112 protein-coding genes (2 of these 112 running past the window's edge) are annotated in these 115,343 nt (G+C 47.2%); 12 read left to right on the top strand and 100 right to left on the bottom strand.

All coding sequences use genetic code 11. The annotated features are described in order from the left end of the window. From P364_RS0111850 to P364_RS0111825, 6 genes are all read right to left on the bottom strand, one after another. Positions 1-1,242 carry the 5' portion of an MFS transporter gene (locus P364_RS0111850; RefSeq protein WP_024630340.1) on the bottom strand. Its footprint begins 45 nt before the window's first position, so only the first 1,242 of its 1,287 coding nucleotides appear in the window; its start codon is at positions 1,240-1,242; the stop codon falls past the left edge of the window. A 215-nt stretch (positions 1,243-1,457) separates the two neighbouring features. Continuing rightward, a complete protein-coding gene (locus P364_RS0111845; protein ID WP_024630339.1) occupies positions 1,458-1,733 on the bottom strand; it encodes a barstar family protein in 276 nt (91 codons plus the stop codon). A gap of 17 nt (positions 1,734-1,750) precedes the next feature. Continuing rightward, positions 1,751-2,191 carry a ribonuclease gene (locus tag P364_RS0111840; protein WP_024630338.1) on the bottom strand — a complete coding sequence of 147 codons (441 nt, stop codon included), beginning with the start codon at positions 2,189-2,191 and terminating at the stop codon, positions 1,751-1,753. Positions 2,192-2,492: 301 nt separating this feature from the next. Continuing rightward, positions 2,493-3,500: a Gfo/Idh/MocA family protein gene (locus P364_RS0111835; RefSeq protein ID WP_024630337.1), complete on the bottom strand. Its 1,008-nt coding sequence runs from the start codon at positions 3,498-3,500 to the stop codon at positions 2,493-2,495. Positions 3,501-3,502: 2 nt separating this feature from the next. Further along, a complete protein-coding gene (locus P364_RS0111830) occupies positions 3,503-3,877 on the bottom strand; it encodes a helix-turn-helix transcriptional regulator (RefSeq protein WP_024630336.1) in 375 nt (124 codons plus the stop codon). A gap of 550 nt (positions 3,878-4,427) precedes the next feature. Further along, entirely contained in the window at positions 4,428-5,573 is a 1,146-nt protein-coding gene (locus P364_RS0111825) for an acyltransferase (RefSeq protein ID WP_024630335.1), read from the bottom strand. A gap of 60 nt (positions 5,574-5,633) precedes the next feature. Between P364_RS0111825 and P364_RS0111820 the strand changes: the two genes are divergently transcribed. Continuing rightward, positions 5,634-6,044, top strand: a complete 411-nt coding sequence (locus P364_RS0111820) for a YidH family protein (protein ID WP_029880936.1) — start codon at positions 5,634-5,636, stop codon at positions 6,042-6,044. Between the two features lie 134 nt (positions 6,045-6,178). On the opposite strand, the gene P364_RS0111815 is transcribed toward P364_RS0111820, so the two are convergent. The 11 genes from P364_RS0111815 to P364_RS0111765 form a co-directional block, all read right to left on the bottom strand. Continuing rightward, the gene (locus P364_RS0111815) at positions 6,179-6,781 is read right to left on the bottom strand and encodes a general stress protein (protein ID WP_024630333.1); all 603 of its coding nucleotides are present in this window, start codon (positions 6,779-6,781) and stop codon (positions 6,179-6,181) included. Between the two features lie 613 nt (positions 6,782-7,394). After that, positions 7,395-9,911 (bottom strand): ATP-dependent helicase HrpB, encoded by a 2,517-nt coding sequence (hrpB, locus tag P364_RS0111810; protein WP_024630332.1) that lies wholly within the window; start codon positions 9,909-9,911, stop codon positions 7,395-7,397. A 97-nt stretch (positions 9,912-10,008) separates the two neighbouring features. Continuing rightward, on the bottom strand, positions 10,009-10,815 hold the full coding sequence (locus P364_RS0111805; RefSeq protein WP_024630331.1) for an SDR family oxidoreductase: 807 nt from the start codon (positions 10,813-10,815) through the stop codon (positions 10,009-10,011). A 189-nt stretch (positions 10,816-11,004) separates the two neighbouring features. After that, positions 11,005-11,847, bottom strand: coding sequence for a protein phosphatase 2C domain-containing protein (locus tag P364_RS0111800; protein WP_024630330.1), 843 nt, complete (start codon positions 11,845-11,847; stop codon positions 11,005-11,007). Between the two features lie 10 nt (positions 11,848-11,857). Then, entirely contained in the window at positions 11,858-12,610 is a 753-nt protein-coding gene (locus tag P364_RS0111795) for a vWA domain-containing protein (RefSeq protein WP_024630329.1), read from the bottom strand. Between the two features lie 33 nt (positions 12,611-12,643). Further along, a complete protein-coding gene (locus P364_RS0111790) occupies positions 12,644-14,734 on the bottom strand; it encodes a membrane protein (protein ID WP_024630328.1) in 2,091 nt (696 codons plus the stop codon). Between the two features lie 157 nt (positions 14,735-14,891). Further along, complete coding sequence (locus P364_RS0111785) at positions 14,892-15,167, bottom strand: WXG100 family type VII secretion target (protein ID WP_017689071.1); 276 nt, start codon at positions 15,165-15,167, stop codon at positions 14,892-14,894. A 193-nt stretch (positions 15,168-15,360) separates the two neighbouring features. Beyond that, positions 15,361-15,909 (bottom strand): hypothetical protein, encoded by a 549-nt coding sequence (locus tag P364_RS0111780; protein ID WP_024630327.1) that lies wholly within the window; start codon positions 15,907-15,909, stop codon positions 15,361-15,363. 6 nt (positions 15,910-15,915) lie between these two features. Beyond that, on the bottom strand, positions 15,916-16,746 hold the full coding sequence (locus P364_RS0111775) for a hypothetical protein (RefSeq protein WP_024630326.1): 831 nt from the start codon (positions 16,744-16,746) through the stop codon (positions 15,916-15,918). A gap of 16 nt (positions 16,747-16,762) precedes the next feature. Continuing rightward, positions 16,763-20,767, bottom strand: coding sequence for a type VII secretion protein EssC (essC, locus tag P364_RS0111770; RefSeq protein WP_024630325.1), 4,005 nt, complete (start codon positions 20,765-20,767; stop codon positions 16,763-16,765). 55 nt (positions 20,768-20,822) lie between these two features. Next, positions 20,823-21,143, bottom strand: coding sequence for a hypothetical protein (locus P364_RS0111765; RefSeq protein WP_024630324.1), 321 nt, complete (start codon positions 21,141-21,143; stop codon positions 20,823-20,825). A 423-nt stretch (positions 21,144-21,566) separates the two neighbouring features. On the opposite strand from P364_RS0111765, the gene P364_RS0111760 reads away from it, so the two are divergent. Next, the gene (locus P364_RS0111760; RefSeq protein WP_024630323.1) at positions 21,567-21,806 is read left to right on the top strand and encodes a hypothetical protein; all 240 of its coding nucleotides are present in this window, start codon (positions 21,567-21,569) and stop codon (positions 21,804-21,806) included. A gap of 125 nt (positions 21,807-21,931) precedes the next feature. Here P364_RS0111760 and P364_RS37790 read toward each other — a convergent pair whose 3' ends face one another. The 6 genes from P364_RS37790 to P364_RS0111730 all read right to left on the bottom strand — a co-directional run bounded on the left by P364_RS37790 (position 21,932) and on the right by P364_RS0111730 (position 27,269). After that, a complete protein-coding gene (locus tag P364_RS37790; RefSeq protein WP_173405222.1) occupies positions 21,932-22,084 on the bottom strand; it encodes a hypothetical protein in 153 nt (50 codons plus the stop codon). Positions 22,085-22,341: 257 nt separating this feature from the next. Then, the gene (locus tag P364_RS0111750) at positions 22,342-23,808 is read right to left on the bottom strand and encodes an aldehyde dehydrogenase family protein (protein WP_024630322.1); all 1,467 of its coding nucleotides are present in this window, start codon (positions 23,806-23,808) and stop codon (positions 22,342-22,344) included. Positions 23,809-23,987: 179 nt separating this feature from the next. Then, positions 23,988-24,527, bottom strand: coding sequence for a GNAT family N-acetyltransferase (locus P364_RS0111745; protein WP_024630321.1), 540 nt, complete (start codon positions 24,525-24,527; stop codon positions 23,988-23,990). 184 nt (positions 24,528-24,711) lie between these two features. Beyond that, positions 24,712-25,050: a L,D-transpeptidase gene (locus P364_RS0111740; protein WP_024630320.1), complete on the bottom strand. Its 339-nt coding sequence runs from the start codon at positions 25,048-25,050 to the stop codon at positions 24,712-24,714. Between the two features lie 56 nt (positions 25,051-25,106). Beyond that, on the bottom strand, positions 25,107-26,186 hold the full coding sequence (rsgA, locus tag P364_RS0111735; RefSeq protein ID WP_029880933.1) for a ribosome small subunit-dependent GTPase A: 1,080 nt from the start codon (positions 26,184-26,186) through the stop codon (positions 25,107-25,109). 489 nt (positions 26,187-26,675) lie between these two features. Then, complete coding sequence (locus P364_RS0111730) at positions 26,676-27,269, bottom strand: DUF2087 domain-containing protein (RefSeq protein ID WP_024630318.1); 594 nt, start codon at positions 27,267-27,269, stop codon at positions 26,676-26,678. Between the two features lie 175 nt (positions 27,270-27,444). On the opposite strand from P364_RS0111730, the gene P364_RS0111725 reads away from it, so the two are divergent. The 3 genes from P364_RS0111725 to P364_RS0111715 all read left to right on the top strand — a co-directional run bounded on the left by P364_RS0111725 (position 27,445) and on the right by P364_RS0111715 (position 29,593). After that, entirely contained in the window at positions 27,445-28,443 is a 999-nt protein-coding gene (locus tag P364_RS0111725) for a YpdA family putative bacillithiol disulfide reductase (protein ID WP_024630317.1), read from the top strand. Between the two features lie 5 nt (positions 28,444-28,448). Then, the gene (locus P364_RS0111720; protein WP_024630316.1) at positions 28,449-28,892 is read left to right on the top strand and encodes a DUF441 domain-containing protein; all 444 of its coding nucleotides are present in this window, start codon (positions 28,449-28,451) and stop codon (positions 28,890-28,892) included. A 185-nt stretch (positions 28,893-29,077) separates the two neighbouring features. Next, positions 29,078-29,593: a hypothetical protein gene (locus P364_RS0111715; RefSeq protein ID WP_024630315.1), complete on the top strand. Its 516-nt coding sequence runs from the start codon at positions 29,078-29,080 to the stop codon at positions 29,591-29,593. Between the two features lie 120 nt (positions 29,594-29,713). Here P364_RS0111715 and P364_RS0111710 read toward each other — a convergent pair whose 3' ends face one another. Both P364_RS0111710 and P364_RS0111705 read right to left on the bottom strand, forming a co-directional pair. Next, entirely contained in the window at positions 29,714-30,163 is a 450-nt protein-coding gene (locus tag P364_RS0111710; RefSeq protein ID WP_024630314.1) for an NUDIX domain-containing protein, read from the bottom strand. A 71-nt stretch (positions 30,164-30,234) separates the two neighbouring features. Beyond that, entirely contained in the window at positions 30,235-30,531 is a 297-nt protein-coding gene (locus tag P364_RS0111705) for a HesB/YadR/YfhF family protein (RefSeq protein WP_024630313.1), read from the bottom strand. 530 nt (positions 30,532-31,061) lie between these two features. Here P364_RS0111705 and P364_RS0111700 point away from each other — a divergent pair. The 5 genes from P364_RS0111700 to P364_RS37330 all read left to right on the top strand — a co-directional run bounded on the left by P364_RS0111700 (position 31,062) and on the right by P364_RS37330 (position 36,848). Further along, complete coding sequence (locus tag P364_RS0111700) at positions 31,062-32,807, top strand: ABC transporter ATP-binding protein (RefSeq protein ID WP_024630312.1); 1,746 nt, start codon at positions 31,062-31,064, stop codon at positions 32,805-32,807. Between the two features lie 12 nt (positions 32,808-32,819). Further along, on the top strand, positions 32,820-34,910 hold the full coding sequence (locus P364_RS0111695; RefSeq protein ID WP_024630311.1) for an ABC transporter ATP-binding protein: 2,091 nt from the start codon (positions 32,820-32,822) through the stop codon (positions 34,908-34,910). Between the two features lie 171 nt (positions 34,911-35,081). Then, on the top strand, positions 35,082-35,768 hold the full coding sequence (locus P364_RS0111690; RefSeq protein WP_024630310.1) for a TetR/AcrR family transcriptional regulator: 687 nt from the start codon (positions 35,082-35,084) through the stop codon (positions 35,766-35,768). Positions 35,769-35,773: 5 nt separating this feature from the next. Further along, complete coding sequence (locus tag P364_RS0111685) at positions 35,774-36,568, top strand: DUF4097 family beta strand repeat-containing protein (protein ID WP_161634263.1); 795 nt, start codon at positions 35,774-35,776, stop codon at positions 36,566-36,568. 13 nt (positions 36,569-36,581) lie between these two features. Then, positions 36,582-36,848: a hypothetical protein gene (locus P364_RS37330; protein WP_152532697.1), complete on the top strand. Its 267-nt coding sequence runs from the start codon at positions 36,582-36,584 to the stop codon at positions 36,846-36,848. On the opposite strand, the gene P364_RS0111680 is transcribed toward P364_RS37330, so the two are convergent. The 5 genes from P364_RS0111680 to argS form a co-directional block, all read right to left on the bottom strand. Next, entirely contained in the window at positions 36,817-37,455 is a 639-nt protein-coding gene (locus tag P364_RS0111680) for a YdcF family protein (protein WP_024630308.1), read from the bottom strand. The two genes, P364_RS37330 and P364_RS0111680, sit on opposite strands and share 32 nt — an antisense overlap. Next, positions 37,455-38,006, bottom strand: coding sequence for a hypothetical protein (locus P364_RS0111675; RefSeq protein WP_052016588.1), 552 nt, complete (start codon positions 38,004-38,006; stop codon positions 37,455-37,457). Before P364_RS0111675 ends, P364_RS0111680 begins: the two co-directional genes overlap by 1 nt. A 102-nt stretch (positions 38,007-38,108) precedes the next feature. After that, entirely contained in the window at positions 38,109-38,819 is a 711-nt protein-coding gene (locus P364_RS0111670) for a hypothetical protein (RefSeq protein ID WP_024630306.1), read from the bottom strand. Continuing rightward, positions 38,816-39,859, bottom strand: coding sequence for an ATP-binding cassette domain-containing protein (locus tag P364_RS36135; protein WP_024630305.1), 1,044 nt, complete (start codon positions 39,857-39,859; stop codon positions 38,816-38,818). The genes P364_RS0111670 and P364_RS36135 overlap by 4 nt, the downstream gene beginning before the upstream one ends. 5 nt (positions 39,860-39,864) lie before the next feature. Beyond that, entirely contained in the window at positions 39,865-41,595 is a 1,731-nt protein-coding gene (argS, locus tag P364_RS0111660) for an arginine--tRNA ligase (protein WP_024630304.1), read from the bottom strand. A 130-nt stretch (positions 41,596-41,725) separates the two neighbouring features. On the opposite strand from argS, the gene P364_RS0111655 reads away from it, so the two are divergent. Beyond that, entirely contained in the window at positions 41,726-42,025 is a 300-nt protein-coding gene (locus P364_RS0111655) for a hypothetical protein (protein WP_024630303.1), read from the top strand. A 203-nt stretch (positions 42,026-42,228) separates the two neighbouring features. Here the strand turns inward: P364_RS0111655 and P364_RS0111650 are convergent, their stop codons facing one another. Both P364_RS0111650 and P364_RS0111645 read right to left on the bottom strand, forming a co-directional pair. After that, positions 42,229-42,564 carry a four-helix bundle copper-binding protein gene (locus P364_RS0111650; RefSeq protein ID WP_024630302.1) on the bottom strand — a complete coding sequence of 112 codons (336 nt, stop codon included), beginning with the start codon at positions 42,562-42,564 and terminating at the stop codon, positions 42,229-42,231. 67 nt (positions 42,565-42,631) lie between these two features. Next, entirely contained in the window at positions 42,632-43,771 is a 1,140-nt protein-coding gene (locus P364_RS0111645) for a CobW family GTP-binding protein (RefSeq protein ID WP_024630301.1), read from the bottom strand. Positions 43,772-43,943: 172 nt separating this feature from the next. Here P364_RS0111645 and P364_RS0111640 point away from each other — a divergent pair, with 172 nt between their 5' ends. Further along, positions 43,944-44,462, top strand: a complete 519-nt coding sequence (locus P364_RS0111640; protein WP_024630300.1) for a MogA/MoaB family molybdenum cofactor biosynthesis protein — start codon at positions 43,944-43,946, stop codon at positions 44,460-44,462. 41 nt (positions 44,463-44,503) lie between these two features. On the opposite strand, the gene P364_RS0111635 is transcribed toward P364_RS0111640, so the two are convergent. The 68 genes from P364_RS0111635 to P364_RS0111285 all read right to left on the bottom strand — a co-directional run. Continuing rightward, on the bottom strand, positions 44,504-45,064 hold the full coding sequence (locus P364_RS0111635; protein WP_152532696.1) for a hypothetical protein: 561 nt from the start codon (positions 45,062-45,064) through the stop codon (positions 44,504-44,506). A 68-nt stretch (positions 45,065-45,132) separates the two neighbouring features. Next, positions 45,133-46,152 carry an acrylyl-CoA reductase family protein gene (locus tag P364_RS0111630; RefSeq protein ID WP_024630298.1) on the bottom strand — a complete coding sequence of 340 codons (1,020 nt, stop codon included), beginning with the start codon at positions 46,150-46,152 and terminating at the stop codon, positions 45,133-45,135. Between the two features lie 478 nt (positions 46,153-46,630). Then, positions 46,631-48,085, bottom strand: a complete 1,455-nt coding sequence (locus P364_RS0111620) for a nicotinate phosphoribosyltransferase (RefSeq protein WP_024630296.1) — start codon at positions 48,083-48,085, stop codon at positions 46,631-46,633. 201 nt (positions 48,086-48,286) lie between these two features. Then, positions 48,287-48,856 (bottom strand): cysteine hydrolase family protein, encoded by a 570-nt coding sequence (locus P364_RS0111615; RefSeq protein WP_024630295.1) that lies wholly within the window; start codon positions 48,854-48,856, stop codon positions 48,287-48,289. A 64-nt stretch (positions 48,857-48,920) separates the two neighbouring features. Then, entirely contained in the window at positions 48,921-49,724 is an 804-nt protein-coding gene (locus tag P364_RS0111610; protein WP_024630294.1) for an NUDIX domain-containing protein, read from the bottom strand. Between the two features lie 58 nt (positions 49,725-49,782). Continuing rightward, positions 49,783-50,208 (bottom strand): PaaI family thioesterase, encoded by a 426-nt coding sequence (locus P364_RS0111605; RefSeq protein ID WP_024630293.1) that lies wholly within the window; start codon positions 50,206-50,208, stop codon positions 49,783-49,785. 240 nt (positions 50,209-50,448) lie between these two features. Next, entirely contained in the window at positions 50,449-50,913 is a 465-nt protein-coding gene (locus tag P364_RS0111600) for a RicAFT regulatory complex protein RicA family protein (RefSeq protein WP_373456183.1), read from the bottom strand. 257 nt (positions 50,914-51,170) lie between these two features. Next, positions 51,171-52,727 (bottom strand): tRNA (N6-isopentenyl adenosine(37)-C2)-methylthiotransferase MiaB, encoded by a 1,557-nt coding sequence (miaB, locus tag P364_RS0111595; RefSeq protein WP_024630291.1) that lies wholly within the window; start codon positions 52,725-52,727, stop codon positions 51,171-51,173. Positions 52,728-53,034: 307 nt separating this feature from the next. Continuing rightward, positions 53,035-53,607 carry a phosphate propanoyltransferase gene (pduL, locus tag P364_RS0111590; protein WP_017689107.1) on the bottom strand — a complete coding sequence of 191 codons (573 nt, stop codon included), beginning with the start codon at positions 53,605-53,607 and terminating at the stop codon, positions 53,035-53,037. A gap of 242 nt (positions 53,608-53,849) precedes the next feature. Beyond that, the gene (locus tag P364_RS0111585; protein ID WP_442952318.1) at positions 53,850-54,836 is read right to left on the bottom strand and encodes a dipeptidase; all 987 of its coding nucleotides are present in this window, start codon (positions 54,834-54,836) and stop codon (positions 53,850-53,852) included. Positions 54,837-54,926: 90 nt separating this feature from the next. Continuing rightward, a complete protein-coding gene (locus tag P364_RS0111580) occupies positions 54,927-55,187 on the bottom strand; it encodes a stage V sporulation protein S (RefSeq protein WP_019005392.1) in 261 nt (86 codons plus the stop codon). Between the two features lie 117 nt (positions 55,188-55,304). Beyond that, on the bottom strand, positions 55,305-56,099 hold the full coding sequence (locus P364_RS0111575) for a TIGR00282 family metallophosphoesterase (RefSeq protein ID WP_024630289.1): 795 nt from the start codon (positions 56,097-56,099) through the stop codon (positions 55,305-55,307). Between the two features lie 161 nt (positions 56,100-56,260). Next, positions 56,261-57,799: a ribonuclease Y gene (rny, locus tag P364_RS0111570; protein ID WP_024630288.1), complete on the bottom strand. Its 1,539-nt coding sequence runs from the start codon at positions 57,797-57,799 to the stop codon at positions 56,261-56,263. A gap of 310 nt (positions 57,800-58,109) precedes the next feature. Next, complete coding sequence (locus P364_RS0111565) at positions 58,110-58,847, bottom strand: regulatory protein RecX (RefSeq protein WP_024630287.1); 738 nt, start codon at positions 58,845-58,847, stop codon at positions 58,110-58,112. A 322-nt stretch (positions 58,848-59,169) separates the two neighbouring features. Further along, the gene (gene recA, locus P364_RS0111560; RefSeq protein WP_024630286.1) at positions 59,170-60,234 is read right to left on the bottom strand and encodes a recombinase RecA; all 1,065 of its coding nucleotides are present in this window, start codon (positions 60,232-60,234) and stop codon (positions 59,170-59,172) included. Positions 60,235-60,474: 240 nt separating this feature from the next. Next, positions 60,475-61,731 (bottom strand): competence/damage-inducible protein A, encoded by a 1,257-nt coding sequence (locus P364_RS0111555; protein ID WP_024630285.1) that lies wholly within the window; start codon positions 61,729-61,731, stop codon positions 60,475-60,477. A 108-nt stretch (positions 61,732-61,839) separates the two neighbouring features. After that, complete coding sequence (pgsA, locus tag P364_RS0111550) at positions 61,840-62,427, bottom strand: CDP-diacylglycerol--glycerol-3-phosphate 3-phosphatidyltransferase (protein WP_024630284.1); 588 nt, start codon at positions 62,425-62,427, stop codon at positions 61,840-61,842. A 321-nt stretch (positions 62,428-62,748) separates the two neighbouring features. After that, complete coding sequence (locus tag P364_RS0111545; protein ID WP_017689115.1) at positions 62,749-63,240, bottom strand: YajQ family cyclic di-GMP-binding protein; 492 nt, start codon at positions 63,238-63,240, stop codon at positions 62,749-62,751. Positions 63,241-63,393: 153 nt separating this feature from the next. Next, on the bottom strand, positions 63,394-63,558 hold the full coding sequence (locus P364_RS37785) for a hypothetical protein (protein ID WP_167434746.1): 165 nt from the start codon (positions 63,556-63,558) through the stop codon (positions 63,394-63,396). A 73-nt stretch (positions 63,559-63,631) separates the two neighbouring features. Next, on the bottom strand, positions 63,632-64,681 hold the full coding sequence (locus P364_RS0111535) for a helix-turn-helix domain-containing protein (protein WP_024630283.1): 1,050 nt from the start codon (positions 64,679-64,681) through the stop codon (positions 63,632-63,634). 66 nt (positions 64,682-64,747) lie between these two features. Next, positions 64,748-65,515 carry a DUF3388 domain-containing protein gene (locus P364_RS0111530; protein ID WP_024630282.1) on the bottom strand — a complete coding sequence of 256 codons (768 nt, stop codon included), beginning with the start codon at positions 65,513-65,515 and terminating at the stop codon, positions 64,748-64,750. Positions 65,516-65,713: 198 nt separating this feature from the next. Beyond that, positions 65,714-65,977: a DUF3243 domain-containing protein gene (locus P364_RS0111525; protein ID WP_024630281.1), complete on the bottom strand. Its 264-nt coding sequence runs from the start codon at positions 65,975-65,977 to the stop codon at positions 65,714-65,716. A gap of 172 nt (positions 65,978-66,149) precedes the next feature. Next, positions 66,150-66,920 (bottom strand): elongation factor P 5-aminopentanone reductase, encoded by a 771-nt coding sequence (ymfI, locus tag P364_RS0111520; protein WP_024630280.1) that lies wholly within the window; start codon positions 66,918-66,920, stop codon positions 66,150-66,152. A 1-nt stretch (position 66,921) separates the two neighbouring features. Beyond that, complete coding sequence (gene yfmH / locus P364_RS0111515) at positions 66,922-68,202, bottom strand: EF-P 5-aminopentanol modification-associated protein YfmH (protein WP_024630279.1); 1,281 nt, start codon at positions 68,200-68,202, stop codon at positions 66,922-66,924. 3 nt (positions 68,203-68,205) lie between these two features. Continuing rightward, a complete protein-coding gene (yfmF, locus tag P364_RS0111510) occupies positions 68,206-69,486 on the bottom strand; it encodes an EF-P 5-aminopentanol modification-associated protein YfmF (protein WP_024630278.1) in 1,281 nt (426 codons plus the stop codon). Between the two features lie 126 nt (positions 69,487-69,612). Next, positions 69,613-70,443, bottom strand: coding sequence for a spore cortex-lytic enzyme (sleB, locus tag P364_RS0111505; protein ID WP_024630277.1), 831 nt, complete (start codon positions 70,441-70,443; stop codon positions 69,613-69,615). Positions 70,444-70,631: 188 nt separating this feature from the next. After that, entirely contained in the window at positions 70,632-73,361 is a 2,730-nt protein-coding gene (locus tag P364_RS0111500) for an FtsK/SpoIIIE family DNA translocase (RefSeq protein ID WP_024630276.1), read from the bottom strand. A gap of 90 nt (positions 73,362-73,451) precedes the next feature. Continuing rightward, complete coding sequence (locus tag P364_RS0111495) at positions 73,452-73,682, bottom strand: YlzJ-like family protein (protein ID WP_024630275.1); 231 nt, start codon at positions 73,680-73,682, stop codon at positions 73,452-73,454. Next, positions 73,679-74,452, bottom strand: coding sequence for a ClpP family protease (locus tag P364_RS0111490; protein ID WP_173405221.1), 774 nt, complete (start codon positions 74,450-74,452; stop codon positions 73,679-73,681). Before P364_RS0111490 ends, P364_RS0111495 begins: the two co-directional genes overlap by 4 nt. 215 nt (positions 74,453-74,667) lie before the next feature. Continuing rightward, positions 74,668-76,347 carry a ribonuclease J gene (locus tag P364_RS0111485; protein WP_024630273.1) on the bottom strand — a complete coding sequence of 560 codons (1,680 nt, stop codon included), beginning with the start codon at positions 76,345-76,347 and terminating at the stop codon, positions 74,668-74,670. Positions 76,348-76,821: 474 nt separating this feature from the next. Next, the gene (dapA, locus tag P364_RS0111480) at positions 76,822-77,700 is read right to left on the bottom strand and encodes a 4-hydroxy-tetrahydrodipicolinate synthase (protein WP_024630272.1); all 879 of its coding nucleotides are present in this window, start codon (positions 77,698-77,700) and stop codon (positions 76,822-76,824) included. A gap of 47 nt (positions 77,701-77,747) precedes the next feature. Continuing rightward, positions 77,748-78,965, bottom strand: coding sequence for an aspartate kinase (dapG, locus tag P364_RS0111475; RefSeq protein ID WP_024630271.1), 1,218 nt, complete (start codon positions 78,963-78,965; stop codon positions 77,748-77,750). A 420-nt stretch (positions 78,966-79,385) separates the two neighbouring features. Continuing rightward, positions 79,386-79,982: a dipicolinate synthase subunit B gene (locus tag P364_RS0111465; protein ID WP_024630269.1), complete on the bottom strand. Its 597-nt coding sequence runs from the start codon at positions 79,980-79,982 to the stop codon at positions 79,386-79,388. Further along, complete coding sequence (dpsA, locus tag P364_RS0111460; protein ID WP_024630268.1) at positions 79,979-80,878, bottom strand: dipicolinate synthase subunit DpsA; 900 nt, start codon at positions 80,876-80,878, stop codon at positions 79,979-79,981. Before dpsA ends, P364_RS0111465 begins: the two co-directional genes overlap by 4 nt. 224 nt (positions 80,879-81,102) lie before the next feature. Further along, positions 81,103-81,549 carry a dUTP diphosphatase gene (dut, locus tag P364_RS0111455; protein ID WP_024630267.1) on the bottom strand — a complete coding sequence of 149 codons (447 nt, stop codon included), beginning with the start codon at positions 81,547-81,549 and terminating at the stop codon, positions 81,103-81,105. Further along, positions 81,509-82,792 (bottom strand): M16 family metallopeptidase, encoded by a 1,284-nt coding sequence (locus tag P364_RS0111450; protein ID WP_024630266.1) that lies wholly within the window; start codon positions 82,790-82,792, stop codon positions 81,509-81,511. Before P364_RS0111450 ends, dut begins: the two co-directional genes overlap by 41 nt. Before the next feature lie 98 nt (positions 82,793-82,890). Further along, positions 82,891-83,868 (bottom strand): polysaccharide deacetylase family protein, encoded by a 978-nt coding sequence (locus P364_RS0111445; protein WP_052016603.1) that lies wholly within the window; start codon positions 83,866-83,868, stop codon positions 82,891-82,893. Positions 83,869-84,108: 240 nt separating this feature from the next. Next, the gene (gene pnp / locus P364_RS0111435) at positions 84,109-86,211 is read right to left on the bottom strand and encodes a polyribonucleotide nucleotidyltransferase (RefSeq protein ID WP_024630263.1); all 2,103 of its coding nucleotides are present in this window, start codon (positions 86,209-86,211) and stop codon (positions 84,109-84,111) included. A 252-nt stretch (positions 86,212-86,463) separates the two neighbouring features. Continuing rightward, positions 86,464-86,733 carry a 30S ribosomal protein S15 gene (rpsO, locus tag P364_RS0111430; protein ID WP_024630262.1) on the bottom strand — a complete coding sequence of 90 codons (270 nt, stop codon included), beginning with the start codon at positions 86,731-86,733 and terminating at the stop codon, positions 86,464-86,466. A gap of 159 nt (positions 86,734-86,892) precedes the next feature. Then, complete coding sequence (locus P364_RS0111425; RefSeq protein WP_024630261.1) at positions 86,893-87,831, bottom strand: bifunctional riboflavin kinase/FAD synthetase; 939 nt, start codon at positions 87,829-87,831, stop codon at positions 86,893-86,895. Positions 87,832-87,897: 66 nt separating this feature from the next. After that, a complete protein-coding gene (gene truB, locus P364_RS0111420) occupies positions 87,898-88,821 on the bottom strand; it encodes a tRNA pseudouridine(55) synthase TruB (RefSeq protein ID WP_024630260.1) in 924 nt (307 codons plus the stop codon). Continuing rightward, on the bottom strand, positions 88,815-89,792 hold the full coding sequence (locus tag P364_RS0111415; RefSeq protein ID WP_024630259.1) for a DHH family phosphoesterase: 978 nt from the start codon (positions 89,790-89,792) through the stop codon (positions 88,815-88,817). Before P364_RS0111415 ends, truB begins: the two co-directional genes overlap by 7 nt. 19 nt (positions 89,793-89,811) lie before the next feature. Then, on the bottom strand, positions 89,812-90,171 hold the full coding sequence (gene rbfA / locus P364_RS0111410; RefSeq protein ID WP_024630258.1) for a 30S ribosome-binding factor RbfA: 360 nt from the start codon (positions 90,169-90,171) through the stop codon (positions 89,812-89,814). Positions 90,172-90,196: 25 nt separating this feature from the next. Beyond that, a complete protein-coding gene (infB, locus tag P364_RS0111405; protein WP_024630257.1) occupies positions 90,197-92,782 on the bottom strand; it encodes a translation initiation factor IF-2 in 2,586 nt (861 codons plus the stop codon). After that, the gene (locus tag P364_RS0111400; protein WP_029880929.1) at positions 92,775-93,104 is read right to left on the bottom strand and encodes a YlxQ family RNA-binding protein; all 330 of its coding nucleotides are present in this window, start codon (positions 93,102-93,104) and stop codon (positions 92,775-92,777) included. The genes infB and P364_RS0111400 overlap by 8 nt, the downstream gene beginning before the upstream one ends. Next, a complete protein-coding gene (gene rnpM, locus P364_RS0111395; protein ID WP_024630255.1) occupies positions 93,094-93,402 on the bottom strand; it encodes an RNase P modulator RnpM in 309 nt (102 codons plus the stop codon). The genes P364_RS0111400 and rnpM overlap by 11 nt, the downstream gene beginning before the upstream one ends. A 25-nt stretch (positions 93,403-93,427) precedes the next feature. Further along, positions 93,428-94,525 carry a transcription termination factor NusA gene (gene nusA / locus P364_RS0111390; RefSeq protein WP_024630254.1) on the bottom strand — a complete coding sequence of 366 codons (1,098 nt, stop codon included), beginning with the start codon at positions 94,523-94,525 and terminating at the stop codon, positions 93,428-93,430. A gap of 123 nt (positions 94,526-94,648) precedes the next feature. After that, positions 94,649-95,110, bottom strand: a complete 462-nt coding sequence (gene rimP, locus P364_RS0111385; RefSeq protein ID WP_024630253.1) for a ribosome maturation factor RimP — start codon at positions 95,108-95,110, stop codon at positions 94,649-94,651. Positions 95,111-95,368: 258 nt separating this feature from the next. After that, positions 95,369-99,688 (bottom strand): PolC-type DNA polymerase III, encoded by a 4,320-nt coding sequence (locus P364_RS0111380; RefSeq protein WP_024630252.1) that lies wholly within the window; start codon positions 99,686-99,688, stop codon positions 95,369-95,371. Between the two features lie 152 nt (positions 99,689-99,840). Continuing rightward, a complete protein-coding gene (gene proS, locus P364_RS0111375) occupies positions 99,841-101,295 on the bottom strand; it encodes a proline--tRNA ligase (protein ID WP_024630251.1) in 1,455 nt (484 codons plus the stop codon). A gap of 61 nt (positions 101,296-101,356) precedes the next feature. After that, on the bottom strand, positions 101,357-102,628 hold the full coding sequence (gene rseP, locus P364_RS0111370; RefSeq protein WP_024630250.1) for an RIP metalloprotease RseP: 1,272 nt from the start codon (positions 102,626-102,628) through the stop codon (positions 101,357-101,359). A 113-nt stretch (positions 102,629-102,741) separates the two neighbouring features. Further along, positions 102,742-103,881, bottom strand: coding sequence for a 1-deoxy-D-xylulose-5-phosphate reductoisomerase (locus P364_RS0111365; RefSeq protein ID WP_024630249.1), 1,140 nt, complete (start codon positions 103,879-103,881; stop codon positions 102,742-102,744). Between the two features lie 67 nt (positions 103,882-103,948). Then, positions 103,949-104,743: a phosphatidate cytidylyltransferase gene (locus P364_RS0111360; RefSeq protein ID WP_024630248.1), complete on the bottom strand. Its 795-nt coding sequence runs from the start codon at positions 104,741-104,743 to the stop codon at positions 103,949-103,951. Positions 104,744-104,759: 16 nt separating this feature from the next. Beyond that, the gene (locus P364_RS0111355; protein WP_024630247.1) at positions 104,760-105,527 is read right to left on the bottom strand and encodes an isoprenyl transferase; all 768 of its coding nucleotides are present in this window, start codon (positions 105,525-105,527) and stop codon (positions 104,760-104,762) included. Positions 105,528-105,616: 89 nt separating this feature from the next. Next, positions 105,617-106,171 carry a ribosome recycling factor gene (gene frr, locus P364_RS0111350; protein WP_024630246.1) on the bottom strand — a complete coding sequence of 185 codons (555 nt, stop codon included), beginning with the start codon at positions 106,169-106,171 and terminating at the stop codon, positions 105,617-105,619. Then, a complete protein-coding gene (gene pyrH / locus P364_RS0111345; RefSeq protein ID WP_024630245.1) occupies positions 106,171-106,899 on the bottom strand; it encodes a UMP kinase in 729 nt (242 codons plus the stop codon). Before pyrH ends, frr begins: the two co-directional genes overlap by 1 nt. A 229-nt stretch (positions 106,900-107,128) precedes the next feature. Then, complete coding sequence (gene tsf / locus P364_RS0111340) at positions 107,129-107,779, bottom strand: translation elongation factor Ts (RefSeq protein WP_024630244.1); 651 nt, start codon at positions 107,777-107,779, stop codon at positions 107,129-107,131. 116 nt (positions 107,780-107,895) lie between these two features. After that, positions 107,896-108,594, bottom strand: coding sequence for a 30S ribosomal protein S2 (rpsB, locus tag P364_RS0111335; protein ID WP_024630243.1), 699 nt, complete (start codon positions 108,592-108,594; stop codon positions 107,896-107,898). Between the two features lie 274 nt (positions 108,595-108,868). Beyond that, positions 108,869-109,501 (bottom strand): endolytic transglycosylase MltG, encoded by a 633-nt coding sequence (locus P364_RS0111330; protein ID WP_024630242.1) that lies wholly within the window; start codon positions 109,499-109,501, stop codon positions 108,869-108,871. 3 nt (positions 109,502-109,504) lie between these two features. Beyond that, positions 109,505-110,077: a hypothetical protein gene (locus P364_RS0111325; protein WP_024630241.1), complete on the bottom strand. Its 573-nt coding sequence runs from the start codon at positions 110,075-110,077 to the stop codon at positions 109,505-109,507. A gap of 66 nt (positions 110,078-110,143) precedes the next feature. Continuing rightward, positions 110,144-110,458 (bottom strand): hypothetical protein, encoded by a 315-nt coding sequence (locus P364_RS0111320; RefSeq protein WP_024630240.1) that lies wholly within the window; start codon positions 110,456-110,458, stop codon positions 110,144-110,146. A gap of 52 nt (positions 110,459-110,510) precedes the next feature. After that, a complete protein-coding gene (locus tag P364_RS0111315) occupies positions 110,511-111,920 on the bottom strand; it encodes a DUF342 domain-containing protein (RefSeq protein ID WP_024630239.1) in 1,410 nt (469 codons plus the stop codon). Between the two features lie 69 nt (positions 111,921-111,989). After that, positions 111,990-112,778, bottom strand: coding sequence for a FliA/WhiG family RNA polymerase sigma factor (locus tag P364_RS0111310; RefSeq protein WP_024630238.1), 789 nt, complete (start codon positions 112,776-112,778; stop codon positions 111,990-111,992). Between the two features lie 15 nt (positions 112,779-112,793). Next, positions 112,794-113,237, bottom strand: coding sequence for a hypothetical protein (locus tag P364_RS0111305; protein WP_024630237.1), 444 nt, complete (start codon positions 113,235-113,237; stop codon positions 112,794-112,796). 3 nt (positions 113,238-113,240) lie between these two features. Continuing rightward, positions 113,241-113,738, bottom strand: a complete 498-nt coding sequence (locus P364_RS0111300; RefSeq protein WP_024630236.1) for a chemotaxis protein CheD — start codon at positions 113,736-113,738, stop codon at positions 113,241-113,243. After that, positions 113,731-114,324, bottom strand: coding sequence for a chemotaxis protein CheC (locus P364_RS0111295; protein WP_094936499.1), 594 nt, complete (start codon positions 114,322-114,324; stop codon positions 113,731-113,733). Before P364_RS0111295 ends, P364_RS0111300 begins: the two co-directional genes overlap by 8 nt. A 37-nt stretch (positions 114,325-114,361) precedes the next feature. Then, entirely contained in the window at positions 114,362-114,823 is a 462-nt protein-coding gene (locus tag P364_RS0111290; protein WP_024630234.1) for a chemotaxis protein CheW, read from the bottom strand. 42 nt (positions 114,824-114,865) lie between these two features. Next, positions 114,866-115,343: the 3' end of a chemotaxis protein CheA gene (locus P364_RS0111285; RefSeq protein WP_024630233.1), read on the bottom strand. 1,601 nt of this gene lie beyond the right edge of the window; only the last 478 of its 2,079 coding nucleotides appear in the window; the start codon falls outside the window, past its right edge — the gene reads right to left on this strand; the stop codon is at positions 114,866-114,868.

Below are 115,343 nucleotides of genomic sequence, written 5' to 3'. Positions count from 1 at the left end.
TGACATGGCAAGCAAAACTCCAAAGACGATAAACAGAATCGGTAATGCTACCCAATCTGCAAGAGCTCCTGAAATCAAGCTCCCTAGTGGAGCAACACTCACGACGAGCATACTTTGAAGGGCATATACCCTGCCAAGCATCTCGGAAGGCGTAACTTCCATGAGATAGGACGCAAGGGGTGTCGTGGCGAGCGGAATTCCCATGCCCATCATCAGACAAAAGAAAGCAGCAACAGGCAGCTGATAGGACGTCATGTAAGCGGGGAGTGCAGTCATGGCATAACTGAGCCCCAACATGACAATCCCGACAATGACCAGCACACTTTTACGGTAATTTGACCCTCTGTGAGACAGCCATAAGCCGCTAAGCACCATGCCTCCCACAATCAGCCCACTGAGCAGACTTAATCCTCCCGCTCCGGCGTGCAACGTTTCAATGACATATGGCGTGCGAAGAACATTGAATGGCATCAGACAGAAGTTAACAAAGGCAAACAGAATCGAGACGATCAGCAATAACACATGTTTACGCATAAAATGAAAGGCTTCCGTCATTTCAGAGAATATGCTTTTTCGTGCTGGAGGAGAATCAGATGAATTGAATAATTTATTTTCATTGTTAGATGATGTTGAAGCTTTCGGGTAACCCACACGGCTCATCAGAAGTGCACTCAAGGCAAACAAAACAGCATCAATCAAAATCGTCCACGTGATCCCTGCCGCTGCAATTAACGTACCCGCCACTGCAAGCCCTGCGAGTTCAGCAACCCGGGTTGCAGATGAGGCCATGGCATTACCGGACAGCAGCATTGATTTGGGAAGCAATCGCGGTACGCTGGATACCTCGGCTGGTGACGCGAAACACTCCAGAAGGGAATTCAGAATGGTGATGACGAACAGATGCCAGACTTGAAGCTCACCCAGACCGAACAAAAGGGCTGTAATGCCAACAAATAATCCTCGACCCGTATTCGTCAGTACAATCACCTTTTTGGGCGACATGCGATCCACCAGCGCGCCGACAAATAGCCCCAGAAAGATACTCGGCAAAAAATTGACAGCCAGCAGTGTTCCCATCAGCAGCTTTGAACCTGTGAGAATGTACACCATCCAGCTATAGGCAATGGAATCAATCGAATCCCCAAATCTGGAAACAATCTTGCTCAGCATAAATTGCATATAAGGCCTGATCCGAATTAATTCCCCGATCCCCTGCTTTTGTGCGACTGTACCTTCACTCATGATTACTCCGCCCTTCAACGTGAAAATATTTTTAATGTTAATTTTATTTTAACGTATGATATGCGAAAATCAACCCTTTCGTGAAAATATTTTTAACGATGAGTTTATGCCTTCTTTTTTTACGGTTACTTAACGAGTCATTTCCACAAAATACAAAAAAACAGACCCCAGGGTCTGTTCACTTTGTACTCAAATTTGCAACTATGATCCATATACTAGTCCTCAGTCTTCAATTGGAATCCAATACCCTCTTCTTCCGCCTCAAACATCAGCTGATATACCTTCTCTGCCTCATTCCCCAGTCTTTCCTTGCTAATCTGGTAGTTTGTCCAGGTTAATTCAAGCGGCAGCTCAATCATGCCTGTAAGGCAGTCCCACAAGGCGTCGAGATTCGCACCGTAAAAGTCTGGCAGTTCGAGCTTTTGCTTCAATAGCTCATGCAGCTCTGCCGTGCTGGAAAATTCCTCACCGTTCAGTATGACCCTCTTCATGTCTGTGTTGTCCTTCCTTATTTCAAGCGAGTAAAGGATGCATAGTGGTCTGTCGTTTTGTAGATCAAGCCATCATTGGAATATAGAATGCGGTCAGAATTACGAAAGCCGGAAGTATAGTTGATATCCGCTTCACGCCAAGTTCGTCCACTTGCTGCTGGAAGCAAGCCTTCCCGGTTGCTGAACACGTCTCCACCGATACTTTTCCCTGGAGCAACCGTAGCGAGATTACCTTGGGACGATACCCAACCCAGTGCCGTTGCCTGCGCCTTGGTAATGTAGTTGCATGGCAGTTTGCCGTTGGCGCTCAGATAGTTGGCCACACCAGTGAACGTTTTGATGATGGTACATGTTGCAGCAGAAGCCTTCTGCTGCCCAACCGGAGTGATCTGTGAACCCGTGAAGAAGACAATCGTTAACATAACTGCGAGCAGAGCTGTGGACAAAAACTTTTTCATAAATTCAGCCTCCCAATGATTAAAATGGATGAACGTTGCCACTATGTAATTGATATGAGATGTGAAATCTATCAGGATGTGCGTTCTGCTAGATTATAGTGAACAATCCATCTATTTACTATTTATATCACATCATTTTGGAGGAAATATCAAATTTAAAGTTTATTTTTGTAAATATACATAAATATGACATTAAGATACAGCAAAAAGACTCACATCCCGGAGGATGGAGTCTACTATTTCGATCATGTTTATCATTTTCTATCACGTTCTATCACGCGATATCATGTTAGTTCCAGCTTTAATCAATCAATTGCACCCGTTGACGAGTTCGTGCCGATTCCAGACACGCATCAATGACACGCATATTCTGAATGGTATTTTGCGGACTGAACGGCAATGCTTCTCCTTCAAGAACCGCGGCTGCAAAGGTTTCCACCTGTAAAACATAAGAGTTGGATACCGATACACGTTCCTCACGGCTTACAGAATCTGTATGCACGATAATCTGTGGTGGAATATCACTGTTCTCCCAGCCGAACACCTTAGGCAGTTCAATCCGTCCATCGGTACCGAGAATCTCCATTTCAGCTCGGCCGGAGGCCCACATGCCGCAGTCAAAGGTTAACGCTACCGAATTCGGAAATTCCACCAGTCCCGACGCCATCATATCAACGCCATCATGCTCTGCCGAGAATAAAGCATGCACCGTTACGGCTTCCGGTTCCTGCCCCAGATACATGCGGGCTGCCGAGATTGGATATACGCCAAGATCAAATAATGATCCTCCGCCCATCTCACGTTTGAACCTAACATTGTCTTTGTCATCAGCGGTATTACAGGTGAAATTGCCATGGAGGGCTCTGACAGTACCAATCTCCCCGCTGGCTATAATCTCTTGCACACGTCTATGCTTGGGATGATATCGATACATGATCGCTTCTGCAAAAAGAACGCCATGCTGTTGGCATGCCTCAATCATTTCCGCTGCTTCATTCGCATTCAGGGCAGCCGGTTTCTCACATAATACATGCTTTCCAGCCTGAGCAGCCTTGATGGTCCACTCCTTGTGCATGTGGTTCGGCAGAGGAATATATACGGCTTCAATATCCGGGTCGGCAATAAGTTCTTCGTAGCTGCCATACGCTCTGGCAATGTCGAGTTCATTCGCAAGAGCTTCCGCCTTTTCCTTGCTGCGGCTGGCGATCGCCAGCACCTCACCACGTTCGGATTGCTGGATCGCCGGAATGACTGCATTTTTCGCGATTGTGGATGTACCGAGTACACCCCATTGTAGGTGTCTGTCCATGCTTATCTTCCTTTCGCTCCGTAATTATCCTCTTCTGCCTTGTGTAACATGCCGAGACAACGATCAAGATCGGCTTTGACCTGTTTTTTATATAATTCAGCTTTCTCCGCACCATCATCCGTGAAGTGATATAAAACGATTTCCTGAAAATCGACTTTGGGATCACTACCCTTCAGCTTCTTCGTACGATAAAAGACACCCTGTTGAACCAATTCATGCAGTGCCCGGTAAATCTCGCTCTGGGGTGGTACATAACCGTAGGCTTTGAATTCCTGCTTCATGGCCTCCAGCATTTCATAGCCGTATCCCCTGTGCTGCTCAACCATCGTAATCAGATACAGCTTAATAAATGCCCTCTGCGCAATCATAAAAGCCACGTTCATTCCCCTCCTGTCAGCTCTATATATCTAGTATTATAAAACTTATGTTCCCCTTCTGCCATCTTTATCCGTCTTTCTTCCTTTAATCCTTGGGCTTAGATGAGCAAGAAAGAGAATGAATGGATGTGCAGGAACGTAAGATAGAGCGAGATATTGGGTTTACTGTTATGAATTTTTCATGTAGTGAAATTTTAAAATTTATTTCGAAAGTTAACCTCTTGATCAAGGCGTCACTTTTTTCAGATTGTTGCCTTCGTTTTTGTTGACCTTCAACTCTCTTTTTTTGCAAATGGACGAGCATCTAGAACTTTTAGAGCACTTCGAGAATTTAGAGAAGTTGAGAACTTTTAGAGATTAGAAACTTAAAGAACTTAGAAAACTTAGAGAGCCTGAGAATTACGAGAAGTTATAGAGCTTAGAAACTTAAAGAACTTAAATGACTTCGCTAGGCTCGCAAGATCATATGTTGTAAGCACTGATCTTTGGATACGCATCGCTATAAGCTGTAAGCTGTTCTGAATTTTTCATATAATGATGTATTCACCTATTAATCAGGTCTGGACTTCGGTACGCTTCCCACAATCCACTTGCCCCAGCTTACGCGGAAGATAAGCCATGTGAGCACACTGGATAATGTAAGTGCCAGCAACCAGGTGATGATCATACGCACTACGGGGTTTAAACCCAGTGCCACATAAAACTGTTCATCCGGAATGTAGCTGAAGCGCAACAACAGCATGTGCATCAGGTAGCCCCCGTACGAAACCCCGCCAATCCACGCCAGCAATCGTGTTACTCGGTTATTGTGTAGCTTGCCAGCCAGCTGGTACATCACCATGATAGATGCAATGAGGAATAAGATCATATCCGGCCGGATGAGACTGACGGTATAGAACGTGATCTGTATACCTTCCGGCTTCTGGAACTCCTGCATTAACATATATATAAACCGAAGTCCAAGTATAATAAACACAGCCCAATATACCCAGCGTAAACGCTGAATCCACTCATTCCAGCGTTGGATCGATAGCCCGGCTGCCGCACCAAGCACAAAATAAAAAAAGAAATACAGGAAATTACGGTCTGCATAGGTTGTAAAGGCATCGGTCAGCACCGGAATATTCAGCCCTTCCATCAACTTGGCGATATTTCTCAATTGATCTGCGAGCACAAGGTACACCACACCGGAGACTAGAAGAGCTATGGTACGCCCCTTCGCCTCATATCGATTATAGACATAACGAATTGCTCGCAAAAACAGGGGAAACAACAGATAAAACTGAATCAGCATAATAATGTACCAAAAATGCGAGGACGTTTTGCCCGTAATTAATTTTAAGCCAAGGTCAGGGATATCCTGCCAACCAAAGCCGTTCCAGCCGCGAGGCGCGAGTGTGAAGTAGATCAGTGACCAGGTGATATAAGGAACGATTACATCGGTTAATCGCTTCTGCATGAACCGTCCATAGTGCAGCTTGTCTCCTGTGTTATAGAAGAGCACCATGCCTGTGATAAAAATAAACAGGGGTACCGCAAATTTGGACAGCATCAGCAGCATTGCGAGCAACACGCCGTCTTCCAGTCCCGCTTCCGGGACCAGGGAATAATGAGCAATGGAGTGCTGAAGGACGACTGCTGCAAAAGCAATTCCCCTCAGACTCTCAATTTCTGCAATTCGTTCTTTACGAGGCATAACAGACAGCCCCCTTTCTTGGTTTTGCTAAGAAAAAAACGTACAATAAAGCCATATATTATGAACGGGGTGATTCACATCTCAGACACAGACCAAGACATAACCACCATTGACTCCAAATATGTACAGCAGCATATGGCTAACGAACGAACCTTTTTGGCCTGGGTTCGAACCGGTATTGCCATGGTTGGGGTCGGCTTTCTTGCAGCCGGATTTGGCTTCAATTCAACAGCATATGATCGGATAGCCCATATCGCAGCAATCATCATCGGTATTACTTCCCTGGTCAGCGGTATTTTGATTATCCTATGCTCCGCCTCCGCTTACCACCGAAAACGCAATCAGATCAATTCACAGACGTTCCAGGCATCCACGGGATTGATTCGGTTCCTGACACTGATGTTGCTGGTGATTGGGCTGGCCCTGGCTGTATTACTGTATGTATTGTTATTCCCTGCCTGGCAGGATTAACACCTGCCCACTTGCTAATTCAGGCATGTACACAGGTACAAAAGCCGGCTTCCTCTAAGGAAACCGGCTGATGACCATTTGGTGATTCACATATGTCATTCCAGTGAAAGAATCCTGTCTTTGTTCGTTACGAATTATAGAAAAGTATTGTTGCCAAATCGAGCGGCCTTATTCTGGGCTTCCAGTCTGCGCTCTTCCATATCCAGATCCGAACGCTCAGCAGGCACATCTTCGCGATGGACATCAATACTGTTCCGGTTCACATAGCTGTTATTGCTAAACACCTCATACACATCCGTGTCCCGATCCGTAGAGTCCACGAGCAACAGAATTTTACCACTTTGCACGTATTCCTCATACTGTCTGGCATCCTCCTCCGGAATGCCGAGACCGACGAGTCCACCTACCAGTCCGCCAGCTCCAGCACCTACAGCGGCGCCCGTAAATGCTGCGGCAATTGGGCCTGCAGCCAGAATGGGTCCTATGCCCGGAATCGCCAATGCTCCAATGCCTGCGAGCAATCCGGCTACTCCACCGAGTACCCCACCAGTTGCCGCGCCTGCAGCTACACCTTCGGGTGCTTTTGTACCTGTCTCTTCACGAATTGCCTTCAATTCATCCCGATCCTGCGTGACTACCGAAATTTCGTCTGAAGTGAATCCTTGCGCTTTCAGTCCCTCGATTGCCGATGATGCCTCACGTTCTGTATTAAACACACCTACGATTTTCTTCTGCATAGTGAATTCCTCCTCATCGAATTGAGTGGTTCGCTATGTTATTACCCGCCTTGTTTTCTTTCAAACGTTTCCATCGCAATATTATATCTTGGAAGACCTAAGTGGCTAACGACCATTGATATGATATTTAGCGGGGCAGCTCGCCGGGAGATGCATGGAGTGTGAACGAAGCCGAACCCAGGCAAGTAACCGTTGATATGCCACCCTGATCTGGTGCTAGCTCCTATGCCAAGCAATCAGGCGGGAGGATCCAAGTGCCAAGTAAGATTAGCATCTTTTTTTTCAGAACAATCGGGCAGGCGGACAAAGTGGGATTAGCATACATTTTCTAAAGAACACAGGACGTCTTATTTGGACCTTATGCTCTAATTTTCAAACGTAAGGAACACCAGGCACGTTATTCCCCTAAAACGCCCTAAAAAACGCCACAAACGGTCCTTAATTCTGATATAACGTGTCTCTGGTTCGCTACACTTCTGCAAGTGCATCAAGCCCCTGTATAACACGTCTCAGGTTCGTTAGCGCTCCACTGCCTCATCAACCAGCCGCACACTCACCCGTTCAGGACGTGTTCACGCCCAACTTCCAGACAAGGTTTGAAGGCCCGTTCTTGCTAAACTCGCGGTTTAGCCCGGTTAGTCGCTATTGCTTCAAGCGGATCATCCGGCCAATAATGCTTGGGATAACGGCCTTTCAAGTCTTTCTTCACCTCAAAATAAGTCTCTCGCCAAAAATTGGCCAGATCCCGTGTGACCTGTACAGGCCGCTGCGCCGGGGATAGCAAATGTATGGTCAGTGGTACTCGACCACCGCCAATACGCGGGGTCTCCTGTTGTCCAAACATCTCCTGCAGTCTCACCGCGAGCGCAGGATCTTCAGGACGGCTGTAATCCACAGGAATGCGCGAACCGCTAGGCACCTGAATATGTGTAGGAGCTTCGCGATCCAATTGCTGGCGCTGTTCCCAGCTCAGTCCACCGAGCAGCACATCCTGCATCGACAATCGCTTGAGATCCGCAGCAGATCGCATACCTGTCAGAAAAGGGCTGAGATGCTCTGCCAGTTCTTCGGTCAGATGATCTTCGATAAGATCAGGCCATTCCGGCAAATGATGATGCAAAAAGCGCATCCGGTCCGCTAACTGCCGGGATGATTTTGTCCAGGGCAGGCAATCCAGCCCCTCGATACGTATTCCTGAGAGTAATGCTTCGAGCACTTGGTCTTCGGGTGGCTGTGCAATGCTGCTTTCTTTCAACGTAATGGCTCCAATTCGCAGCCTTCTGTGCGCACGCACACTGCGAGTGTTTCGGTCCCAGGCTACCTGTACCTCTTCATGAAGCAGATGTGGGCCAAGCTCCAGCAATCTCTTCTCCTGCACTGGCGCAGCGAGCAGGATGCGCGCATCCGCGCCCTGGTCGTCGGCCTCGGCTGCGACCAGATAAGCTGAACGGCTCAGCGATTCTGTCGCTGTGAGCCGCACTCCACGGCCGCTGCTCAGTAGATAGCGGCCGTCCTCCCGGCGTTGCCCGATCCGGTCCGGGTAAGCGAAGGACAGCAGCCATCCGCAGCTGTCCTCATCCGGCCGTACCGGATCGGCCGCCGGGCCGAGAGCCGAGCGCAGCTGGCGGCTCTCCTGGAGCATGCGCCGCACGGCAGCGACGTCTGCGACAGACGCTGCCGCTTGCGGCATACCGCTGCTGTCCGCAGTCAGCAGCGCTTCCACACGCGGGCGCAGATCGGTGCCCGCGCCTGCACTGCCACTGCTGCGGAGGCCGGCAGGCTCCTGCAGCAGTGCCGCCAGCATGCTGGCGTAGCTGGCCAGCCCAAGCTCCGCCGCGCGGAGCAGCATGCTGGCCAGTCGCGGATGCACGCCAAGCGTGTTCATCCGCCGCCCGAAGGGCGTGATGCGGCCTGCGTCGTCCAGGCCGCCCAGCTGGCGCAGCAGCGCCTGTGCCTGGCCGTAGGCTGCATCAAGCGGGGTGTCCAGCCACTGCAGCTCTGCAGGGGACTGGACGCCCCAGGCGGCAAGCTCCAGCGCCAGCGGCGCAAGGTCCGCGGAGGCAATCTCTGGCTTTGCTGCATCTGGCAGCACACCATGGGCCTCTTCGCTCCATAGCCGGTAACACACGCCCGGTGCAATTCGCCCCGCCCGCCCCCGCCGCTGATCTGCTGACGCCTTGGACACCGGCAGGGTGACCAGGCGGCTCATGCCGGTCCGCGGCGAGAAAACGGACGCACGGCTCAGCCCCGCATCCACCACGACTTTGACTCCGGCCAAGGTAAGACTGGATTCCGCAATGGACGTGGACAGCACAACCTTCCGCTTGCCCTCTTCTGCGGGTCGCACAGCTCCATCCTGACGTTCTACAGGCATGCTGCCATATAAGGAATGAACCTGAACATGAGCAGGAAGCATGAGGTTTGACAGTTCTCGCTCTGTGCGATGGATTTCTTTGGCACCCGGTAGGAAAACCAGCACATCCCCTTCCTGTTCTGCCAGTGCCTTAACGACGGCCTGAGCTGTAAAAGATTCGATCTGCTCGGATGGCGGTTTGGATACATATCGGGTTTCCACGGGAAACGTTCGTCCAGGACAGTTAATCCATCTGGTTCCCTCGCCAAGCAGCGCACAGACAGGAGCTGGGTCCAGCGTGGCCGACATCACCAGCAGTTTCAGATCCGGACGAAGCATGGCCCGGGATTCAAGTGCAAGCACCAAACCAAGATCACCCTGCAAATGCCGCTCATGAAATTCATCAAAGATAATCATCGCCGTATCTTCCAGCCCCTGATCCTGTTGAAGCATCCGGGTTAATACGCCCTCCGTCACCACCTCAATTCGAGTGGACTGACTTACACGAGTATCCATCCTCACTCGATACCCTACAGTCTGTCCCGCTTTTTCGCCAAGGGAAGCTGCCATTCGTGCAGCAGCCGAGCGAGCGGCGAGTCTGCGGGGCTCCAGCATAATAATTTTCCGTCCGGCAACCCATGGCTCCTCCAGCAGAGCCAGCGGTACTACGGTCGTTTTACCCGCACCCGGCTCCGCAATTAAAACACCTGTATCCTTCTCCTGAAATAACTGCCTCAGCTCAGGAATAATCTGCTCTATCGGTAAATCCGTCTTCATCTCATCTCTCCTAATTGGTATACCACGTGTCTATTCGAATGTTAGCATTATAACAAAAAAAGCCGTTCCAGAGGAACGACTTCATAGTTATTTCGATTTAACTCAACAGCGACTCAGCACCGTCAATGACAATTTCCGCACCTGTAATGTGTCTGGACTCCGCTGAAGCCAAGAAAGCGACCAGATCAGCAACATGCTCAGGTTGACCCGGCCCGTCAGCCAGCGGCTGTTGGCCTTCAGGGAACTCCATCGGAATGACAATTTGATGCAGCTCATCCGTTTTGATCGTACTTTGGTCAATATTTGTTGCAATCGCTCCAGGACAGATAACATTGACACGAATTTTGAACTTCGCCAGTTCCAGCGCAGCCATCTTCGCAAAAGCAACCTGTCCCGCCTTCGACGTACTGTACGCCGACATGCCGAAGCTGGAGAAGCGCTGATTACCATTAATGGAGCTCGTGATAATGATACTTCCGCCACCGCGCTTCTTCATATGAGGCAGTGCATACTTGATCGTAAAAAAAGTTCCGTTCAGATTCGTCGTCATAATCTGCTGCCAATCCTCAACCTGAATCTCTTCAATCGGCGCAGATACGCCATTAATGCCTGCATTGGCAAAAACGATATCCAACCCGCCGAACAATTCGATGGTTTCCAGAACTGCCTTTTCCACGCGGGCGGGATCGGAGATATCTACATCGAATGCTCTTGCCGCACCTGCGCGCAGCTTATTAATTTCTGCTTCCGTCTCGGAGATCCGATCATTAACCAGATCGAGCAGCGCAACATATGCTCCCTCACTCGCCAGTTTGAGCGCTGCCGCTTTGCCGATCCCCGAACCAGCTCCCGTAATAATAGCGACCTTGCCTTCGAACCGAGACTTGCCGTTATGTTGTGTCATTATCCATTCCACTCCTTCTCGCTCAGTAATTATGTAAGAATGTACGTTCATGCAATATCTGTAAGTAGATTCTTCACAAGATTACCCAAAAAGAGTGTCTTTTAAATCAACAAGGACAAGTTTTTTCGCAAGTATGCTCACTATTTTCAGCAGCTTGATCAGAGTTATCCCCTAATACTACATCCGACCTCACCATTCCAGCTCAATGAAAGCGGCATCATCTTCAAGCCCACCCGTATGTCTGGCATCCAGCAGCACCTGAATGTGTTCATCGGGAATATAAGCCTGAATGGCATCCAGGTCATTCAGGCCATCCGTGTACAGCTGAAGGCGAGCGGCTTCATTCGCAGACAGTTTCGCCTCATAGATATGCGGTTTGCCACCAACCGGCCCTTCCAGTGTAGACCAACGCTCATTCGTACGGCAGTTCACCTGAAATGCTGCCGATTGCTCCTGACCGTTACGCCAGAGACGGATACGTGAGTCCCCTTGCCAGGCCAGCCACACCTTGCTTTTTCGATTGCCCGCAGAGAGCTCGATGCGTCCACACACATACATGGCCTGACTTCCCCTGCTTCGCTTCTCCATCAGCACTTCCCGGAGCAGCAACGGTGAGTTTTCCAAAGGCTGCAACTTCTCCAGCTGTTCGGATGCCGGACTTGTCAAGTCATGAAGCAGACGCTCCATAGCTTCCAAAGAAGGATGTTGATTCGTATCCAGCCATTCCAGCAAGGCGTTTCCTAGAAAGCGTGCAGCAAAATCACCCAGGTAACTCATCCCTACTCCATCACATAATACGAAAGTACACACATTACCATTCATGCGAACAGCAGCAAAATCCTGTCCGGTGTCTCCCTGATTAACGGTCTCCGCCGCTCTTCCATAACCATACCTGCACTTGAATGTACCTTGATAACGGCTCAGCGGCTGTTCCCCTGTCTGGACACTCACATAGCGAAAGTTGCCCTGATAGTGATCGGCATGGCTCCCTTTATCTCCAGCAGACAATGTTGCCAAACGCATCGCTCTCATGATTCCCCTCCTATCTCACAGGCGTAGCAGCGGACATCTGAAACCCGATGGATACCAGTTCTGCACAAGTACCAGGAAGCATCATGAGTGCACCGGGGGCAAGCAAATAGTCCGCCTCAACCAGCATTTCACGATAACTTTCCGGCAGAACCGAGGACATATTGCGCAGCTTCTCCCCATGTTCATCCTGAAGGGTCGTCTCCTGGGATATGCCCTTCCATCTTCTCGGCTCCGCAATAGGGCCTTCCAGCAGATGATCGGATATAAAAATATTCTCGACGAGTACATTGCCATCAGGCACACTCATGCCCATAATTCTTTTGGCAATCGGCTCCGGATCTTCGCCTGTGGCTACCCCATCGGTCATATGACATACTAACGGCGCAGGACAATCCTGCATATTCGGAATTTCAGCCTGCAGAATTTTTTCCGCCTGCAGGAAAGCCTTCGCTGAATCCGAGAATCTTTTTGGCGTTAAATCGGGCAAGGAGCCCACAGCAGCGATTTCGTCGATGCCCTTAATCCCGTTCAACAGATCGTACACATCGTCGCTGTATGCCAGAATGGCAATCCTGTAGCGAGGTGTCAATCGGTTCCCCTTGGTCGAACGAAACACCATTTGGCGAATTGCCAGAGATAAGGCATCATAGACGACATCAATCCGCCGACGATTGTCCAGAACCATGTTCATGGAGGCGCTAATATCAATTAAATAGATAATCAGTGCAGGTGTGCGCTGGGATGCTTGAATCGTGTAGTTCATCTGGGATGTGTCACCTCCGTCGTTCACGTTATTTTACAAGTTGGGCAAGGTATAATCGGAATCACTCAGGAACTTATTGATCGCATTCATTCGTGCTGCCACTTTACCGACACCTTTGAAATAGGTTGCATCCGTATTGTACAGATTTTTGAAATCACGCGCGTAGGATTCGGCGTTCTCAATTTTTCTTCCTTTTTGCGCATTATACGTTTTATTGTAATGGGCAATCAGAGTGACGACATTTTGGGCACGTTTTTTCTTAAGCGCAGCTTTCTGGGCCGCCTCCTGCTTGCGCTGAGCCTCGGCTGCTGCCTTGCGCTCGGCTTCCTGCTTAGCAATTTTGGCGTCATTCTCCTTTTTCCAGACCAGATAGGCTTCATATTTTGCCTGTTTGTCGTACTTTTCCTGTTCTGCCTTCTTGGCGGCTTCAAGCTTCTGTTGTTTCTGGTTGGCAAGGTACGCCTCATATTTCGCCTGCTTGTCGTACTTGGCCTGAAGCGCCTTACGCTCTTCTTCCTTCTCCTTGGCCTCTGCCTGCTTTTTCTCCGCTTCAGCAAGCTTTTTCTTTTCCTCTGCATCAAGCTTCGCCGCATCTGCCGCTTTTTGCTTCTCTTTTTCTTCCTGTTGCATCAGAGCAGTCGCCCTCGCAGCTTCAGCCTCTTCCGCAGCCTTCATTTCTGCCTGTTTGGCAGCTGCCTCCTGCTCCTTCTGTTTAACCTCGGCCTGATCAGCCAGTATTTTAACCGTCGGCACAGTTCCAGCCAACAGAACAATCAACACAGCCGAAGAAATCATTAATTTTTTGGAACGGTAAAAAGGAACCTTGACTGGCTGTGCGGCCTCATCATTCGTGGGATTCAGCTTGGCGTTCAGCTCTTGAATCGCAGCCTCCACTTCCATCTGCATCGCACTGTTATTCGGAATAAAATGATGCAGTGAACGGTATACCTCCAACGCCGCAGCCGGTTTGCCTTCATCCTCCAATGCTCTCGCCTGAAGGAAGAGACGGTTTACAACCGCTTCCTGACCAGGTGGATGTTCGGCAGCGGACACGTTCAGATCCGTATTTCTCAGCTTATCCAATGAACCGCTTGCTGCTTCTGTCCCTTTGATCTGATCCGTCCCCACCGCATCCGTCTGTTCTGAAGCCTTGACTACAGATTCTTCAACTGATGCTGCGCTTGCCAGATGGATGTCCACAGCAGCCAACGCTACGAACCATTCGCCAAACGTAGGGCAGCTGCTGAGATCATGACTCTCCCAGGCACGAATAAACAGATCGGATACCTTGGAGCCCCAGCGCTTCTGAAGCGAATCTCTCATCGCATAATAACGTTCATTTACCGTTTGCATTTCGTGCTGGTCAAAATAACTTTCTCCCCATGCTTTTTCCACAATCGCTGCATCGGACCAGCTTAACATTTCAGCGATGATAACTGCTCCCGCGAAACGGTCGGCATACGCACTCCACAAACCGCTGTGCACTGTCCGATGGGCCGCATACCCCGGTGAACCTGCAAGCAATGCATCTGGACGATCCATTCTGGAGCCATACATCTGCTCTACATCTACCAGTTCAACTGCTGAAACCCCTCTCAGGTTCTCCACTTCGGAAAAAAACGGAATCATCACATTGGGTGCGGACAAATCACAATGAGCCAGTCCACGCTGTTCCATGGCCGAACCGGTCCCGGCCAGGGCTCTTGCCAGCTTCAGACTTTCCTCCGCTGTCAGCTGTTTCTGATCGCTGATTACATCGAACCAGGTCAGACCATGCACCCACGGCATCAATACCGCATACAACAGATCGGGATGTTCTCCAATGAGCGCTCCGTTTCTTTCCGGAGTGAGCACATCACGCTTGCATACCTGCAAACCTGGCAGTTCACTATAAGACTCCATATGCTCAGACTGATACACCATAGCCGGGATACGAAATTTCGGAAAAAATACTTTTAGTGCTTTGGCCCCACTTATGGAACCGTTACGGGGTAACAATTGATAGACGATCCCCTGCCTTCCGGCTTGGGCGTAAGCCAGACCGGGCGCAGCCGGATGCTGCCCAATGGTATAGGCAATGTCGTTAATCACCACTTCATCCCCGGGATTTGGTTGAAAAGACATGCTCATCCCTCTCTCTGTCATTCTGTCATAGTGCAACAAAAACCGGGTGTTGTGAAAACGCCCGGTTTTTGCTGTAGTTGTAAGTCTTCAGCTTGCTTCCTGCTTATGATTCTGGGCGAATTCGGATACGGAACCTGCCCGAACTATGTATCGCAGATTAGCGAGCTTGGTCAGCCGTACGGAATTTGTTGGCAATAGCCGTCAGTTCCGCGCTGATGCTATTCAACGTTTGAACGAAAGATTGCATTTGTTTGCTGGCTTCCTGGAATTCCTGGAAGAAGCGTTGTTTCGTCATACCTTCCCATTGTCCTTCCATGCTTGTGATGGATTGAGTCAATGTAGATACGATTTGCTGACTTTGCTCACCGCTTTGTTTAAATTGGTTGGAAACCTGATCAAGCTGTTCTGGGGTAACTAAAATACGTCCTGCCATTTGTAAATTCCTCCTTGGTTTGTGCAATTAAATTCGCTTGTTCAAATTGTACTATACAAGGATCGATCGGACAAAAGCCGAAGGACCTAATCCTATTTACCCCATTTTTGGCATTCTAAACTTCACTTAACATCCTGTTTATAAAAAATTCACTTTCTGCTGTCTTGCTTACTCAGCCTTGTAGCCCGTGGGTTCAAGAAACCACAGGTTCGGTTCCTCTTCTCCCACGAAAGGAAGGATCTGTGAATCTCCATGCCACAGGTTCAGGCTGCATGGCCTGAATCAGGGTCGCCGGCGAGCCATCAGGCGGTGCGGCATCCTGTACACGGTACACTGCCGCTACCGCGGAAAATGGATCGGATACAACAGCAGCAGTTGCCGAATGCGCAGGCATAATCTCTCCTGCACGCTCCGTCTGAAGAACATTCAACATATTGACCGCATTGCCATAGGCTGTGTTCACATGACTCAACACTGTACGATACTCCATGTCCACCTGCTGGAATAACACGGCCTTGCGTCCCAGCTGTACGCTCAAGTCCATAAAACGACGTACTGCTGCTTCGCAGAGTCGCTTGCTGTGATTCCATTCATTCATGATCGCGGCGCGGGCTTCAAGATCCCACTCCAGCGAATGAATGGCCTGATCCAATACTGTCATCTTTTGCTGTATTTGCTCCGCCGCATACTGAATCTGCCTGCTCAGTGCCCGAAGCACATCCGGTTCCACACGAATGCGCATTTACCATCACCTTTCCTCTTCCCCTGCAGGCTGTTTAAGCCAGTCCAGCAGCATCTCGTGAAACTGTTCTCTCGTCGTCAGTGCTGCAACAAGCCAATCATCCGAAGCCGCAGTACTCATGCGAAACAGCCAGTTGGATACCGTACTTGCAGCGAAAGCCGCAGACTGTGATTTCCATCCTTCTCCGTTCCATACAAGCAACCGCAGTTCCCCTTCTGATTCCTTGTTCACCAGACAGCGCGCAAGCGCAAGTGACCCCTCGGGATCGCTCGTCTCTTGTACCAACTCATCAGCCACTGCCTGTGATTCTTTGTTCTTCAGATCATTCATCACATCATAGAATTTTTTCTTGGAGCACATCAGAGCCGGCTTTTCCGCCGGAGAATGTCCACTCCAGTTCATTCTTTGAATCAGAAAATCAATCGCTTCACGAACATTCCCCAGATCACTCAGCCGGAACGAATCCGGTTCGTCTGCAACACGGGATACTTCAACGACACGTTCATCCGTGCAGTGCACATAACTTTCATACGACTTGCCGCTGTGCGTGTAGCGAATCCAGCAAGCCCTGTCGGACAGTCCCGCAATGGCTACCCTAGAGAAAACGGTCGGTGTCATGATCAGCTCATTGCTGTCCTGATCCTGAATCAGATATCCTTTGTCGAGCAGGGATGTTTTTACACGCTCCCACTCCAAAGCAATGTCTTCCGCCATATACCCGCGGAACGGATCTTCCACGCCAAGCAATCGGTCTGAACCGAGAATCCCGGCCAGGAAAAAAAGCTCTTTTATTTGCAAAGTGACTACCTTTTGCTTGGAATCATGAACCGTCAACATTATGAGCCACCTCCCCTCAAACTACAACATGCCATCGGTCACGAATTTCAGATATCCAATCGGTCATTTTCCAGGTACCATCACATGGAATTGCACCTTTAACCCTGGAATATTTACGTTTTACATAATAACCTTGACCCGGAGGCAGTACCTTCAGCCCATTTGAATTCCCTCCGGACTCCGAATAAGGTATACGGAAGAACGAGAGATCATTAGGGTCTAAAGTCCCGAACAACAATCCGCTCTGGGAAGCCTTCACATCGTTCACCCAGTCAGAACCAAAGGTTGGAAAGTCTGCAGGAACTCCTGACAGAATCACATGTATTCCTCGGTCCCTGCCTTGACGAACGATCGCTCCCAATTGATCCTTCACATTAAAATCATTTAATTGCTTGGATAACGTATCCGCATCGTCGATAACGAGAACGATCTCTGGTCCACCGGTTAACTCGCCTCTTTTTAGAACTTCATCGTACAACTGTTGGATCACAGGTGCAAGCTGTTCTTCACGGGATACATGTCCACGGACATGGGGCAAACTGCTGATTTCCCCCAGTCCTCCGGAACCATACCGCATATCTACCGTGTATATTTGAACGTCTTCAGGAGACGCATGATAGGCAAGGGATAACATCCAGGTCAGCAAAAATGTCGTTTTGCCACCTTCCATCGGACTCGTAACCATGAAATGCGGTCCTTCACGCAAATTCAGCAGGAAGGGTTCCAAATCATCGGTCAGCAGACCTACGGGTACTGTTAAGGAAGATACGTCTCCGACTTGCCTGAAGGTTCCTGTACGGATAAGCACATCTTTGAGCTTCACCTCTTCCGGGAGCGGCGCAATCTGCGGCGCTTCTTCTCCGTTCCAGTTTTCTCTGATTTCTGCAATCATGCTGCGCAGAGCGGAAGAACGCTTGCCTTCATCTGCTCCGGATGACGGCAAAGCCGCCTGAAACATCAATGGAGGTACCTGTCCTTTGACCAGTCCTCTTCCAGGTGGAAGCTGGCTAGGTGCCTTGGACGGCCGTCCCACTGCGTAATAATAGTCGCTTGGATCAGACAATTCAAACGAAACCGCATTAGGAATATTGCTTCTGAATTTCTCAAATACATCCGTAACACGGTTGGCCGTAAGGATAAATGTGATTCCCAGACTGCCACCTTCACGAAGGATTGTTTCCAGAAGTTCATTCTCCTCGGGATACGCATTTCGGAAAGAAAGATAACCATCGATAACAACTACAATCTGTGGCACGGCTGCATGAGCTGCGCGACGGTAGGCTGATATTGTCTTAACCCCGGCTTCCGAGATCATGTCCTTGCGTTGTGCCGACAGTTTCAGGATGTATCGGAATAAGCGCTTGATCCGATCTTCCTCTTCAGACATCATTACAGCACCGATCTGAGGCAAGCCTGCGAAATCCTTCATCATCCGGCCCATATCAATAATATAGCCATGCCAAGGTTCAGTCCGCTTAGAACGGGCCAATGACATCAGCAAGGTTTGCACAAACGTCGTTTTCCCCAGACCAGGCATACCGTATACAACCAGATGCCCCTGATCCACCGGAAGTGCGAGCGGCTGCTGTCGTTGATTAGGCAGATCATCCAGCAGGCCAACTACAGGTTTCAGGCCGCTGGCACCGCCGTCAAGCAATGCCTCACGATTCTCTTCTTCCTGCCAGTCGTTGAGGCTCTCCCATTCCAGTGTCTCAGGCAAGGGTGGTAACCAAGGTCCTGGCAATCGGGTGATCCCCGCCTCTGCAGCCGCTTCTGCCACATAATCAATAAATACCTGGAGCTGCTTGGGCACATCCTCACCTTTGAGCACTGCTCTGCGCTCTCCAGTCAATAGTGGCTCACGCTTCCCGTTTAAACGCACCTCCATCACAGGCAATACCGTGCTTGTATCTTCCTGTTGATTATAAGGCGCACCACTCCAGGCAAATTGCATTTCCTCAAACACTTCATCACTGCCCACCTGAAAATATCCCCGACCCGGCTTGGTGATCCAGGCCGCATTCGGAATTTTGATCATATCGCGGCTGTCCCCTTCGCTTTGAACACGAAGACAGATACGGAAACGGGAATTGCTCCAGATTTTATCATCGACCACACCGGCAGGCTTTTGGGTTGCCAGTATCAGATGTACACCCAGTGTTCGGCCAATGGCCGCTATGCTGATTAATTCATCCATGAACTCCGGCTGATCCCGCTTCAACTGCGCAAACTCGTCAATGATGATAACTAAATGCGGCAGCGGCTGTTCATGTCTGGAACGCAGAATTTTGTAATACTCATCAATGTGCTGGAGATTTCCTGCATCATTTAAGATTTTTTGCCTTCTGACCAACTCGGCCCGAAGTGAAATATTCGCGCGTTCAATCAAGTTCCCATCCAGATTAGTAATCGTACCGACAACGTGAGGCAAGCCCACAAATGTATTCGACATTCCGCCGCCCTTATAGTCAATCAACATAAAGGCCAGATCATGAGGGTGAAACTCTGCTGCCAGAGAGGCCACAATCGACTGGATAACTTCACTTTTGCCTGAACCTGTAGTCCCTGCGATCAGACCATGCGGGCCATGACCCTGACGTTCAATTTTATCATGTAAGTTAATCGCAATTTTCTTGCCACCAGCTCGCACACCCATAGGTACGGGCAGAGTGTCCGGGTATCGTGTCTGGCCCCAGCGTGTAACCACGTCCAGATCTTCCACTCGTGATGTACTCAACATATCAAACAGCGGGAGCACCTGTGGTATATCCGAAGCCGAGGAACGTTTCAGACGAATCGGTGACATATAACGAGAGAGTGCCTCTGCGGACTCTCTGGAGATCACATCCGGCGTGTACATTTGCCTGATCACGTCGGCATCCTCGGTTTTTTTGATATAAAGCCCTTTGCCTTTGGAAGCCTCCATAATTAACTGACAATGCATAGGTAGTGATTCCTTGCGGTTTGCCAGTATGATGGTACACACATCGATCTCCTGGGCCGATTCCAGCAGCAAGGGAAGTAGCGGTTCTTCTTCTATTAATTGAGTATCCGAGAGAACCACCACGTAACATGGCGTTTGCACGGTTTTCTTGTAGCGATCTTCCTTATTATTACGCCTCCGGTTCAACACGGAAAACAAGCTGTCCGCCAATTGATGCGCACCGCTGTGCCTGTCGGCCATATAGCGTTGTCCCTGATCTTCATCCCAGATATGGGGCAGCCAGCGCAGCCAATCCCATTCCTTTGTTTCCTTTTCTTCGTAAAAGGCAGCAATCTTTAATTCATCCGGTGAATGACGAACCGTCAGTTGTGAGATAATCACCCGTAATGAAGCGAGCACTTCCTCTCGATTACCGACCAGGCCCATCACTTTGGACTGAAATAGCGGTAATGTAATCGACGCATCAGATACCGTTTCGAATTCAGCAGCCAATTCATGAGCCGCTTCAATCAACTCATCCTTTTCATACCCGTCCACACGAGGAACCTGCAGTTTGATTCGAAACGGAATTTCGCCCGTGCCAATTCGCACCTGCAAGAAGTCATCATCCTCAGGCGAACGTTCCCACAGCGAACTGTTGCGATTTTTCACCACTTGCAGACATACATTGGGATCCCCATGAATCTCATACAGACTTTTTACTTGCTCCGCTTGGGCTTCCTTCAGTTCTTCACGGTGCTTCTCCAGCTGTGCACGATACATGGCTGTACGCTCTTCCAGCTTTTGGCGATATGTCTTCTTGTTGCTCAGATACACAAAAAACGGAATGGTGTATGACGTAAGCATCATCATAACCGTCATCATCTGAAACATCATATAATTTCTATTGCCCATATTGCCGCTCATATTGATATATACGTAGAAACCGATGCTAACCATCGTCATCATAATGGGTACTATAATAGAAATCATTGAAAATGTAGGTTTGTTGGGTTCAGCCGGAGGCCTTAGAATCTCCAGCTTTTCTTCCTTAAGAACCGGTGTCATTCTTGGAGAACGCTGATATAACACATTCACGAAGAGAAGACCTCCTTTATTTCATTGCCGTAATCAATATATACGTTCAGAACGTTCATTCGTTGCTGTCCTGCTGAAACAATGAGCGTCTTCCATAGACAGGAGCTTCTTCAGAAGTGGTGGAGAATGCCCGCTGGACTCGCACACAACTTCCTTGACGCAGCCCTGTTTCCATTAACTGTTGTGCGTTCTGTGGTGAGAACCACAATCCTTCCGGAAACTTGGCCTCAAGGATGTACTGAATGCCCTCTCCCGGTGCCTGGCCGAAAATACGAACCCCCAGCAATGTCTTCAGATGTTCAATAGTACATTCATCCGGGACCTCGATGTCGAACCACTCGCCTTCCTCCCGGCCGGAATACACGGTAAGAATCAAAATAATCCCTCCCATGGTCTCATATGTAAATTGTCCTAGTGTCAAATTAAATCAAAAAAAATTAGATGAAACGCTATTCCATCCCTATTTTCTTACATAAACACCCTATTTGCAATGTGCAACCTGTAATTTTGTTACATATGACCCACGTATATATTAAAATATCGTCCATTCGACTCAGAACTTTCGAGGCAGTAGTCACGTTAATTATTGCAAGGATGCGAAACTATGCGTGTTTCTTCCATATAAATGGGAGCTGTGAATTGAATTTTCGGGACTTTTTAATGCTTCGCCCACAATTGAATTGTGAACACTTTTCAAACATTGCTCACCTTTATGTTTTCATAAGCTGATTTTAAGGTAATTTTAAGCATTGGAATTTAATATAACCAGTAAGAAATAACTCTCGTGAGGTGATTTCTAGTGAGAACACTAATAACTTTTCAAAACAAATCAATCCCTGTATATTTCAATCAAGAAAACAAACAACCTGTGCAAAAGACACTCCGATTGCTTAGCAGTGCCCTTGAGCATAAGATTAGCAATGGTAAACGTGCTTTACAGAAATGTCTGCAATCATTGATTAGTATTGAGATTGTCGGTGGTGAAGCCATTCTTCACAGCCGTAGCGAAAATGACTCCCTCGCCTTATCACTTTATTAAGATGAGTCAGTTGTTTACATCAACTTGGAAACTGCGAATTCATTCATTCGCGAACATAAGGAAAAGGAAGCTTGCCGTTGAGGACAAGCTTCCTTTTTTGTGTATCAAATCCCTTTTATCTATCTCTAATGCAATCTGCTTACGACATAGGCGGTTTCGTGTTCTTCTTCCATCTCGGCCTTTTGGATTCGAATGACAAACAATCGAACCAGATTCTCACGTGTATTTTCTTCCTGACAAGTATTCAGCTTTCTCAGAATGAAACGGTCAATGGACATGAAGTTCAGGCCCCTTTACCTATTGGATTTACGGATCTCTTCTGCCCGTGTATCCATAAATAACCAGATTTCAGGAGCGCCAAACAGCTTTTTCACATCATTTCCTCACCTGTTTTTCAAGCATGTAAAAACATGCAAAAGACCGCCTCATCAAGCTTGAGGCGAGTTTTTCGCGATCTTTGTCACTCTTTACCGAAACCTATCTGATTATAAAACAAAGCGGTTTCTAAGCCACGCTCACTGCTGAACTATTGCACTCAAGGATAATCCCGATATTGATGCTGAATGCTGATCCAGCGAGTCCGCGTAAATTTCTCGATAGCCCAATCGCCACCGAAACGGCCAATACCTGAGGATTTCTCGCCACCAAACATGACATGAGCCTCATCATTCACAGATTGATCATTGACATGCACCATGCCCGATTCAATCTGCTGAGCAATTTGATACCCTCTTTCGAGATTTCGGGTAAATACGGAGCCGCTTAATCCATAAGGCGTATCATTTGCCAAGCGCACGGCCTCCTGCTCATCCTGCGCTTTCATGATTACCGCGACAGGTCCAAACAGTTCCTGTTGTACAATATGCTGATCCGGTTGCACATCCGCGAGCACGGTGGGTTCCAGCACACTGCCTTTGCTTGTACCACCCAGCAGCAATCTGGCTCCTTCCGCCTTGGCTCCTTTAATCAAGTCAAGCAGCCGTTCCACTTCCTTCTCACGAATAAGCGGGCCAACCAGCGTTTGGGCATCGGCAGGGTCACCAGCCTGAATTTTTTTTGTTTTAGCGAGAAAAGATTCTACGAACTTGTCGTAAATATCAGCATGCACAATAATACGATTAAGGGCCATACAGATCTGCCCCTGATGCAGGAATTTACCGAACACCGCAGACTCCGCAGCACGTTCAATGTCCGCGTCTTCCAGGACAACCATCGCATTGTTGCCACCAAGCTCAAGCGCAGTTTCTTTCAAATGCTCACCTGCCAGTTTGCCGATGCCCTGCCCCACCTTTGTGGAGCCAGTAAAGGAAATGACTTTAGGTACCGGATGCGCTACAAAATAATCGCCTATCTCACTCCCGCTTCCAGCAACCACATTCAGTACGCCTTCAGGTAATCCTGCTTGCTCAAACAGATCCGCAATAAGCCAGCCAGCTGTAATCGGGGTATCGGACGCCGGCTTAATAACGACTCCATTACCCAGAGCAATAGCCGGAGCTACAGAACGTAGACACAAATGCAAAGGAAAATTCCAAGGACCGATGACACCAATGACTCCCTTGGGCTCGCGCACAACACGATTCTCTTTCCCTGGTGTATTTGAAGGTAGAATTTCCCCCTTCATTCGATAAGGGAACGAAGCAGCTTCATCCACAATGCGTTTCGCAGAAGCAAACTCTGCCTCAGCCTTGATGCGTGTGCTTCCGGATTCCGTAATCAGCAGTTTTATAATTTCCTCTTTGCGCTCTGCCATGAGAGCCGACACTTTGCGTAGTACACCTTCTTTTACCGCTGGCAGGGATTTCTTCCATTCCACCGAGCTCTTTTGGGCGGCCTCATATGCCTGATCTATATCTTCCTTGTTCGAGGATCGCCAGGTTGCGATGACCTCTCCCGTGTACGGATTTTTATTTTCCATTGTTTTCTCGCCGGAGCCTTCTACCCATTCGCCATTAATAAATTGTTTCGTCCATGTTGTATGTTCTGTCTCCATTAAAGTCATCTGAATAACGCCTCCCAATCAAGATTGAATGTCACACCTCAAAGCGGTGTAGTAGTTCATTAACCTTGTTAAGGATTACGCAAACGTGAAGAACAGTTGAATCCTTTCATCCTCACATTGGAAAAAGCTCATCAATGGTCTACATATTCAGCTACATATTCAGCCATATTTTCATCATCCTACTGTCTGGTCAGGTCTTTTCCTCCAAATAGCGTCAAGTCCTCCCAGCCATAAGCAACCTCTGCCAGATCTTGACCGCCAATCCGGATTTGCTGTGTTTGGACAGGGATTCCGCCCATCTTTTCATAGAAACGACAGGCTGAATTTTGCTCCAGTGCCCAGATCAACAAACTCCTCATGTCCAGGGAATGGAGATAACGAACGACGTGTCTTGCCAGCTGCTGGCCAATCCCCGTTTGTTGTACTTCTTTCAGTAAATAAATGGCATATAGCTCAGCATCGTAAGGCAACTTGCCTTCACGTTCCTTTCCACCGCAGGCAAATCCGACAATTTCCCCGTTGTCCTGTTCAGCCACCACCAGAATCTGATCCTTTTCACCAGATCGAATATTTCGCTCCCATTGGGACAGCCTTGATTCCGTAGTCAGATTATCCAAAAAATCATCAGGCACGATCCCCCGATATGTTGTCTTCCAACTCTCTGTATGTACATGAGCTACGGCTACCGCATCCCCTTCACGCGCCGGTCTAATCCGCATGTAATCACTCACTTTCTCTCATCACTTCCGTGGCTTTACAATAGTATATGTGCAATGCGTATAAATTCCAAATCCATCCACATGGACCATTATCCGAATTGATTTTCTGGATAAACAGAGGAGCTTGGCCCTTCACTATGAATATCGCTAAGCGCTCTTATTCGTTGGCGTAAAAATCCGGCCCCTAGGGCCGGATCGTTACTTGTGTGCCTACCGACACTTTGGAAGACAGGTCCAGTACATCCGAGTTATACATGCGTATGCATCCATGGGAAACGGACTTGCCAATGGATGAAGGATCATTGGTTCCATGGATTCCATAATGCGGCGCCGACAACCCCATCCAAAGAACGCCGAATGGCCCTCCAGGATTCTCCTGCTTGTTAATAATTGTAAACACGCCGTTTGGCGTTTGCGTAAGAATCTTGCCTATTGCGACAGGATAGCCCTTAACCACCTGCGAACCATCCAAAAGATATAACATGTGATCCGACAGGTCCACGATGATGCTGTAATCAGGCATGATGACATCCCTCCTGACCTATCCTATGCAGGATACAGAGGGATGCCCACCTGGTCTCAGGCTTCTTCCCAGTCTTTTGTACTGCGGACATGTTTTGGTTTGCGGGAACTGACAGGTTTGCTTGAAGCGGTACGTCGTTTGGAGGCTATCTCTTCTTTGCGTTGTTGAAACTTCAGTTCCTTCTGCATTTTCAAGTAGTTACCCAGCCTTTTTTCATCCAATGAACCTGCCTGAATGGCCTCCTTCACTGCGCAACCGGCTTCCCGGGTATGGGTGCAATCCTGGAACCTGCATTCCGCAGCGAGCTGCTCAATTTCACCAAAGGCGTGAGACAAACCATCCTGACCTTCATCCCACAGATTAAGTTCACGCATTCCCGGCGTGTCAATCAATACCGCTCCCTGCGGCAGTACGAACAATTCCCGATGAGTAGTCGTATGCCGTCCACGACTATCGTCCTCACGAACGGCCTGCGTAAGCTGTACACTTTCACCCATCATCCAATTGACGAGAGTAGACTTGCCACTACCAGAAGAACCTGTTAAGGCAACCGTTGTGCCTGGAGACAGAAATTTTTCAAGTAAAGACTTGCCCTGATCCTGAACAGCTGACAGTGCCAACACTTCAATCCCCGGAGCAATGCCCTCCACCAGCGAAATTTGTTCTTCCACATTCTCACACAGATCGCTTTTGCTTAGAATGATGACCGGTCTGACGCCACCATTCCAGGCCATCATAATGTACCTTTCGAGCCGTCTCAGATTAAAATCATGATTAAGAGCAGCAACGATCAGCAATGTATCCACATTCGCCGCTATCAATTGTTCTTTGGTCACTGGACCAGCGGCTTGTCTGGATACCCTGCTCTGACGTGGCACAATGCTGTGAATGATGGCTTCTTCTCCAGCTTGCCCTGTAACAGCGACCCAGTCCCCAACGGCTGGCACAATGCCCGTTTCTAGATGGTCATGACGCATCCGTCCGGATACCCGTCCCCAGCATTCTCCCTCAGACGTAATCAGCCGAAGCAATTGCCCGTGATCCGCAATAATTCTTGCCGGTTTTCTTGATTGTTCTTCCATACCCGTCTGCTGCCACAGCTCCTGCCACTTTGCAGACCAGCCGTATTTCTCCATCGTGTTATTCAAAATAAAAATTCCTCCCGATATTTGGTGTTTTATCTTTCATTGACATTGACAACGATCAACACTGAGCGCTCCGATCCGGCATCAAAAGCAAATAAGCCACGAGCAGCACTGCACCCGCGACAATTAGAAGTTAGCCGAATGAATGATTGTTTGTACGGTATTCATATTGGACACATTTACGACAATCCAATACTCGTTATCCAGAAACAACCCATTTTCGGCATACAAAAAGCCACGGGTCGTCACCCGTGGCTTCATTTGTGCATGTTATTGTATTTTACGTAAATGGACAATATTGCGAACAATATTGCCAACTGCCGTAAAATTACATGCATTGATCCGTTCCGGAGACGCTGTTCATATTCAAATTAACGTATACTGCCATTAGATTTGTCATTTAACATCGCCTCCCTTGTAGAATTATCCATCATGTTACACAGCTTCAACCGCTCTTGTCAAGTCTATTTATTTATTCATTTATTTCACTTGATCCCATCGTGTCCACATTTCCTTCGGATTCAGCTCATAGATCCCATCTTCACGGTACATGAACTGGTGCATGATAAACTCCCGACGAATGGTGGCAAAATCCTCATGATAATTTTGAATAAATGTATTGATCTCTTTCTCTGTATACTTCCGTCCGAATTCAAGCTGCTCCACCAAATGACCCAGCACAATCAGCTTTTTCTTATATTGAGCCGGGATTTGGCGCAGTCGTCCATCCTTGGAAAAAAAATTCCGCATCACGGATGCCTTCAGTGTTTCATTCACATCACTCATATCGGCAACCTCCTCTTGTCTAAAAATAAAATCAACTGAAGCCTGGGCATGCTCCCGGATAAAATAGGGATTGAGCGAGAAAAACACCGTATTTTTCTCTCTTCGTTCCTTGATTAGCGCCGCTTCTCTTAGCTTGGATGCATGATGTGTAACGGTTGGCTGTGACAGGTTAAGCTTCTCAGCAAGCGCTTGGCCGTGAAGTTCTCCCTGGGACAACAGCAGCAGCATCCGAAGCCGGGTGGGATCAGCCAAGGCTTTATGGTAAGCCACAATCTTCTCCAGTTGCATTAAGTTCACTCATTTCCATTTAGATGACCATCTAATTTGATATTAGTCTTTTCCCTCTCCTAAGTCAATTCCCTAGGGTTAGGATCATTTCTTTACGTCCTTATCCTTCTTGAACTGGCATTAACCCCATATTTACGGTAGGATTATAGTGCTTGAAATAAGGAGGATTAAGAACATGGAAGATGTCATTATTATCGGCGGAGGCCCGTGCGGTCTGTCTACTGCCATTGAATGCGAGCGGCTGGGACTGTCCGCTGTAATTGTTGAGAAGTACAATATCGTCCAATCTATTTATCTGTATCCAACCCATATGCAGTTTTTCAGTACAGCGGAATTGCTTGAGATTGGGAATGTTCCGTTCAGCACACCGAACGACAAACCTTTTCGTTACGAAGCACTCGCCTATTATCGCAAGGTAGCCGAACATTTCGGCCTGCGTGTTCATAATTATGAGGAAGCCCAAGAAATCAAACGCATGGACGATGGCACGTTCGAGGTACATACGGTCAATCGGCGTGGGCAGGCAGTCGTTCATGAAGGACGAAATGTCGTTGTTGCTACAGGTTATTTTGACCACCCTAACTATCTTGGCATCCCTGGAGAAGATAAGGATAAAGTTACGCATTATTTCCGCGAAGCTCATCCTTATACACGTACACGTGTCGCCATCATTGGAGGTAGTAATTCAGCTGTCGATGCTGCCATGGAACTGGTTCGTGTCGGCGCACATATCGACATGGTTTATCGTGGGAACGGTGTTTCGGAGCACATTAAACCGTGGGTTCGTCCATTGTTCGAAAGTATGGTGCAAAAAGGGAAAATCTCACTTCATCTTGGCTCACGTGTAAATGAAATTTTGGACGATTCCATTCGTCTGCTGCATTCTGATGGATCAACAAGTGAACTGGACAATGACTTTGTGCTGGCCTTGACTGGTTTCCGTCCTGATCGCAAGCTGCTTTCTTCCGTAGGTGTCGAGATGTCCGAGGATATGGATAAACCGGTATATGACCCGCAGACAATGGAGAGCAGCGTTCCAGGCGTATACGTCGGCGGAGTAATCGCATCAGGGCGCAACGCCAATGAAGTATTTATTGAATCCGGCCGCTGGCATGGAAGATATATTGCAGAACATATCGTAGGTCGTCATCGCGGGCAGACCGAAGGGGAATGAAATCGATGGATATGACCTCACTGCTGTTGCTCGTGTTTGCCGCGCTAGGTATTATCAGCAGTAATACACCCGTAACCGTAGCCATGGTATTTCTGTTGTTGCTACGGGTACTGAACCTGAATCAGGCTTTTCCTTGGCTGGAAAAGTATGGACTCACAATCGGTATCATCATCCTGACTATTGGTGTTATGGCACCACTCGCCAGCGGCAAGATCAGTTTGCAGACGATTGGAGAGTCTTTTCTGCACTGGAAATCTTTGCTCGCCATTGGTGTCGGATTACTTGTCGCCCATCTGGGAGGACGAGGTGCTACGCTGATGAGTACACAGCCTACTGTCGTTGCCGGACTGCTTATAGGCACTGTCCTTGGCGTTGCCTTGTTCAAGGGTGTGCCGGTCGGCCCACTGATTGCAGCAGGAATTTTATCCTTACTGCTGGGAAAATCATAATCAAAGTTGGGACTTGACATCCTTCTGCCGACTGGCTGTTTTTCCCACCGTTGTATGATATACTTCTATTCATGCAATTCAAGCACCCAAGTCCATAGCAGAGAAATCAATTGAATGATCCTTCATTCCGTATTAAATTGATTCACCTCGCAACTATTAATGGCCGCAGGAGGATTCAGGAACCCATGTCACGTCAGTTTGTTACAGAAGCCGTGATGGTGGCAATTTACGGTCAATTACTCGCGCCACCGGCGCCTGTTGAATATATCGTTCCTTATACCACCATCCTTGAGTTATATGAATTTCAGACCAGCCCTGACCCTTTGATGGATAATCCGGCAGATGACCAGCATGTGAAATCCAAGATTAACGAAATCATTTCTTATTTTGAAGAACCGTTGAATAAGAAAAAAATAGAGCGTGCCCTTGCTGTTCCCTGGGCCAAAAGTCCGTCCATCCTGTTTGGTGATCAGGTCTCCATTGCTATCATTAATGCGATTGATACCGCACAATATGGTGAATATTTTGATCCAATTGAGACCGAACTGCTTCTCACTTCACAGCGTTTGGATACCCCTATCCTTACCGATCAGGTCGAATTGATTGCACGTATCATTGAATCGGCATCCCCTGTGCAGGTATTCGATATTGACGATTTTGATTTTGCGATGGATGATGAAGAACCACTTGATCAAGTCTAGGTAGGAAACCCTAGTTTATGATAAGGGTAAATCGTACTCATGGATATTGGTCCCATCGATTGCTGATTGCCACAACAAAGAAGAAGCCTTCCCGGGAGGAAAGGCTTCTTCTTTGTTGTATTATTCTATCTCGGAGTACCTCAGCAATAAGCGACTAAGATCATTCAGCCTGGGCAACGATTTAAGATCAAAAAACTTTAGTCCAGCTTCGCTATTCACGCGTGATTCCACGAGCGAATCCTGAACAATGTGCGCTCTGAACAGGGCAATGACAAAATATTCTTCATCCCCACTGGCATGCAAATGTCTCAGATTCGGACCGGAGTGCAAACCTTCAAGTGTCATATGAGTGGCGGTCCACCCCGTCTCTTCCCACAGTTCCCTGTGTGCGGTGTCCTCAATGGCTTCTCCCGGGCGCATCTGTCCCGCAGGAATACGCCAATGTCCGTGTTCAGCGTGCTGAATCAGCAATAATTCACCTTTTTCATTCTCGGCCCGAACTGCCGCCTTTACAACAATATGAGAGCGGTTCGCGATATACTGGGCCAAATCTCGGGCTGGCGGATTCACTTCGTATCTCCTCCTGTTCGAAAATCGGTGCGTCCGGTGGTGAGCCATTCTATATACGCAGAGATATCACTTTAAATCTCAGTGTAGCGATATTCGATATCCTGTCCTTCTTCAACGACATCTACATGAAGTTGATGACCCTTCAGATACCAGTAATCATGATCTTCCATAAAAAATTGGATACCCGATACCTTCGTTTGATCCGCAGGATGTCTCGGTTCCTCCACAGCGATCCCGAGGGAAAAGCCCGGATGAAGACCTCCGCCGGAGCTATAACGGGCGAAGAATCGAATGCTGTCTCCTTCGTTCAAATTCAGTTCTTCCTTATACCAGCGAGCAGCGCGGTCAGATACATGTATGGTACTCATTTGGTGTCAGCTCCTTCTCTATATATATGTTCCATCATATCGCTAGAATGGCCTGATTACAAACCTCAACCACCCCAAATACACAAAAAAAGTTGATTCACGCGTCATTATTCCATCACAATTCGCAGCATCTTCTGTTTTGAAAAACGTTTGACAGATTGTAAAAGTCGGTGTTAAGATGCAAACATACGAGATCCACATGCAATTTATTACCAAAAAAGAAAGGGTGATTACGGTGTTTAACTATGACGATCTACATCAATTCAGCACACAACTAAATACCGGAGCACCCATGAAATCGTTATTCCGTTCATAAGACCGCATCACAGAAGCCTCTAATCAGGTTTGCTGTTTTGTACTCTCACAATCGAACTTTATCTACGGTGGTGGCTCTGCTCTCGGAGCCATGCTGCCGTATGAATGATACCCAAGACATACCGCCTGCGTGCGGTATGTCTTTTTTTGTGGGTTCAGCTGGCTAAACATGAACGGAACATGCATTTCACGAACTTGAAAGGAAGGGATACCACTTGTTCTCTGTACTTAAAAATCTGGCCTGGTTCTTCCGGCTGGAACGCAAACGATACCTCATTGGTGTCACCTTGCTTATTATGGTGGGCATCATTGAACTGCTGCCACCTCGTCTTCTGGGCAATGCCATTGACGAGATTGTACGCGGTTCCATTACCGGCGCCTCACTCACACGTTACATTTTACTTATTCTAGGATCGGTCATCATTATCTATCTGACAACGTACATATGGATGCACAAACTGTTTGGCGGTGCCAATCTGGTTGAACGCTTGCTGCGGTCACGCTTTATGGACCATTTATTGCGGATGACCCCGCCTTTTTTTGAGAAAAACAGAACTGGCGATCTGATGGCACGTGCTACGAATGATCTTCGTTCCATTGCCACCACAGCAGGCTTCGGCATGCTGACGTTAACCGACTCCACTGCTTTTCTGGCGACCGTATTATTCGCCATGGGTTTTCTGGTTAGTTGGAAACTGACCCTGGCTGCAATTTTGCCTCTGCCTTTTATCGCCATCGCCATGATGATCTATGGTAAAGCTGTGCACCAACGATACACACTGGCACAGGATGCATTCGGGGACATGAACGATCAGGTGCTTGAATCGATTGCCGGCATTCGAGTCGTGCGTGCCTATGTGCAGGAACGTCTGGACGAGAAAAGATTCGCCGATGTCACCGAAGATGTGTACAGCAAAAATCTGGCGGTTGCCAAGATGGATGCGCTGTTCGAACCCACCATCCGGTTATTTGTCGGACTCAGTTATGTGATAGCACTTGCCTACGGCATTTATCTTGTTTTTCATAATGAAATTACCCTGGGGGATCTCGTATCGTTCAATATGTACCTGGGGATGATGATCTGGCCAATGTTCGCCATTGGCGAATTGATTAACTTGATGCAGCGTGGTAGCGCCTCACTCGATCGTGTTAACGAGACACTATCTGTAGAACCTGCCGTAAAAGATGTTGAGCAGCCTGCTCACATTACGAATCCGGAAGAGATTGCGATGCAGGACGTCACCTTCCGTTACCCTAGTTCTACCATCGACAATCTCAGCCATGTCAGCTTTTCGCTTCGACGCGGGCAGACACTTGGTATCGTGGGGCGTACAGGTAGCGGCAAGTCCACCCTGCTCAAACAATTGCTTCATGAATACCCGGCCGGATCGGGTAAGTTAAGCATCTCCGGTCATCCAATTCAGGATATCGCCAAAGACGACCTGCACAGCTGGATTGGATACGTTCCTCAGGAACAGGTGCTTTTCTCCAAATCTGTCCGCCAGAACATTCAATTCGGCAAACCGGGTGCAGATGATGGCGTGATTATGGAAGCGATTCGCACCGCAGCCTTTGATGGAGATTTGGGTACATTATCCGATGGTCTGGACACACTCGTTGGTGAAAAAGGAATTGCGCTGTCCGGTGGACAGAAACAGCGGGTATCGCTGGCCCGTGCTTTTATCGCCGATCCGGACATATTGATTCTGGATGATGCCTTATCTGCCGTCGATGCACGAACCGAAGCCAAAATTATTGAAAATATACGCAACAAACGCTCAAACAAAACAACGCTGATCTCGACTCACCGCCTGTCCGCTATCGAACACGCTGACCGAATCATCGTACTGGAGCACGGGAAAATTACGGAAGAAGGAACCCATCAAGAACTGCTTGCTATGAACGGCTGGTACCGTGAACAGTATGAACGGCAGCAGGTGGAGTCTAATTTGTCCACGTAGGAGGTCAACGCTTTGAAGTCTAATACAGGCAAACGGCTGCTTCAATACGCCCTAAAAGCCAAAGGTACGTTTATTGCCGCTTTAATTATGCTTACAATCGGGGTTGCGGCTGAGCTTGCCGGCCCTTTCATCGCCAAGTCCATGATCGACAATCATTTGCTCGCCATTGAGCAGCCTTTCTATGAGACCACAGCTTCAAGTGAAGCTGCGGTCTACAATGGAAAGAACTACAAACGTGAAGGCCGGTTTGAACCGAATGAAACAAAAGGTACAGAGGTACGCGTACTGCAGGCCGGAAGAAGTTTTTATTTTGTGAATGAACCCGTTAGTGCCCCCGATGGGGATCGTACCTATGCAGACGGAACACTGACGGTTACACGCGCAGGCGAAGTGACGGGTCAATATGCGGCGGTGCCACTATCCGCTGGTGAACTCTTTGCCTTTTACAAACCGGAAATGCCAAGCATTTATCAACTGATTGTGTATTACATGATTTTCCTTGTCATCTCGGTCATTATGGAGTTTGGTAAAACATACTGGCTGCAATCATCTGCCAACAAAGTCATTCAAAGACTGCGTAACGATGTGTATGCACACATCCAACGATTGCCGGTACACTTTTTCGATAACCTGCCTGCAGGTAAAGTGGTTTCCCGGGTCACCAACGATACCGAAGCCGTCAAGGATCTGTTCGTTGCAGTTCTGTCGAACTTTTTCTCAGGGATCATTACGATTACGGGTGTATACGTTGCGCTCTTCCTGCTGGATTTCCGCCTCGGATTGATCTCATTGTTCGTTGTACCGATGCTGGTGCTGTGGATTGTGCTCTATCGTAAAATCGCGACTCGTTACAACACCATTATTCGTTCACGTCTGAGTGAGATTAATGCCATTATTAATGAATCCATCCAGGGGATGTCCATTATCCGGGTATTCCGTCATCAGAAACAGACCAAGCAGGAATTCGAGGATCTGAATGATGATTATATGAAACACCAGAACAAAATGCTCAACCTGAACGCGTTCACCTCACACAACCTGGTTAACGTACTGCGGAATATGGCGTTTGCGGTTGTCCTGTGGTACTTCGGTTCCAGTGTGCTGGACGGCACAAGTATCATCTCGCTGGGTGTGTTGTATGCATTCGTTGACGTCCTCGGGCGTTTGTTCCAGCCGATTACGGGTATGGTGAACCAACTGGCTAACCTGGATTCCTCCCTTGTATCGGCCGGACGTGTCTTTGAGTTGATGGATGAGAAAGGTGAACCGGTAACCGATGGCTCGATGCCAAGATACAAGGGAAATGTCGTGTTTGACGATGTATCCTTTGCTTACAAAAAAGATTATGTGCTGAACAACATCTCGTTCAAAGCATCACAAGGTCAAACGGTCGCCCTGGTGGGCCATACCGGTTCGGGTAAAAGCTCCATCATCAACCTGCTGTTCCGGTTCTATGACCCTCAGAAAGGCAAGATCACGATCGACGGTCAGAACGTGAAGGACCTGCCTAAACAGTGGATTCGAGAACATATGGGCATTGTACTTCAAGATCCTTACCTGTTCACAGGTACTGTAGCCTCCAACGTCAGTCTGGGTGATGAGCAGATTACGCGTGCGCAGATCGAACAGGCGCTGCGAGACGTAGGTGCAGAACGAATTCTCGCCCATCTTCCGCAAGGATTCGACGAGCCGGTTATCGAAAAAGGAAGTACGTTATCTGCCGGACAACGGCAATTAATCTCCTTCGCTCGAGCACTGGCCTTCGATCCAGCGATTCTGATTCTCGATGAAGCTACAGCTAACATTGATACCGAAACGGAAGCCTTAATTCAAAATGCGCTCGAAGTCCTCAAAAAAGGACGCACCACCTTCATCATCGCCCACCGTCTGTCCACCATTCGTTCAGCAGACCAGATTCTGGTCCTGCACCGCGGACGTATTGTGGAACAAGGTGCACATGATGAGCTGATGGAACTCAAGGGACGCTATTATCAGATGTATCAGTTACAGCAAGGTGCTCAATCAGCACCGGATACGAGTGGAAACAACGCACTGGGCGAGGCCATTCGAACCACTTCCTCCTTTGCAGGAGGCGGCGTGTAGGTAGAACGGGAATAAAATGAACATTTAATACATTAACCAACCGATATGCCCGCGGACCCCTTGGTCTGCGGCAGATCGGTTTTTAATTTGTCGGTTTCCTCTTATTGACAATAGAAACATCTGCCTGTATTATACATACCAACGGTCGGTATCTAAATAAAGGAGGGTATTATGGCTAGAAACAAGCACCCTGAACAAACCGTACAGCAGATTCTGAACGTTGCTGCCCAGTTGTTCACAGATAAAGGATTTGAGAAGACAAGTATTCAGGACATCATTGTTGCCCTAGGCATGTCCAAGGGGGCTGTGTATCATCACTTTAAATCCAAAGAGGAAATATTGGACGCGGTCATGGAGCAACAATTCAACTATTCAGCTGAAATGCTGGATCGATTAGTTTCAAATACAACGGCCACCACAGCGCGAGAGAAGTTAATTCAGATTCTGGAGCATGTTGTCTCTGATCAGCAGGCCCATTCCCTGGATCACGTACTTCGAACCCAGATCAAAAATCCGGTATTTGTTGTACGCGGTATTCAACAGGCCGTGCGAATAGATGCTCCGGTGATTGCAACGATTTTGCGAGAAGGCATTTCAGATGGTTCTATCCATACTGAAGATCCCGATGCTTGTGCAGAAGTATTCATGATGCTGGTCAACATATGGATTAATCCCACACTGTTCGGCCGCAATTCCAGCGAAACGAAGCAGCGTCTTTATTTTTTACAGCGGTTGATGAATATGCTCGGTGCCGATATTGTGAGCGAATCGCTCATTGAGCGCATTCTGAACCAACATGCTGTGATCGGCGCTTACCCTGAGTTGGAAGATCAAGACATTGGCAGAAACGAGGGATGACCGTTTTGAAACCTAATGGACATAAGATTTGCAAAGAATGGTTATCTGAAGATCCCATTCAAGCCCTTTCTCTGGAATGGATGCAAGGCGAAGTGCATATTAGCCAGGGTACAGAAGCTGTTATCCGTGTTACTCAACGGGGGTCCGCTCTTTTCCCAAGAACTCGATGTTTTGAAGCTAAAATTAGTAATGGTGTATTACATCTCATCGATGGACGAAAACAAGCTTTTCCGGTGGGCATAAACTTCCATCGCACATCGCTCCACATTGTACTGCCGCCTACAGTATTGCAAAGACTGTTGATCAACGGGGTGGGTTCCCGCTTTGTTGTGGATAACGTTTCTTCCGAACACTGGGATTGTCAATGTACATCCGGCAATCTCACTTTATCTGGGCATGCCCAACATATCCGTCTGCAATCCGTGGGCGGTCGGGTTACAGCAACAGACCTTCGTGCAAACCATATCCAACTAAAAGCCACTTCTTCACCTATCCAGTTATCCGGTCAGTTCTCACATATTCAATCCAGAGTGACAGGCAGCAAGCTTAGCATAAACTCCTCAACGATGCTTCTATCTCTTGATAGTCGCTCCACAGGCTGTAACGTTGAAGTGCGCATCCCACCAGATAAAGATGGATTCAAGTTAGACTTCAAGCAGGCCGGGGGTCGATTTAGCAGTGATTTTCCGCTTCACTCCAATCATAATCAACACACGTATCGTAACGGAATGTATCCATTTCAAGCTGAGGTCAGAGGTGGAAAGCTCACCATAGGCAGCTATTTATTACATACCACATAGAGGAGGTAAATATATGAGCATCGGCTGGATCGTTGGCAGCAGCTTGGCTACCCTCGTATTACTTGCGGGGATCATCAGTTTGTTCATCAGCATACGCAAAAGCAAAAATCATCGACGTTGGCCCTGGTGGCTCATCGGGTTTTGGAGTAGCCGCGTTGGTCAGTGCAGCGATCAATTATCCCGAAACATAGATACAATGGGCAACTTACGCAAAAAAAAGACAATCGCGCAGTCAGTCACTCTCAGTGCTACTGCTGCGGATTGTCTATCCATCCTTTGACCATATATCCCATATATAATATCGTCTCTCTTGCCAGAAAAGGAAATTGGCTGCGCCAGGTCTGGTAAGCCGTCGTTCGTGTCGGGGACGGAACAGCATCCATGCCGAGTCCGCTAGCGAGCTTCATCGCCCGTTTCATGTGTAGCGGGTCACTTACAATGGTGTAGGTGTGAAACCCCGCCTGTTTCCCAACGGTAAGCGAGTTCACCAGATTCTCTTCCGTAATTTTCGATTCCGTCTCTATTTGAATATCTGAAGGATCTACACCATGTGCAACAGCATAATCTCGTCCTACTTCGGCCTCGGCTCGTTCTCCTGCACTGCCAGAACCACCAGTAAAGAGCAGATGGCTGATCGTCCCCTGGCGATATAATAAAATGGCGTGCTCAATACGTTCGCGAAATACGGGTGAAGGGTTCTTCCCTTCTACGGCTGCACCGAGGATAATGGCTGCATCACTCCGTCTAGAGGATTCCTCATCGGTGTAAGTCCAGATGAGCAACGCCGTAGTTATAGTCCATATGACTCCAATCAACACGAGCGATGCAATGGTGATTGCCAACCAGTGTTTGCTTTTTATTTTACGAATTCGGGAATTGCCTTCCATCACAATGATTCATCCTCTTCCAGCGCCCGGGCGTGTATACTCACTGCATGCATACGTTCGAGTGTGTGCAACGCTGCCGCGGATTCGGCATCCAATCCCAGCTCTGCAATCCAGGCACCTGTGTACTGCTGAAGACTAATCTCCAGCTCCTGCGCACGATCTTTGAAATCTTCCAGTTCTTTGATCATGCGTGATCTTCCTTCAGGACTGAATGTCTCATGAATCCGTTCCTTGAAATAGTGATGTACAATGCTGTTACGCTGCTTCCATAGTTCGTTCAACTGGCGAGTCTCTTCCTCAGAAAAGGTGAAATGATGGCGCACCTCATGAATGAGTTGTCCGAGTGAACTGCTCATCTTTCGTTCATACAGCTCTTCCAGATCTTCTTCGGATACAACCTTGCCCTGAGACATTTTCATTAATAAAATCAGATTGACCAGTTGCTGTTCAAGCGCCTGTCCATAATATACAGCCAATCCGTAGTAGGCAAACAATTCTCTGGAGTGTTCGCTGTCCAGCATCTCACCATGCTGCATGTCTGTATTTTGCATAAGCGAGCGCCCCCTTTATCTCCGTACAATACTTTGCATTCCAACGTCCCTCTATGGTAACCAAACACAGAGCAACATTCAAGTTAAGGGGAATAATAGCCATTAACTCCGCAAATCCCTTTTTCTCGATAGCCATATATGAATGATGAGCAGAACTACGGCATAGAGTATAGCCCACACTGTCGTCAGAAGAACAGCCCCCAGCTTTGATTCTTCAAATAACATCATTTCACGAACCAGATAAAATGCCGGAGGCAAAACCTTGACAACCCATTGCATGGATTCAGGCAAACGTCCGCTTAATGAACCTTGGACTAACGATATTAACAGTACAACAATGAACGGCGGCATACTGCGGCTCAGCATGGGAATGTATGATTTTTGAAAGAAAACACTGAGGCCCAGACCCAGGAGCGACAACGCCAGATGCCCGGCCCAAGCCATGATCCACTCCCCAGTACTTGGCAGTCTTCCAAACATGCCCGTAACAACTGGATATAGCATGGTAATTGCTGTCAGGCCGAATTGCATGATTAACGCACAGATCAATTGTGCAAAGACAACCTTTCGTTTGCTTCCTGCATGGAGAACGAGCAATTGATACTGCCCCGCAGGTTCCGTATTCATAACCGTTAAGCCCAGCCAGGCCGCACCAAAAAAAAGCAGCATGGCCGTAACGCTGTAACTGTCCGCAACCGGATTAGGTTTGTAGGAATAGATGAGCAGCATTGTAATGATATAAAAAATCACCGGTGCAACATATTTCTGTGAGCGTATGTAATGTTTTAACAAATAACGGGTCAAGTGGATCATTGGAGGTCACCTCTTACCGTAGACATAGATGAAAGGATATCTGTCTCTTCCCTGTTCATAGCCTCACCCGGATGACGCCCCTCCATCAATCCTTCCATATGTAATCGGCTTTCTTCCGGATGCACGGAAAGGATGGAACCGCCCAAAGCCAGAATCTTTCCAATGATCCGGTCTGCCGAACTGCGTGACACCCTCCAATCCCATACTTCGCCTCCATAATCGTGATGAACTACGCTGCGATGGCATGCAATGACTCCCGGTTGTTCAATAAGCAGCGCATCCATAACGGATTGTTCCCGTCCTTCCATCACACTTTGGATGCTCACAGCGGGCTCTCCAGCTTGCTGTAAATCTTCCTGATTCCAGCGACGCAGCACTGTTCCCTTGTGTAATACGATGACCTGATCCGCAAGACGTTCTATAAGCAAGGGTTCATGGCAAGCTGTAACGATTTTACTTCCTTCCTTTTTCCACTGTCCGAGCAAGGCTACGATCGCTTCCTGCGCCGGGACGTCCAGACCGGACAATGGCTCATCAAGCAGCAATAACCCATCAGGTCCAGGCAAAAGAGCCTGAATCAGATTCACCTTCTGCAAGGTACCTTTGGACAACTGTGGCAGGTTTTGCTCCAGTGCCGTTCCCAAGAATAACAGCTCGCTCAGTTCACTTATCCGCTGACGCAGTATTTCAGGACGCATGCCACGTATTCGTCCCATTTCCCACAGGTACTCTCTTGAGGTAAAGGGCAAACGTGGCAGTCCATCGAGTGCATACATAACCCGTCCATGCATGGGCTTGTGCTGCGAACCGGATTCAGGCAGTAATATGCCAGCCAGCACACGCAGCAACGTGCTTTTGCCTGAGCCATTTCTGCCCACCAGGACGATACACTCTCCCTTGCCTACTTCCAAATTGATATCATTCAGTACCTGCACATCCCCAAGTCGTTTGCTCACACGTTGAAGTGATATATCTCGTCCTGTTGAGTCCGTTGCGGCTTTTCCTGCTTTATCGAAGCTTCCAATTCCCATCCATCCCATAGATGTCACATCCGTTCAGGAGCCTGGACCCCAAGTAAATACAGGCTGTAGGCCAGACGCTCCGCCGTACGCTCTGTTAGCGCCACCCGGAAGGGTTTCACGTCAGCCGGCGCGTCGGCAATCCGTTCTGCATGATAGAAGCGGTTGAAGGCTTGGGCAACATCGATCGCATATTTGGCAATGACCGAAGGCTCGTTGCGATGAATTGCTTTTTCCAGATGCTGCGGATAATCAGCCAGCAGTTTCAGCAATGCCCAAGAAGTGTCACCGACAATGACTGGCTTGTTCTCGGTGCTGGCTGCAGCTTTTATGCTGTTAGCCTGTTGCGAATGGTTTTCATTTTCCACGCGTTCTGCCTCTGCTGCCTTCGCAAGCACACTGTTAATCCGGGCATGTGTGTATTGCACATAAGGTCCCGTCTCCCCTTCAAAGCTCACCGCATCTTCGAGCGAGAAATCGACGTCGTTCAACCGGTTATTACGCAGATCACCGAATACAATTGCACCTACACCCACCGCTTCCGCAACCTCCTGCGGATTTGGCAGATTCGGATTTTTCTCCTGGATAATCTGCAATGCCCGAGCAACCGCCTCATCCAGTACCTCCTGCAAGAAAACGACTTTACCCCGGCGGGTAGACATCTTCCGTCCCTCGAAACGCATCAAACCAAACGGAATATGTTCACAAATCTCAGACCACGCGTACCCCATCCGGGATAATACCGCAAATACCTGACGGAAATGAAGCTTCTGCTCACCCCCGACAACGTACAACATTTTATCCGCCTTCATCACATCATGACGATAAACTGCCGTTGCCAAATCCCGCGTTGGGTAGATGGTGGTCCCATCCTTTTTGATAATCAGGCAAGGCGGCATATTCTCCTCCTCCAAACGTACCACCAATGCCCCATCACTCTCTTCCAGCAACCCTTTGCCTTTCAGTTCTTCGACCACCGCACCCATCTTGTCATTATAAAAGCTTTCACCCAGCGTATGGTCAAACTGTACATTCAGACGCTCATACATCCGGTTGAATTCTTTTATGCTCACCTCTACAAAAAAGGCCCATAACCGCTGCGCCTCCTCATCCCCTTGCTCCAGCTTGCGGAACCAATCTTTTGCCTCCATCTCCAGCGATGGATCATTCTCGGCCTCATCGTGAAAACGCACATACAGTTCCAATGATGTCCGAATCGGCTCAGCCTGTAGCGCTTCATCATTGCCCCAACGCTTGTAGGCTGCAATCTGTTTGCCGAACTGCGTTCCCCAATCGCCCAGATGGTTCACACTGACCGAAGTATAGCCTGCCTCGTTATATAACCGATACAATGCTGCCCCAATCACGGTGGAGCGCAGATGACCAATTCCGAATGGCTTGGCAATGTTGGGCGACGACATGTCGATTACGACACGTGCACCTGCACCCAGTTGCAGCTTGCCAAATGCTTGATGTCCCAGTTCTTGCAGCAGCTTCGGCGCCAGATCTTCCCGATTGAAACGTATGTTCACATAGGGTCCTGCTGGTGAAGCATCCAGCCCAACTATCTGCAATCCAGTTGCGATATCCGCCGCGATCACCGCGGGCGCTTTCTTCAGTGACTTTGCCAAAGTAAAACAGGGAAACGCCGCATCTCCTAGCTCCGCCTGTGGTGGAACCTCCAATAATCTCAACACCTCGTCTTGCTCCAGTCCCGTTAAGGGAGCAATATGTGCTGCTGCCTGTTTCATCAACATGTTGAACACTCCTATTCATTATCGTATTTGGCTGTAATATCAAAAACAAAAAAAGCCCTCGTCTCTATATCAGAGACGAGAGCTGATCTTCACAGTTCCCGCGGTACCACTCTATGTGAGCAGGTCGTGAATGCACATTGATATACATTCCCAGCCTGCTCCGCTCGGTGCGATTAACGGCCGCCTGCCGGATTGCCCTCTAATCCATGCTCTGCACCCTCTCAAGAATGCAGGCATTGCTTCGGACAACCATCTCACGGGTGCGCTTCACTCAGGTCATGTCATACCGGCTTCCACCTGCCCCGGCTCGCTGTCATGCATGAATTCTGGCTACTCTCCCGATCACGGATATTCATCGTTTCAATTCATTGCCATCATTATACAGATCACAATCTGCTTTGGCAACCTGTTATATGCATTTGCCAATTAAGGCCCTGCTGACGCTAGTTGATCTCACCATCGGATTGTGTAGATTCTTTCTTATCCTGCTGTATTCGTAAAAAATCCCCTCCAGCAGGCAACGTTGAAGTCCATCTGTCCGATGTCCTTATTTCGTTTCCTACTATGAGGGGATCAGCCTAATATCATGCAGATGACTCGGCTTTTTTATGTTTAATTTAATTGAGTTTATATTTACGCTACTGCGGCCATCATACGGCAAGCCTCTGCACATTTGCGGCAAGCTTCCGCGCAAGCCTGACAGTGATCATGTTCATGTTTGCCACACTCAGCAGCACAAGCTTCACATGCTTTCACACACAGATCGCAAATTTCGGAGATAAAATCACTTCCGCGTGTCATGGCTTGAGCAGCAAAGCTGCAGATTTCTGCACATTCCCGATCCAAACGAATGCAATCACGCAACATTGCCAGATCATATTCCTTCAGACTCGATATGTAACATACGTTGCAAGCATTCATACACTCCAGGCAAGCATCGATACATTGCTGATATTGTTGTTGTGTCATTTAAAGTTACCTCCCAGACTAAGTTTGCTATGCTTCTTAATACCCCGTCTGGAGGAACCTTGAATCATTAAGACTCATTTATCGCTTCTAATTCCAGCAATTGGTTGCGGATGACCGTTTGATCAAAGTGCTCACCTATAAACACAGCTACGTTCGGCACATCACCTTGAGGCGTGATCTTCATATAATCCGATTCCCGATAAGCATATTGGAACCAGAACCGACTGGACGTATCACTAAAAGATAAAATCCCTTTTGCCCGGTACACATCCCGTGGTAACTCAGCAATCAAACGCTCAAAAGCTTCACTGTTCACCGGCTGGGTGAAATAGTGCGTGTACACCATGACATGCTCATGCGAAGCATGGGGATGGGCATGACTATGGTCGTGATCCTGAGAATGACCATGGACATTCACGTCGGAATGTTGATGGGCTTCGTGATTATGATCCATATGCTTAGGATGTTCATGTTCATGTTCATGGCTGCAGCCATGCTCTGCACAAGCTTCGGAATGAACGTGCTGTTCCTTTTTCGCGTCTTTACTCGTTTCATCGACAGATTGATAGGCATGTACGTTATCTCCACTACGAAGCAGCACATCCATATCGACTTCACACCTCACCGTAGGGATGACGGGAGCAAAACCATTCCAGCGTGTTAACAGGTCCCTCAGATCTGCCAGCTGCTGCTCATTCACACGGTCCGTTTTGTTCAGAAGTAGTACCGAAGCACAGCGAATCTGCTCCTGCATCAGCTTGAAAGTTTGTCCCTTCTGCTCCTGGTACAGTCCTGACAGATGCGCAGCATCCACCACGGTAATCAGGCTTTTAAGCTCCAGTCGCATATAGAGTGAAGTTTCCGTTACTGCATCCAATATCTCCATCGGGTTCGCCGCTCCCGTTGCTTCGATGATAATGATATCTGGCGATTCCTCCTGCACGAGATCGGCAAGTTGCAGCCCCAAATCACCGCGCACGGTACAGCAGATGCATCCTCCCAACATTTCTGTCATCGGAACGCTAGAATCCACCATCTGACCATCCAGGTTGACTTCACCTAATTCATTCATGACCACTGCGGGTCGGAGACCCTGTTGTTGCCAATGTTCGATCAATTGAACAAGCAGTGTCGTTTTGCCACTTCCCAAAAATCCTGACAATATATATACAGGTATGGATGATTCATTTACTTTTAATTCACTCATCATAGTTCACCTCTCTGTTTGTCCAATGAAACTGGTCTATCTCTATCCTAGCGAGTGTACACTATCCTGCAATCTTTGCGCAATCCTGACCTTCTCTTCTCTATACGTCCATTGCCTCAATCTACTGAATGGTCTATGCTATGAGAACATGTTGATTGGAGGAGGATGTGTTATGACCAATTCAGTGGAACAACATCGTCAGGAAGCCCCCGACACGGTATCCTGCATGATTGTAACCGTATCGGATACCCGCACCAAGGACACGGATACAAGCGGACAGCTTATGCATAAGCTGCTGACTAAATCAGGCTATCAGATCGTCGATTATATCATTACACCGGATGAGACCGAAACCATTCGAAGCATCCTGCAAGATGCAGCGGTTCGAGACGATATCGAAGCCGTGCTGCTCAGCGGTGGAACCGGAATTGCCCCCCGTGATACGACTTACGAGGCGGTATCCTCACTACTGGATAAGGAGCTGCCGGGCTTTGGAGAAATCTTTCGCTTCCTCAGTTATACCGAGGATATCGGTTCTGCTGCCATTCTTAGCCGGGCGGTTGCCGGAACGATTGGGCGCACAGCCGTATTCTCTATGCCAGGCTCCAAGGGAGCGGTCAAACTGGCAATGGAAAAGCTCATTTTGCCGGAACTTAGGCATTTCATGCGTGAAATATATAAACCCGTCTGAAGGATCAGACGGGTTTTTCGGGTTTATTTTAGGCGAGTCCATTACTTCAGCTGCTCGAGCACATGCTGGAATACCTGCATGACGTCCTCTTCATAATCATCCTTTTCTCCACCTGAAGCCGTATAGACCAATGAAACGTAATCTTTGCTGCGAATCGTTGTTTTGCCAAGAACATTTTCCATTACAGCCTCATCGCTATCATTACCATACATTTCATTCATCCGGGCAATTCGTGTACCGACATCACTAAAAATGTGGACCTTTACAATATGCCTGCCACTTCCATTCAACAGATACACATAAGAGATTCCGCCCTCACCGTCGTCTGCGAACATGTTATTCATCAATTTGATGCCTTTTGCAGCAAAAGCGTCATCCAGCTCCTGAATCAATCGACCGTTTAACCCGTGGCCCTGGCTCTTTGCCCGTACAATGCCTTCATCCGTCGCTTGTCGGGTATATATTTTCCGCTCCTGCTCAACAGATGATGCTGAACAAGCCACTAGGGATAATACACACATCACCATAATTGTACTGAACAGGGCAGACTTCACACGTCCAGAGTTAGGGTGCAATCCTTTTCCGCTATCACGCATACTCATCCTTCCTTTCCCGCCACATGCACCGTGACGCTCTCAGGTAGAGTTAGCATGTCTAGGAGAAAAGAATCTTATTCGGCAGGCACCTCAGACATCGTATTAACCACAGTACGACCAACGGCACCACCCTTAAGGATCGTCTCCAGTGTCTGAGGCAGCTGTGCCCATGAGATTTCCTGAATCCCCAGCTCAAGTGCACGATCCGGCTTCCATTCTCCGCCAAGCAGCTTCCATATCCGTTCCCGTCGTTCCATCGGGCAATAGACTGAATCAATCCCAATCAATTGAACCCCCCGCAAAATAAACGGAAATACGGTGGACTCGAAGGCAGCTCCTCCGGTTAATCCTGATACGGCAACAGCCCCTCCATATTGAATCTGTTTCAGACGCTCAGCCAGTGCAGGACCTGCTGCAGGATCAATTACTCCTGACCAGAGCTGTTTGCCCATTGCACCCTTGGCTGGCGCATCCGCTTCTTCACGGGAAATGACATGAGTAGCACCCAAATTCCGAAGCAGCTGCTCCTGTTGATCCTTTTTGCCTGTACTTGCAGTCACTTCAAATCCCAGCTTCGCTAGAATAGCCACCGCCATACTGCCTACCCCTCCGGTAGCTCCTGTCACCAGAACATTGCCCATCTCCGGAGTCACTCCAGCCCGCAGCAAAGCATCTACCGAAAGTGCTGCCGTGAAGCCTGCCGTTCCAATCGCCATCGCTTCCTTCTCACTGAGTCCATGCGGTAGAGGAACGAGCCATTCGCTGCGCAGACGTGCATATTGACTATACCCACCAAAATGAGACACGCCCGGCTCGAAGCCTGTGCTGATCACCCGATCCCCAGGTGCAAACCGACCGCTCACGGATTCCTCTACAATCCCTGCAAGATCGATTCCCGGCACGATCGGATATTCTCGAACCACACCACCCTTTTCTGTTGTGGCAAGTCCATCTTTAAAATTGACGCTTGAGTATTGAACCTGTAAAGTTACGTCACCATTAGGCAAATCTTCTTTCGTCAGCTGCTCCATAGCAGCCTTAAGGCCACCCTGTTCTTCTTTACGTACGACATAGGCAGGAAACGTATTTTCCATTTGATATCCTCTCCTTGGTTGTAATTTACATATATTTCTATTCACTTGGTGAATTGTTCGCCTTCAGCTCAAATAAACATAAGTGGGGAATCCGTCAGACTCAAGCTCTTCAAGCGAAAATCGCCGGAAAAATCCCAAGCCACGAAAATACGGTCAGCAGCCAAGGTTCCTTGCATCTCCTCTTTCTTTCATCCCCGACCGATACACAGTTGAAACAGCCACAGAGATGGATTATGTCGAAAGGCAAGCTCGGAAAGATGCGGGATTTGGCGTCTCCTGCGCTTTCCCGAGAAATAATTGCTTCATTTCCTAGTGAGCCTGCGTCCGTTGGAAGGTACAGTATACCGCAGTTCATGTGAAGTCTGTCCATGATGTTTGACACACCGTCCCTCGTCCTGTTGGACACACACTGCTGGGAAAGTGGGAACCAAAAGGGCATAACCCGGTTTCTTCCTTCCGGTTATGCCCCTTACTTGATTTATTCTTCGGTGGATTGCACGTGTTCAGCAATGAGCTTCTGCTTCATATTCCAGGCCGCAGGGCTGATATTTACACGGTAAATCTCAGGATTGAGCTTACGTTGATATTCAGGCCAGAAGAGATCCATCTGCTCCCGGTGATAACTGCGAATCTCATCCAGGGTAGGCAGTTCATACACTTTGCGCCCATTCACAAAGATCGGTTCCAGCATATTCACTGCTTCGTAGCGGGTTACCGTCTTTTTCAAATAAGGGTGTAGCGGGTTGAACAGCTTGAGCGGCCCGCCCTGCAGCGGCTGTTCTTCTCCTGGATAGCAGATATAATCTGCAATCGCTTTGCCATGTTTCGGATCAATGATCCGGAAGACTTCTTTTTTACCTGGTGTGGAGACTTTTTCGGGATTAGCCGAGATTTTGATTGTAGGCAGCATGACACCGTCCACTTCACGCTCCACCAATTTATACACTCCACCCAAAGAAGGCTGGTCGGAAGCGGTGATTAGCTGTGTGCCCACTCCCCATGTATCGATGCGAGCTCCTTGAGCTTTAAGGTTGAAAATTGTATTTTCATCCAGGTCGTTGGAAGCTACAATCTTGACGTAATCCAGTCCAGCGTCGTCCAGCATCTGCCGGGCTTGAATGGATAGATACGCAAGGTCACCGCTATCCAGACGAATCGCGTTCATCTTTTTGCCTTGGCTCTCCAGCTTCTTGGCTGTGTTGATGGCATGGGGAACACCACTGTTCAATGTATCGAAGGTATCCACCAGCAGTGTCACTTGATCTGGTAGCACTTTGGCATAGACGTCAAACGCCTCCTGCTCACTCATAAAACTTTGCACCCATGAATGGGCATGTGTTCCTGCTGTCGGAATTCCGAAGCGCTCTCCAGCCAGCATATTGGACGTTGCATGGAATCCGGCCACATACGAGGCACGCGCGCCCCAAATGGCCGCATCGGCTTCCTGTGCACGTCGTGTTCCGAATTCGAGCAACGTGTCCTGATTCGCCACCTGTTTGATCCGGGAAGCTTTGGTTGCAATTAACGTCTGATAATTCATGAAGTTAAGTATCGCCGTCTCCACCAGTTGTGTCTCCATAATGGAGCCTTCTACCCGAATGAGCGGTTCATCAGGGAAAACGATCGCCCCTTCCTTCATGGAATGAATCGTCCCCTGAAATGAAAACTGGAGCAACTCTTCCAGAAAGACCGGATCGTAATTTTCCTCTTGTTTGGATAAATATTTGATGTCCTCCATTGTAAAACGAAGCTGGCTGATATAATTCACAATCCGTTCCAATCCGGCAAATACGGCATATCCGTTACCAAAAGGAAGCTTACGGAAATAGGCTTCAAACACCGCTTTACGTTTGTGAGTTCCATTCACCCAGTGGGCGTACATCATATTGATTTGATATTTATCCGTATGTAAAGCCAGGCTAGTCGTCTGCATTTGTCTCATCCTCTCTGACTTCCGCTTGTGCCGCAGGCCCAGCCTGCAGACACGGGTCAACATGTGGAGACTCATTGCTTATGATTCATGATTCTGGTAAACGTACCATTGCATAAGTCTCCGGTTTATTCCTATTCACCATATTCCCCAGCAACATAACAGTTGTTTAACAGGATATGAGGGATAGGTTCAAAGGTTCGTTTACAGGTTCAAACCTGCGAGAACGGTATCGCTCGCTTTGATCACCTGAGCCCCAAGGCTGGAACGAAAATGCCCAAGCGCCCAATCATGTCCCGCTTGATTGAAGCTCGCTACCGCATCTTCATATACCGTTATGTGAAAACCTTTATTATAAGCATCCACTGCCGTGTGCAGTACGCAAATGTCCGTACATACACCGATCAGTGCAATGTCTGTTATTCCACGTTCACGCAGTCGCAGCTCCAGATCTGTACCGCAGAATGCGCTGTATCTTGTTTTATCCATCCATCGGATCTGAGCTTTCCGTTCTTCCATGACCTGAGCCAGACGACCATAAAGCTGTCTTCCCTCCGTACCCCTGATGTTATGGGGCGGAAAAAGGACCGTTTCCGGATGGTAAGGATCACTCTCTTCATGCAAGTCCACAGCCATAATAACCTCATGCTTATTATTGCAATAAGCCTCCGTTATTGCTGCGATCGTCTCCTCAATCACCACAGCAGGCTGCCCTACAGGCAACGAACCTGTCACAAAATCACGTGTAAAATCGATTACAATCAGTGCTTTCATCGTCCACACTCCCTTTTTGAGAATAGGTTGATCCTGATTCAATCCCTTATGATTGCCTTGTAAATTAAGTATAGATCGAAAGACGAGGTACAAGCTCCGTAAAGCGATATAACTGCGCCGGACGCTGTGAGTACTGATTGGAGCTTAACAGGTTACCCTCCACATCCCGAACCTCTTCCACAATGCCTTTACGACTACGAGTTGAAGTGATCTTACGAATGAAGTTTGGCTCTTCAAAATCAGGTACAACACTCTGAATCACTTGGTATAGCTCGCTTAGTGTAAAGTCAAGAGGCAGGAACTGTCGTGCAATCGTCGTTTCCAGCATTTGCTGCTGAATACGTCGGTACGCATCTTCTATAATTGTCCGGTGATCGAAGGCAAGCTCAAGCTCTTGCAAGGCTTCCTGAATTGTAAACAATCCCACATCCTCGGCATCATCTGCCGCCTGACGGTGTTCCAGCATCCATTCCTCTACCAGCGCAAAAAACGCATGTGAGATGATCCATCCTCTGGGGTCACGCCCAGGCTGACTATATACATTCAAATACTCCAGATGTCCGCCATCAACACCTGTCTCTTCCATTAACTCGCGCTTTGCAGCCCCATAGATGGATTCATTTTCCTGACAAAATCCACCTGGCAATGCCCATCTTCCGGCAAAAGGCCAACCTTTGCGTTTGATCAGCATCACCTTCAATTCCCGGATGGGAAGTGTCTTGGTTACCGTCTTGCGCTCCCGCTTGGTCAAGGTAAACATGACGATATCTGCGGGAACACCATCGGGGGTACGATATTTCTTGGAACTATAGGCACGTGCTGCCTGTTCATCGCTTTCAGCATTGAATTGTTCGTAGTTTTCGCTCATGGGCACCACCGACTATTCTCATTTTGATATTTTCATTATGACATAATAATATCTTTTGTCAACCTTGTGATTCCGTGCTTGGCGTTTTTGCCCGCACTACGCGGAATGTTGCAGTTGCCATGCATCCCAATGTACCCGATGCATCACGTACCTCGGATTGTGCCGTTACACTGCGCCCAGCCTGATGCAGTATTGTGGACGTCACGATTAATTCGCCTTGTCTCATAGGTGCCAAAAAATGTACATTCAGATTGGTCGTCACACAACTGTCTACCTCCATTGCGGCTGTAGCTACCATGCCCATCGCCTGATCCATCAGGGATGTCAACACACCGCCATGAATAATCCCCATGGAGTTGGTGTGGTGTTCGCCCGCTGTCAGCGCGATCTGAACTTCTTTTCCGTCGCCTTTAATAAAACGACAACCGAGAAAGCCCCAAAATCTTCCGCTTCCTTCTTCAACCATTTTGTCCAAAATACCCATTATTGATTTCCCCTTTAGTGCACTTTAAGTATAAAGCCCATGATGTATGTTGTTATGATGATGATTGGTTCTCTTCGTAGTTGATCTAAAGTGCCTCGTCATTATATTAAGCCTGCTCTTACGGAACAGGTCTTATCCAGTGAAGTTGTCTTGAACAGCCCACCACACAAAATAACCCCACAACGTGGAGCTTGATATGATCAAAAAAGGTACGGACTGCGTCCGCACCCTTCACTTCATTTACCCGCAGCTGGTCGGAGGTGAATCCGTTCCTGCCTCCACGTTCACTTTCTCGGAGACGGTATCCCGAATTACAGAAATAACAAGCTGAAGCAAATAATTGATATCGCTTTGACTTTGCTGGAACTCCGTAACAAGTGGAATGCTGTCCAGCTCTTCCTGCAGATCCTCAATTTCCTGTTCAATTTTGCTGACCATGTCTGCATTTTTGAAGCTTTCAAAAGCAACGATTTCTTTTTGTTTCTTCTTGATCGTTGCAATTAATTGCTGGATGCGTTCATGATCACGAATTTTGGACTCTGCCTGTTGGAACTGCTTCACTTCCTCGCTCGTTCCAAGCATATCAGCCAATTCTTTGGCTTTTCCCATAATGTCGTCGCGTATGACCAGATTGCGCGTATCGTAGGTAGGCATTCCATACTGGTTGTACTGCACTTCTTCCTGCGCCACTCGAAATCGCTCCATTCTATGAGATGATATAAGATGAAAACCTGGCTCAATATAAATTCAGACGATTGCTCCATGACCGCTACGGTTACGGATCGTTCTTTTGATCGCTGTTGTCTCCGAATTTTCCGATTATATTTTTCAAAGGTTTAAAATTCGGAGACAAAGGCGAACGCTTCGCTTCCACAGAATCGATTCCGTTCCCTTCGCTACTTGCGCTGTATGTCCAAACCCTTATATTAAGCCACCAAGATTCATCTTATTAGGTTTGTGTATTACTGATTGGCGGCTACTGGCTCTGAGAGCAGATTGCCCCGAATATAGAAAGTCATTGGATCGGTGATTTCCACATGTACAAAAGTACCGATCAACTCTTTAGGTCCTTCAAAATGCACCAGCTTGTTGCTGCGTGTACGCCCTGCCAGAACATTGGAATTCCGTTTGCTCTCGCCTTCGACGAGCACCTCAACGACCTTGCCACGCTGCTTTTCATTGCTGCTGTGGCTATATGCGTTAATCGTCTCGTTCAAGCGTTTCAAACGTTCCTTCTTCACGTCCATCGGCACGTTGTCCTCCATCACCGCAGCAGGTGTACCTTCACGCGGAGAGTAGATGAATGTATAGGCAAAGTCGTAACCGACTTCCTTGACCAGTGACAGCGTATCTTCAAACTGTTCTTCCGTTTCCCCAGGGAAACCAACGATAATATCCGTGGTTAATACGACATCCGGAATCGCAGTTTTAATTTTTTTAGCAAGCTTCAGGTAGTGTTCCCGACTGTACTTGCGGCTCATACGTTTCAGCACTTCGGTGCTGCCAGACTGCACAGGCAGATGGATGTGTTCCACCAGGTTCCCGCCCTTCGCAAGCACCTCAATCAGATGATCATCGAAGTCACGTGGATGGCTGGTCGTAAACCGGACTCGTGGAATATCGATTTTGCGGATATCATCCATCAGGTCACCGAAGCTGTACTTCAGATCCGTGAAGTCCTTGCCATATGCGTTGACGTTCTGACCAAGCAGTGTGATTTCCTTGAAGCCTTGTCTTGCCAGTTCACGAACTTCGGCAATAACATCTTCCGGACGTCGACTGCGCTCTTTACCCCGTGTGAACGGGACGATGCAATATGTACAGAACTTGTCGCAACCATACATAATGTTCACCCAGCCGCGCATGCCCTCACGTTTTTTCGGCAGGTTCTCGATGATATCGCCTTCCTTGGACCATACCTCAACAACCATTTCTTTACTAAACAGCGCTTCCTGAATCAGATGTGGCAGCCGATGTACATTGTGTGTACCAAAAATCATATCCACAAAGCCATGCTTCTGCATGATCCGGTTCACAACGCCCTCTTCCTGCGACATGCAACCACACACACCCAGCAACAAGCCTGGACGCTCAGTTTTCAGGGTTTTCAGGTGGCCCAGCTCACCAAACACTTTATCTTCAGCATTTTCCCGAATCGCACAGGTGTTTAACAGAATGATATCTGCCTCTTTGCGATCCTCGGTAGCCTGATACCCCATCGATTCAAGCAATCCTTTGATGGTCTCCGAATCATGCTCGTTCATCTGGCATCCATACGTATATACGATATAGTGTTTGCCTTTCCCCACGTTTTTCAGTTCATCGGGAACAGCCGTTTCGTAAAGCACTTGCACGTCTTCCTTGCCCCGTTGTTTCTCCTGACGATGATTGGGTTCCGACTTGATGTTAATCTCCCGGCCCCGGATTCTTATCTTTTTGCTGAATTCATCTTGCGAAATTACTTTGGCATCGGAGAAATCAAAATATTGGGAGTAATCCTTTTTTGAGTCTTTAGCCATTTCCTTCGGTCACTCCTTACAGCCTCTATTAATAAAAAATCGTTATTTCATCTTGTTTCACGTGATTTGCACGCTTTATACATCAAAAGAGCATTACAGCAAATTATAACATGAATTGGGCTGTAGTTCCACATCCAAAGCCGCTGCCTCTTCGCCTATCCCGAAATCTGCGCAGGTCTGCTGAACAGCCCGAAAACACACAAAAACCTGAGCTATCCTCAGGTCGAATGTAGCGACGCTGTGGATATACTCAGGTTTATACGTTCATTCAAGCCCCATAGTCAGGGCTGAAGATTGTTCCATGTGATTAGTCGATGATTTCAGCAGTATCGCCGTTACGTGCGCCAGCTGCATTAGCTTCATCCGTATCAATATGCATGTCCAGTGCAAAGGAATCCGATACACGAGCCAGTACATTTTCCAGTACCAGACCACGATCTCCACCCAGGCGAACTTTCAGCATTTGTTTGTCCTCGATACCCCATTTAGCTGCATCAGAAGTATGGAAGTGGATGTGACGAGCAGCAACGATAACCCCTTTATCAATGGTTACTTCGCCAGCAGGTCCTTTAATTGTGATACCTGGAGTACCTTCGATACTTCCGGATTCACGTACAGGTGCTTTAACACCAATAGCGAAAGAGTCTGTCATCGAGATTTCCAGTTGTGTTTCAGGACGAACAGGTCCAAGGATACGCACTTTATCAAACTGTCCTTTCGAACCAATAACCGCTACGGTTTCGTTAGCAGCATATTGTCCAGGTTGGGACAGAGGTTTAAACTCAGTCAATTCATAGCCTTTACCAAACAAAATTTCAACGTGCTCTTGAGATACATGAATGTGACGGGCAGATACGCCCACAGGTACTGTTTTGCTCATTGTGAATTTCACTCCTTGTTTATCTATGGCCTGTAGACAGGCTCTTAACAATCCTATGGTATTATACCCCTTTTTGAAGTGAAATGAAAACGAACTGTTGAAAATTCATGAAATACACTTATTTTGCAAACATTATTTTCCTTGATTTAGTAATTCCACTACTTTAACATAGACATTTCTGCTTCCATTCCGTTTTCTTCAGAAGACTCTTCAGGAGACTCTCCAACATACCAACAGCTTTATCATTTTGAATGTTCTATCTTCAAGTTTTTCTCCGGCAGGTTATCTCCTAAATAACGCATCGCATTGCCCCACATCCAACCGTGAACCAGTGATTCGTTGTAATGCTTGAGCAGCGTATTAATTAGCTTCGGATATTGCCCGGTATGTTCAAGCTCATGAATATACGTAGATATCCCGTCAAAATCAGACCCCATCATCAGATGATGCTCCCCACCCAGGGAACAAATCTGCTCAATATGTGGCAACAGATCTTCGATACGCACTTCGCCTTCCTGCTTCACAAACCAAGGCACAAACGTCAGTCCAATACGTCCTTCCCGGGCAATAATGGCCCGAATCTGATCATCCTTCAGATTGCGGACATGTGGGCATATGGCATAACTGTTGGAGTGAGAAGCGATAAAAGGACGCTTACTAAGGTCAGCAAGTTCCCAGAACCCTTTTTCGGTCAGATGTGATACATCCAGCAGCATGCCGATTTGGTTACACAGGTGAACCAGCTCCCTGCCCTTCTCCGTCAGCCCTGCCCCGCGCTTCTCCAATACACCATCAGCTGCCCAATTGGCATAGTTCCAGGTAAGCCCAACGATCCGCACACCCATCTGATAACATAACTCCAGATAAAAGAGGTTGCCTTCCAGCCCATCGACACCTTCCAGTGTAAGCAATCCCCACGGTCTGTTCGTCTGCCCTACCTGCGTAAGCTGTTCTCGCCATAACAATGTATGTGTGCCTTCCGTTCGGTCTTTAGACATCTCCACTCGCTTTCGATAGATGTCCAACTGGCCCATTACATGTTCAAACTTGCCTCTGCCAAGCACTTCGGGTAAATAGACGGCAAAAGCCTGTAAACCAATGTTACCTGCCTTCATACGTTCCAGATTCACATCCAGCTGTGGAGCATTTTCAAATGGAAAGCTAGGGTTCATCAGTATTTTGCTCAAAGCATCACAATGAAAATCGGCTACTCGCCAGTTGTGCATCATAATCTCTCCTTTTACTCGGTTATGTTATGGAATTAAAACGCAAAAAAACCTGTCTACTTCGTAAACAGGTTCAATGCATAAGTGCATGTATTATCTGGGCTCCACAATCAGCTTAATGGCCGTTCGGTCCTCGCCGTCGATCACAATGTCTGTAAAAGCTGGAATACAAATCAAGTCAACTCCGCTTGGTGCTACAAATCCCCGGGCTATCGCTACCGCTTTAATGGCTTGGTTCAGTGCTCCCGCTCCAATTGCCTGCAGTTCAGCATTTCCACGTTCACGAAGAACACCTGCAAGAGCGCCGGCTACGGAATTGGGATTGGACTTTGCTGAAACTTTTAATACTTCCATGGTAAGTACCTCCCTGGGAATGTTGAATGTTTGTTTCCACTTACTAGATGTTATTCGCGGGAGGCAAAAAAATTCCTTCTTTTTAGACGGGTTTCCCTGCAAAATGAGACAATACCCCTATTCCATGCGCCACTCGTCTTCCATCAGACGAATTTTCTCAATGCGTGTTGCAGCACCTGTGGCTTCATCAATCTCCACAAAAACACCGTGGAAATGCCACTTGCCATCGTCAACGACAAAGCGTACCGGAAGCTGGGTGTAGAACTTGCGAAGCACCGCTTCACGCTCCATACCCAATATGCCGTCACGCGGGCCTACCATGCCCGCATCGGTTAAATAAGCTGTTCCTCCTGGCAAAATACGATCATCATTACTCTGCACATGTGTATGTGTACCTACGACCAGCGATGCACGTCCATCCAGATGCCAGCCCATGGCAATCTTCTCTGACGTTGCTTCAGCATGCATATCGACGAGAATGCATTTATGATCTTGACGCAGTTCATCTACAATTTCATCGGCAACGCGGAATGGACAATCCAGAGCAGGCAGGAACGTACGCCCTTGCAGATTGACAATCGCCAGCTCCTTGCCTTCGCCTTTGACTACCGTGTAACCACGCCCCGGTGTTCCTGGAGGAAAGTTCGCCGGACGAATCATGCGTGGCTCATCATCTATAAAATCAAAAATGTCCTTATTGTCCCAGGTATGGTTACCAAGGGTGATGCCATGCACACCCCAGTTGAAAAATTCATTCGCAATTGCACCGGTAATGCCCCGGCCTGCCGCTGCATTTTCCCCATTTACAATGACTACATGTGGCTTATACTTCGTTTTGAGGTAGGGAAGGTTTTCCTTTAATGCCTTACGTCCCACATTCCCTACAATATCACCAATAAACAAAACTTTCATTTTACTGCCTCCTTAATCCCTACCAAGCGCAGCCTTCTTCAAAGCATCCAAAACTTCGCAGGACCTCTATCTCTTGCTCATCAATTTTATTATGAAAATGCCTTTAACAGGCTATCAACAGGAAAAGTGGCCCACTACTGCGGCCACTTTTCCGTAATGCTCTATTTTGCGTATTCAACCGCACGGGTTTCCCGGATGACGGTGACCTTGATGTGACCCGGATAATCGAGTTCGTTCTCAATCATCTTCGTAATGTCACGTGCGAGGCGGAATGCTTCGGCATCGTCGATTTTCTCAGGCTGTACCATAACGCGAACTTCGCGTCCGGCCTGAATAGCGTACGATTTCTCGACACCTTCGAACGACTCCGAAATCTCTTCCAGCTTCTCCAGTCGCTTGATATACGTTTCCAGCGTTTCGCGGCGTGCGCCTGGTCTTGCTGCGGAGAGCGCATCTGCTGCGCCAACCAACATCGCAATAACCGAAGTCGCTTCGCAATCCCCGTGATGGGACGCGATACTGTTGATTACAACCGGATGTTCTTTGTATTTCTTCGCTAGTTCCACGCCGATTTCGACGTGTGATCCTTCCACTTCGTGATCCAGCGCTTTACCGATGTCATGCAATAGACCTGCACGTCTTGCCAGGGTTACGTCTTCTCCGAGTTCGCCAGCCATCAGTCCAGCCAGATAAGCGACTTCCATCGAATGTTTCAAGACGTTTTGACCATAGCTTGTACGGAACTTCAACCGGCCCAAAATTTTAATCAAGTCCGGATGCAGACCATGCACGCCCACTTCAAAGGTAGCTTGCTCACCGTATTCACGGATACGCTCATCCACTTCTTTGCGGGATTTCTCCACCATCTCTTCAATCCGTGCCGGGTGAATACGTCCATCAGCCACCAATTTTTCGAGGGCAGTACGGGCGATTTCACGGCGAATCGGGTCAAAGCCCGACAGAATAACTGCTTCTGGCGTATCATCGATAATGAGGTCAATCCCGGTAAGGGTTTCAAGCGCACGGATGTTACGTCCTTCACGACCGATAATCCGGCCTTTCATTTCTTCATTTGGCAAGGTAACAACGGATACCGTTGTTTCTGCCACGTGGTCAGCCGCACAACGTTGGATGGCGAGTGTAATAATCTCGCGGGACTTTTTGTCCGCTTCTTCCTTCGCTTGCTGTTCAATGTCCTTAATCATTTGAGCCGTCTCATGACGAACTTCCTGTTCTACGTTGGACAGTATGATACTGCGTGCGTCTTCCATGGTGAGGTTGGATATGCGCTCCAGCTCCGTCACCTGGTTTTTGTAGATCATCTCGATCTGCTGCTGTGTCTCATCAATTCGTTTCTCTTTGTTAGCCACTTGCTCTTCTTTACGTTCGAGTGATTCCAACTTTTTATCCAGCGACTCTTCTTTTTGCAACAATCGTCTTTCTTGTCGTTGAATTTCGTTCCGACGTTCACGAGTGTCTTTTTCAGCTTCGGCGCGAATGCGATGAATTTCATCTTTCGCTTCCAGCACCGTTTCTTTCTTCAGTGCTTCTGCCTCTTTCTTCGCGCTCTCCACGATTTGTACGGCAGCTTGTTCCGCACTGGAGATCTTAGCTTCTGCAAGAGATTTGCGAATAAAGTATCCTACTCCGAACCCAATGAATAGCGCGGCAACAACGAGAACGATCGTGATTGCAATCATACTGTTCACCTCCTCGTTGGTTCCTCCAAGGCATTCCTTGGGTCAATTTGCAGTTTTCAAACCTTACATATTTTTGGGAATAACGAATACTTACGGCGATCCCCCGCCGATTTTCATTTCAAGTGTACATGTCTCCACGCACTATTCACCGTTTCCGGCAAAACCATAATCATGAATGGTATAAATCTTCAAAAACAGAAACCGCTTTTTTGGAAGGAAAAAGGGTTGTCCATTTCTTACAGACTCATGTCCATTTTAGTATTTGACGAAAGAAATTGTCAAGAGAATGCAGTATAGTGAGTCCAGCCTGCTAATCCCATAACAATGCTTCGTCATCTTCGGGGTCCCCCGCCTCATCTTCTTCAATTAAACAATTCACGACCCGACGCACCATATCCATGGAAAAACCTCGTCGCATCAAGAAGGGAAGCGTTTTACGTTTCTTCTCCTGGATGTCTCCTTTGACCTGATTCCATTTTTTGCGTCCGGCGGTCAAAGCTGTCTCAAATTCTGTATCCGTACTTACACCTTCCAGCGCTTCAGCAATCAGCTCACTGGCAATGCCCTTCTGACGCAGCTCTTGCCTTATCCACAGTTTCCCCTTCCGCTGGCCCTCCATACGCTGACGTGTCCATTCCTTCGCAAACAGTTCATCATCGACCAAATTCTCCCTCTCAAGCCGATCCAGGGCCTCTTCAATCAACGGTGCAGCAAACTCTTTTTGACGAAGTTTCTGACTTAATTCGTGACGAGTGCGGGGTTTATGTTCCAGATATCGTAAAGACTGCACATACGTCCGCTGTCGCTCATCCGCTACAATGATATCTTCCAAGTCCTTCTTCAGAAATGTATTTCCTCGGGTCATCCGATATTTAATCATTACATCTTCAAGCACCGTGATTGAATATAAACCAAAGGTAATCCGGTAACGAGCTTCTCTGCTCTTCGTTCGTTCGACCCGTGTGATGGTAAGTTCTTCGTTGTCCGGGAATTGCGATATTCCTTCAAGTTCTGCTTCTTCGTATAATTCTTCATCATGTTGATCCATTCAGTTCTCCCCTTCCATCATTTTGTGTCTGAACTGCATGGCCTAAGTGAAAGCACACAGCAAAACAAAAGACTTCTTCACATACGCATAGCATGTCTCCGATGGAAACGCAGCTTCACTAAACGCTCTGCTATCTCACTGAAGACATCTAACGCTAATACAAAAGGCCGGAAACGATGTCCGGCCTCACACTAACAGTAAGCGTGCCAACAGCCCCTGTCCATTTGGACAGAGGCTGTTGGACAGCGAGAGTACACACCCAACACTTTAGCAGCTAGATTGAGCCAAGCTCAATCAGGCTAGCTTTAGGAGTCAAGAGGGCTTATTCGTTAATTTCAAATAATTCTTGTTCTTCTGCCGCTTCTTTTTGTTGATCTTCACTAGTAGGCGCAGGAACTGCAGTAGTCAAGTTGCTGGCTACACGGATTTTTTGCTCAATGACTTGAGCAATATCTGCATGCTCTTTCATGAACTGCTTCGCGTTCTCACGTCCTTGACCCAAACGTTCGCCTTCGTAAGAGTACCACGCACCACTTTTGTTAACGATGTCCAGCTCTGTACCAATGTCGATGATACTGCCTTCTCTCGAAATACCTTCACCGTACATAATGTCCACTTCCGCTTGTTTAAACGGCGGTGCCACTTTATTTTTTACAACTTTGATACGGGTACGGTTACCGATGATGTCATTGCCTGATTTAATACTCTCAATACGACGTACATCCAGACGTACTGTAGAGTAGAATTTCAGGGCACGACCACCAGGTGTTGTCTCCGGGTTACCAAACATAACACCGACTTTTTCACGAAGCTGGTTAATAAAGATTGCGATGGTTTTGGATTTGCTAATTGCACCAGACAGTTTACGCAGCGCCTGAGACATCAGACGCGCTTGCAAACCGACATGGGAATCACCCATTTCGCCTTCAATTTCTGCTTTTGGTACCAATGCAGCAACCGAGTCAATAACGACAATATCCACAGCACCACTACGTACAAGCGCTTCTGCAATTTCAAGCCCTTGCTCACCCGTATCTGGCTGGGACAGAAGCAACTCATCAATGTTAACACCCAGTTTGCTTGCATATTGCGGGTCAAGAGCATGCTCTGCATCGATAAATGCAGCTTGTCCACCCGCTCTTTGTACTTCAGCAATCGCATGCAATGCAACAGTTGTTTTACCAGATGATTCAGGTCCATATATTTCAACAATACGGCCTTTAGGCAAGCCGCCTGTTCCTAATGCAATATCCAAAGCCAAGGAACCGCTGGGTATAATTTCCACATTCATGTGAGTCGACTCACCCAGTTTCATGATGGATCCTTTACCAAATTGCTTCTCTATTTGACGGAGCGCCATATCAAGCGCGGCACGACGGTCTGACAATAAGCTCACACCCTTTACTGTTTATAAGATAATGATACCTTGTTTTAACACGTTTGCCAAGCTTTTTTTCGAACATACATTCGTTTTTTTCTGTGAAGGCCGAGGCGCCTCTTCCTCAAGGAAACTTTCCATTAAACAGAAAAAAGAACCGTAAACAAGGCTGTAAAGCCTGATTCTACGGTTCTTCCGTCTTCCTTTATTATACTTGCTTGGCTTAGCAAATGCAATCCGAGCCGTGAACTAGTCCATCTCCACAAGCTTGCGCCACAAACGGTAAAGAATCGCTTTCGCTGAACGGATTCGAACCGTCTCGCGATTGCCATTAATACGCAGTTCATGAATTTCTGTCTCTTTACCACGCTCCGCCAGAGCGATAAATACAAGTCCTGGCGGTTTGCGCTCGGAATAACCAGGTCCCGCAACACCTGTAACTGACAAACCGAAATCTGCATCCCCAATCATGCGAATCTGCTCTGCCAGCACTTTGGCCACTTCCGGGCTCACTGCGCCCGGTGCATCTTCACCTTCCAGATAGGCATGCGGCACATGGAGCAGCTTTTCCTTAATTTCATTGGAGTAACATACAATTCCGCCCTTAAGCATCGATGCACTGCCAGGAACGGATGTCAGGCTCTGCATGACGAGCCCTCCTGTGCAGCTCTCAGCCGCGCTAAGGGTCAGACCCATATCAGACATCATGGTCACAATTGTGTACTCTATAGGCACGTCCTCGTTCGCGTAGAGATGCTCTGGCAATCGTTCCCGAATCTGCACTTCCATTGCATCCAGCTTCAGCTTCGCCTCACTCTCACTTGGAGCCTTTGTGGATACACGTACCGTAACTTCTCCCTCACTTGCATACGGCGCAATGGTAGGATCTGTCTGTGTATCAATCAGATCAAGGAGCCGGTCTTCCAATGCCGATTCACCGATTCCTGCAAATTTCAGCATTTTTGAATAGATGGGCATTTCTTCAGTCAGTACATGCTGGAACAACCAAGGCTTAACCTCCTGTTCAAACATTGGAATCAGCTCTTTCGGTGGTCCAGGCATCACAACATAATGTTTACCATTATCCGAGATCGCATTTCCTGCGGCAAGGCCTGTTTCATTCGCCAGCGGTGTCCCGCCTTCTATAACGATTGCCTGACGACGATTGTTTTCCGTCATATCTACATTGCGATCTCGGAAGAAGCCCTCAATTTTATCCATAGCCATTCGGTCTATATGCAGCTTGCGGTTCAAGACCGCCGCGATCGCATCCTTAGTCAAGTCATCCTGTGTAGGACCGATGCCTCCTGAAAATAAAATGACATCTGCACGCCCCTGAGCGATGCGAATCGCGTCACTAAGTCGATTTAGATTATCACCAACCACCGTTTGGAAATATACATCAATCCCGATCGCAGCCAATTCACGGGATAAATATCGGGCATTGGTATTCACAATTTGTCCAAGCAACAATTCTGTGCCAACTGCAATGATTTCTGCCTTCATTCAGCATCCTCCTGTACATGTGGTGAGTGATCAAAGGGCAATAGGATAATTTCCTATTGCCCTTCGTACCAATGATTTCTTCATGCTTCCCCATTTAACCGCAAACCGTTACACTTTTGATAAATGAAGCAAATTTTTGTTTTTGATAAAGTAATCAATGCCTGACCAAATCGTAATAATTGCTGCAGCCCAAACGGCGATAACGTCCATGTGAATACCCGTGAATGAGAACGGGAAATTATTCAACAGCAGCAGCACAATCGCGACAATTTGCACGACAGTCTTCAGTTTGCCCCAGGCACTTGCCGCAACAACCGAACCGTCCAGTAATGCAATCTGACGCAGGCCGGTAACTGCAAACTCACGACTAATAATGACCACAGCAATCCAGGAATCCAACTTACCCATTTCTACAAGAGAAATCAGCACCGCAGTAACCAACAATTTGTCAGCCAGCGGATCAAGCAATTTTCCCAGGTTGGTGACCATATTATTTTTCCGTGCCAGATAGCCGTCAATTCCATCCGTGCTTGCCGCAATGATAAAAATGACAGCAGCAATCAATTGATTATACGGAAGCGATAAGCTCCCCAATTGCAACGGCTCTGGATAGAACGGAAAATCTACGAGCAGGAACACCATCAAAAAAGGGATTAAGCAAATTCGTGCAAGCGTAATCCGGTTGGGTAAATTCACAAGACGCCCTCCCTCTTATCCTCCATTACTCCAAACATTCATCTTAATCCCGTGTTCATCATCCGGAACATGAAATTTACAGTTTCACTGTCAAATCAGCACTAAAGTGCTCGCACTATGTAAAAACGCAAAAATAAAGTCAACCGTTCAAACGCAAAACCGTTTTAAACGTTCCGGTGACTTTCAGAAGATGTACTGCTTTTCACAAAGTCAGCAAACGATGATGACTGGGCTTTGATGCTTATCTGCCAGCAATGCACACTTAGTATAATATACGCCAATTGCAGTGTCAAAAAACATGCAAGCTAGAATGAGGAAATATTACTTAAAGTTTGTATATTGCAGATCCAGAGGTAGATTGGCCCCGTTCAACAACTGCATCACTGCTTGCAAATCATTCTTACTTTTACCTGTTACCCGGAGTTGATCTCCCTGAATCTGACTCTTCACTTTCATCTTGGAGTCACGAATCAAAATATTGATTTTTTTAGCGATATCCTGATCAATTCCCTGCTTGAAATTCAAACGCTGGCGGACTGTGCCTGAAGAAGCCGGCTCTACTTTTGCATAATCAATGTTTTTTAAAGGTAAACCCCGCTTAGCCATCTTGGATTGAAGCACATCGATAACAGCCTTGAGTTTGGTCTCATCATCAGATACGATCGTTAACGCATCCTTATCCAGTTTCAGACTGCTCTTGCTGCCCTTGAAGTCATAACGCGTGCCAATTTCCTTTTCCGTTTGTGTAACGGCATTTGTCAATTCCTGCAAGTCCATTTTGGACACGATATCAAATGAATTTTCTGAACTCAAACCAGTCACCCTTTCAGTAATCATATGTTCTGTAACATTATAGAGGATACGCCAAGCAAAAGTCTAATTTTATGAGGGTTTTCAAATTAAAAAAAGCATTTTTGGCCGCCACTTGAGATGGTTGCCAAAAATGCTTTTCGTGCGGCTGCCATTCTAATAACGGCTGCGATTAGGCTGTCTGAACATGTCGAGCACACCCAGAAGCACATGTGCAAGTCCAAAACCCAAAATGCCGTAACCCCAGGCAGTTGGAGTCAAGTAATAACCCAGGAGGCTGACAATGATCCCCAAACCTGTTACGATCCAGCTGACTGTCACAGCCATCCACCTCACTTCACCAAAAGTTGACTGCAAGTTAAGACAAGGTTAGTGTCTCCCGCAGAAACTTTGGTTATTCGCCGCCAGTGCCAGTGCTTCCTTCGGTAGTGCTTCCTGTTCCGTTCGTCGTAGTGCCTTCAGTTGTACCAGTGGAAGACGTATCCTCACCAAGTCTTAACCGAATGCGGTTCGTCGCTTTTCCGTCAGTCACAACCTGCCCTGCAACCTCAATTGTGGTTGCGGCAGCGTAACCCGACTTGATGTACATTCCTGCACTATCCAATTCGAAGGTGTAGCTGTCTCCCTCAGCGGTGTTGCCGTACTCCAACTTTTCTCCGCTAGAGTTCTCGCCCTTGTATACTTCCAGCCAACTATGCCCCGTTGCTTTAATCGTAACCGTCACAGGCTGTCCTGCGCTGCCGTTCACTTTAAAGTTGGTAATATTGCCTGATTTCCCGTCTTCAGCAACAGTTACAGCAGTTGATGGCGTATCCGTTGGGTTCTGATTTTCATCAGACGTTTGCCCATCTGTTTGTCCATCTGTCTGACCATCCGTTTGTCCATCGGCCTGTCCCTCTGCCGTTCCACCACCGTTACCACCGGCCTGGCCTTCGCTACCTGATTCAGCCGGAGGATTAGAAGCCTGACCATTATCTGTAGGCTCATCCGGTTTATCTTGAGGCTGCTGCTGGCTGTCTGTGATCTTCGTTTGATCCAGCCCTTGTGTATCGGAATCATCCTTGTTCATCACAACGTACACGTACAACAGCACAAGAATCAACACCGGAAAAGTCCACATCAGTGCAACAGACATCCAGCGGTTACTGCGCTCTACCGGACGACTTGAACGCTTCTGAATAACTGGCTCCATGGTTGCTTCCGTTTCTTCTGCAGGTACATCTTTCTTATGCCCCTCCAGCAGCTCATCAGGATTTAGTCCCACTGTTTCCGCATAGGTTTTGATAAATGCACGCACATAGAAGCTGCCAGGCAGCACTTTGTAGTCTCCTGCCTCTATTGCCTCCAAATACCTCTTGCGAATTTTAGTCATTTCCTGTACATCGTCAAGACTCATCCCTTTTTGCAGCCGGGCCTCTCTTAACTGCTGACCCAGTTCAGACATGCCATCTCCTCCTTATGTTTATCTCTATGGTTGTTGCTTATCTATTTCATGATCCCGTACGGAGCGTTACAGTTCGTCGGTGTAGCTGGCCGTAAACGTATCATAAATAATTTCTTCATTCGGATTGTTGCGCAGTTCAATAATAATGTCAAAATCATTAAAATCATATTCCGACTCCTGCACAAAAATATCCGGATGTTCAATAACCTTGGTGCTTGGCATCGTCATGATGTCCTGTAACAGATTATAATGCCGTTCGCTTGAACGAATCGTACTGACAATTCCGTCAATAATAAACACATTGTTTGGATTCAATTCGTCCTCGGACATCTGGCTTCTTATGGTCTGACGAAGAAGTGTGGAGGAAACAAACGTCCAGCGCTTCATCGCACATACGCTGCCCGCAATAATGGATTCCGTTTTGCCTACACGCGGCATTCCACGCAAACCAATGACTTGATTGCCTTCCCTCTTAAATACTTCACCCAAAAAGTCCACAAGTAACCCAAGTTCGTCCCGTGTAAAACGGAACGTCTTGCGGTCGTCCGAATCACGGTCAATATAGCGACCATGCCGAACAGCCAAAATATCTACCAATTTTGGTTGACGCAAAGCAGACACGGTTATGCTGTTCACTTTGCCAAGCATTTCACCCAGCAGACGGATCTTCTCATCATCATCCGATTCCAACAGCATTCCCCGGGTTTTGCCCTCAACACCGTTAATGGTCAATATATTCACTTCAAGCATCCCCAGCATAGAGGCAATATCCCCTAACAGACCGGGTCTGTTCTTATGTATTTTATATTCCATGTACCATTGTTTAGATTCCATTTCAACACCCCGTAAAGCATTATTCCACATTATTCGACAGCAACAGAACGCATCCACTGGACGTCAATCTGAGACATCTTCTAAAAATGGGTCACGTTAATGATATATAAAATGAAAATGAATTACAAGAACAGCTCTGTAATCCGTTTGTAATCATTAGAGAAAAGCCCCCTTGCGGGAGCTTTCCATCTGAAACTCTTATGCGTTTTGTTTGGCCAATTTGACCATCAGGCACGCAATCGTACGACGCTCATCTGCATCGCCGACATCCCATAATTCTTTCAATGCCCGGTTGGAATGGTTCGCTGGATCAACTTTCTCATCCAGGAAGTCACCGATTTCGTATGCAAGTTTGTTGATGGTTTCTTCATTCATCCCCATCTTTTCTGCTTGCTTCACGCGGTCACCCAAAAACTTCTTCCATGTGTCAAAACTTGAGAGCACTGTTTTTTCAGTTGACATGATAAATCCTCCTTTGCTGACGCATGAGATTTAAAATCAACAGTTGTAATATGTGCTTCCCGGCCATTTTATATACGAGCATTTTTGAATTCATCGAAGATCTGCTTCAAATCAACAATTTCCATCAGGACACTACCCTGAAGAGTAATCAACATTGAATTTGACTCAGTTATTACGTGAGCCAGCCCCCATTTGGACTTATAATCTGCCCGTTAATATAGCCTGACTCAGGAAGTGCAAGGAAGTAGACCAGTGATGAGATTTCATCTGGCTGGGCAAGTCTTCCTGCAGGAATGTCCTCTTCCAGCATCTTTAGTTCATCCTGATCCAGATGGTTTAACATGGATGTTTGAACGGCACCCGGAGCTACAGCATTCACCGTCACTCCAGATGGAGCCAACTCTTTGGCAAGAGCTTTGGTGAATGCATTTACACCGCCTTTGGTCGTAGAATACAACACTTCACAAGAGGCACCTGACAGTCCCCAGATCGACGACACATTAATGATTCGGCCATATCTTTGAGAGATCATGTGAGGCATCATTTCCTGTGTACACAAGAACGTGCCTTTCAGGTTGATCGCCATGACTTCATCCCAGATCTCTTCCGTAACATCGGACAGCAATCCATAATGTGATATTCCTGCATTGTTCACCAGAATATCCGGCATCAGCCCATGTGATTCCAGCTTCTCACGCATACGTTCGATCTGTTCCCGGCTGCGAAGATCAGCAGACACCGTCATGACTTTACCACTGCCCTGTTCCATACATCTTCTTGCAGCTTCATTAGCTGCTTCATGCGATTTCATATAGTGAATTACGACATTCATGCCCACCTTGGCAAAGCGCTCCGCAATGGCTGCTCCAATGCCTCCGCTAGCGCCTGTTACAAGTACCGTCATTTCCCCGATTGGCTTCAATTGTCCTGTTCCCCTCTCCATATTAAGGACTCACGACAAGCGATATCGCCAGCTGAGCCCAACGAATATGCTCTTTCAATCTGCGGTTTACCTCTTCGAGCGTAAGCGATTCATACAACGGGAGCATATTGAAAAAATCACCACCACGGAATTGCTGTCGCGTGAATTCATTTGCAATGTTTTCCGGTGAATTAAGCATGCGCAAATATCCACCTATTTTCTTTTTGCGTGCGCGCTCAAAATCGGTTGCATCGAACCCTTTTTCCACAATAGCATCAACTTCTTCACGGATGCGGGCAAGCAGTTGATCCGGGTCTTTGGTGTCCCCGCCAATAGCAGAAAAAGCATATTGCGGTGAACTGTTATATTCATGTCCAAAGCTGTCCGAAATCAGGTCTTCATCATACAGTTTTTGAAATAGCGGGGTACTGGAACCAAAGAGCAAATCCATCATCAATTTGGTTGTCATATCCCGACGTAACAGCTCTTCTCCTGTAAGTCCCACATCGGTTTCCTTGAAACCAAACAAACATTTGGGCAGGGACACAGCCAATTTGGATTCACGTCTGGCTTCCCCCACCTGCTCCGGTTCCTGCTCAAATATCCGCTCAATTCGACCTTGAGGCTTATAATTTTTCTCCGCCTGGTTCGAACGAACCATATCCAGCACTTCCTGCGGGTCTACTCCACCCACGACAAACAGAAGCATGTTGCTTGGATGATAAAAAGAGTTGTAGCACGTATACAACGTTTCTTTCGTTATGGTGCCAATGGATTCAACGGTTCCGGCGATATCAATGTGAACGGGATGTTTCTGATACATCGCCTCAATCAAGCCAAAATAAACGCGCCAATCCGGATTATCAGCATACATATTAATTTCCTGGGCGATAATCCCTTTTTCCTTTTCCACATTCTGATCGGTGAAGTAAGGATTTTGCACAAAATCAACTAATGTTTGTATATTTTCATTGACGTGTTCCGTCGCCGAAAACAAATAAACGGTCTGGTCGAAACTGGTAAAAGCATTGGCAGACGCTCCATGAGAAGCAAATGTGGCAAAAATATCACCCATTGGTTCTTCAAACATTTTGTGTTCCAGAAAATGAGCAATTCCGTCCGGAACCTTCACTTCTTCCTGTCCTTCAACCTGAAAATGATTGTCGACCGAGCCGTATTTGGTTGCAAATGTGGCATATGTTTTCTGGAAACCCGGTTTAGGCAAAATATAAACTTGCAGCCCGTTATCCATTACTTCGTAATAAAGCGTTTCCTGCAAACGATCGTAAGTTATGCTCTCCACCGACTATTCCTCCTTCTCATCACGCAAGAAATAAATCGTATCCAGACGGAATTTTTCTGCCGCCTCACGAACATTTTCTTTGCTGATCTGTTCTACCTGGGCCAGCAGTTCCTCGGCGGTTCGCTCTTTGCCGGACAACTGCCGATTGAAATCATAAGCGATCAGCTCAAATGCAGAGTCCTGCATTTCCCTAAGCAAATTCCGGATCATCGCCTTGGTCTGGGACATTTCCAAATCAGTAATATTCCCGTTCTTCATTTCATCCAGCTGCTGCTTGATAATTTTGACCGCTTTTTCGTAATTGGGAATTTCAATCCCGGATTGGATCGTTGCAATACCTTTATGTCCGTCATAACGGGAAGAGGCATAATACGCCAGACTTTCTTTTTCACGAACATTAACAAACAGCTTGGAATGAGGATATCCTCCGAGAATGCCGTTATACATCAAAGCTGCTGCATACTGCGGATCACCATAAGTGATGGACGTACGAAGTCCCATATTCAGCTTGCCCTGATTAACATTAAGCCGTTCTACAACGGTTTGCACTTCTTTATCTCCGCGAACCGCTTCCTGTGTGTGATAATCGGAAGAGGTCACACGGTCTACATTGAAATATCGCTGAACCAGGCTTTCTACCTCTTCCAGCGTGGTGTCGCCCACCACATACAAGTCCATACTTGCCTGCTGCAACCATTCCTGATACGAAGCTGTCAATGTTTCTGGATCTATGCCCGGCAAATCTTTGCGTTCACCAAGCGGGTGCAAGCGGTAAGGTTCGTTTTTACACATCTCCTCAATACTGCGTTCAGCAGCATAACGCATTTTGTCATTGACGATAGACTCCAGCATTTTGCGAACAGTCTCCCGCTCAGCATGTACGTAAGAGGTTCGGAAATGTCCATCCTCCTGTGCGGGGCGTGTGAGCACCTCTCCAAGGAAAGCAAAAGAACGGTCCAGCAACTGCTCGTCCCCGCCAACAAAGGAATCATTAATGGTGTCCATACGGAACTGTACGATCTGGTAATCTCCACGTTTATAAACATCAAAGCCAAAACCCGCTCCATACAAATGTTCCAACTGTTCACGAAATTGCGTTGTTTCCGGATAGGATTCGGTCCCGCGCCGAAGTACGAAAGGTGTTAAGGCTACTTTGGTAACCGTATCTTCTTGCAGAGGAACCCCTGCGTAAAGTGATATCGCATATGTTTTAAACCGCTTCGTAGGAAGAACATGTATGCGGAATTCTTTCCGATTTCCTCGTTCAAATCCTGATGTATTCAAATGTCAAAACCCCTTTACGGCGTCATTTGTCGTGCAATAAGTGAAGCTTAAACGTAACAACCATTTTAACCCATTCAAAAGGCAAGAAGCAACCAAAGTCACGCCTTCTGGTTGCTTCCAAGATCATCACATACAGAATATATGCTGCCCGATTGTTTTCACCTGAGGACGAGTCCAGATCCATTTGGATGTAGCTGTCTTCGGGTTAAAATAATAGAGGCATCCACCGGATGGATCCCAACCATTTATCGCCTGTTCAACTGCTTTTTTAGCTTGGGCATTCGGTTCCAGATAAATCTGGCCGTCTGCAACGGCGGTAAATGCACCTGGCTGGAAAATTACTCCTGACGGTGTGTTCGGGAAACTCGGCGATTTAACGCGATTCAGAATAACAGCCGCTACGGCCACTTGACCTTCGAATGGCTCTCCGCGAGATTCACCATATACGGCGTTAGCCATAATTTTGATTTCGTTCTCCGACAGCCCCATGGAATTGGCTGAGCCCATATTGTCCTGCTCTTTGTCTGCCGTATTGTTGTTGTTGCCACCATTTCCTGAACCTTGATCCTTATGCAACGGCGTTTCTGTTGGCGACCATTGTTTTGAAGCATTGTAAAGTTTCAGCTTGGTTTTGGCTCCAACCACACCATCTACCTTCATACCGAATTCAGATTGAAACCATTTTACTGATTTCAGTGTGGTGCTGCCAAAATTACTGTCAATTTTACCATTGTAAAATCCCAAATACTTCAGTCGGCCTTGAAGCTCATATACATCTTGGCCATAACTTCCATATTTCACAGCATTGGTGCTAAAAGTGGGTAAGGACTTCTCTTCGACCTGCGGGGTACTTTGGTTTAGACTTTCGGTTGCTGTATTCCCAGGAAGCATATAACGAATTCCCAATGCGGACATCAGCAAAATAGCAGTGAAAAGCCATATGTTCATTTTTCGCATCGACTGAGCTCTACCTTTCTCTTGTGGGATTAACAGAATCGCTAAGGTTATTATGACAAGCATACTTCGTTCCTATGCACCAAATCAGACGATCATTGGACATCATGGCAAAACTTTAGTCCAATGGCATGCAAAAAGCCCTTAACCAATAAGGTTAAGGGCTTAAATTCGCTTGCATCCGCTGTGGATTACGAGCTTATTTTATTCTGTTGATACTGCTCCAGCGAGATCAATACTTCCCTTGGTTTGCTCCCCTCATAAGGACCAATCACGCCTCGGGCTTCCATGGAGTCAATCAAACGTGCTGCGCGTGTATAACCGACCCGCATTCGACGCTGCAGCAGAGAGACCGAGGCTTGCTTTGCCTCCAATATAATCTGCACCGCCTGTTCATATAATTCATCCTGTACTTCATCTGCTGCCTGAACGGAATCATCCACCTCAGGCACAATGGATTCGTCATACTGTGCTTCACCTTGGCCACGTACGTAATTCACGATATTTTCAACTTCCTCATCACTCATGAAAGCGCCTTGTACACGAACCGGCTTCGAAGCTCCCATTGGCATGAACAGCATATCTCCACGACCCAGCAGTTTCTCGGCCCCACCCATATCCAGAATCGTTCGGGAATCCACTTGAGAGGATACACCGAAGGCAATCCGGGATGGGATGTTGGCTTTAATTACACCTGTAATAACATCTACAGAAGGACGCTGAGTGGCAATAATCAAATGGATACCGGCGGCACGTGCCATCTGAGCCAATCGGGCAATCGCGTCTTCCACATCACCTGCGGCAACCATCATAAGGTCTGCCAGCTCGTCCACGATAACAACGATATAAGGCAACACTGCGGCTGGATTGTCCTTCATGAGATTGTTGTAACCTTCAACGTTACGTGTACCCGATTTGGAGAACAGCTCATACCTTTTCTCCATCTCAACAACAATCTTTTTGAGAGCAAGTGAAGCTCTTTTGGGATCGGTTACGACAGGTGCCATCAAATGCGGAATACCGTTATATACGTTCAGCTCGACCATTTTGGGATCGACCATCAGAAATTTCACTTCATCCGGCTTCGCTTTGTACAGGATGCTGGTAATAATTCCGTTGATACATACGGATTTACCTGAACCCGTCGCACCAGCAACCAGCAAATGGGGCATACGAGCCAGATTACCGATAATCGTCTGCCCGGAGATATCCCGTCCAAATGCGATAGTTACTTTGGATTCGGCATCCTGGAATGTGGCTGTCTCCATGACCTCCCGCATCGTTACAACGGATACCTCTCCATTAGGCACCTCAATACCTATAGCAGATTTGCCGGGAATAGGTGCTTCCATCCGGATATCCTTTGCCGCCAGGGCTAATGCAATATCGTCTGTCAGGCTTACAATTCTGCTGACCTTCACACCTATATCCGGTTGGATCTCATATCGTGTAACAGCAGGTCCTCTGACCACTTCAAGAACTTTGGCACGAACACCGAAGCTTTCCAGCGTTGCTTCCAGCTTGCGAGCAGTCTGCATATAATCCTTCTGGTCGCCACCCTTGCCTCCATTATTGGGCTTGGAAAGTAGTCGGAACGACGGAAGCTTATAAGGTTTCGGAGGTGGTGGTGGAGGCTTAACAGGTTGCACTTCCTGCCCCTCCGTATCCGAACCTTGAGCCGCATTGCTCAACGTAGATTCAACGTCTGAAATACCGTCCACAGCATCCATCACATCTGCTCCAGCATTCGCGGCTTCAGCCCACTCATTAGTATCCAGTATTTCATCTGAAACCTTGATTGGAAGCTCTTCTCCCTGCATATTAGCCGTTAGATCATCTGGAAAAGGATACGCATCATCCAAATCATCATCTTTACTCGCATCCTCTGCTCTGACGTGTTCAAAGAAGTCACGGATAATTGGAGCTGAATTAGTTCTTGATTGCACAGCAACAGCTGCTGGAGCCGTTGTATCACATGCGGTGATTGGCCCGTCTTGCCATGCATCTGCAAGGTTTTCCTGCTCTGCTCGGTAGACAACATGTTCCGTGTCTGAAGAGTCATCCTGATCCAACTCACGCTCAGCCTTCATCCGTTCCCGATCAGAACCCCATTTCCCAAATAATTGGAAAAATATAGGTGATTTTCGTTTCGGTAGCTGCTGATCATGCATTTCATCGTCATCATCTTCCTCGTCGTCCACTACTGGAACAGGTACCACTTTGCGGATATTCCCACTTTTCTTGCCCGCAGAGCTTGAAGCGGCACGGGTTGCCGGTCTAGCCTCCAGCCTTTTGTACATCGCACTTCCTGCATCCCATATCTTAGTTCTGAAAATTCGGATCAGATCGACATAAGAAAGATTGGTAATCAGCATGAAACTGATAATGAACATGACGATCATAATCAAACGTGCACCCAAGCTGCCAAACAACCACAAGAACAAGGCAAATTGCGCGGCTCCTATATAACCGCCGCTAATGTCCTTATTGAGCATGGAATCCCTTTCGCCTGGCGCAGCAGGCGTGAGCAGCTCGGTTTGCATATCATTATGTATCTGTGTAAGTACAGCACCAGGCTCAAGAGCTCCAACCGGTATAAGCTTCTGGTGCATGGCAGAGACGGTGCTCATCAGGGTTAAGGCGAACACCAGCAATACGAGCCCTGTCTTGCGCGTTGTCCAGCCGCTTGGCCATTTTCGATGAATCATCACCATTAAGCCATAATAGATCCCTATAAGCGGAATCGCAAAATAAAACTTCCCAAGCATTAATCCAAACATCTTGGAAAGCGATCGTCCTACGGTTGCTTCACCCGACAAAGCGATGACGGCAAGGGTTATAAGCACAATGCCGTAAATTTCATATTTTAAAACGCCGCTAAACGCTGCGGCCTTTTTTTTCCTCTTTTTTCTTCTGGCCAAAATCAGGTCACCCCCAGAAGAATATTATACCATACAAATATAATCCGTACATATGTTCTTTTTCTGCTCAATTTGTCTCATTTCGTCGTGTTATGTTGGTCCCGGGTTACCCGAAAGCGGAACGATAGATCCGGGCATATTGGCGGGATTCAGATAAGCTTCCAAGGGGCATTCAAGTAAACGTACAATGACAGCCTCATGTTCATTAACAGGTCTGACCTGCATCAATAACCCATTCATCTTGATCTCCCGGGTGTCTTCTCCCTCATTCCACATCCCTGACCATAGGAGTTCAGGTGGCATCACTGTGTATAGTGTCATTGGGTATAGCCCCCTGCCTGCAGCGTCTGTCTCTTGTCTCCGATGAGCTGATTCAACTGGGCAATGGCCTGACCAATCCCACCTACGGCATCCATCAATCCGTGTTTGACCGCATCAGCACTTCCCACAGCTGTTCCGATATCCCGGTTGAGTTCGCCTGTCTTAAACATCAGTTCCTTGAACATTTCTTCAGAGATATTCGAGTGCGACGTAACAAATCTGACAACACGTTCCTGCATCTTCTCCATGTACTCAAACGTCTGAGGCACACCAATAACGAGTCCGTTCATGCGAATCGGATGAATGGTCATTGTTGCACTACCCGCGATTAGAGAATAGGTTGAGGCAACCGCGATCGGAACCCCGATGCTATGCCCTCCTCCGATGACGACCGTAACCGTAGGTTTACTGAGTGAAGCAATCATTTCAGCAATAGCCAAGCCCGCCTCCACATCTCCGCCTACTGTGTTTAAAATGATCAGAATGCCTTCAATTCGCTGGTTCTGCTCTGCTGCAACCAGCTGTGGAATAATGTGTTCATACTTTGTTGTTTTGTTTTGCGGAGGTAAAATTAAATGTCCTTCCACCTGACCGATAATGGTCATGCAGTAAATGTTCGATTCAGCTGCGGGGGACTGCGTCTGTCCAAATTGCTGAATGGCTTCCGTCACAGGAGACATGGTCTTTTCCTCTTGTGCAGGTACCTCTGGTGCCTCGATGCTCGGTTGTTCCGATTTCGGTGTTTGCTTGTTTTTCATGTATTCGCTCATTCGATTACTCCCCTTCTCCAGAAACATGTAATGTATTTCCTTAGTATGGGGAATGTTCCAGCTGACTTATACCCGATTACTCATCAATTTCTCCTTAATCTGGTGTAGGACCAGAAAACAACAAAAAAAGCCCCTTCTCTACGAGGAACCGTCCAATATTACTCGTAGAGAAGGGGCGACTGTGTGCCTGAATTTATGTTTTTGTTTGATTTATTTTAAACTTCCATAATGATTGGCAAAATCATCGGTCTACGACGAGTTTGCTCATACAAGAAGCGTCCGAGTGCATCTTTAACATTCGTTTTGAGTGAAGCCCATTCGTTAACGTTCTCACTCATCAACTTCTGCAATGTGCTGCTGACGATGCGATTGGCTTCATCAAGCAGTCCTTCCGATTCGCGTACATAGACAAATCCACGAGAGATAATGTCCGGACCGGAAACAATTTTGCCATCCTGTTTGCTCAGCGTTACCACGACAACCAGAATACCATCCTGCGACAGCAATTTACGGTCACGCAATACGATGTTACCTACATCGCCTACACCCAAACCGTCGATCAACACGTTACCTGCAGTAACTTTACCTGCCTTACGTGCTGCTCCGCCTTGAATTTCAACCACTTCACCGATATCCGTAATGAAAATGTTATCCGGATCAATGCCTACAGATTCAGCCAGTACCGCGTGGCGGCGCTGCATACGGAATTCACCGTGAATCGGCAGGAAATATTTCGGTTTCATCAGGTTAAGCATCAGTTTCAGCTCTTCCTGGCTACCGTGACCAGATACGTGAACGCCACTGTTTGCACCGCTGTAATGCACGTTGGCACCCAAACGGAACAGTTCGTCAATCGTACGGCCTACATATTTCTCATTACCTGGAACTGGTGTTGCTGCGATAATTACGGTGTCTCCAGGTAGAATATCTACCTTACGGTGAGTGGAACGAGCCATACGTGTCAACGCTGACATCGGCTCGCCTTGGCTACCTGTGCAGAGAATTACTACACGATCAGCAGCCATTTTGCCTACTTCTTCGGGCTCAATAATCATGCCGTCTGGAATCTCAAGGTAACCCAGTTCAGAAGCAATACCCACCACATTTACCATACTGCGTCCAATAACTGCGACTTTACGTCCAGTTACTTCAGCTGCATTGATAACCTGTTGAATCCGGTGTACGTTGGAAGCAAATGTTGCTACAACGACACGTTGGCTTGCTTTGCGGAAGATGTCTTCCAGAACGATACCCACATTTTTCTCCGAAGGTGTAAATCCAGGTTTCTCTGCGTTGGTACTATCGGACAAGAGGGCAAGTACGCCATTCGTTCCGATCTGAGCCATACGCTGGAGATCTGCATACTGACCATTGACTGGAGTGTGGTCAAATTTGAAGTCACCTGTATGAACAACTGCGCCTTCCGGTGTTTCGACACATACGCCGACGGAATCCGGAATACTATGGTTAGTAGCGAAGAACGTTGCTTTTAATACAGAGCCGAGTTGAATCTCGGAATCCGCATCAATCAGGATGCGCTTTGTTTCACCCAGCAAATTGGCTTCTTTCAGCTTGTTCTCCACAAGTCCGAGAGTCAGCCTTGTTCCGTATACCGGAACATTCAAGTGTTTCAGAACATATGGCAGACCACCGATATGATCCTCATGTCCGTGAGTCAAAATAATCCCTCTTACTTTGTCACGGTTTTCAGTCAGATAAGAGATGTCAGGAATGACAATGTCGATTCCGAGCATATCTTCTTCCGGGAATTTAAGACCAGCATCTACGACTACAATGTCGTTCGCGTATTGGATGACGTACATATTTTTACCAATCTCGCCTACGCCGCCCAAAGCAAAAATCATCAGTTTATCGTTGTTATTTTTCTTAGACAAATGAATCTAAACCTCCTATGGTAGTTGGACGTCGTACCTTATTATTTTATTGTAAGTTAAGAAAAGCAGTCCATCACACCCATGCCCGTAAATAGGGATGAATGCAAAAGAGCACCTTTATTCACGATATTTGGAAGAAGTTCTTCGAAGTTATTCCCCTTCACCCACAAGATGGATTCTGAAATGATCCTTCTTAGCCGTTCCTTCCTTTTTCACCATAAAGCCACACCAAGAAACGATGTCGCTTTCAATTTCAAAAAAATACCGCACCCAGTCACTTGACATCATTATACATGATTAAAAACAAAAAAAACAAGTCACTCTCTCGTTAACCCCCACGTTTGCCCACAGTTGTGAAAAGAAACTTAACAATCGCCGTCAAAAAAAGAACCGCCTCCTCTTAATGCGGAGCGGTTCTTCTGTCATTTTTATAAGTTTATAAAAGTTAACAATTTTAGTTCCATATCCGCATGTTTACTCGTTAAACAGCGTACGAATAAACTCTTGCTCATCCTCTGTTGGGGCAATAAGCGGAAGGCGTACGGATCCTACGTTCAGACCTCGCAATGTAAGAGCGTATTTCACCGCCACAGGGTTCGGTAAAGGCTGCGGGCACTCGAATAGGCCTTTGAACACCGGAAACAACTTCTGATGAATCTGAGCCGCCTGTACAGGCGCTCCACCGAAGAAGGCATCAATCATTTGTTTCATCTCAGCGCCTACCACATGACTAGCAACGCTAACAATCCCATAAGCGCCTACAGCAATGGCGGGCAAGCCAGCAGCGTCATCACCGGAATACACCTTAAAATGTTCCGGTGCCCCCGCAGAAATCTGCGTGACTTGCTCCAAAGATACACATTCCTTCGTAGCTACAATGTTAGGAATCTGAGCCAAACGAAGCGTTGTTGCAGCCGAAAGACTGGCTGCGGTACGCCCAGGAACGTTATACAACATAATTGGCAGTTTCGTCGCGTTAGCGATCGCTTCAAAATGTCTATACATTCCCTCTTGACTTGGTTTGTTGTAATAAGGAACAACCAGCAAAACGCCATCTACGCCAGCACGTTCAGCGTCCTGAGTCAGATGGATTGAATGGGCGGTGTTATTGCTACCTGTTCCGGCAATGATTTTGCACCGTCCAGCCGCATGTTTTACTGCGAATTCGAATAGCTCTACTTTTTCTTTGTCGCTTAGCGTGGGAGATTCTCCAGTTGTTCCTGAAACAACGAGCGTCTCAGACTTCTGATCTTCAATCAAATAGTCTATCAGACGTGCAGTTTCCTCCCAATGGATCCCCCCTTGTTCGTTGAACGGAGTGACCATTGCTGTAATCAATCTTCCAAAGTCCAATTCGATTCCTCCTTCAAAACAGGTCCGGCTCGCTGACTTCGGCCTCCCTACAAGTGAAGTTCGAATGAGGCGTGAAGTGCCCTCAGAGCTTGAACCATATCTTCTTTTTTCACAAGTACCCAAATCGTTGTATTGGAATCTGCAGATTGCAGGATCTGGATATCCGCCAGTGTCAAGGACTCCACGATCCGTGCCATAATGCCTGGCACTCCGTTAATACCTCCACCAATGACGGAAACTTTGGCGCAGCCGGAAAGGCTTTGCGGTTTAAGACCAATTTCCTGCAGTACCTGTATAGCTTTCTCGGAATCACTATCGAAAACGGTATAGACAACTCCCAAGGGGGTAACATTAATAAAATCTACGCTAATTGAGTTCTCAGCCATCGTTTTGAACACTTTCAGCTGTAAACGATCTGCACCGCCCGGCACTTCCACCGTTATTTGCGTAACATTACTTACATAAGCAATCCCTGTTACATATCGGTCAATTATGCCTGTCTGCACGTCCTGGAATCCTTCTGGATGCGTAACCAGCGTCCCTTCGCTATCAGCAAAGGTAGACCGTACACGCACTGGAATCTGGGATTGCATTGCAATCTCGACTGCACGTGGATGAATTACCTTGGCCCCTTGATGAGCCATATTACATATCTCGGCATAGCTCACAACAGTCAACGGGCGAGCATCTTCCACGATCCGTGGATCTGCTGTCAATATCCCATTTACATCCGTGTATATGTCCACCATCTCAGCGTGTAATGCTGCACCAAGAGCTGTTGCCGACGTATCGCTTCCCCCACGACCAAGCGTCGTAAAGTCACCGTTCTCAGTCTGCCCCTGGAACCCTGTAACAATGACAACACGCCCAACCTGAAGCTGCTCCAGCACACGAACAGGACGGACATCCAAAATTCGGGCATTCCCGAAATTGTCGTCCGTCACAAAACCTGCTTGTGCACCGGTCAGCACTGTAGTTGGAATGCCTTCATGTTCAAGCAAACTGCTCAAAGTCGTCGCAGATATAATTTCACCACAGCACAGCAGTAAATCCTTTTCGCGTGCAGATAGTGCATTTCCGTTCTGTGCAGTCCAATCCAGTAGCGTATCTGTAGCATAAGGATCGCCGCGGCGACCCATCGCAGACACAACGATGACCAGACTCAAACCTGCTTCAAGTTCACGTTTAACATGACGGAGCACATGCTCTCTCGCCTGAACGGTAGAGAGAGATGTACCTCCGAATTTCTGTACCATGATGCGCATCTTTATTCCTCCATTTGTGTACGCAAGAAGACTGGACACGGGTCAATTCAACAAATGGATCACCCTAGGGAGCGTTCCGATGCGATAATTTCAGCAATTTATACGGCATTTCATGCCGCTCCTCTTTGAAGATTTTGTGTAACCATCCCCAAATGAAGGCCGCGGTTGTTATCGAGATCATGACGCACACGTTTCCCGTGCACTCATCCCGCTTGCCTGACCTAATCGTTTGCAAGCAGGAATGCCCTTTTGATGAAAGGAACGTGGGCACAGGTAGCTGTTCATGCCAGCATAACGTCCCCATGATTTTCTTTGTCTCTCGAACCAGCTTCATTTCTTCAAGCGTATAACCGTTATCCCCGTAACTAATTCTGTACAGAATCATGTCTGAAAACATGTTACGTTGGACCCAAGAAACTATTAAGCCTGTGCAGAACGCTGCACAATCATTGGCTGCAACTGTTTACCTTCAAGCGCGCTCCAGCATGCCTCCGGAATCAGCTCCATTTTAGCCACTAACGAGTTTGGTTTTTTCACCGGGTCATCCTGCCCAAAGGGCACGAAATACAGATATTTGGCCACAAGCAGCTTGGCGATGTTCGCAGCATTCAACCCAAGACCGTCATTTGTGGAAATAGCGAGTACTAGCGGACGCTGATTTCGCATCTGGGCTTTGGCTGCCATTAAAACAGGACTGTCCGTCATCGCGTTAGCCAGCTTACTCGTCGTGTTGCCTGTGCATGGAGCAATTACGAGCACATCAAGCAACTTGGAAGGACCTAACGGCTCTGCCTCAACAATTGTAGAAATGATATCATTCCCCGTTATATCTTTCAACTGTTTTTGCCAATTTTGCGCGGTCCCGAAGCGTGTATCCGTAGTCAGAACCGAATTAGAAATAATCGGGACAACATTGGCACCTTCGGCTACAAAGCGGCTAATCACCGGCATAACCTCTTCAAACGTACAATGAGAACCTGTAATTGCGTAACCTACCGTTTTTCCCTGCCAGTTCATTGTTCAACCTCCCGTGCATTTTGTTCTTCCAAAAGCAAACGGATTAAAACGTCGGCAATAATGCCGCCAGCCGTTTTGGGAGCAACAATGCCGGGGAGGCCAGGCGCAAGCAGCGCTTTGATACCGCGTTTTTCGGCATACCTGAAATCACAGCCGCCAGGAGCGGATGCGAGGTCGATAATGACTGCTTTTTGCGGCATTTTGGACAGGATTTGCGCTGTGATTATCATAGTCGGTATCGTATTAAAAAGCAAGTCAACATCCCCGGTTTGAGCGGCCAAATCCGTTGTCATGAAAGGCTTCCAGCCCATTATCGCTGCTCGAGCAGCATCCTCTTCACGCCTGATTCCTACCCGTACATTTGCTCCAAGTCCCTGAAGCGTTTTGGCCATTGTGAAACCTGTTCGACCCAAGCCAAGCACAATACATTCCGAGCCGTGGATCGTGAAGTCCGTCTCCCGAATCGCCATGGCAATGGCGCCTTCGGCTGTCGGAATGGAGTTGTAGAGCGCGATATCATCACGATCAAGTACTTCAACAAGCCGCAGACCATTTTCCCGGCATAGATCACGTAAAAAAGGCTTCGCCATGCCAGTGAACACAATACAATGCTCCGGCAATGCCGCAACATGTTCCTTTTTCAAAAAAATTGAAGTATCACTGAACGAAGTACTCACTTTACCCTGATCATCACACCCGACAACAGGAAGTACCAGTACATCTGCCGAAGCAAATACATCATCCTCCAACTCCTGATGTTCAATACCCGGAATGGAATACTCCAGCTTATCGAAGCCCACCACGCTTACCGTAGCATCCAGCTCTGCGCACTTTTGAATGACTTCAAGCTGCCGTGCATCTCCGCCCATGACTATAATCCGGACACCGGTCAGCATCGGGACGTCACTCCTTTCACCACATGTATGCCTTATCGTATGCAGTGGCCCACAGCGGGGTGAAACAATTAAATTCAAGCATCCAAAGAAACATGGCTTCTAACGTTCAAAACAGAAAAAAGAGCCGCCCCGGTGGGGACGACTCTTCCAGAGCAAGCTCAGTAAATTAAATTATGAAACTCTTTTTACATCATATGCGCCGAACCAGGATCATTTCGGAACCGTTATTTACCGGTATGACCAAATCCGCCTTCTCCACGTACCGTTTCCGATAGTTCAGCTACCTCTGTTAATTCAACTGCTGGAACGGTTTGAAAGACGATTTGGGCAATACGCTCCCCACGAACAATTGTGAATGGCTCCTGACCCAGGTTGATCAAAAGAACCTTAACTTCACCGCGATAATCGGCATCAATGGTGCCTGGTGTATTCAGACAGGTAATCCCGTGTTTGAAAGCCAGTCCGCTGCGAGGGCGAATCTGTGCCTCCAATCCAGCTGGCATCGCCATTGCGAGTCCCGTAGGAATCAAAGTTCGCTGACCTGGCTGCAGCACTACCTCTTCCTGCAATGCCGCAACTACATCAAAGCCGGAGGCCAGCTCTGACATTTTTTGAGGCAATTTAATATCTTCATTGCCCGGTAACTTTTGAATTTGAACGTAATGCAACAAAATCATCCCTTCTTAATCCAGCGATCGTACGATCCGAAGCACCGACCATAGCGAGCGCAAACGGCTCAGCAAACATCAGGTCCAGCACAGCATTAATATCGTCCATCTTCACTTCTTCAATTTTAGCAATCATTTCGTCCAGCGTATGGTGTCTGCCCAGCATCAGCTCGTTTTTGCCCAGGCGGTTCATTCGGCTGCCCGTGCTTTCCAAACTGAGGATCAGACTGCCTTTCAGCTGTTCTTTTCCTTTGCGCAGCTCATCTTCAGATAAACCATTTACAGCCAGATCGTGCAGAACCTCTTTGGTCAGATCCAGCACTTCCTTCGTCTGTTTCGGCGCTGTACCTGCATATATGGTGAAGAGTCCACTATCGGCATGCGAACTATGATACGAATAAACGGAGTAAGCCAGACCACGTTTCTCCCGAATTTCCTGGAACAGTCTGGAGCTCATTCCTCCGCCTATCGCATTGTTTAGCACGACCATAGCGAACTGAAGCGGATCTCCAATTTTACATCCCGGGAACGAGATACAGATGTGATTTTGTTCCGTTTTCTTTTTGTGAAAGAGTTGTCCGCTCTGGAACGCAGGCAGCGTGACTTGTTCAGCTACACCGTTGACATCAAAAGCACCAAAATGCTTTTCCATCAAATCGATTACACTGTCATCAATATTACCAGCGATACTAATAACGGTATTCTCAATCGTGTAGTGCTCTTTCATATATGCACGCAGATGGCTGGAATCCATCGCCTTGAGGCGCTCTTCGGTACCCAGAATCGGATAAGCCAGCGGATGCTCACCATAAGCGGCCAAAGCCATAAGATCATGAACCATGTCATCCGGCGTATCCTCATACATCGATATCTCTTCCAGAATGACGTTTTTCTCCTTGAGTAATTCACCATCATCCATTTTGGAGCGGAAGAACATATCCGATAACACATCCACTGCTATTGGCAGATGCTCATCCAATACTTTGGCGTAATAACAAGTGTATTCTTTCGAAGTGAACGCATTCACGTTACCACCAATTGCATCGAACTGCTCCGCAATCGCCTTGGCATCATAACGATCCGTTCCCTTGAACAACATGTGCTCAATAAAATGGGATACTCCGTTGTTTGCAGGCTGCTCATTACGAGAACCTGTCTTGACCCATATTCCAAATGACACGGAACGACAGGTCGGAATCTGTTCCATAACAACTCTGAGGCCATTGCCCAGCTGAATTTTTTTCACGGTTGGCCCTCCTACATCTCTATAATTGCCTAGATTTCAACGCGAGATCGAAATCGACATTTGGTTCCAACTGTTTGATATTAACAAAAAAACATCATTCACTCAACCGCTGAACCCTTCAATCGCTCGGATGACAACGTTTGACTAACGGTTCCAAGCGTCAAACCCTTGGCCCGTATGGAATCAATCATTCCTTTTAGAGCTCCTGAAGAAGCAGCCGTAGGATGCATTAGAATTAATGTGCCGGCTTCCACGTTTTTGGCGATCTTGGCGACAACAGAATCAGAACTCGGTTTGCGCCAATCCACGGTATCCAGAGTCCAAAGTACCGTTTGCAGTCCCATGCCGGAAGCAATGTCGACTGTTTGTTGATTAAAATCACCGGATGGCGGAGCAAACCAGTGGTTCTCCACACCCAACTTTTCTTTGAGCAGATCCTCTGTTTTACTGATTTCCAACTTGGCCCGCTCCGTACTCAACCGACTCATGTTTGGATGTGAGTATGCGTGATTCGATAACTCATGTCCACGCTTTTGGATTTCTTTGGCCAGTTCCTCGTTTTTGCTCAACCAGCTTCCATCCAGAAAAAAAGTAGCTTTGACTTTTTCAGCATCAAGCGTATCTAGCATCGGGATAATGAATTCATTGCCCCATGCTACATTTATCATAAATGATACCATGGGTTTTTCGGGATTTCCCCGATAAATCGGGTGTGCACCCAAATCTTTAAGCTGAATTTCAGGTTCAGTCTGCCGATAGACATATGCTATCTTCGTATTCAGCGTCCCACCAAGCGCCTTGCGATACGTGGCCTCCACATCGATCTCTATCCCGTTATACCCGGGTATCGCTTTCCAAACCCGATCCACCCTGGCATTTACCGGAGCGATTTTCGTTTCGGCTGCTTTATCCCGGATCGCCGACAACAGCTGATCTTCTCCGGTTGCCTCTTTAAACATATCAAATGCATTTTGCGTGCCTGGCCCATCACGAATTTCCGTAATGTATGTACGTACACTGCCCACTTGTCCGATCAGTATGACAGCTGTCATGCCTACCATGACAGCCGCCAGCATTTTGGATTGGTTTTTCACAGCTCCATCCTCCCGCCGTCTTTGTCCCCATCATATGAGGACAAGGGCAAGAATATGAATAAAACAGGCTGTTCATGTAAACGATCTTCAAAGCTGGATTCAAAGGCTTTAATGGATAAACAAGCGATTTCAAAAAAAGTATTTAAACGATAAAAAAAGAGCCAGAAATTCACATTCTGTCTCTTCATTCAATCTATCTTTTAAAAAACGATGGCACGCAGCCTAGGATTGAGCCGGAGCTTCGGCAGTCAATACAGCTTTGCGGGACAAGTTGATACGCCCTTGTGGATCAATTTCCGTTACTTTTACCGTAATGGAATCACCAATGGCAACCACATCTTCCACTTTAGCAACACGCTCAGTGGACAGTTGAGAGATGTGTACCAAACCTTCTTTGTTCGGCAACACTTCAACGAATGCACCAAACTTCTCAACACGTTTTACTTTACCGACATAAATCTCGCCGACCAGTACTTCGCGCACGATCCCTTCGATGATCGATTTGGCTTTATCATTCATCTCTTGGTTGGAAGAAGCGATAAAGACACGTCCATCCTGTTCAATATCAATTTTAACACCGGTTTCCTCGATGATTTTATTGATAATTTTACCACCTGCACCGATAACATCGCGGATTTTGTCCGGATTGATATGCATTGTTGTAATTTTAGGGGCGTATTGTGACAATTGCTCACGTGGAGTTTTCATCACTTCAGTCATTTTGCTCAAGATGTGCATACGGCCTTCTTTGGCTTGAGCCAATGCTTCGGACAAAATTTGACGATCAATACCATCGATTTTGATGTCCATTTGAATAGCTGTTACACCATCAGGTGTTCCTGCTACTTTGAAGTCCATGTCACCGAGGTGATCTTCCATACCTTGAATATCACTCAGAATGGATACATGATCTCCGTCTTTGATCAGACCCATAGCTACACCCGCTACTGGAGCTTTGATTGGTACACCTGCGTCCATCATAGCCAATGTGCTGGCACAAATACTTGCCTGGGAAGTAGAACCGTTGGATTCCAGTACTTCGGATACCAAACGAATCGTGTATGGGAAGTCCGTTTCGGAAGGAATTACTTTGGAAAGAGCACGCTCACCCAGAGCACCATGTCCGATTTCACGACGGCCTGGAGCACGCAGTGGACGAGCTTCACCTACGCTGAACGGCGGGAAGTTGTAGTGATGCATGAAACGTTTCGTTTCTTCAAGACTGATTCCGTCCAAAATCTGAACATCACCCAGTGCACCAAGTGTACAAATGCTGAGCGCTTGTGTTTGACCACGAGTGAACAGACCTGAACCGTGAGTACGTGGCAGCAGGGAAGTATCACATTCAATTGGACGGATCTCAGCGAGTCCACGTCCATCCGGACGAACTTTGTCATGTGTGATAAGACGGCGCACTTCTTCTTTAACGATATCGTGCAGCACTTCTTTTACATCTTTGAGCAGTTCAGGAGTCTCAATATACTTCTCTTCGAAGTGAGCAACAGTTTCGTCATTCACAACATCGATTGCATCCTGACGTGCATGTTTCTCAGCAATTTTAACAGCTTCAACCAGACGAGCACTGGCGAACTCACGTACACTGCTGTTAACTTCAGCATTAACGGTATGCAATTTCACAGCCATTTTCTCTTTACCAGCCACTTGTACGAGTTGTTCAATGACCGCAACAATATTTTTGATCTCGTCATGTCCGAACATGATTGCTTCAAGCATTACTTCTTCCGGAACTTCGTTCGCTTCAGCTTCAACCATCATGATGGCATCTTTGGTTCCTGCAACAACGAGTTCAATCTCACTTATCTCAAGCTGTGCAATCGTTGGGTTGATGATGAACTCGCCATCAATACGTCCAACTTTCACGCCACCAATCGGTCCGCTAAATGGAACATCCGAAATGCTCAGTGCAGCCGATGTACCAATCATGGCAGCAATTTGCGGTTCGCAGTCCTGATCCACACTCATAACGATATTAAGAACTTGTACATCATTACGGAAACCTTCCGGGAACAAAGGACGAATCGGACGGTCTGTCAGACGGCTCGAAAGAATCGCTTTCTCACTCGGTCTGCCTTCACGTTTAATAAATCCACCTGGGATTTTACCTACGGCATACAATCTTTCTTCATAGTTTACCGTTAATGGGAAAAAGTCCAGATCTTTAGGCTCACTTGATGCTGTTACGGTACACAATACAACGGTATCTCCGTATGTTACCTTAACGGCAGCATTAGCCTGCTTGGCCAAACGCCCTGTTTCAAGCGTAAGCGTTCTTCCACCAAGCTGCATTTCAACACGCTGTTCCATGAAATCCCTCCTTTTAATCGTTCCTAACACAATGGATTCTGCATTTTCACAGTATTTCCTGCTTGTCCTGCATTCATTAACTCCACAGCAACATGCTCACTTGCAAAACAAAAGCTCCTTGCGGAGCCGTCAGCTACAAATATATGGCAACATGTTCATCTACAAAACAACCCGGCTGTAAGCTCCGCTTGTCCTTTTAGACAAAGGAATGACGGATAACAGCCAGGTTGATTTAGAAAACATGTACGATAATTAACGACGCAATCCGAGTTTTTCGATCAGTGCGCTGTAACGTTTAACATCTTTGTTTTTAACGTAAGCCAAAAGCTTACGACGTTGACCTACCATTTTCAAAAGTCCACGACGTGAGTGGTGGTCCTTCTTGTGCGTACGCAAGTGGTCTGTCAAACTTTTGATGTTTTCCGTAAGGATAGCAACTTGCACCTCAGGTGATCCAGTATCGGACTCATGAGTTTTGTGCTCGTCGATCAGTTGTTGTTTACGTTCTTGAGTCAATGCCATCCTATTCACCTCCTTCATTATAATCGCCATTAGCCTCGTCGCCGCCGGTGAGAGCAAGCAACCAAGCCAAGGTTATTTGTTGTCTCAAACGACAACGTAGTACATTATATCATAGTTGCCCAGACAAAGTAAATGTAAACCTGTATTTTATCCTGGACCTCAAGATAACAGGCGGGCGGCGGTTAATGCATCTTCACGAATCTGACTGATCAATGCATCAATGGATTCAAACTTCCGTTCTGCACGAATGTAGTGAACGAGCTCAACCTTTAATTCCTGATCATATAACAGCCCATCAAAATCAAGCAAGTGCACTTCAAACGTAGGTTTCATCCCGCTTTCGTGAAAGGTAGGTTTCACACCAAGATTCATGACGCCACGCAGTTCCTGCTCCCCATACTGCACCCGAACAGCGTAGACGCCTTTTGCTGGCGTAACATAATGATCCGTGAGTTCAAGGTTAGCGGTAGGAAACCCAATGGTCCGTCCACGTTTCTCTCCATGAATCACTGTTCCCCTGATGCTGTAAGGTCGTCCGAGCCACTGACTGGCTTCGTCCATTTCTCCCCGCTTCAACAGGCCACGAATAAGAGAACTGCTCACCTTCTCCCCGTTTAACAGGAATGGAGGTACCGTTTCCACCGTCATTTGGCCTTCTCCCAATGTGCGAAGAAGCTGCTCATCTCCTGCTCCCTTGTGACCGAAGCGGAAGTCAAAACCAACTACGGCTGTTCGAGTCTGAAGCGGAAGCAGCAGGTCATGTGCGAATTGCTGCGGCGTCAATTTTGAAAACGACTCATTGAATTCTACCACATAGAGTACGTCTACACCCATTTCAGACAGGATGTCTTCTTTATCTCTCAAGGGAGTAAGATAACCCTCGTAATCCCCTTTGCGCATAACTTCCTTCGGATGAGGATGAAAGGTCATCACCGCTGCCTGCATGCCCGTTTCGCGTGCAATGCGGACAGCTGACAAAATGACACTTGCATGTCCGAGATGCAGCCCGTCAAATTGGCCGATCGCGAGCACTTGGGGTTGTGTGCCCTGAACAGCCGAATGTAACGTCTGCGGATAGGTTAGCATTACGGTTTTCACAATCATTCACCTGCATTTCACTTGATAGGCCAGGCTTGAGTACCACCACTCAAACCAGGAACCTCTTTATTCCGGTAAAAAGACTTTAACAGCTCTCACCGTTGCTTTCAATTCATCCCGCTCAAATATCCCCAGAAACGTCCCATCCTGATCATATAACCGCAATAGACCAGGTTGCTCAGCAGGCGGTTCGAGCAAACGCGCCGACAATTTCTGGCCTTGAAGTGCTCCCTTGGCCTGATCAGCACCAACCTTATGTGCCGGAATGGAAGAAATGGCTTCATCAACCGGAATCAGCACCTCGGCTAACGTTCCATCCATCATGCGTTGTTCCACTTCTTCAAAGCGGAGGCAGTGTTCTGCGGAAATGCCAGCCGATATCGTGCGCTCCAATTGTAGCATTGTGGACGGATATCCTAATTTCCTGCCGATATCCACACATAAGGTTCGAATATACGTCCCTTTGGAACATAGAGCACGAAACGATATATCCGTGGTGTCGCCTTGTTTCTCAATTCCTGTCAATTCCAGTTCATAGATCGTAACTTCACGACTTTTGCGCTCTACCGTTTTCCCTTCACGAGCAAGCTCGTAGAGACGTTTCCCATCCACTTTGACCGCCGAATACATAGGTGGAACCTGAGAGATGGTACCCAGGAATTGTTCCAGCACATGCTGAACCTGCTCCTGTGTTACCTCAACAGCCTTCTCTGACCGCTCAATAACCTCACCCGTCATATCCTCGGTGTCTGTAGACAGACCCAGTCGTAGCGTTGCCAGGTATTCCTTGGGGAGCTCCTGCATGTACTCCACCACACGTGTTGCCCGTCCAAGGCAGAGTGGAAGTACGCCAGTAACTTGCGGGTCCAATGTGCCTGTATGACCAATACGTTTCATTTTGAGAATGCGACGCATTTTGGCCACAACATCATGAGACGTAAATCCCGCTGGTTTGTACACCGGAAGTACGCCTTCAAATGGTTTTACCATTGAGTATTCACCTGCTTCAGCACTAGTGCGACGATATCTTCCAACTTACCTTCCACGCGACATCCAGCAGCGAGGACATGTCCGCCTCCACCAAAGTTCTGTGCAAGCGAAGCAACATCAACCTTGCCAGCCGACCGAAGAGATACTTTTACGGCATTATCATTGATCACTTTGAAGAAGATACCCACTTCCACACCTTGAATGTTACGCGGGTAATTGACTACCCCTTCAAGATCTTCATTGGCTGCACCACAAGCGATCATATCTTCTGGCGTAATGACTACCCAAGCAATTTTGCCATCGTCCGTCATTTGCAGACTTGAGAGTGCCTGATTCAATATACGTACTTGGGGAAGCGTCACCTGCTCTAGTAAAATTTGTGCGAGATAAGGCCCGTCCACACCATGTTCAAGCAATTTGGATGCGGTGGTCATCACATTAGGACTCGTATTGGCATAGCGGAATCCACCTGTGTCTGTTAGCAATCCTGTATATACTGCTGTAGCCACATCTTTATTCCATTTCACTGGGAAAAGATTAAGGAAATCAAACAGAATTTCAGCCGTTGCTGCCGCGTCTGGCTTAATGATGTTTACTGTGCCATATGCGTCATTCGTCGGATGATGATCAATATTTAAAATGACAGCATCTTCTTCGAAATAATGACGAGTCAGACCTACTCTGGAAAAGTCTGCACAATCCACACAGATTATCGCTTTATATTTCCGCTCCGGTGGTTGTTCGGTCATGTTCACGATCTTGCCAGCTTCCCACAAAAAATGCATGCGCTGAGGAATTTCACCTTCATTAATCATCGTGAATGTCTTACCCAGACATGACAGCAGCCAGCCCACCGTTACCGTCGAGCTGACTGCGTCACCGTCCGGCTGTACATGCGACACGACCAGGTAATCATCATGCTCCAGCAGAAATTGCTTTCCGTCCTGAAGCGCCTGTTCATAAGTGTGCATTGCCGTCTCCTTTATTCTGTTACTTGGATTCGTTCTTGTCGGTACCGATATCACCAAGCAGCTTCTCGATCCGGCTGCCATATGCGATGGATTCGTCGATCTTGAATATCAACTCGGGAACATGTCGAAAACGGATACGCTTGCCCAGTTCGGTACGCAAAAATCCATTTGCTTTGGCCAGCGCTTTAAGCGAGTTATCCTTTTGTTCCTGTTCACCGAAGACACTCAGATAAACCTTGGCTTGCGACAAGTCCCCTGTTACTTCGACTCCCGTTACGGTAATAAAGCCGATACGAGGATCTTTCAGTTCAGATTGGATGAGCAGACTTAATTCTTTCTTGATCTGCTCGCTCACTCTACCTGTACGAACCTTAGCCATTGTTGTTCACCTCATGCTTCCTTGCTTATCGTTGTACGGTCTCCATAATGAAGGCTTCAATAACGTCGCCCTCTTTGAGATCATTGTATTTATCCAGCGTGATACCGCACTCGTAGCCTTGGGCTACTTCTTTGGCATCATCTTTGTAGCGTTTCAGGGAATCCAGCTTGCCTTCGTAAAGGACGATGCCATCACGAATCACGCGTGCTTCCGCGGAACGGGTAATTTTACCCGAGGTAACCATACATCCAGCAATGGTACCCACTTTACTGATGGAGAATGTGCTCCGAACTTCAGCATGACCGATTACTTTTTCTTTGTAGATCGGATCAAGCATACCTTTCATCGCTTGTTCAATCTCTTCAATAACACTGTAGATCACGCGATGCAGACGAATGTCTACTTGCTCTTGATCTGCAGTCGATTTCGCCTGGTTATCAGGACGAACGTTGAAACCGATAACGATGGCATTCGATGCAGCAGCCAAAATGATGTCGGATTCTGTAATCGCACCAGCGCCGCTGTGAATGATTTTCACGCGCACACCTTCAACTTCGATTTTCGCAAGGGAACCTTTCAATGCTTCAACCGAACCTTGTACGTCACCTTTAATGATTACGTTCAGATCTTTGATTTCACCGTCTTTGATGTGCTGGAACAGATCATCCAATGTTACACGTGTGTTAGTACCCAGATCGGATTCACGTTGTGTAATTGCACGTTTGTCAGCGATGGAACGCGCTTTACGCTCATCCTCAAACACCATGAACGGATCACCCGCACCTGGAACCTCAGTCAGACCGGTAATTTCTACAGGTGTTGAAGGTCCAGCTTCTTTTAAACGGCGACCTTTGTCATTCACCATCGCACGTACGCGACCGAAGCAGTTACCTGCGACAAAAGCATCTCCGACTTTCAGTGTACCGTGCTGCACGAGAATACGGGCAACTGGGCCACGTCCTTTATCCAGCTCGGCTTCGATCACTGTACCACGGGCACGTTTGTCCGGGTTCGCTTTGTACTCGTTCACTTCTGCAACGAGCAGGATCATTTCAAGCAGACCTTCCAGTCCCATTCTTTGTTTCGCCGAAACGTTAACAAAGATGGTATCGCCGCCCCACTCTTCCGGAACGAGTTCATAGTTGGTCAATTCCTGTTTTACTTTATCCGGATCTGCACCCGGCTTGTCAATTTTGTTGACAGCTACGATAATTGGCAGCCCTGCAGCTTTAGCATGGTTAATTGCCTCAACCGTTTGTGGCATAACACCGTCATCAGCAGCTACAACAATAATTGTAATATCCGTAACCTGTGCTCCACGTGCACGCATAGCGGTAAACGCTTCGTGACCCGGTGTATCCAGGAACGTGATTTTTTTGTTGTTAATTTCTACTTGATAAGCACCGATATGCTGTGTGATACCGCCTGCTTCTCCGCCTGTTACATTCGTTGAACGAATCGCATCAAGCAATGTTGTTTTACCATGGTCAACGTGACCCATGATCGTAACTACTGGTGGACGAGATTGCAAGTCAGCAGGCTCATCATTCTCTTCCAGAGTTTCGAAGCGGTCATCTTCAAGGACAATTTTCACTTCAACCTCAACACCGAACTCTCCAGCAAGCAGCAGGATGGTTTCGATATCAAGCTCTTGGTTAATCGTTGCCATAACACCCATTGCGATGAGTTTTTTGATAACTTCAGAAGCATCTTTATGGAGCAACTTCGCTGTTTCACCAACAGTCATGTCACCACGCACGATGATTTTCTTAGGTGTGTTATCAATTTTCTCACGTTGTTGGTACTGTTGTTGATTTCTGTTGCGGTTGTTCTTGCCACCACGGTTACCGCGGAAGTTGCCGCCACGGTTGTCGTCATAACGACGTCCACCGCCACCGCTGTTTGAACGATTGCCGCTATTGTTGTTGTTATTGCCTGAATTACCTTGGCCGCCTCTGCGTTGGCCTTGTCCCGTGCTCTGTCCTTGGCCACCAGTACGGTTGCCGCCAGTGCCAGTGTTGCCACCGCTGTTTGGGCCAGCACTTCTTGTTTGACCGCCACCACTGTTCGTTGGACGTTGACCCGTACTTTGCGGACGGGATGCTGTGCTGCTTTGTCCACCTTGAGCTGGTCTTGGACGATTACTCGATTGTCCTCCTTGGCTTGAGCCTTGGGAAGAATTCGTTCTGTTGCGGCTGTCTTGGCCGCTAGGTCTTTGGGAGCCATTGTTATTGTTTGAATTTGGTCTATTGTTCATACCTACCTGCTTTTCCTGTTGTATTTTTGTTTGTACGGGACTACCGGATGTGTTATTGCTTTTCGGCGTGTTCACTCCGCCGGCCGGTTTGTTGCTGTCCACTGTTTTGTCACTGCGCATTGACGAAGTAGCAACGGATTTTGCTTCGTTGTTTTGTTTGGAAGCCGCAGTAGATTTTATATCTTTAAAAAATTGTTCCACCTTACCGACTGAACCATTCTCCATGACACTCATATGATTGTTTACGGGAATATCCAGCTTTTTAAGAATGGTTATAATTTCTTTACTACTCATATTAAGGGACTTCGCATATTCATAAACTCGCAATTTATCCTTGTTTTCCTGTTTACTCAATATACTCCACCTCCGACATTATACCGACTTGCTTGGAGATCATTTTTGCAAACCCTCGATCCGTTACTGCAAGAACAACCCGCGTTTCTTTACCGATACTTGAACCCAGACTATCCCGGTCAAATCCGATCACCAGTGGAACTTTATATGTCCCGCATTTGTCGCGAAATTTCTTTTGTGTATTGGCCGAGGCGTCACCCGCAACAATAACCATTTTAGCTTCGGAAGAACGGATCGCTTTAAGTACAATTTCTTCACCTGTTACAAGTTTGCCTGCACGCATGGAGAGTCCCAGATAAGACAATGTTTTGTTATTCATCATGTTCACGCTCCTGTGCTGCTATGAATTCGTCCTCTACCGCGACAAAATCAGCTGCCAATTGCTCATAAATTTCCGGTGAGACTTTGCCCTTTAGCGCCCGATCCAAAGACCGGTTTTTGAGTGCAAGCTTAAAACAGGACTCTTTGCCGCATAAATAGGCACCACGTCCGGACTTTTTGCCAGTCAAATCGATTAGCACTTCATCCTCTGGCGTTTTAACGATACGGATCAGCTGCTTTTTGGGCATCATTTTCTGACACGCCACACATTTGCGCAGCGGTACTTTTTTGGTTTTCATACGTTAGCGCCCCCCGTGCTTTACTTTAGTCGACGGAGATGGAATCTTGGTGCATTTCCAAAGAAGAATCTTTCTCTCTGCCGAATTCCTGTTCCGCCTGGCTCTCGCTCTTAATGTCGATTTTCCAGCCGGTCAGTTTGGCTGCCAATCGGGCATTTTGACCTTTGATCCCAATGGCGAGGGACAGCTGATAGTCAGGAACAATAACCCGAGCCATCTTTTCTTCCTCAAATACTTGAACTTCCAATACCTTGGAAGGACTAAGTGCATTAGCCACATATTCGTCTACCTGGTCGGAGAAACGAACGATGTCAATTTTTTCACCGCGCAGCTCACCCACAATGGTCTGCACGCGCATTCCCTTAGGACCTACACATGATCCAACCGGATCAACTTCCTCATTGCGGGAATGAACGGCAATCTTGGAGCGGAAGCCCGCTTCACGTGCGACGGAGCGAATCTCGACTACACCGTCAAAAATTTCAGGTACTTCCAGTTCAAAGAGACGTTTCAGCAAGCCCGGATGGGTACGGGACAAAATGATTTGCGGCCCTTTGGTCGTATTCTCGACCTTGGTGATATACGCTTTAATACGGTCACCATGAACAAACTTCTCGTTCGGCATCAATTCGGTCAGCGGTAAAGCCGCTTCGATTTTGCCCAGATCGATGTAGATATTGCGCAAATCCTGACGCTGCACCACTCCCGTAACGATATCTTCTTCCTTATCAACGAAAGCGTTGTAGATCAGGCCGCGTTCGGCTTCACGAATCCGCTGTGTAACTACCTGTTTGGCAGTTTGTGCGGCGATACGTCCGAAATCACGCGGCGTAACTTCAATCTCCGCAATATCTTCCAGCTGGAAGTGTGGGTTGATCTCTCGTGCAGCAGGCAATGAAATTTCGGTACGTGAATCCAGGACTTCTTCCACGATCAATTTGCGGGCATATACCCGGATAACACCCGTATTGCGGTTCATGTCAACACGCACATTCTGGGCGGTGTTGAAATTACGCTTGTAGCTGGAGATAAGCGCTGCCTCGATCGCTTCAAACAGCACATCCTTGCTGATCCCTTTTTCCCGCTCCAATTCATTCATTGCTTCAATAAAATCCATACTCATGAATGTTGATCCCCCTTTCAAACATGGCATCTCATACGTAAAACGGCGAAAGGCTCTAAACTCATGAGCACTTTGCCGTTATCGTGAGATGTGTCTTTTTTCATTAATAAGTGAACAAGGCACTTAAAACAGAATGGCCAGGCGCGCACTCGCAACCTTGTCATAAAGAATGGCATGCTGTTTCTTGCCTGCTTCGATCACAAGTTCCCCGTTATCAAAGGAAAGCAGCTTGCCTTCAAATTCCTTTATTCCATTTACCGGCTCGTAGGTTGTAACAAATACATTTTTGCCTACGGATTTGGCAACATCCTCTGGTTTTTTCAGTGGACGCTCCGCACCGGGAGAAGACACTTCAAGGAAATAGATGGTTGGAATCGGATCGTTCTCATCCAGCTTGGCGCTCAGCTTTTCGCTGATCAAGACACAATCATCGATGTCGATGCCACCCTCTTTGTCGACATACACCCGTAAAAACCAGTTGCTGCCTTCTTTGACGTATTCGATGTCAACCAGCTCGAAGCCTTGTTCGTTCAAGTAGGGTTGGATCATTTCTTCCACGGTAGATTTAATGTTCGTTGTGCTCAAAACCGATAACCTCCAACTTAGGTTACACCAGCAAATAATGACTGGCAATTTCTTCATTACCCAAGATTCTTGTATACCAAAGACTAAAGAGTGGGTTTCCCCACTCTTTAGAAATTCGTACTATCTCGTTCACTTCAAAAATTATAACATAGTCTGGTAATAGTGACAAGTAAGCGATCATTCAGGCATTTTGGTTACTAATGAAGAAAAATTTCGTAATCACATCACAGACCAACATTGGATACGCAAAATGTCATTTTAGAACAGCGATAATTGATTGCTTTCCGGCAAACCACGGAAGCATCCCATACCAGTCAACAGCTCAACAATCGTTTTACTTGCTTTGGACTTCTGCTGGAAATCTTCAATCGACAGGAATTCTCCATGCTCCCTTGCCGCAGCGATGTTGCGTGCAGCATTATCCCCGATTCCTCCCAATGCAGAGAACGGAGGAATGAGTGAATTACCGTCAACGATAAACTTCGTCGCTTCCGAACGATAGAGATCAATCGGTTTGAGCGAGAATCCGCGTGCTGCCATTTCCAGTGCCATCTCAAGGACGGGCAGCATGTTTTTTTCTTTTGGCGGTGCTTGGAAACCTAATTGTTCAATCTCTACGATCTTCCGATAGATGGGCTCATAGCCCTGACATACCAATTCTATGTCAAACTCATCCGCACGAACTGTGAAGTATGTCGCGTAGTATTCAATGGGGTGATACAGCTTGAAGAAAGCTGTACGCACTGCCGAGATAACATAAGCGGCCGCGTGGGCCTTCGGAAACATGTACTGGATTTTAAGACAGGAGTCAATGTACCATTGCGGTACCTTGCAATTTTTCATCTCATCAATCCACTCTTGCGGCAAACCACGCCCCTTACGCACACTCTCCGTAATTTTAAAGGCCAGACTGGCGTCCATGCCCGCCTTATAGATCAGGAACAACATGATATCATCCCGGCAACCAATCACCGTTTTGATGTTACACGTTCCATTTTTGATTAGATCTTGTGCGTTACCGAGCCATACCCCCGTACCATGAGACAATCCGGAGATCTGGAGTAAATCGGCAAAAGAAGAAGGCTGTGATTCGACAAGCATCTGACGTACAAACTTCGTGCCCATCTCTGGTACACCAAAGGTGGCAACAGGTGAACGAATCTGCTCCGGCGTAACGCCCAGTGCCTCCGTTGAGTTGAACATGCTCATTACTTTAGGATCATTCATCGGAATCGTCGTTGGATCGATGCCCGTCAAATCCTGCAGCATCCGCATCATAGTTGGATCATCGTGCCCCAGAATATCGAGTTTTAGCAAATTTTCTTCGAAGGCGTGATAGTCAAAGTGCGTTGTTTTCCACTCCGCATTAACATCATCGGCCGGGAATTGTACAGGCGTTACATCTTCCACTTCAATATAGTCTGGTACAACGACAATACCACCGGGATGCTGTCCGGTACTACGCTTAACCCCTGTGCAGCCGGATGCAAGACGATTCAGCTCAGCCCCGCGCCATTTCTTATGATGCTCTTCCTCATATTTCTTGGCAAAACCGAACGCCGTTTTCTCAGCCACTGTACCGATCGTGCCCGCACGGAACACACTCTTTTCGCTGAAAAGCACCTTGGTATAGTTATGCGCATGCGGCTGATAATCACCCGAGAAGTTCAAGTCAATATCGGGAACCTTGTCCCCTTTAAAACCAAGGAAGGTCTCAAACGGAATATCCTGCCCTTCGCCTTTTAGTCGGCCTCCACAATCAGGGCATTCTTTCTCCGGAAGGTCAAATCCACTCGGTACACTGCCGTCGAGGAACCACTCACTGTGTTTGCATTCCGGATTCACACAAATATAGTGTGCTGGCAGCGGATTAACCTCGGAAATACCCAGGAAAGTAGCAACGACAGACGAACCAACGGATCCCCGGGAGCCGACAAGGTAGCCGTCCTGATTTGATTTTTTAACCAGTCGTTCCGAGATCAGATAGTTGGCAGAAAAACCGTATTTGATGATTGGCTTCAGTTCTTTCTCAAGTCTCGCCACAATGACTTCCGGCAGTTCCTCACCATAAATGGACTTGGCGGTATTATAGCAAGTATTGCGGATTTCATCGTCCGCACCTTCCAGGATTGGGGTAAACAGCTTATCCGGGAACAGTTTGATTTCCTCAAATCGATCCGCTAATTCAACCGTATTTGTAACGACAACTTCGTAGGCTTTGTCTTGGCCCAGGTACTGGAACTCTTCCAACATTTCATCTGTCGTTCTTAAGTGAGCATCCGGTTTACGCTGATCCTTGAGCGGGCTAAAGCCTGTAATTCCATGAATGGTAATATCCCGATATAGCTTGTCGCGCGGCTCCAGATAATGCACGTTACCTGTAGCTATGACAGGTTTCCCCAATTTTGCACCAATGTCAACAACTTTGCGAACCGCGAGCTTCAATTCCTCAGGTGTAGCCACCAGCCCTTTGTCCACCAAGTGCATATACATCGTCAGAGGCTGGATCTCCAAAATGTCATAGAAGTGAGCGATCTCTTCTGCCTCTTCAAGTGATTTGTTGAGCACCGCCTCGAAAAACTCGCCTTTTTCACAACCGGATAAAATAATGAGGCCTTCACGCAAATTGATCAGCTTCGATTTTGGAATACAAGGTACCCGTTTGAAGTGCTCCGTATGAGAAAGGGATACCAGTTTATAGAGATTCTTTTTGCCGACATCATTCAAAGCATAGATTCCGCAATGGAATGGACGCGTATTCGAGAGATCAACACCCACATAATCGTTGAGCCGATCAAGCATGGTCAGGCCTTTCATCTGGAAAGCATCATTAACCAATCCATTCAGTATGCCTGCGAGTGCAATCGTATCATCAATCGCCCGGTGATGACTTTCCAGTGCTACTTTATATTTATCCGCCAGCGTATTCAGACGGTGGTTCTTCATTTTTGGATATAACAACCGTGCCAGTTCCAATGTATCAAGGACAGGGTTCGGAAGCTCAGGCATACCAAGCTGTTTCAGTGAAGCCTGAATAAAGCCCATATCGAATCGCGCATTATGCGCAACCAATACGCCATCTCCGGCAAACTCTACAAAGTCACGGATAACCGGTTCTAGCTCAGGTGCATCCTTCACCATATCATCGTTAATGTTGGTCAACTGCTGAATGTTATATGGAATGCGCTCATGCGGATTTACAAAGGTAGCAAAGCGATCAATCTCTTTTCCGTCCTCTACCTTCACTGCCGCAATCTCAATGATTTTGTTCTGGGTTACCGATAGACCTGTGGTCTCAATATCAAAAACAATATACGTCGCTGATTTGAGCTCCAATGGCTGCGGCGCCAAAACAACAGCAACCGAATCGTTCACCACATTGGCCTCAAGGCCGTAAATCATTTTAATTCCGTTTTTCTTGGCCGCTTTGGACGCCTCCGGATACACCTGCACACCGCCATGGTCACTTACCGCGATTGCCTTGTGTCCCCATTCCGCTGCAGTCTTTACGTATTTGTCGATCGAAGTTACGGCATCCATTGTACTCATTGTGGAGTGCAGATGGAACTCAACGCGTTTCTCAGCTGCATTATCCTTACGGGATGGCGGTGCCTTTACTTCAACCAAATCTGACGGAATCATAGCAAGTTCCGGGATTTGCATAAACCGGTCGTATTCTACACGTCCACGGACTTTTACCCATTTTCCATTGGCGAGCAAGCTGAGGATTCTGACATCCTCTTTTGTTTTGGCGAACATCTTCATTTGCATGGAATCCGTGAAGTCCGTCAAATAAAACGTAAATAACGTATTTCCGTTACGCAATTCTTTGCGATCAAGTCCAAAGACCGTTCCCTGTAACGTAACCTTTTTCTCTTCATCTTGAACTTCCTGCATAGGTACAGGTGGTTCTTTGATCTCATATCCCATTTGTAAGCGAACATCGCCCTGTTCTTCCTCTTCAGGCATTTCCGAGTCCACTTCGCTCATCATCTGTTCGATAACTTGAAGCTCTTCTTCCCGCTTCTTGAGCTGGAATTGCTCCATCGCCTCTTTGTTGCTCTCAACCTCACCAACGAGCAGTTTGACCCGCAAGGGCACTTGAAAATACTTATCATAAAAGGTTGTTATTGCCTGATCAATCTGCTTCTTCTTCGCAAGCTCCATCGACATGGCATCACTCATGGTCAATTGCAGCAGATCTGCTTCACATTCAAACTTGGTGCGATTCATCCAACCATTCACGGATGGAATCTCCCGTGTAACCCACTCTAGGAACAGATTCCAATACTCACTGACAATATCACCAATCTCGACCTTATCACTATATTTGAAACCAAACGTAATCTTGGAAATATGATTCATTTTCTCCTGGATATGCAGGCAAAATGTACGATAGATTGGAGCAGGAACCAAAGTATCCTTTGCAATCACAATAGTCCAATCGCGGTTGCTACGGCTTGTCTCCACCCGTTCAATCCATCCATCCAAAAAGTAGGGCTCTATCAGGCCAGCCGGAAGCTCCGTCTGTTTCATCAACAACTCAAACCGTTTTCTCTTCTCCTCGAATCCACTCATCGTGTTCCTCCTTGTACCCCCTTCAAACAGAAAAAGCCTCTGCATTCAAAAATGTCCCCGATCCGAACCCGCACCGACTCATTTTATCCGACAGAAGCTCTCCATTCCTTACTCTTACGGTGAATAAGTGCAGTTAGTCATGTCTTCCTGACCTAGTACGCTCTTGCAAACACAACCGTGTGCTTCGCTTGTTCACCACAAGCCAGGCACGTATGCTTTTCTTCCGCAGGCTGGAAAGGAATATTCCGGCTTGTTGCACCTGTTACTTCTCTTACTTTATCTTCGCAAGCTTCTGAACCGCACCATCCAGCCAGTGTGAACCCGCGTTTGTTTTCCATCAATTCCTTCATCTCATCAAGCGTATCGACAGAGTAGAAGTTGTCCGACATAAACGTGCGAGCACGTTGCAGCATATCGGCTTGCACTTGAGTCAGCATCGTCTGGATTTCTTCCACCAGATTCGCTTGTTCAACAACCTTCTTCTCTCCAGTAATCCGGGAAACGAGAACACACACACCATTCTCCATATCACGCGGACCAATCTCAAGACGAATTGGAACACCACGCATTTCGTACTCGTTAAATTTCCAGCCTGGACGAACATCACTGCGATCATCCATTTTCACACGGATTCCCGCTTGTTTCAGTTCAGCGAACAACTCATCCGCACGGCCTACAACGGCATCACGCGTTTTTGGAGGTCCAATCGGAATCATAACCACTTGTGTTGGTGCTACTTTAGGAGGAAGAACCAGACCACGGTCATCCCCGTGAACCATAATCAATGCACCGATCAGACGTGTGCTTGTTCCCCACGAAGTGGTGTGAGCCAATTCCAGTACGTTGTTGCGGCTAAGATACTGGATCTCAAATGCTTTCGCAAAATTCGTACCCATATAATGAGAAGTTCCGGCTTGAACCGCACGTCCATCCTTCATCATCGCTTCGATGGAGAAGGTGTCTACAGCACCTGCAAATTTCTCGGATTTTGTTTTCTGACCTGTAATAACGGGAATTGCCAGATATTCTTCCACAACTTCGCGGTAGATTTCAAGCATTTTCATCGTCTCTTCGCGTGCTTCTTCTTCGTTCTCGTGCGCTGTATGGCCCTCTTGCCACAGGAATTCACTTGTACGAAGGAAAGGCAGTGTTCTCTTCTCCCAGCGAACCACGTTAGCCCATTGGTTGATCAGTACTGGCAAGTCACGATACGACTGAATCCATTTGGAGTACATGTGACCAATGATGGTTTCGGAGGTTGGGCGGATTGCCAGACGCTCTTCCAGCTTTTCTCCGCCTGCTTCCGTTACCCAAGGCAATTCAGGGTTGAACCCTTCCACATGTTCTTTTTCTTTTTGGAAAAAGCTCTCGGGAATGAACATTGGGAAGTAAGCATTGCGATGACCGGTTTCACGGAAACGACGGTCCATCTCATCCTTGATGTGCTCCCAAATTTCGAAGCCGTCTGGTTTGAAAACAATACAACCGCGTACGGGTGAATAGTCCATGAGATCAGCTTTTTTAATAACATCAATGTACCAGCGTGAGAAATCCTCGCCCTGAGGTGTAATTTCAGTCACGAACTGTTTATCATTTTCCTTTGACATAAGACTCCAGCGTCCTCCCATAACGACTAGCTCTGAATAGTCAGAGCTAGTCAAACCATAATTATCCGTTAATTAATCGTAATATATCATTATATGTTACTGCCAGCATCAGTACAAACAACATGGCGAAGCCGACAAAGTGAACCATGCCTTCCCGGTTAGGGTCAACGGGTCTGCCCCGCAGCCCTTCAATTCCGAGGAATACAAGACGGCTTCCATCCAGCGCCGGAATTGGCAACAGGTTGAAAATACCGAGGTACAGACTCAAGATAGCTGCCCATCTCGTCAACTGCTCGATCCCCTGCTTCGCAATTTGGCCTGTAACTTCAAAAGTACGCACAGGACCACCAATATCATCCATGTTAAACTGATTGATCAAGTGCTTGAAGCCCTCAAAGATCACTTTGGTTGTATCGACCATCGCTATCCCTGACACCTTGAAGGTTTCTACAAATCCAACGGATCGGGTTGGTAACGTTGGTACAATGCCTACTTTCCCGCCTTCTTGTCCTTCTACGGCACGAGGTGTAATCGTTATATTAAACGTTTCATTTCCCCGACGCAGCGTCCATTCCATCGGTTTGTCTTTGGAATCAGCAATCATCGTCACCATTTTTTGCGAATCCGTACCAATAGCAGTACCATTGATTGTTTCAATGATATCTCCCTTTTGCAAATTCGCCTTGTCGGCGGCTCCACCTTCAAGCACTTCACCAATTTCCAGATTTTTCGGATTTTCAACGACAACACCTGCCATTTGCGCATATACGGCAAACAACACAAATGCCAGGATGAAATTCATGAGTGGTCCGGCAAAAATAGCCAGGGCCCGCTGCCCCACCGTTTTACTGCCAAATTGGCGATCTTTCGGTGCAATCTGGGTTTGTTTGCCTCGACTTACCAACATCGCTTGCGGATGTATCCGGTATTGCTGAATTTCTCCATCCACATCGAGTTGCAATTTCAGCGCAGTCTCCATATCTATGGAGATCACTTCACCACGAATTACATTTTTCCGGTTATCCAATTGATCGAGGTAGATCATTTTGACTTGGTCATCAGCAGCTCTTACTGCAATGGTCTGACCTTCTTGAATCTCTACCAGTTCCGGGTCTTCCCCAGCCATACGTGCATATCCGCCAAAAGGCAGCAAACGCAGTGTAAACTGGGTCTCGTTTCTTTTATATGAGAACAATTTGGGACCAAAACCGATCGCAAATTCCCGTACAAGAATACCGGCGCGTTTGGCAAAATAATAATGTCCCCATTCATGAACCGTCACGATGACAAAGAACATGAGCACCGTTAGAAATACCACTTGTATGGTTTCCAATCCCTATCCATCCTCCTTCACGGCACGAACCGCAGTCTGTCCCTTTAGATTATCATTATTCTCTGATGCCGCACAAGAGAATCACTTCTTCCATTTTATCTTGAAAAAAGAGATCAAAGACTGAGCGCAAGTTGACGGCTCTCCTGATCACATCTTGCGATTTCCTCCAGATCAGGCTCGTCCACATTGCGGTGTGCTTCCAGCACAGAAGCAATAATATCCTCTATTTTAAGGAACGAAATCTCTTTACGCAAGAAGCGGGCTACGGCAACCTCGTTGGCTGCATTAAACGCCGTTGTTGCGGTTCCTCCCATTTTACCACACTCGTACGCCATTCTTAAACAAGGGAACCGTTCCATATCCATCTCACGGAAATGCAGCTTGCTCGCTTGCGCTAAGGATAAACGTTTCGCAGGTGAAGGCAAGCGGTCAGGATAAGTCAGTGCATACTGAATGGGAACACGCATGTCCGGATTACCAAGCTGTGCAATAATACTCGTATCATTGAACTCCACGTAGGAATGAATGATGCTCTCCGGGTGAAGCAACACATCAATCTGATCATAACTTAGACCAAACAGCCAATGCGCTTCAATAACTTCCAGACCTTTATTCACCATCGTCGCCGAGTCTATCGTGATCTTCGAGCCCATGGACCAATTCGGATGTTTGAGCGCATCTTCCACGGTAACTTCCTTTAACTGTTCACGAGTCAAATGACGGAAAGATCCTCCAGAGGCCGTAAGCGTAATTCCCATCACACGTTCACGAGGCTCTCCATTCAGGCATTGAAAGATAGCCGAGTGCTCACTATCTACAGGCAGAATCGGTACCCCTTTTGCAGCCGCTCTGGCAGTAACAATGTGTCCCGCTGTAATTAGAGTCTCCTTATTAGCCAGCCCAATCTGTTTGCCTGCATCAATAGCAGCCAAGGTTGACTCAAGCCCAACACTCCCCATTACAGCAGTAACAACCGTATCTGCATCCGTTCCGGCAGCAACTTCCACCAGTCCTTCTTTACCATAAAAAAGCTGCGTTTCAGCAGGTAAGTGCGGAGCCACGATTTCGGCCAGCTCTTTCGAGCCAACGGATACCTTTTTGGGCCGGTAGCGCTTCGCTTGTTCAATCAGCAGTTCTATATTTCCCCCAGCAGCAAGCCCCTCTACTTGAAAGCGTTCGGGATGCATATCGACTACATCCAGTGTCTGGGTTCCAATGGAACCCGTTGACCCGAGAATCGCAATTTTTTTCATGCCGCACCTCATCTTTATTTATCCAATGCCTATGACGAACATCTCGTCATGTGGCTTGTGCTCATCTTTAATAGGGCAAAAGCATTAGTATATGTACGAATGGAAAAACGACAATCCAGCTGTCGCACCGATCCAGAATACCGCCATGCCCCGGGAGCAGAGTGCCGGAATCTTTGATGTTATACACACGTTTGTAAGCAGATTGGATCAGATCCCCCATCTGTCCCACAACCGCGCATGCAATCCCAATCCATACCGCTCTTTGCCAAGACAACAACCCGTCTGACACCCATGCAAAAACAACAGAAGTGACTACCGCGATTACAATCCCGCCCAGCGCACCCTCTACTGTTTTGTTAGGACTAATCGAGGGCCACAATTTGTTCTTTCCGATCAGTTTTCCTACAAAATAGGCACCAGCATCACTTGCCCATATGGAACCTAACAGCAGGAATGTCCAGAACAATCCATGATGCAAATGTCTGGATTCCGCAATGTAATAAAAACCGATTCCAATGTACATTACTCCCAGAAAGAGCATAGCTACTGTGTTCACAGAAATCTTGTTTTTAGTTACAACAGAGGCTGTCATTAAAACCAGCATCACAATCCAGCCAATCTGGAATAACGTTAGCGGTCTGGCTTCCCAAACCATTTCCCAAGGAAACACAATTGCAAAGATACCTGCATAACCGATTAGGGCTACACCTGAAAAAGGCTGTACCCCGGTCATTTTCACAAATTCATAATAACCGATGAGAGCCATAAGCAATACCAAACCATGGTACCAGGGTCCGCCCAGCATGCAAAAACCCAAAAACAACACACCTGCTATGATTCCAGTCGTTAATCGCTGTTTCAACGGCTTCATCCTCCATCTATTTCAAACCGCCGTAACGCCTTGTTCTGCGCTGATATTCGGCTACTGCTTCAAGCAAATGCTTTTTGCCAAATTCGGGCCAGTATATATCCGTAAACCATAATTCGCTATATGCAAGCTGCCAAAGCATGAAATTGCTTAATCTCAACTCTCCGCTCGTCCGGATCAGCAAATCCGGATCAGGCATATCCCCAGTGAGCATATGTCTGTCAATGAGTTCAGGCGTAATATCCTCTGCCGATAGTTCCCCCGACTTTACCTGCAGAGCGATCTGTTTGACACAGTCTGTCATTTCGCGACGACTTCCGTAGTTCATTGCAAAATTCAAAACAAGCCCTGTGTTATGTTCCGTAAGACGTATAGCTTCACGCAAAGCATTAATGGTATGAGAAGGCAAATGCTCCTCCTGGCCCATCATACGAATGCGTACATTTTTTTCTATCAGTTCATCTAGCTCTATCGCCAAAAATTCTTGCGGAAGCCGCATCAGAAAATCCACTTCTTCTTTTGGACGCGTCCAGTTTTCTGTCGAAAAAGCGTACATCGTCAGATATTTGATGCCCAGTTCATCCGCCGCGATGGTCGCACGTTTGACAGCCTTCATCCCATTCTGGTGGCCAGCTATTCGCGGGAGACCCAAACGTTTCGCCCATCGTCCATTGCCGTCCATAATGATGGCGACGTGCTGCGGGATATTATCCTCGGATATAGTCAGCGTTTCCTGCTTGTCAGCCCCATTCCACCACGACCGAACCCGTTTGATCATTCCTGTTCCTCCAAAATCCCTGAAGTTTCTTTACCTGAAGCTTGGAAAAAGAGACAAAACCCCACCGTATTGGAGGGGCTGCGCTTGTCTTACACTTCCATGATTTCTTTTTCTTTGGCAGCGAGTACCTTATCGACTTCAGCAATAAACTTGTCGGTCGATTTTTGGATGTCGTCTTGATGTCTCCGGGACTCGTCCTCGGAAATGTCTGACTTCTCCATTTTTTTAATATCATCATTCGCATCACGGCGAATATTACGAATGGCTACTTTACCTTCTTCACCGAACTTTTTCGTCAACTTCACAAGTTCTTGTCTGCGTTCTTCCGTAAGTGCTGGAATGGACAGACGAATCATCGTTCCGTCGTTCGCTGGCGTAAGGCCAAGATCGGATTTCATAATTGCACGCTCAATGTCCCCCATAGAGGATTTATCCCATGGCTGGATCATCAGTGTCCGGGAATCCGGTGTACTGATATTAGCCAATTGGTTGAGCGGTGTCATTGCACCGTAATATTCCACTTGAATCCGGTCGAGAAGAGCCGGAGTTGCACGACCTGCACGCAAAGTGGCAAGATCACGTCGCAACGCTTGAATCGCTTTATCCATACGTTCTTCGGCATGTTTTTTAACCGCTTGTGGCATTAATCTACACTCCCTTTAACGATTGTCCCGATGCGTTCACCAAGAACAACACGTTTGATGTTACCTTGTTCCGTAATGGCAAATACGATCAACGGAATGTTGTTGTCCTTACAAAGTGAGGACGCCGTTGAGTCCATCACACCAAGATCTTTGTTAAGTATATCCATGTAAGTCAACTGATCAAACTTGACAGCTGTGCTGTCCTTAAATGGATCTGCTGAGTACACACCATCAACTTTGTTTTTGGCCATCAAAATGACTTCTGCTTCAATCTCCGCTGCGCGCAGTGCTGCTGTTGTATCGGTGGAGAAGAACGGGTTACCTGTACCTGCTGCAAAAATAACGACCCGGCCTTTCTCCAGATGACGAATAGCTCTACGACGAATATAAGGCTCTGCAATTTGTTGCATGGCAATCGATGTCTGTACGCGTGTAGGCACTTCAATCTGTTCCAGTGCATCTTGCAGTGCGAGCGAGTTCATAACCGTCGCCAGCATCCCCATATAATCCGCAGTCGCTCTGTCAATGCCGTTTTCGCTACCGGCAATTCCACGCCAGATGTTTCCGCCGCCACATACGATAGCAACCTGTACACCTAGTTCAACCACTTCTTTTACTTGCTGGGCAATCGACGAGATCGTCTCTGCATCAATACCGTAGCCGTTTTGACCGGAAAGAGACTCTCCGCTGACCTTTAAGACAACACGTTTAAATACTGGCTGTTCCAATTATTCACCCTCCACTTTGAATTGAACCCCCTGGGCGTTCAACCAACAAAACTTCTCGCGCATGGCCTCCTGCTTAAAAAGAAAGGAACACAGTTGTGTTCCGCTCTTTTAGGAAAAACGTTCAACCGGTAAGGCATTGTTTTCCTGGGATATAAGGGAGTAGCGCTTCGAAGTTTCATCATTCTTATATCTTCGAAAATCATTTCTGCTTGCCGGTTTGAAAAACGTCTTATTTGTTCACTTGGGACATAACTTCTTCTACGAAGTTATCTACTTTTTTCTCAAGACCTTCACCCAGTTCGTAACGAACGAAACGACGGATGGAGATGTTTTCACCGATTTGGCTAACTTTTTCGTTCAACAGTTGGGAGATCGTTTTGTCTGGATCTTTAACAAAAGTTTGCTCCAACAGGCAGAATTCTTCGTAATATTTACCAATACGGCCTTCAACCATTTTTTCAACGATTTTTTCTGGTTTGCCTTCGTTCAAAGCTTGAGCTTTCAAGATTTCTTTCTCTTTTTCCAGCTCTTCTGTAGGAACTTCTTCACGAGTGACAAATTTCGGGTTCGCTGCTGCGATTTGCATAGCGATGTCCTTAACGAAATCTTTGAATTGGTCTGTTTTACCAACGAAGTCAGTTTCACAGTTAACTTCTACCAGTACACCAATACGGCCACCAGCGTGGATATAAGATTCTACAACGCCTTCAGTTGCTGCACGGCCAGCTTTGCTTGCTGCTGCTGACAGACCTTTTTCACGAAGCAATTCAGCTGCTTTCGTGATGTCACCGTTTGCTTCTTCTAGTGCTTTTTTGCAATCGAGCATACCTGCGCCCGTTTTTTCACGGAGTTCTTTTACTGCACTCGCATTAACTGCCATTATTAATTCCCTCCAAAAATAAGTAATTGTACGTACACTCTAAAAAAAGGGCAGTGAGAGGTTATCCACCTACCAACCACCCTTTTCATTTAATTCATTAGATATGTTCGAATCTATTAAGCGGAAGTTTCTTCGCCTTGGTTAGCTTCGATAACGGCATCAGCCATTTTACCTGTCAACAGCTTAACGGCGCGGATTGCGTCGTCGTTACCCGGGATAACATAATCGATCTCGTCCGGATCGCAGTTTGTATCAACGATACCTACAATTGGGATACCCAATTTGCGAGCTTCCGCAACAGCGATACGCTCTTTGCGTGGATCGATGATGAACAGGGCGCTTGGCAGGCCTTTCATATTTTTAATACCGCCGAGGAATTTCTCCAGGCGATCTTTCTCTTTGCGAAGCAAGATTACTTCTTTTTTAGGCAATACAGCGAAAGTACCGTCTTCTTCCCAAGCTTCCAACTGTTTCAAACGATCAATACGTTTTTGAATAGTTGAGAAGTTAGTCAGGGTACCGCCGAGCCAACGTTGGTTAATGTAGAATTGACCAGCGCGTTCAGCTTCTTCTTTAACGGAATCTTGAGCTTGTTTTTTCGTACCCACGAAAAGAATTGTACCATTCTCTCCTGCGATTCCTTTAACGAAGTTGTAAGCCTCTTCGACTTTTTTCACTGTCTTTTGCAAGTCAATGATATAAATTCCGTTTCTTTCAGTGAAGATATAACGATCCATTTTTGGGTTCCAACGACGAGTTTGGTGACCGAAGTGTACCCCAGCTTCGAGAAGCTGCTTCATGGAGATTACTGCCATCTTCACACACCTCCTAATATGGTTTTATTGTGTCCTCCGCCGGCATCATTTTTCGCCAAGACTCTCCATCAGGAAAGCACCCTCAACAAAATTAGCACATGCGTGTGTTTTAACACCGTTATCTAATATATCATAACTGATTGCCTGATGCAACAGTCTTTCAAACTAAAATGCCTTGTACAAAAAAGCGCTCTTTTCAAACAAATTCATATCCGTTGTAGCGGTGCAAAACCTGTCACAATCTATAAATAAAAAACCGTCCTTCTGAGCGAACTCAGTTTGACGGTTCTTTTGTAATCTTGGCAATAATGGATTTGAAGCTTTCGCCCTTCTCCAGGTCATAGGTGCCTACTTGTATTTTGGTATTAATTCGCTCAGCCCTGCCAGCCTTTATGAAAGCTTGTGCACTATCGACAATCCCGGCTTTCTCCAGATTACCCGCCACGATGGCCAGACTGTTGCCTGAACGTACTTTGAAAGATACTGTAGCCGCAGCTTCAGGATTGTTAGGCTTTGACGGCTCAGTCGTCTTGGGCTGATTGACTTCATTCTGGTTTCCGCTTTTATTGGTGGCAGGCTGCTGTGGAGTCTCGGGTTGCTCCGGTTCCTCAGCTGACTTTGCCGCTTCGGGGGCCGTTGCCGTTTTCCCCTGCAGTTCGCTGCTCTCCTGTTTCTTCTTCGCTACCCACTCAGTTTCTGTATACAGCTCATCATCGGAAGCTACAAGCTTCATATCCATACTCTTCGCCGCCGCTTCAAGCTGTTCCATGGTCAGGTTGGCTGTAGCTACATCTGGGTCAAGATTACTCTCAGACAATGCGTTTTGTCCAACCGTTGCAAGCTGCAGCAATACCGCACCAACAATCATGCCACTTCCAAGTCCAATCCATAAGGAGCGCTTGTCCATTTCTTAGCTCTCCTCCCGTTCTGCCAGCTGTAAAATCAGCTGTACTTCTCCACGTTGTATGCCTGTCTGCTTGGCAATGGCATCCACTGACTTTCCTTCAGCATATAAATTAAACAGCTCTGCATATCGATCCTTAATGGAATCACGTACAGGCTTCAATTCTTGCTCAGTGGCTTGCTGCACTGTTTCTGACGCCTGTTGGGCCATATCTGCTCGCACACTGTCTACAAGCGCCTGAGCTTGCAATCCGCTTGTGCTATGTACCGGATTTATATTGGAGGGTGCGTCTGTTTGTGTCGTTTTACTTTCTTCCAGTTGATCCAACCTCCGCTGTAATTCCTGAAGCTGAGATTGCATACGCTGATCTGCAGCTGTTGCCTCACCCTTCATCTCAGCAACACGTTGGATGAGAGCATCATTGTCGTTTTCGATCTCAGCCATATAATGTTCAAGCGTAGATTCCATCTCTTGCACCAGGTGATGCCCAGGCTCCTGCACCTTGTTTTTCTTGGGCATGATAAACGCATATGCAATAGCGCAGGCTCCTAATATGACAATAATAATCCATGGTGACAAATTGGGTTCTCTCCTTTTAATGCAGCCATCGATGCTCAAGACTACATGTGAATCACATGTCATCCATTACAACGACAGGTCAATATGTTTTCCTTTGTATGGATGCTCGGCAGGTTTGACAGTATCCAGTGTTGAAGTCGCTTCCGGTTCATTGGAGCCGCTCTGCTGCTCTTGGTTTCTAGACTGACCATCGCGTACATTGGTGTGTGCTGTTTCATCCAGCGCCTCGCTTCGTTGCCTTGCTTCATTTGCTTCTTTGGCCGTTTGTTCTGCCAGCAAGTTCTGGTCCGTCACCGGTCTCTGCTGAGCTTCACTCTGATAACGCCCAGCCTCACTTGTTCTAGGTACGGCAATCTGCAACTCAACCGCTTTGAAACTCATACGTTCACCTCACGGTATCGAATGGATTTCTTCATGTGTTTGAATGCTGTACTTAAACGAATGGAACCATCGTTATATCCCCATCATGATAATAAAAAGATATTCGACTTATCGGATCTTTAATAAATTTGGTGTATCTGCCGATAACTATTCTAGAGCCACCATAAATCATCTTATGGATATCGACGCGAGCCCTGCTTGTATCTTCAAGCACCTTTTCAATTTCAAAGATACGTGTTTTCGTTTCCTCACTAAGACGAAGGGCAGATTTTTGTGTAGCACTCAGTTTGATCCGCATTGACATTTTATCCGGGCTTAATTGCCCAGCAGCAGCTAACTGATCCAATAATGTCAAAGCTTTTTTCGTTTTATCCAAAGCATCCATCTGCTCCCTGACTTCCTTACGCAAGTCATTCAGCTCATTACGCAGCTTAGGTAATACACCTACTTCAATGGATGTCACAGTAGACATGCTGTTACCAACAACACGTGCCGAGACTTTTTCACCGGCCTGGATCGACCCGCCAACGATAAGTCCTTTTGTGCCTTCACAGATTACCGCATTTCCCGCACGAATCGTGGAATGCATAATACTTTGGGATACCAGAACATTTTCCGCCGCATCGACGTTGCCTTCTTGAATAAAGGTACATTTCACGTTATGTCCAGCTTGTATAAGTCCTTTGTTATAACCAATAATACCGCCGGTAATTTCGACAGAGCCACCCGCATCCAGCTCCGCTCCCTCGACACCTCCGACAACACGTATATCCCCCGCCGCTTTTACTTTAAAACCGGTGAGCACATTACCTCGGATAACAACTGTACCTACAAAATCGATGTTACCAATGTTATAATCCACATCGCCATTGATCTCGTATACAGGAAACACATTCAATTTGTTGCCGTCTGTTTTGGTAACCAATCCATCCAGAGCAGCATACATCGCAGTTCCTTCCGGATTAACGACAACGTTTTTCCCAACTTTGAAACGGGCTTCTTTCCCGGGACGAAAAGGGATTTCTTCACCAGTCACAGCCTTACCTGCCGTGCCATCCACAGGAGGAATACGTTCGGCAATGATTTGACCTGTTCGAACATTGTTTAAACGAGTCACTTCTTTGTAATCGACTTTCCCGTCTTCCGCTTCCAGAGGGCGCCGTTCATTGGAATCGTCCATGCCCACCAGTACCTTGATGAATCCATCCGTTCCCTGTACTGGTTTAATCCCTTCCGCAATCTTGCATCGATCCTTCACATACATTTCAGGACGACTCACAAAAACAAGCAATGCTTCGCGCAACACACCATATTTGATACCCTGACTTGCTATATATTTTTCGAGCTCATCCGGTGTACACGTAAAATCTTCTTCCTGTTTGGAAAACTCAAGGTAGGCCGTACTTTTATCATCTGATAAAACAATGCTCAAACACTGTTCCAAAACAGTCTGCTGTGTCAATGCATCTCTTCCCCCTTTTAAACTTCCCACTCCCCAAAAATCCTAAAATTAACAATCTCTATTCAACTACTAATCCTTACGCATAAGCAAGTCTTTCTGTTTATCCAGTGTTCCCCGTAGCCTTAAGATGGCCTTTGAGTGCAGTTGAGAGATTCGTGACGGAGAAAGAGACATGACTTCAGCAATTTCGCTAAGAGACAGATCTTCATAATATAAAAGCGAAACAACCGTTCTCTCTTTGACCGTCAATTTATCAAGCCCTTGCACCAAAGCTTCTTTTAAATAGAACTCATTGACTTTATAATCCGGATTTTTAGCTTTTTCGTCGACCATTAAGGATAGTCGAGTCTCAGACTCTTCTTCCCGGATCGGGTCCTCTAAAGAACAAAGCGACATCACTGCCACTTCCTGAAGCATATGTTGAAAGTCTTTCGTCGACACGTCGAGATACTGACTCATTTCTTCATCACTGACGGAGCGCAAATATGTCTGCTCTAGCTGCTGGTAAGCATCTTCAATCCGCTTTGCTTTCTCCCGAACGGAACGAGGCACCCAATCTCCCTGTCGTAAACCATCAAGGATTGCACCACGTACCCGCCAGGAGGCGTACGTTTCAAATTGCAGACCACGCTCATAGTCAAATTTCTCCAGCGCATCAATCAATCCCATGACACCATTGCTCTCCAGATCATCTTTCGGGACATTTTTGGGCAGACCGACAGCCAAACGCCCGGATACATAGTTTACAATATGAAGATACTTTTCGATCAAACTTTTCTTGGCTTCAAGATCGCCTTGTTCTTTCCACTTTTCCCACAGGTCAGCGTGGTTCAAATGTGAAGCTTTACGCTCGTTCAATTGCTTTCACCCTCCTTATTTGTCTGTCAGGTGACGAACGGCCTGCGCCAACTCCTCCGGCTCCTTGGTCCGGACAAGTTTAGGCGGATCCAAAGGAGCAAATCCCGTTGGAGCTTTCGTCTCAGATGGTGGAAGGTTCTCCCCAGAGGAGGCGTTCTGTCCATGTTTGAGCAAGTCGTTCAGCTCTTGTCCATCGTCTTCGAGTTTAATGTCCACCTGTGAACCTCTTAGTTCTTGAGCGCCCGGTGAATCATAACCATATTCATCCCCCTCTACCTGAGGGTTCAGCAGCAATCCCAGTCCCCAGCGCAAACCATAAGCAAGGACAAACCAGGCTACAAAGCCGATCAACCCGCGAATTAAACTGGTCATCAACACATTGCTGCTGTATGCTACAAAAAAAGTCAGAATAAATCCGACTATGCCTGCTCCAAGATTAATGCGGTAGTTTCCTATCATGTCTTATAGTTCCTTTACACCCATTTGGACACTTCGAATAGTCAAAAGTCCAGTTTCACAATCCATTTCAATCGTTCGTCCATAATTCCCACCGGTATCTTCGGCGAGAAGTGGAATTCCAAGCTTCTCTAACCATTCGCGACAAGAATCCGCATTCCTCGGTCCGATACGCATCGTATCCCCTGCCCCCGAGAAGGCAAACATCTGAGACCCTCCAGCCATTTTGGACACAATACGTGAACGAGAGGCACCGAGTTGTATCATTCTTTGTAACAATTCCGGCAATGCCGTATCTGCATATTTGGCTTTGTTCAAAGTTCCTTCACGAGCAATCTCTGAAGTGGGGAGCATGACATGCGCCATTCCGGCAAGCTTCAAATGCGGATCATACATCGTTAATCCCACACAAGAGCCCAAGCCAGTCGTACGGATTACGCCGGGAAGATGAGCAATGTTCAAATCCGCCATACCGACTTTAACGACGCTTTTGTCTTCAATCATGATCCAGTGGCACCCCTAAAGATTCAAATATCTTAGCAAATGAAGGCGGATCCGGAATCAGGAAAAATTGACCCTCTACCTGATCTTCGCCTTCAAAGAAAGAAGTGTCAATCAATAATGCATCGTCGCCCATTTCACCAAACTGCAGCAAACCATAACTTAAAATGGCTCCAGCCATATCAATAGCAAGTCCAGGTACGGTCGGATACATAGCTAGTTTTGTGAAATCTGCCAAAGAAGAAAGATACGAACCCGCCAGAATATTCCCGATTTCGGATAGAGCAGATTGTTCCATTTCCGTGAATGCAAGACCTTCCTTCAGATCAAAACCGGCAAGCCGGTTCAGCAGCATTTTGGCAGCCTCAGGTGCCATCATAAAGAAGAGATTGCCTGGTGCTTCGCCTTCAACACGAAGAAATACGGTAACAACAATACGTTCATCTCCGCCCACTTTCTCAGCAACTTCTTCAAAAGGAAGCATCTGTACTGTAGGTACACCCATGTCAATCGGTCTATTGAGAAGCTGAGACAACGCCGTTGCGGCGTTGCCTGCTCCAATGTTACCGACCTCTTTGAGCACATCCATTTGGAATCCCTCAAATCGGTTGAACAGTTCCACGGTGTTAGCCCTCAATACTTTCCAGCTGTACAATCTCGCTTTTATTTAATACTTCGTTGAGATTAAGCATGATCAACAAGCGCGTATCCTCCAGCTTGGCTACACCGCGCAGGTATCTTGCTTTAACTCCACCAACCACTTCAGGCGGACTATCAATAGCATCACGCTTGATGTCAATAACATCATTGGCAGAGTCAACGATAAAGCCAACTTGCATATCGTCCACGCCTACAATAACAATACGTGTTTGATCGGTATATTCTGTTTCCGGCAAAGAGAATCGACCACGCAGGTCAATGACGGGAATAACAACCCCACGTAAGTTAATAACCCCTTTTACAAAAGAGAAGGTCTTGGGAACACGGGTAATAGGCATCATACGCTCAATCGTCTGAACCTTGTCTACCTCAATACCATACTCTTCGGAACCTAATTTAAAGACAATGACTTTCAACTCTTCTTCCATGGATAAAACCTCCCTATTAAATGTAAGACTTATCTTTTGTGCTTATTTAATAAACGCATTAGGGTCAAGAATCAGAGCTACTTGTCCGTCTCCCAGAATTGTTGCACCAGAGATCCCTTCAATGGCAGGAAGATAAGTCCCCATCGATTTAAGAACAATCTCACTCTGTCCAATAAATTCTTCAACTGCTACAGCTGCAAGACGTTCACCTTTGCGAATAACCACGATTTCAGTTTCTTGTTCGTCCGCATCATTGAAATCAGGCACCCCGAAAACCTCGCTCAAGGACAGGTACGGAATTAAAGACTCACGGAACGTGATCATTTTATTGCCATGAATGTTGCGAACCTGTTCACGCTGCACAATAGCTGTCTCCACAATGGAAGACAAAGGAACGGCATATTTCTCGGAACCAAGTCGGACAAGCATCGCAGCGATGATAGACAAGGTCAAAGGTAATTGAACGGAGAAGTTGGTACCTTTACCCGGTGTCGAATGAATGGTTACATTACCACCAAGG

Source organism: Paenibacillus sp. MAEPY2, assembly GCF_000499205.1.
GTDB classification, from domain to species: Bacteria; Bacillota; Bacilli; order Paenibacillales; family Paenibacillaceae; genus Paenibacillus; species Paenibacillus vandeheii.
Note: the sequence above shows the minus strand (reverse complement) of the source record. Positions and strands in the feature narration are given on the sequence as shown.

Excerpts from the sequence above, each read along its gene's own strand:
- P364_RS0111845 (WP_024630339.1), bottom strand. The coding sequence starts at position 1,733 with ATGAAGAGGGTCATACTGAACGGTGAGGAATTTTCCAGCACGGCAGAG.
- P364_RS0111840 (WP_024630338.1), bottom strand. The coding sequence starts at position 2,191 with ATGAAAAAGTTTTTGTCCACAGCTCTGCTCGCAGTTATGTTAACGATT.
- P364_RS0111835 (WP_024630337.1), bottom strand. The coding sequence starts at position 3,500 with ATGGACAGACACCTACAATGGGGTGTACTCGGTACATCCACAATCGCG.
- P364_RS0111825 (WP_024630335.1), bottom strand. The coding sequence starts at position 5,573 with ATGCCTCGTAAAGAACGAATTGCAGAAATTGAGAGTCTGAGGGGAATT.
- P364_RS0111820 (WP_029880936.1), top strand. The coding sequence starts at position 5,634 with ATGAACGGGGTGATTCACATCTCAGACACAGACCAAGACATAACCACC.
- P364_RS0111815 (WP_024630333.1), bottom strand. The coding sequence starts at position 6,781 with ATGCAGAAGAAAATCGTAGGTGTGTTTAATACAGAACGTGAGGCATCA.
- hrpB (WP_024630332.1), bottom strand. The coding sequence starts at position 9,911 with ATGAAGACGGATTTACCGATAGAGCAGATTATTCCTGAGCTGAGGCAG.
- P364_RS0111805 (WP_024630331.1), bottom strand. The coding sequence starts at position 10,815 with ATGACACAACATAACGGCAAGTCTCGGTTCGAAGGCAAGGTCGCTATT.
- P364_RS0111800 (WP_024630330.1), bottom strand. The coding sequence starts at position 11,847 with ATGAGAGCGATGCGTTTGGCAACATTGTCTGCTGGAGATAAAGGGAGC.
- P364_RS0111795 (WP_024630329.1), bottom strand. The coding sequence starts at position 12,610 with ATGAACTACACGATTCAAGCATCCCAGCGCACACCTGCACTGATTATC.
- P364_RS0111790 (WP_024630328.1), bottom strand. The coding sequence starts at position 14,734 with ATGTCTTTTCAACCAAATCCCGGGGATGAAGTGGTGATTAACGACATT.
- P364_RS0111785 (WP_017689071.1), bottom strand. The coding sequence starts at position 15,167 with ATGGCAGGACGTATTTTAGTTACCCCAGAACAGCTTGATCAGGTTTCC.
- P364_RS0111780 (WP_024630327.1), bottom strand. The coding sequence starts at position 15,909 with ATGCGCATTCGTGTGGAACCGGATGTGCTTCGGGCACTGAGCAGGCAG.
- P364_RS0111775 (WP_024630326.1), bottom strand. The coding sequence starts at position 16,746 with ATGTTGACGGTTCATGATTCCAAGCAAAAGGTAGTCACTTTGCAAATA.
- P364_RS37790 (WP_173405222.1), bottom strand. The coding sequence starts at position 22,084 with ATGTCCATTGACCGTTTCATTCTGAGAAAGCTGAATACTTGTCAGGAA.
- P364_RS0111750 (WP_024630322.1), bottom strand. The coding sequence starts at position 23,808 with ATGACTTTAATGGAGACAGAACATACAACATGGACGAAACAATTTATT.
- P364_RS0111745 (WP_024630321.1), bottom strand. The coding sequence starts at position 24,527 with ATGCGGATTAGACCGGCGCGTGAAGGGGATGCGGTAGCCGTAGCTCAT.
- P364_RS0111740 (WP_024630320.1), bottom strand. The coding sequence starts at position 25,050 with ATGCCTGATTACAGCATCATCGTGGACCTGTCGGATCACATGTTATAT.
- rsgA (WP_029880933.1), bottom strand. The coding sequence starts at position 26,186 with ATGGAGAAATACGGCTGGTCTGCAAAGTGGCAGGAGCTGTGGCAGCAG.
- P364_RS0111730 (WP_024630318.1), bottom strand. The coding sequence starts at position 27,269 with ATGCAACTGGAGAAGATTGTGGCTTACCATAAAGCCTTGGCTGATCCC.
- P364_RS0111725 (WP_024630317.1), top strand. The coding sequence starts at position 27,445 with ATGGAAGATGTCATTATTATCGGCGGAGGCCCGTGCGGTCTGTCTACT.
- P364_RS0111720 (WP_024630316.1), top strand. The coding sequence starts at position 28,449 with ATGGATATGACCTCACTGCTGTTGCTCGTGTTTGCCGCGCTAGGTATT.
- P364_RS0111715 (WP_024630315.1), top strand. The coding sequence starts at position 29,078 with ATGTCACGTCAGTTTGTTACAGAAGCCGTGATGGTGGCAATTTACGGT.
- P364_RS0111705 (WP_024630313.1), bottom strand. The coding sequence starts at position 30,531 with ATGAGTACCATACATGTATCTGACCGCGCTGCTCGCTGGTATAAGGAA.
- P364_RS0111690 (WP_024630310.1), top strand. The coding sequence starts at position 35,082 with ATGGCTAGAAACAAGCACCCTGAACAAACCGTACAGCAGATTCTGAAC.
- P364_RS37330 (WP_152532697.1), top strand. The coding sequence starts at position 36,582 with ATGAGCATCGGCTGGATCGTTGGCAGCAGCTTGGCTACCCTCGTATTA.
- P364_RS0111680 (WP_024630308.1), bottom strand. The coding sequence starts at position 37,455 with ATGGAAGGCAATTCCCGAATTCGTAAAATAAAAAGCAAACACTGGTTG.
- P364_RS0111675 (WP_052016588.1), bottom strand. The coding sequence starts at position 38,006 with ATGCAAAATACAGACATGCAGCATGGTGAGATGCTGGACAGCGAACAC.
- P364_RS0111670 (WP_024630306.1), bottom strand. The coding sequence starts at position 38,819 with ATGATCCACTTGACCCGTTATTTGTTAAAACATTACATACGCTCACAG.
- P364_RS36135 (WP_024630305.1), bottom strand. The coding sequence starts at position 39,859 with ATGGGATGGATGGGAATTGGAAGCTTCGATAAAGCAGGAAAAGCCGCA.
- argS (WP_024630304.1), bottom strand. The coding sequence starts at position 41,595 with ATGTTGATGAAACAGGCAGCAGCACATATTGCTCCCTTAACGGGACTG.
- P364_RS0111655 (WP_024630303.1), top strand. The coding sequence starts at position 41,726 with ATGCACATTGATATACATTCCCAGCCTGCTCCGCTCGGTGCGATTAAC.
- P364_RS0111650 (WP_024630302.1), bottom strand. The coding sequence starts at position 42,564 with ATGACACAACAACAATATCAGCAATGTATCGATGCTTGCCTGGAGTGT.
- P364_RS0111645 (WP_024630301.1), bottom strand. The coding sequence starts at position 43,771 with ATGAGTGAATTAAAAGTAAATGAATCATCCATACCTGTATATATATTG.
- P364_RS0111640 (WP_024630300.1), top strand. The coding sequence starts at position 43,944 with ATGACCAATTCAGTGGAACAACATCGTCAGGAAGCCCCCGACACGGTA.
- P364_RS0111635 (WP_152532696.1), bottom strand. The coding sequence starts at position 45,064 with ATGAGTATGCGTGATAGCGGAAAAGGATTGCACCCTAACTCTGGACGT.
- P364_RS0111630 (WP_024630298.1), bottom strand. The coding sequence starts at position 46,152 with ATGGAAAATACGTTTCCTGCCTATGTCGTACGTAAAGAAGAACAGGGT.
- P364_RS0111620 (WP_024630296.1), bottom strand. The coding sequence starts at position 48,085 with ATGCAGACGACTAGCCTGGCTTTACATACGGATAAATATCAAATCAAT.
- P364_RS0111615 (WP_024630295.1), bottom strand. The coding sequence starts at position 48,856 with ATGAAAGCACTGATTGTAATCGATTTTACACGTGATTTTGTGACAGGT.
- P364_RS0111610 (WP_024630294.1), bottom strand. The coding sequence starts at position 49,724 with ATGAGCGAAAACTACGAACAATTCAATGCTGAAAGCGATGAACAGGCA.
- P364_RS0111605 (WP_024630293.1), bottom strand. The coding sequence starts at position 50,208 with ATGGGTATTTTGGACAAAATGGTTGAAGAAGGAAGCGGAAGATTTTGG.
- P364_RS0111600 (WP_373456183.1), bottom strand. The coding sequence starts at position 50,913 with ATGGAGCGATTTCGAGTGGCGCAGGAAGAAGTGCAGTACAACCAGTAT.
- miaB (WP_024630291.1), bottom strand. The coding sequence starts at position 52,727 with ATGGCTAAAGACTCAAAAAAGGATTACTCCCAATATTTTGATTTCTCC.
- pduL (WP_017689107.1), bottom strand. The coding sequence starts at position 53,607 with ATGAGCAAAACAGTACCTGTGGGCGTATCTGCCCGTCACATTCATGTA.
- P364_RS0111585 (WP_442952318.1), bottom strand. The coding sequence starts at position 54,836 with ATGATGCACAACTGGCGAGTAGCCGATTTTCATTGTGATGCTTTGAGC.
- P364_RS0111580 (WP_019005392.1), bottom strand. The coding sequence starts at position 55,187 with ATGGAAGTATTAAAAGTTTCAGCAAAGTCCAATCCCAATTCCGTAGCC.
- P364_RS0111575 (WP_024630289.1), bottom strand. The coding sequence starts at position 56,099 with ATGAAAGTTTTGTTTATTGGTGATATTGTAGGGAATGTGGGACGTAAG.
- rny (WP_024630288.1), bottom strand. The coding sequence starts at position 57,799 with ATGATTGCAATCACGATCGTTCTCGTTGTTGCCGCGCTATTCATTGGG.
- P364_RS0111565 (WP_024630287.1), bottom strand. The coding sequence starts at position 58,847 with ATGGATCAACATGATGAAGAATTATACGAAGAAGCAGAACTTGAAGGA.
- P364_RS0111555 (WP_024630285.1), bottom strand. The coding sequence starts at position 61,731 with ATGAAGGCAGAAATCATTGCAGTTGGCACAGAATTGTTGCTTGGACAA.
- P364_RS0111535 (WP_024630283.1), bottom strand. The coding sequence starts at position 64,681 with ATGTCTGAACTGGGTCAGCAGTTAAGAGAGGCCCGGCTGCAAAAAGGG.
- P364_RS0111530 (WP_024630282.1), bottom strand. The coding sequence starts at position 65,515 with ATGGAATCTAAACAATGGTACATGGAATATAAAATACATAAGAACAGA.
- P364_RS0111525 (WP_024630281.1), bottom strand. The coding sequence starts at position 65,977 with ATGTCAACTGAAAAAACAGTGCTCTCAAGTTTTGACACATGGAAGAAG.
- ymfI (WP_024630280.1), bottom strand. The coding sequence starts at position 66,920 with ATGGAGAGGGGAACAGGACAATTGAAGCCAATCGGGGAAATGACGGTA.
- sleB (WP_024630277.1), bottom strand. The coding sequence starts at position 70,443 with ATGCGAAAAATGAACATATGGCTTTTCACTGCTATTTTGCTGATGTCC.
- P364_RS0111495 (WP_024630275.1), bottom strand. The coding sequence starts at position 73,682 with ATGACACTATACACAGTGATGCCACCTGAACTCCTATGGTCAGGGATG.
- P364_RS0111490 (WP_173405221.1), bottom strand. The coding sequence starts at position 74,452 with ATGAGCGAATACATGAAAAACAAGCAAACACCGAAATCGGAACAACCG.
- dapG (WP_024630271.1), bottom strand. The coding sequence starts at position 78,965 with ATGCGCATCATGGTACAGAAATTCGGAGGTACATCTCTCTCTACCGTT.
- P364_RS0111465 (WP_024630269.1), bottom strand. The coding sequence starts at position 79,982 with ATGAACTGGCAGGGAAAAACGGTAGGTTACGCAATTACAGGTTCTCAT.
- dpsA (WP_024630268.1), bottom strand. The coding sequence starts at position 80,878 with ATGCTGACCGGTGTCCGGATTATAGTCATGGGCGGAGATGCACGGCAG.
- P364_RS0111445 (WP_052016603.1), bottom strand. The coding sequence starts at position 83,868 with ATGCTGGCGGCTGTCATGGTAGGCATGACAGCTGTCATACTGATCGGA.
- pnp (WP_024630263.1), bottom strand. The coding sequence starts at position 86,211 with ATGGAACAGCGTGTTGAAATGCAGCTTGGTGGAAGAACGCTTACGCTT.
- rpsO (WP_024630262.1), bottom strand. The coding sequence starts at position 86,733 with ATGGCATTGACTCAAGAACGTAAACAACAACTGATCGACGAGCACAAA.
- truB (WP_024630260.1), bottom strand. The coding sequence starts at position 88,821 with ATGGTAAAACCATTTGAAGGCGTACTTCCGGTGTACAAACCAGCGGGA.
- P364_RS0111415 (WP_024630259.1), bottom strand. The coding sequence starts at position 89,792 with ATGCACACTTATGAACAGGCGCTTCAGGACGGAAAGCAATTTCTGCTG.
- rbfA (WP_024630258.1), bottom strand. The coding sequence starts at position 90,171 with ATGGCTAAGGTTCGTACAGGTAGAGTGAGCGAGCAGATCAAGAAAGAA.
- P364_RS0111400 (WP_029880929.1), bottom strand. The coding sequence starts at position 93,104 with ATGATGAATAACAAAACATTGTCTTATCTGGGACTCTCCATGCGTGCA.
- rnpM (WP_024630255.1), bottom strand. The coding sequence starts at position 93,402 with ATGAAAACCAAAAAAGTACCGCTGCGCAAATGTGTGGCGTGTCAGAAA.
- nusA (WP_024630254.1), bottom strand. The coding sequence starts at position 94,525 with ATGAGTATGGATTTTATTGAAGCAATGAATGAATTGGAGCGGGAAAAA.
- P364_RS0111380 (WP_024630252.1), bottom strand. The coding sequence starts at position 99,688 with ATGAGTGGATTCGAGGAGAAGAGAAAACGGTTTGAGTTGTTGATGAAA.
- proS (WP_024630251.1), bottom strand. The coding sequence starts at position 101,295 with ATGTCAAAGGAAAATGATAAACAGTTCGTGACTGAAATTACACCTCAG.
- P364_RS0111365 (WP_024630249.1), bottom strand. The coding sequence starts at position 103,881 with ATGAAAAAAATTGCGATTCTCGGGTCAACGGGTTCCATTGGAACCCAG.
- P364_RS0111355 (WP_024630247.1), bottom strand. The coding sequence starts at position 105,527 with ATGATCAAACGGGTTCGGTCGTGGTGGAATGGGGCTGACAAGCAGGAA.
- frr (WP_024630246.1), bottom strand. The coding sequence starts at position 106,171 with ATGCCACAAGCGGTTAAAAAACATGCCGAAGAACGTATGGATAAAGCG.
- tsf (WP_024630244.1), bottom strand. The coding sequence starts at position 107,779 with ATGGCAGTTAATGCGAGTGCAGTAAAAGAACTCCGTGAAAAAACGGGC.
- rpsB (WP_024630243.1), bottom strand. The coding sequence starts at position 108,594 with ATGGCAGTAATCTCCATGAAGCAGCTTCTCGAAGCTGGGGTACACTTC.
- P364_RS0111330 (WP_024630242.1), bottom strand. The coding sequence starts at position 109,501 with ATGGACAAGCGCTCCTTATGGATTGGACTTGGAAGTGGCATGATTGTT.
- P364_RS0111320 (WP_024630240.1), bottom strand. The coding sequence starts at position 110,458 with ATGAGTTTCAAAGCGGTTGAGTTGCAGATTGCCGTACCTAGAACAAGT.
- P364_RS0111305 (WP_024630237.1), bottom strand. The coding sequence starts at position 113,237 with ATGATAGGAAACTACCGCATTAATCTTGGAGCAGGCATAGTCGGATTT.
- P364_RS0111300 (WP_024630236.1), bottom strand. The coding sequence starts at position 113,738 with ATGATTGAAGACAAAAGCGTCGTTAAAGTCGGTATGGCGGATTTGAAC.
- P364_RS0111295 (WP_094936499.1), bottom strand. The coding sequence starts at position 114,324 with ATGGATGTGCTCAAAGAGGTCGGTAACATTGGAGCAGGCAACGCCGCA.
- P364_RS0111290 (WP_024630234.1), bottom strand. The coding sequence starts at position 114,823 with ATGGAAGAAGAGTTGAAAGTCATTGTCTTTAAATTAGGTTCCGAAGAG.